Consider the following 86,573-nt stretch of genomic DNA (forward strand, 5'->3'; position numbering starts at 1 on the left):
CCAGCCAGTGTCCTGATCGTTGCTGGCGTCGTTGTTGTTCACGTATTGACCGTAGATCGACAGCGGAACCGGGAGGTTGGCGATGTCCAGCTGACCGAAGCCTTCATACAGTTTGAAGGTTTCGTTCGGGCTGTTGCCGTTGACGGCCAGGGCGCATGGCGCGGTAACGGTGCCGGTGGTCGGGCAGGCGCTGTCCTTGTCGTTGTCGTAGGAGTAGATACTGCCGCCCAGGGTCAGTTTCAGGCTGTCGGTCAGTGCAAAACGACCGCCCAGCTGGCCAGCGTACAGACGCAGGTCGTGCTTGAACTGCACGCCTTCGCCGTCGACGTTGTCCTTGAGGGTGTAGTGACCGGCGCTACCGAACAGTTCGGCGCTGCCGTTCAGCGGGTACTTGTAAGTGACGGCCAGACCTTCCGGGTTGATGTCGCTGTCCCAGATGATGTCGCCCATGCTCACCCAGGGCTGGTTCATCTTGCCGGCGATCAGGTGCAGGTTCTTGACCGCGTCAGGGTGGTAGTCGACGTAACCCTGGTCGAGCCAGATCTGCTTCTTGTCGAAGTAGTTGTTCAGGTCCTGGTTGGTGGAGCGGGCGTCGTCGCTGCTGCCGGTGGCGATACGGATACCGGTATCAACCTGCGGGTTGATTTCGGTGTAGGCACCCAGACGGGCACGAATGCGCTGACGGTCCTGGTCCTTGGCGTTCGGCACGCCATCGTTCTTCACGGTTTCCTGACGGAAACGTACATCACCCTTGAACTGGGTCTTGGCAGCCCAGGCCAGCTTCTGGTCGAAGCTGCTCAGCTCATTGGTTTTCTTCGCGGTTGCCGCGATTTGCTCGTTGGTCTCTTGCTGCGCCTGCTGCGCGATTTGCCGGGCCTTCTGATCCTGGGCCAGTTCGGTTTGCAGTTCTACGTACTGCGCCTGGGTGATGGAACCGTTAGCCTTGAGCATGTCGAGCAGTTTGGCGTCGACTGCGGCACTGGCCGGAACACTCATGGCCAGCAACAGGCCACCGCACAGGGCCGCCGCAGTTTTCGTGGAAGCAAGACGCATAGCAATCTCCGAAGATGAGAGGGATGGCTGAACCATCCCGGGCACAACCGACGATTTGAACGTCGGAAAACTGTGTCCGGGTAGAACCCGGCGCTCTAAAAACAGGCGCCAGTATCGCGATGGTTTATGACAGAGCAGTGGCACGGTGATGGCAGGTTGATGACGATACAAAACTTGCGTGAACTATTGATCTAGAGCGCTGTCGCGCAATCGGACGTGGGCAAGACAGGGCCGATCAGCGATACTCGCGAGGCTTTCAGGGCCAAAAGTGGAGAGGAAAATGCCGTTGCAGCGCCTGCAAAAACTGTCGGAAATCGAACCGGCGCTCTGGGATGCACTGGTGCCGGACAACCAGCCGTTTCTGCGTCATGCCTTCCTCGGCGCGCTGGAAGACAGCGGCTGTGTCGGCCCGCACACCGGCTGGCAACCGGAGCATTTGCTGCACGTTGAAGACGGCCGTGTGGTCGCGGCGCTGCCGGGTTATCGCAAGTGGCATTCCTACGGCGAATACGTGTTCGATCACGGCTGGGCCGATGCCTGCGCCCGCGCCGGCATTGATTACTATCCCAAGTTCCTGAGCGCGGTGCCGTTTAGTCCGGTCAGTGGTCCGCGGTTGCTGGCGGCGAATGTCGAGGACGGATTCGAACTGCTCAAGAGCCTGCCGGGCTATCTGGAAATCGAAGAACTCTCCAGCGCCCACATCAACTTCACCGACACGTTCACCGACGCTGCCATGGCCGAACAACCGGGCTGGCTGCAACGCATCGGCTGTCAGTACCACTGGCAGAATCGCGGTTATCGCGATTTCCAGGACTTTCTCGACGTGCTCAGCTCACGCAAGCGCAAGCAGATGCGCAAGGAACGCGAGCAAGTGGCGGGGCAGGGCTTCGAATTCGAATGGCTGGAAGGACGAGAGCTGGATGAGGTGCAGTGGGATTTTGTCTACGCCTGCTACGCCAACACTTATGCAGTGCGCCGTCAGGCGCCGTATCTGACGCGGGAGTTCTTCAGTCTATTGGCCGAGCGCATGCCGGAATCGATTCGTGTCGTGTTGGCCAAACAGGGCGCAAGACCTGTGGCGATGGCGTTCAGTCTGGTGGGGGGCGACAGTTTTTACGGGCGTTACTGGGGCTGCCTGGCCGAGTACGACCGACTGCATTTCGAAACCTGTTTCTATCAGGGCATGGACTACGCGATTGCCCGGGGTTACCAGCGTTTCGACGCTGGCGCCCAGGGCGAACACAAGTTGATTCGCGGTTTCGAACCGGTGATCACCCATTCCTGGCATTACCTGCGCCATCCCGGCCTGAAAGCCGCCGTGAAGGATTTCCTCCAGCAGGAGCGCGCCGGTGTGCTGGCTTACGCAGAAGAAGCGAGGAGCGCCTTGCCATATCGGCAAGCCTGATCCTCGCCCACTCTCCTCAGGTGTCTTCCTTGCCCAGCCAGCGATAGACCACACCGCCCACCACCGCGCCCAACAGTGGCGCAACCCAGAACATCCACAACTGCGCGATGGCCCAGCCGCCGACCATCAGCGCCGGGCCCGTACTGCGGGCCGGGTTGACCGAGGTGTTGGTCACCGGAATCGAGATCAGGTGGATCAGCGTCAGGGCCAGGCCGATGGCGATCGGTGCCAGCCCCGCAGGGGCGCGTTTGTCGGTGGCGCCGAGGATGATCACCACGAACATCGCGGTCATCACCAGTTCTGTGATGAAGCCTGCGGCCATCGAGTATTTGCCCGGCGAGTGCTCACCATAACCGTTTGAAGCAAGACCGGCGGCGATGTCGAAACCCTCCTTGCCGCTGGCGATGTGATACAGCAGCGCCGCCGCCAGGATCCCGCCGATCACCTGGGCGATGATGTAGGCGGGGAGTTCTTTGGCCGGGAACCGACCACCGACGACCAGACCGACCGACACGGCCGGGTTGAGGTGACACCCGCTGATGTGGCCGATGGCAAACGCCATGGTCAGCACCGTCAGGCCAAACGCCAGGGCCACCCCCAGCACGCCGATACCCACTGGTGAGGACGCGGCGATCACCGCACTGCCGCAACCACCCAGCACCAACCAGAACGTACCCAACAACTCCGTGGCTGAACGTTTTAACAGAGACATGAGAGTGTCCTTGATAGACGCGCTATCGAGACTGTATCGAATTGTGCTTCCTTGCAATTACGACAGGTTCATCTCCAGAGCCTTCGCTGAGTACAGCAGGATTTGTGGGGATTTCCAGCAGGCGATAAAAAACCGCCAGAGCCCATGGAACAAGGGCTCTGGCGGTTTCTGTGTTTCGCGAAAGGTCAGTCGATGCCGACAAACCCTCCGGTCTGGTGTGCCCACAACCGCGCATACAACCCGCCATGGGCCAGCAGTTCGGCATGGTTGCCGCTTTCGGCGATTTTGCCGTTCTCCAGCACCACCAGCCGATCCATACGGGCAATGGTCGAGAGGCGGTGGGCAATGGCGATCACGGTCTTGCCCTGCATCAGGGTTTCCAGGCTTTCCTGGATCGCCGCTTCAACTTCCGAGTCCAGCGCCGAGGTCGCTTCGTCCATGATCAGGATCGGCGCGTCCTTGAGCAGCACCCGGGCAATCGCGATCCGTTGGCGCTGGCCGCCGGACAGTTTCACTCCGCGTTCACCAACATGCGCGTCGAAACCGGTGCGACCTTCGGCATCCGACAGCAGCGGGATGAACTCGTCGGCGCGGGCCTTGCGCACCGCTTCCCAGAGTTCGGCATCGGTGGCGTCAGGTTTGCCGTACAGCAAATTGTCGCGGATCGAGCGGTGCAGCAGCGATGTGTCCTGGGTGATCATGCCGATTCGTGCGCGCAGGCTTTCCTGGCCGACTTCGGCGATGTTCTGGCCATCGATCAGGATCCGCCCGCCCTCGACGTCGTACAGGCGCAGCAGCAGGTTGACCAGGGTCGATTTGCCGGCGCCGGACGGGCCGATCAGGCCGATTTTCTCGCCGGGTTTGATGGTCAGGTTGAGGTCGCCGATGATGCCTTTCTTCTTGCCGTAGTGAAAATCCACGTGCTCGAAACGCACTTCGCCGCGGGCCACGGCCAGCGGTTTGGCCTGTTCCTGGTCGGTGACGCTGACCGGTTGCGAGATGGTCTGCAGGCCGTCCTGGACCATGCCGATGTTCTCGAAGATGCCGGTCACCACCCACATGATCCAGCCGGACATGTTGACGATGCGGATCACCAGGCCGGTCGCCAGGGCGATGGCGCCGACGCTGATCAGCGATTGCGTCCACAGCCACAGGGCCAGGCCCGTAGTGCCGACGATCAGCAGACCGTTCATGGTGGTGATGGCCACGTCCATGCTGGTGACCACGCGGCCGGCCAGTTGGGCTTTTTCGGTCTGCTCCTGAATCGCCTCGCGGGCGTAGTGCTGTTCGAAGTTGGTGTGGGCGAACAACTTCAGGGTGGCGATGTTGGTGTAGCCGTCAACGATGCGCCCCATCAGTTTCGAGCGCGCGTCGGAAGCGGCGACGGAGCGGTCCTTGACCCGTGGCACGAAGTAATAGAGTGCGCCGATATAGGCGGCAATCCACGTCAGCAGCGGGATCATCAGGCGCCAGTCGGCTTCGGCGAACAGCACCAGCGAGCTGATCGCATAGATCAGCACATGCCACAACGCATCCACTGCCTGCACCGCGGAATCACGCAGCGAGTTGCCGGTTTGCATGATGCGCTGGGCGATGCGCCCGGCGAAGTCGTTCTGGAAGAAATTCAGGCTCTGCTTGAGCACGTAACTGTGGTTCTGCCAGCGGATGAGGCTGGTCATGCTCGGGCTCAGGGTCTGGTGCACCAGCATGTCGTGCAGGGCCAGGAACAGCGGTCTCAGGAGCAGGGCCACCACGGCCATCCACGCCAGTTCGGCACCATGCACTTTGAAGAAGTCGACGTTTGGTGTGCCTTGGGCAAGGTCGATGATGCGGCTGAGGTAGCTGAAGAGCGCCACTTCGATCAGGGCACCGAACAGACCGACGATCAGCAGGGCGGCGAAACTCGGCCAGACCTGCTTCAGGTAATAGGTATAGAAGGGCAGAACACGATCCGGCGGGGATGCCGTAGGAGCATCACGGAATATGTCGATCAGTTGTTCGAAACGGCGATAGAGCATCAGATAACCGCCCGGAGTACGGGCTCTCCTTTTATCAGTGTGAGCGGCGCGGGGTTAAACCGCGGCCGCTCGATACGCCCTGTAAAGCTTAGTCGATGCGCTTGGCCGACTTGATGATCACAGGGTCGACAGGCACGTTTTGCATGCCCTGTTTGGTGGTGGTCTGGGAGTTGACGATGATGTCGACCACATCCATGCCCTTGACCACTTTGGCGAACACCGCGTAACCGGCGTCGCGGCCCGGATCGAGGAACGCGTTGTCGGCGACGTTGATGAAGAACTGGCTGGTGGCCGAGTTCGGATCGGAAGTGCGGGCCATCGACAGGGTGCCGCGAACGTTGTGCAGACCGTTGCTGGCTTCGTTCTTGATCGGTGCCTTGGTTTCTTTCTGTTGCATCTGCTGGGTGAAGCCGCCGCCCTGGGCCATGAAGCCCGGGATCACACGGTGGAAAATGGTGTTGGTGTAGAAACCGCTGTCGACGTAATCGAGGAAGTTCTTGGTACTGATCGGCGCCTTGACCGGGTCCAGCTCGATTTCGATGGTGCCGTTGGTGGTCACCAGTTCGACGTGAGGCGCCTTGGCCGGCGTGGCAGCCATCAGGTTGGCGGCGAACAGCACGGTGCCGGCGGCGAGGGCGAGTTTTTTCAGCATGGTTCAGTGATCCTGAGGGTGATTATCGGCTGTGGCAAGAAACGCCAGCAGCGTTTGATTGAAGCGTTCGGGCTGATCGAGCGGGGTGGCGTGGCGCGAATCGGCGATCACCACCAGCCGCGCATCGGGCAGCAGTCTGACATAGGTTTCTTTCAGCGAAACGGGGGTGTAGTCCCGGTCGGCGCTGACGACGAGCGTTGGACAGGAGATCCTCGAAAGTCGTTCCTGGACCCCCCAGCCAACAATCGCATCGAAGCTGGCGAGATAAGCACGTTTGTCGTTTTTTGCCCAGCGCTCGGCCATTTTCTGTCGCAAATCTGCCTGCTCCGGTTTGGGGAACAGTTTGGCGCCCAGGGCCTTGCCAATGGTGGCCAGGCTCAGCAGGCGCATCAGGCTCCAGCGCTTGAACCACTGCCAATAGTCGTCGCGGCTGCGCACTTTGACCTCGGGTGCGCTGTTGACGATGGTCAGGCTCTTGAGCATCTGCGGCTGATCGACGGCGAACTGGAAGCCGATCATGCCGCCCATGGACAGGCCGGCGTAGTGCACCGGACCAAGCTTCAGGTGCTCGATCAGCGCGACGATGTCAGCGCTGAAGCCAGCGATGCTGTAATACTCGCGGGGCTTGTCGGAGCGGCCGTGGCCGCGCACATCCGGGACGATTACCCGATAGTGCGCGGCCAGTGCCGGAATCTGCATTTCCCAGTCCAGCGTGCTGGAGCCGAGCCCATGAACCAGCAGCAACGGATCACCGTGGCCATATTCCTCGTAGTGCAGGTTGCAACCTTCATGCTCGAAATACGCCATCGGTGAACTCCGTGTCAGGCTTGTTCGGGGGCGGCGAACGGCGCGTCCAGCGGCAAGGTGTCGAAGGTGCGCAACAGTTCGACGAGGATCTGCGAGGCCGGGCCCAGCGGTTTGTCCTTATTCGAATACAGATAGAAACTCGGATTGCGGCTGCCGCCCTGATCCAACGGTAGCAGCTTGAGCAGGCCTTCCTTCAATTCCCGTTCGATCATGTGCCGTGGCAGCCAGGCAAAACCCAGGCCGCTGGAAACGAAATTGGCGGCGGTGGCAAGGCTGCCGACGGTCCAGCGCTGTTCGGCGCCGAGCCAGCCGACGTCCCGCGGCTGCTGGCGACCGGAGTCGCGGATGACCACTTGCATCTGGGTTTCCAGGTCCTGGAAATTCAGTTCGCGGTTCAGTCGATGCAGGGCGTGTTCGGGGTGGGCGACGGCAACGAATTCCACGTCGCTCAACTCCGCGCCCAGGTAGCCGGGAATGCTCAGGCCGGTGATGGCCAGGTCGGCCACGCCTTCGAGCAAGACCTCTTCGACACCCGACAGCACTTCTTCGCGCAGGCGCACGCGACAGCCGCGGCTCTGCGGCATGAAGGCCGTCAGGGCGCGAACCAGGCGGGCAGTGGGGTACGCGGCGTCCACCACCAGCCGCACTTCGGCTTCCCAGCCCTGTTCCATATGATGGGCCAGGTCTTCCAGTTGGCTGGCCTGTTTCACCAGTTGTCGAGAGCGACGTAACAATACGCCGCCGGCTTCGGTGAGCACGGCTTTTCGGCCGTCGATACGCAACAACGGCACGCCGAGCTGATCCTGCATGCGGGCGACGGTGTAACTCACCGACGATTGCGAGCGGTGCAAGGCCTCGGCAGCCTGGGCGAATCCGCCGTGGTCGACCACCGCCTGCAACGTTCGCCATTGATCAAGGGTCACGCGGGGCGCTTTCATCGATAGCTCCTCTTGTCCTAAGCTGGCTGTCCCTCATGGAGACTGCCGAATGAAAAAATTCTGTTGTGTGGTGCTGGCGTTGCTGCCGCTGACCGCGTTTGCGTATCCGATCGATGTGCAGAAGAATCTCAATGGCTTGAAGATCGACTACGAGTCCTTCGATACCGATAAAGACATCGGCTCCATCCGGGTCGCCAACTACGGCGAGGTCGACGCGGTCTGCAAAGTCGTGTTCAGCAATGGCCCGGAGGCGCCGCGCACCCGCAATATCGAAGTGCCGGCCGGCAAACATACAAACGCCACCGCCAAGTTCTCCCGCGAGATCATCAAGCTGCGCGTCGAACTGAGCTGCAACCCGAAATAACACCCGCCTCTTTGTGGGAGCCAGTGTGCTCCCACAAGGTGTGCGTCAGCTTATAAACGAATTTATCGATGCTTTATAGCAGTTATTTGCGCTTTTTCATCGATACGACTCTGTTTAACCTTCATTCCATCGACTTACAACATTCTCGGATGGAGGCTACACAACATGTCCCGCGTTCTGATCATCGAAAGCAGCGCCCGCCAGCAAGACTCGGTATCCCGTCAACTGACCCAGACCTTCATCAGTCAGTGGAAAGCTGCACACCCGGCCGATCAGATCACCGTACGTGACCTCGCCGTGAACCCGGTGCCTCACCTGGACAGCAACCTGCTGGGCGGCTGGATGAAATCCGCCGAGCAGCGCAATGCCAACGAACAATCCTCGCTGGATCGCTCCAACGAGCTGACCGATGAATTGCTGGCCGCCGACGTGCTGGTGATGGCCGCGCCGATGTACAACTTCGCGATTCCAAGCACCCTGAAAGCCTGGCTTGACCACGTGCTGCGTGCCGGCGTGACCTTCAAGTACACCGAAACCGGCCCGCAAGGCCTGCTCAGCGGCAAGCGTGCCTACGTGCTGACCGCTCGCGGCGGCATCTACGCCGGCGGCCCGGCGGATCACCAGGAACCGTACCTGCGTCAGGTGATGGGTTTCATCGGTATCCACGACGTGACCTTCATCCACGCCGAAGGCATGAATCTGGGCGGCGACTTCCAGGAGAAAGGCCTCAACCAGGCCAACGCCAAACTGTCCCAGGTCGCTTGATATGTTAATCGCCAGATAATCGCCGATTGTTCTAGTGACCTGGCGCAACCCCTTCAAGGCTCTACGCGCATCGAACCTCCCTTTGCACTTGTTGCTCCTGAGTGCTGTAGCCCGATTGAACGCTTTAGCGAGATCGGGCTTTTTTTTGCCCGGGATTTAGCGATGGCCGGCAAAAACCGCTATCGTCGCCGCCATTCGAAATCGAGGCGACCATGGGCTATCTACTTATTGTCACGCTGATCCAGGCGTTTTCCTTCAGTCTGATCGGCGAATACCTGGCCGGGCATGTCGACAGTTACTTCGCGGTGCTGGTGCGCGTGGTGCTGGCCGGGCTGGTGTTCATTCCGCTGACGCGCTGGCGTTCGGTGGAACCGGCGTTCATGCGCGGCATGCTGCTGATCGGTGCGTTGCAGTTCGGCGTGACCTACGTCTGCCTGTATTTGAGCTTCCGCGTGCTGACGGTGCCGGAAGTGCTGCTGTTCACCATCCTCACGCCGCTGCATGTGACCCTGATCGAAGATGCGCTCAACCGCCGCTTCAACCCGTGGGCACTGATTGCGGCGCTGGTGGCAGTGGCGGGCGCGGCGGTGATCCGCTACGACCGGATCAACCCGGACTTCTTCATGGGTTTCCTGTTGCTGCAACTGGCCAACTTCACCTACGCCGCCGGGCAGGTGCTGTACAAGCATCTGGTGGCGAAGCACCCGAGCGATCTGCCGCACTACCGGCGCTTCGGTTTCTTCTACCTCGGCGCACTCGCGGTGGCGTTGCCGGCGTTCCTGCTGTTCGGCAAATCCAACTTCCTGCCCGAAGCGCCGCTGCAATGGGGTGTGCTGGTGTTCCTGGGTCTGGTCTCGACCGCACTCGGTCTGTACTGGTGGAACAAGGGGGCGTGCCTGGTCAACGGCGGCACCCTGGCGGTGATGAACAACCTGCACGTGCCAGTGGGGCTGCTGCTGAACCTGCTGATCTGGAATCAGCATGAGGAACTGGGGCGGTTGTTCCTCGGTGGCAGCGTGATTCTGGCGGCGGTGTGGATCAGCCGGTTGGGGATTCGCAAGCCGGCGCCAGTTGTCCCACCAGAAACTCGATAAACGCGCGCGTCTTCTGCGGCACCCGCCGCGCTGACGAATACACGGCGTTGATGGTGATCGCCGGTGCCTGCCATTCGCACAGCACCGGTACCAGTCGCCCGGCCGCCAGCGCTTCTTCGACGATGAAGTCCGGCAGCAGCGCGATGCCCATGCCGGCCTCGGCCGCTTGCGCCAGCAAGTCGCCATTGTTGGCGTGCAACGGGCCAGTGACGTTGACTCGTTGCGTCTCCTTGCCGTTGCACAGTTGCAGGCTGACGCCGCTTTGCAGATAGCCGTAGTTCAAACACTGATGTGAGCGCAGATCCTGTGGGGTCTGCGGCGTGCCCGCACGTTCGAGATAAGCGGGGGAGGCGACCATGATTCGCGGCGCGGGCGCCAGTTGCCGGGCGATCATGGTCGAGTCCGGCAGGCTGGCGATACGGATGGTCACGTCGAACCCGCCGCGCACCGGATCGACCTGCTGGTCGCTGAGCACCAGTTGCAGCTCGATGTTCGGATGCTGTTCGTAGAACAGCGGAATCAGCTTGCCCAGTCGCCGCAGGCCGAACGACATCGGTGCGTTCACCCGCAACACCCCGCGCAATTCGCCAACCCCGTCCCGGGCTCGCTGTTCGGCCTCGTCCAATGCAGCAATCACTTCCCGCGCTGCTTCGAAATATTCGGCACCGGCCTCGGTCAGGTGCAGGCTGCGGGTGGTGCGTTGCAGCAATTGCACGCCGATGGCTTCTTCCAGCGCCTGAATCTGTTTGCTGACTTTCGAGCGGGGCACGTCCATGGCCCGGGCGGCGGCCGCGAAGCCGTTCTCGCCGACCGTCACCACGAAGGCGCGCATGCATTCGATGCGATCCATGATTGTCCCTGTTTTAGAATCAATGATTCTCGATTTTAGGTAATTGTCCCTTTATCGGCTAGCCCCTAAAGTGACATCCAAGCCGAGACAACAACGCCGAAGACGGCAAAACGCCTCGACTCACCCAATACCCAATCGAAACTTTGAATCGACATCAAAAGGAACGCGCCATGTCTATCCGTGAACTGCTGAACCCGACCAACTCCGCCCTGATCCTGATCGACCACCAGCCGCAAATGGCTTTCGGCGTACAGTCGATCGACCGTCAGACCCTGAAGAACAACACTGTCGGCCTGGCCAAAGCGGCGAAGATTTTCAACGTACCGACCATCTACACCTCGGTCGAAACCGAAAGCTTCAGCGGCTACATCTGGCCGGAACTGCTGGCGGTACACCCGGAGCAGAAGCCGATCGAGCGCACCTCGATGAACTCCTGGGAAGACAAGGCGCTGGTTGACGCAGTGAAGGCCACCGGGCGCAAGAAACTGATCATCGCCGCGCTGTGGACCGAAGTCTGCCTGACCTTCCCGGCACTTGAAGCCCTGGCCGAAGGTTACGAGGTGTACATCGTCACCGACGCTTCCGGCGGTACCACCAAAGAAGCTCACGACATGTCGGTGCAGCGAATGATTCAGGCCGGCGCAGTGCCGGTGACCTGGCAGCAAGTGCTGCTCGAGTACCAACGTGACTGGGCGCACAAAGACACTTATCAGGCAGTGATGGATCTGGTGCTGGAACACAGTGGTGCGTACGGCATGGGCGTCGACTACGCCTACACCATGGTGCACAAGGCACCGCAACGGCAGGCCTGACAAGTCGGTCGGACAAAAAAAGACGCAACCTGGGTTGCGTCTTTTTTTGCGCTGAAGAAAGCGCTACATCAGATGTTTCTCGGCTCCTGGAATGTGGCTCGCACCCAGCACCGCCGGCAACAACCCGCTACGCAAATCCCCGCCACTCGGCTGCTGATACAGACTCAACCCGAACTCCGGCAGCACCGCCAGCAGGTAATCGAAAATATCCCCCTGGATCCGCTCGTAATCGGCCCACACCGTGGTGGTGGTAAAGCAGTAGATTTCCAGCGGAATGCCCTGGGCCGTGGTCTGCATCTGGCGGACCATGCAGGTCATGTTCGGCTGGATCTCCGGGTGGCTCTTCAGATAGGCCAGCGCGTAGGCGCGGAAGGTACCGATATTGGTCATGCGCCGGCGGTTGGCCGACATCGCCGCGACGTTGCCCTGCGCTTCGTTCCAGGCCTTGAGCTCGGCTTTCTTGCGGCCCATGTACGCGGTCAGCAGGTGCACCTGGGAGAGTTTTTCTTCTTCATCGTCGCGGATGAAACGCACGCCGCTGGCGTCGATGAACAGGCTGCGTTTGATCCGCCGCCCGCCGGACTGCTGCATGCCGCGCCAGTTTCTGAACGACTCGGACATCAGGCGCCAGGTCGGGATCGAGACGATGGTCTTGTCGAAATTTTGCACGTGTGAGCTAAGTGGAGAAATGGACATGGCAAAACCTTACAGATCAGTAGGTTAGTTTTTTTGTCCATTGTCCATTTTTCCCGGTTTTGATGGACATCCCGCTCAACCTTCCAGCCCCGTAAGCACTGGCGCCCCTCTCAACCGAGCATCTGTAATCATAAATAGAGGCACTCCACCAGTTCTTCGTACGCCCAAAGCTCCCGCTGCAGGAGAGCCCCATGACCATCCCCTCCTTTCCTAACGGGCTCAGTCGAAACGTCTCGACCTGCGGTGCTTCGGTGTGTCTTCATTCAGTCCCCTTACGCGCTCATTACTGCAGCTCCAAAGTGTTATTCGGGTCGAACATGGCGACAGTGTCACGCTGAAGCTTGCTATAGCACTGGCTGAGAATGTGCTTTTGAGTGGTAATTAATCCAAAGTCTTCCAGGCGCTCTTTGAGCCGTGCTCGGTCATCTTCATTCTCGACACCTTCTCTCAGAATATGAGAGTGATTTGACAGAATTTTAACTAACTGGCTTAGGCGCGCGTGCCCCAGATTTGTGAGATACCGCCTCTCAATTTGAAGATCTGCTAGGAGTTTTTCCTCAAAGGTAGATTTCTTTTTGACTTTCACGGTGGTAGGAGGTGAATCGCCCCGGGTTTTCTAGACACTCTCCAGGCTCGCTGCGTAACGCTTTTCAAACTCTACCGGTGACAGCTGATTGTTGAAACTGTGGCGTCGTTTTGGGTTGTAAAACATCTCGATGTAATCGAACACATCATCCCGAGCATCCTGGCGTGTAGTGTAGATTTTACGCTTGATCCGCTCCCGCTTTAGCAACTGGAAAAAACTCTCCGCCACAGCGTTGTCGTGGCAGTTACCTCGACGACTCATGCTGGCTACCAGGTTGTTAGCTTTCAAGAAGCTTCGTAAGCGTCCGGGTAACACACCTTACTTGGAAAGCTCTAATTAGGAGCAAACCAGGCCATAGTGATATCGGCAATGAAGGTGCCGTCTGGCAACAGGATTTGCTTTTGTAAGCGTCCTTCCTCAACAAAGCCAAACTTTTCGTATAGGCGCCGGGCACGCGAATTGGTTTCACGCACGCGTAGTTCGATCTTAAGTAAGCCGGGCTGGGCTCGGGCCCATTCCAGAAGCGCGGTCATCAGTGCTTGGCCCACACCTTGCCCCAGGTTGTTGGGATGCACAACGATAGTCAGACTATATACGTGGGCGAGTGCCTCAAGCCTATAAGGCTCCAGTAGCGCATGACCGACCACCAAGCCGCTTCGCTCGGCTACCACGTACAAACCCTTACGAGTTAATGCGTCGATTTTGTCCTCAAAGGATTTACAGCTGAATTCACTCGGACGGGATATCAACAGCCCAGGAGTCCGAGCGGTTTCGCGCTCCGCGTTGCACAGCACGACTGCGTCAGTGATCAACGCGTTTCGAATGGCTAGGTCGTTCAAGCCGCACCTCCTGATTAGCGGTAGGTCATGTCAATTTTGTAGGCGGCTGAATTACGCTTAGTCTGTTGAGAGAACCGCGTCATTCAAAACCCCATCTATGCGGTAATAGCTGCGTAATCTCACTAGCTCTCTGCGTGGGTAACCTGGTTGTTTCGGTTGAAGCGTCCTTGGCCTGCTTTGCCAGGGTCTGCACGACATCGATACGGCTTGAGAGCGATTGTTGGCTGACACGGAAATCTTCCATTGTGACCAGGGGGTTGCCTGACACAGTATCGAGTTGATCGTCCATCGCGCTTACCCTGCTCAGAAGAGCGTCGATGGAGGTTTTCTCCGCTGCTCCATTCATGGCGCTAGACAACGTCGACAGCTGGTGCTGCTGGAGCCCAAAGATTGCAACCAGGACAAGCAGTCCCGCAGCGATGGGCAGATGTTTTCGGGTCGGCAATTTCATGGGTGTCCTCTCGAAGCCGAGTACACCCTCGTGCAAGCATGATTCTGTTTCAGCAGAAAATGCTTAGCCCGCACCCACGGAGTTTATTTGAGCAATCTGCGCTTGCTTCTGTAACACCTATCAAGTTTGCTTTCACTTTTTGACGTTGCAGCTAAGCCAGCTAGTATAGACAGTATTGGACGATAATTTGTCCATAGTATACAGTGATGTTCTCAATTTGCTTAATTCGGTCTTCGTAAGCTTGAGATAATTCTGATGCATGGATCAAAGGCCTGATTGATCCGCCTATGTTACCTCTAAAACTAATAGAAAAGCGTATTAAATTTCAACTTATAGGCTGGACGCATTATAGATGAAAATTAATTAAGCCGCCTTAAGTTATCATCCTTTTGATAAACCTGAAAACTTTAACTCTGAATATTTCGTATTTTCTCACAGGCACACGTACTGCACTTATCAATAGCACTGGTGGACGTCTGAAGTGTTCCATTAACGATGGCTGAATATCCAACTTAGACAAGACCGGCGTTGGCTCCCCTAAATGTACGACCTTAAAGCCCGCATCCAATAATGTGTTCACATATGTTTCTATGGTTCGGTGATATTTTATTACCTCTTCATCAAACCATAACGTTCGGCGCGCCCCTTTCTGCTGATAGCGATCTAAAGGCCAGCACAAGCAAACTCCATCCGAATTTTTTACCCAACCAACTGGGTTCGCAGTGCAAATTGGGTGTTCAACGGAAAATAAAAAAACTCCTCCTGGGACTAAAGAGGCACGTACGGTCTCTACCAAATTTTTCCAAGCTTTAACGTAGTGAAAAGCTAGCGAGGATACAACCAAATCAAAACTTTCAAATGCGGGAACATACTGCTCAATTGAGCTTGTAATGTATTCTATAGAATTATCGCTTGTCTGCATCTTTGCCTTCTCGATCATTCTTTCTGATATATCTAACGCCGTAACAGCGCTAGCACCGGAGGTTCGAAGATAACGAGCTAACTCACCGGATCCGCATCCAAGCTCCAAGACTCTCATACCCTTGACATTTGGCAACAGTGCTTTCATAGCTGGCATCTCCAAACCACCATTCAACCCGCTATCCGCCTGACGCATAAACATATACCGCTCAAAAAAAGCGGGGTTATCATATACGTTTTGTAGTGGAAAGTTTCTCATTTACTACACTCGCTCGCGATATATGCACAAACAAATCAAGCGATCTTGATTTAAATTTTCTGGGAATGTTGTTCTTGCTCCTCTTTTACTCGTTTCGCGACCTCTTTCGCGATCCAATCCTGCTCCTCTTGAGGAAGAGATACCACATCCTCCTCCGTCAACCCCATCTCCTTTAGCAATTGAGCACGAATACGTTCTGCTGGAGTTTTGTGCATCCACTCAGTAAATTGAGAACTTGCCGAAACAGACGTGAAGTCTGTCGTTGCACGTTTTTTTGTCTTCGACTGCAATTGAGCGCAAGCAAGAACTTCTTCAAATTTTTTTGTCCCATTTTCTATTCTCTGCAAATTTGTTTTCGAAAGGTCATTTGATGACTCAGATTTAGCGCCATCAACTCGCTCAGTGGATTCTGGGGACGAATTTTTTAGAGAAGAAACATTCAATTTAACTATACCTAAAAGCATTTTATTTCTCCAAGTTACTTCTGGTTGCATTAAGTAAATCACTAAAGCGGTGACACAGAACTTAATTACGCCTAACAGTTCAATTTCATTCGTATGGACCATATAGGAGGGAGGGATTCTCCCCAACCCTCGAGTCATACTCAGGCAGAATGGAAAAAAAATAAACAAGATTAAGTATAATTCAGCAACGCCAATAAAAACTTAACCAGAATGCGTACCGTATGACCTTGCGCCTTGCAACCGTTAGGTTTAACCCTACTCAAATATAGATCCTGACGAACCCACAATCCTCAGAAAGGACGAAAAGTAGTGATGTACGCACCCTTAACTTCACCGGAGCGAATCCGGTGACATCTGTGTCAGTGCAGTAAGAAATGATTGCACTCAGAACAAGCAGTCCCACTGCGTTGGCTGATGTTTTCGGATCGGCAATTTCATGGATGTTCTAGCGAATCCGAGTATAGCCTCGGCACAACCATGATTCTGTTTCAGTAGAAAACACTTAGCAGACTGCGCTGAATTTATTGACTGATATATAAAGTGCTAATTAGTTAGCGGCTGAACGTAGCAGCAAGGTGGTAGAGAAAAATAAAAATGTTTCTAAAAAGCACATCATAGACACAATTGAAGAATACGTTTTACAGCCGAAGCCTTCCGAATTGACCGTATCTTCGCTGCTCATAAACTACACTAATGACTACAGAGATTTAATTGCGCATACATATAATCTGCCTAAATCTAAGATGGATTTTTTTATTCTCCGTCAAACGCTTGTCTGTAAGGTTAATAAGGAAAATCTGGCGATATGCTCCGCTGGTGTATGTATCAACTGGTCTTTGAATGGTTACTAATAAAGGAGGGGACCTCCATGCAACACGGTTTGTTGATGGACTATCAAAACATCATTTCACCGATTCCATATATTAATCAGTGAGCGAAAGTCATCTACCAAACCATGCGTACAGGCTAATCGGCAGAGCTTTCATAAAGTTTTCTGGAATTTCAGACGAATGCCTGTGCTGTTGATATATGCAAGGAGAGTAACTTTTGAAAGGCTTTTAAATTAAATCATAAAATTAGAAAATTTATTTAAGTAACCTTAAGACGTTTCGCAAATTAATCAGAAGCAGATGCAGTATTCAGTTTGGAAAGCACGAAATCCGCGCGCTCCTGCACAGACATTGGGGGAACTTCAACCAACGTATAGCCATATTCTTGATATATGTCGACCATTGCGTTAAAAGTTAGCGATGCCTCTTTGAACGACTGCTTTCTTTCTGCGTCTTGTTTGTAGATCGACTCCCAAGGTGGAATTATAAATACCGTATCTGAATATTTGAAATTTTTTATTGAATTTTTTACGTGCTCCGGTACGGGAAGTCCGCAAAAACGAAGATAGCCAGCGATATCTGGGATCCCACGGTCAAAGAAAAACGGTTGTTTCCCTCCCTCGGCAGCGTGCCAGGAGCGGATCTCCCAACATAGCATAAGTTCTGAAAATAGCTTAGAATCAATCCACGGAGTTGCATTTCCGCCTATAGTAGTTTGATCTTTAATTATCTGCCTTCCAGCTTCGATAGTGTAGGAAAAGTTTCTTTCCCCAAGTGCTTCTATCAGAGAGCTTTTGCCCGCACCTGGACCGCCAGTAATCACCACTCTAACATTCTTCATTATTAATCTCCGAATAATTTCAGCTCATTTTTCTAGAATTTAGATTTTCAATCATTAAGGTATACATTTGGAAACCTTACGGATGTAGAGCTAGTAACAACCGACGTATCTTGCTATCAAACTGGAATGCTCCGAACAGCTCCAGCCCTCTAAACCCTTACCTGTTGACGGAGGTGTCCCGGAGATCTTAGAAAAAAGATCGGCCCAGGGTTTATTTTACAACCTACGTCTCAAATCCGCTGAAAATTACCTATGTGACATTCCGATCGCCTATGAGTGGGCTATTTGTCAAGGCTGCCTTACGAGTTCAAGACAGCGTTAGCGAAAAAACCTCATAGATAACTTACTGCTTAGTTGATCCGTAATAAAAAACGGCAAATCCTAAAAGCAGTCCTCCATAGGCGTTTAGCTACAAGAGTTACAGTTGAAAATCGAATCTCAAGTAGCAGCCCAAGATAGTTCGATATGCGTGGCTGTTTCGCCGGTCTGATGAAAGCCAAGCCGTTCATAGAATCGCTGTGCCAATGTGTTCGTCCGGAAAACACTCAATTGCAAAGTCACTTTCCGAGCTGCCGCGTCCAGTTGGAGTTTCTGCATAATGCTGGTGCCGAAGCCCTTGCTTTGGAATTCTTGTGAAATGGCGATATTTTGAACATAGATCCTGTTTTCATTATCTACAATTTGAACGTATCCAATAATTTCACCATTTGATTCAACAACTGAAGTCACTGCGTGAAGGAATTCCGCAGTAAAATTGGAGAGCTGCCAACTTTCATCCCAGCCCCATATTTTCTCAATGTGATCTTTGAAGACCGATCGATGGATTTGAAAAAGTACAAACAAATCACGGTCCGTTGCGGGGCGCATAAACATCATTGTTTTCTCCATTTCTCTAGACGTACTTTCTTCAAGTATTGTACTACATTGACATGCCTTGAGTTAATTGCGTATAACTATCAAAGTTCGAACAAAAATATTCATGCTGAAAAAAAATTGAAATCAACAGTAAAATAAACTTTAAATAATGCTAGACTTTATTCTACCCACCTAAATATGAAACCTATATGGAGAAAAGATATCATGATATCTGTGAAATTAAGGGATCTGTACGATGAAGATAGGGCCGCTGTGATTGCTATGCTTCGAGATCCTAAGGTAATGAAATTTTTGGGGCCTCACCGCGCACTTACTGAAAGTGAAGCGGAATCTTGGTTCAGGGATGCACTTGCTAACCGCTCCCGACTTACTATTGCACGGACCGATACTGATGAATTTATTGGATTTTGCGGTATTAAGCAAGTGGATGGCGTTCTCGATTTTGGATATTTTATTAGTTCGGAATTTTGGGGTAATGGTATAGCTGTCTTGGCTTGTAAATTAGCAGTCAAAAAATTAGCGACTGAGATCAATTTAAATGATGTTCAAGTTTTCATAGCAGAAGACAATATTGCAAGTCAAAAAGTTGTAAGAAAGCTTGGATGGCCGGCTATTGGAGCTGGAGTTAAAAATGGAGAACATGGTCAATATTATAGAATAACTATTTAATACTGGTTTCCATGTTATTGTCGATAAGCTAAAAATTTAGTACAGAGATTTAGAATGCGCTATCCAACAATCACATCCGATTTTTCTGCTTCGCAGTTTTAGCTCTGTACGTGGCTTTATTAAATCCGATAAATCTTATTGGGGAGACCTCAGCATCTATTGCAAGCCATAGCTAAACCACGATGAGGTAGACGTCGCGCACTCGATCAAACAATAAAATTATTTATCTACCGCCCTTAATTTTCGAAAAGCTTTCTAAAATAAATGTAAGCATTATTTTTGCCAAGCAAAACATTAAGAATGCCCAACCAATAAAAATCCAAACGAGCATTAAAAACAAAGAAACTGTCAAGGTTAAATCTATACAATCAAATACATACATTACACTGCCTCCAGTTCTTCCAAAAAATAATTATAAAAAATAGCCTGCTCGATAAATTATCTGGTTCAAGAAAAAACTAACAGCAGACATTATTAGGTTAATCACAAACCACTAAGCATGCCAAAGTGTTCGATACTTCTAGTTTAGCTCCCTCTTGAATACTATCATTTCGCTGAACTCTGTTTTTACTAGACGCGAATAAATTCTAGTTCCTATTTCAATGAACCCCCATTGCATATAAGCCTTTTTAGCGAGTTCTGCTGAAGCCATTACATCTAACCATACATATTTAAAGCCCTGCGCCATTAATATCTCGGTTGATGCTTCTAAAAGCCGTAGACCGATCTGCTGCCCCTGACAACCTGGCAATATGTATATTCTGGAAATTTCTGCTCCACCCGGCTCAAGGGTAATCGGATCTCGTGAGTGACATATAGTAACTATAAATCCAACAACAATACCTTCCTTGACAGCCACCAAAATTTGACAGTCTTCTCTTCGAAGCAGTTGATTAAAGGCTGCACAACTGAATGTTTGCAGTTGATTTACCAGTGACACACAATCCATCCACAAATAACTGTATGCTGCTGCGTAGGCAGCCGGGCCTACCAGGCCTAAAATTTCCGCATCACCGCTATTCGCCTTTCTAATTTTAAATCCGTCTCCACTCATGTTAAACCCCGAAATAAAATACAAAATTAGAAACAGTGAGCCAATATCTAATGTGATAATAAAATCTAAAAATCAAAATTTACTTACACTTATCTACCTAAGAAAAGTTTGCTTCAAACACCGTCAAGCAAGTTATGCATTTTTTCCACAGCATTAACAAAAATACGCAGTAATGGATCACATTCATATGTTTTGAAAGGCTTGATTATCGACAAGCCTTTCACAAAACCACGCGCCTCACCAAATGCTATAGAAAGAGAATGAACGTCCAAAGAAGAGGTTATGCGGCATACCACCTCAGCCGAATATTGCTCGTAACGGATTGATAAGCGCAATGTCCGTAGCTCCATTAAAGACGCTTTAAGGCATGCTGAAGCCTCATGACTTAACCTGAATTGCCCAATATACTCTAAGCTCAAAGGGTGATAATCATTCATCAGTTTTGCATCCAAATTCCGTGGAGAGTTTACTTAGATTTAACATACAGTCTGGATAAGAAAAATCAGCTCAACGATTAAAAATCGTTAAAAATATAAATTACTGGATAAGCTTTTTCTTGCGCTTAATGGTTATTGACGTTTTTATTGCCTTCGATTTTCTGAGCTGAGCGTAAACTTCTTCCCGATGAACTAATACGGTAGGCGGAGCCTCAACCCCCAATCGTACTTGACCACGTCGTTCATCGACTTGAGCAATAGTTATAGTAATGTCCTCACCAATCACCATCATTTCACCTAACTTTCTAGAAAACACTAACATGATTCCCCCAGTCCTCACGGAATAAGCATAATTTAATGCCTAGATGCCTAGATGCCTAGATGCCTAGATGCCTAGATGCCTAGATGCCTAGATGCCTAGATGCCTAGTAAAAAACGTGTACAATAAATTACCGTGCTCATAGCATATGTATAATAAGGAACGCTATAAGTGCCACGATCAAAAATCCAATACCCGCAAGAAACAAATTCAATAACATTAAAAAGTTCCTATTCCATCATAATGTCCTGCTCTCCATCGTTTCAGCTCACGAACTCTGAAGCGTATCGACAAATAATATAATTAACCAGATCCTGTTTAATGTGAATTAAAAATAAATTTTTTTCATGGCCAACAAACAATTCTTAATCAAGATTCGATCTGCGAGTAGAAACAATTGCCACAACTATCTCGTTTTTTGATCTAGATCAAATGGGGAAAGACCAAAAAAAATAACCTTTGATGCGATTACTTTTTTGCCGCTGTGAAACTATCCAATACATCCAGGAGTAGATATGAATAGGCCATTCACGATAATCATTCCCGCCAGATACGAATCTAATCAACTGATAGGGAAACCATTGCTCATGATGGGTAACAAACCACTAATACAGGTAGTTTGGGACCAAGCTCGTAAAAGTAACGCCGAACGAATCATCGTCGCGACCGATAATGAGAGAGTACTACAGACTTGCGCAGAATTTGGTGCAGAAGTAGTCATGACTTTCAAGGATCACAATTGTGGTTTTGAAATACTAGCAGAGGTTATTGAGCTACTAGAAATTCAACCAGACGAACTCATCGTATATATGCAAGCAGACACTCCATACAATCCGTCAATCCTAATTGACCAAGTCGTAGCTAATCTAATTGCGAACAGTGACGCATCAGTTGCGACGTTGGCAGAACCCATCGAAGATGTAAAAACACTGTTTAACCATAAGGTGGTAAAAGTTACAACTGATATCCATGGCTTTGCGATTACATTTAGTCGATCAGTTTTACCATGGGCACTCGAACAATTCGACATAATCCGTGACTCTATTCCCGAGGGAGTAAGTTTTTTTAGGCATGTAAATTTATATGCATGTAGGGCAGAATTCATCAGGGAATTTCAAAAGTGGGGGCCTTGCGAGCAGGAAAAAATCGAAAAGCTAGAGCAGCTACGTGCAATTTGGAACTGTATAAAAATTAAAGTTGCACTCACATGCAAGCCTACTAATGCGTTATTTGACTCGGCTCATAATATTAATTAGAACGAAAGAGCTTTGCAGGTTTTTTATCTAAAATACAAAAAAATAATTGCCGCGAGTTTAAAGAAAGTTAAATATATCTTCTGTTATTTTTGTAGAGAATCTCCAACTTCTAAGACTTCTGGAGCATATTGAAGGTACCACTCGCGCTGACTTAATATTAAGTGCTGTGCTATTTTTAGCTGCCACTCAGGCATATCAGAATAACGTATCCCCATTGAGTCGACTCTTACGACTTGCCCACCATCCTCCTCGTAGAGTGCCCACCCCTTCGCCTCTAAACACAAATACGTTGACTCATCAATTATTTCATCTTGAGTTGATCCAAGCGAAAGCTGTATTCTTACATTCTCACTGCGGGCCATATAACTTTCAACTTGAAATAAAATGCATGAGTTTAATCCATTGCTAAAATCCTCCGCCGAGAGTTTCTTACCAAGAGCTTGAGCATAAATATTTCCGAATTTAAAATCCATGTCATTACGATCTGATGCGATATTTGTTTCACTGCTTAACGAATAGTTTTTAGAAACATAATCTTCTTTTTTCTGGTACGCACAACCAGCGATAAAAAAAGGAAACCATACAACCAATATTGCAATCCTTATATAAAGCATATATGCTCCAAAAGCTTGATAATGAATAGATTAAAATTTACTCAAAAAATAATAACCATTTAGCTTATCTCTTCGACTCCGAACATGTATGGTCTAAGTGCAGAAGGGATGTTTATGCAACCGTTTTTATTCCGATAATATTCTATGATTGCCATCAGCGTTGGCCCTAGTAGCAACCCTGTCGCACTAAGGCTATGTAATAACTCTGCTTCTCCAGTAATCGAATTTAAATACCGAACTTCCATTCGGCGTGTATGGAAATCTGTATCGTTGGAACAAGTTGCAACTTCAATATATTTATACTGACTAGGCAACCACACTTCCACCTTATAAGACTTTGCAGTCGTATGATTCAATGCGCCAGTGCACGACTCTACAACTCTATAAGGCAACTCTAGAAGCTGCAACACCCTCTCAACATTTTCCGTTAAGACTTCCAAAGCCTCCACCGATCTATCCGGCTCGATTAATTGCACAAGCACTACGTTTTCGTTTACAAGAAGACTGGTGTCAGGTGCAAATTTATTGAATTCAGAAATCGTACAAGGAACATCTATCACAAACTTCAGAGGCTGCCGAGCATTACGCGCAATAATATTCCCTGCAAATAAATTTAAAATAGACGATTTAGGATCTGATTCATCGAATCCATCTTTTTTTATCTCCAAAAAAGCTTTATCAATTTTGTCTTTAAGTATTTCCTCAAGTGACGTTAAAGAATTTTCAACACCAAGCAGACAAACCTCTATGCATTGGTGTTCTTCTACATGAAGATCAATCATAAATCGTTTAAGCGCACGGCAAAGGTGCGCAAATCCTTCACTCATACAACGTTGACCTTTGAAATTTAGATTCACCAATCCTTCGTAAATTCGAATTTTGTCAAATGAAGCGAAATCTGCAAATATAGATTCAGAATTCCTCATTACCTCCCAACGACGAATCTCGATATTCTCGTTATCGTCCTCACCTATAGGTACAGATTCGTCTGGTAAATTTGGGATATCCAAAAAAGTTCCTCTTATTTCTGCGTCAATCTCATTCAACTCTGCCCTATAGTTTCTTAGGTCATTAGTGGTGCACTCTACGTCCGATATCAAATCCAAAATATTCTCGCCACGTTCTGCGGCACAATCAATCAGTTTCGAACATGCAGCGATTTCTGCCTGTAATGCGCTTATATGGCGTTTAATAGTTTTTGCCCGTATGTTCAGGGCCTCAAGTCGAGTTACATTTAAAGAAAATCCTCGCATCGCGAGCCGATCTGCAACGTAGTTCAGGTTAGAGAAAATATATTTATCATAGGTCATTATTTAAATACCCACTTACATTGATTCTATCAGGTTAACATGGCCACTTGTAACTAGCGTTAAATTCTTAACCAAAATAAATAAGCTCAAAAAAATATATTCATATCGGATTAACGGTCGTTAACATATTGCGCTCTATATGTCGCTCAAGAGCAAGCTCTATCAGATGACTCAATAGACTTTCAAATCCTAGACCTTCTCTATCCCACAATGCGGGATACATACTTGATGGAGTAAATCCAGGCAAAGAATTCACCTCATTAACTATTACTTCATCGTTTTCAGTTAGGAAGCAATCTATCCGCGCCAAGCCAGAACAACCAAGAGTTTCAAATACTCTCAACGATATATTTTGGATACGCGCCTCGACTGCCGCGCTTATATTTGCGGGGACCAATATCCTAGTCTGAGGATCATGATATTTCGCGCCATAAGTGTAAAATTCTTTGTCTATAACAATCTCGCCACAACTGCTAACTATGGGATTATCGTTACCTAATACTGCACATTCTACCTCTCGGCCAACAACAGCAGCTTCAATCAATATTTTGTGATCAAACCGAAGAGCCAAATCTACGGCTGCGTAGAATGAGTCCTGATCCGAAGCCCTACGAACCCCCACAGACGATCCCTGGTTTGCGGGTTTCACAAAAACAGGCATGCCTAGCTTTTCTTTTACCCTCTCGAAAGAAGTGCGCTTCGCATTTGTACGATTCATCGTGATAAATGGTGTGACGGGCACGCCTGCATCACGGAGTAACCGTTTTGCGACATCCTTATCCATACAAATAGCAGATGCTAGAACATCAGATCCCACAAACGGCAAGCCTGCAACACGTAGCAAACCTTGGAGGCAGCCGTCCTCCCCAGAGGTACCATGCACTATCGGAAAAAATACATCTATATTTTTTGGGAATTTCGCTCCGAACTTTGAAACCAATTGCTCACCGCTAATACCTCGAAGTAAAGCTATTTCTTCACTGCCTATCGACGCATTGGCTGAATATTTTCCCGCTTGCTTGTGGAGAGCATCATGTTGATCATTAATCCTCCATCGACCGCACTTATCGACTTCAATTAGGATCGGTACATATCGTGAACGATCTAGCCCTTGTGCAATGGCTTGAGCGGAACGTATAGATACTTCATGCTCTGTGGATTTACCTCCAAAAACAATACCGACTCTAAGCTTATTGGTCATATATATGGCTCAATCATAGATTTATCAATCGTATTAACAGTTTATGTTTTACGGAAAAATGATTATATTTCAGCACCTTGTTTGCGAAATTTACTATAATGAAGATAAAGATCTAAATATTTTCGGGCATAGCAATTCGCTAAAGGTCTTATGTCACGCAATAAAGGGGGCACGGAATAACCATAAAATCTATAACTATAGGCCTCGTAGTGCGCGAGCTGTTCCACCAACTGATATGCGTCAATTAAAGCTTGACGGTAATCATCTTCTAGTTCTGGAATATTCGCGAAAGCGCACGCATCCACCCATTTAAATCTAGCTTTCAATGAAGTTTCAAAAGAAAAATTCATGCGCACTCCTCTGATTGGCGATATTTCAACAATCAAAGTGATAAAAGTGCGTTAATATGCTTTAACTAGCTTCCTTTGGAATCCGCAAGTCATTGGATATCAACGCGAAATTTAACCGAGAGCCGCATTTACAAAACAAAGAGAACAGGAATCCAGATGATTCTCTAAATTCAGTAAATAACTCACCTAAAACCTAAAGTCGTTAGCAGTGAATCCGCTTAAATCTTAAATCTACTAATCAGTTCATTAAGGCTTATGGCCAATCGTGCTAACTGTTCACTTGCGATTGCTGTTTGCTCTACTCCTGAAGAACTTTCTTCTGAGATATCACGGATCGCAATTAAATTTCGATCTGCCTCTCGCGCAACTGCTGCTTGCTCTTCTGCAGCGCTAGCAATCACAATATTCATTTCATTTATCTCTGTTATTCTTTCGAGAATCTGAGTAAGAGCAAGATCAGCTTCGCCGACCATTTTTTGACTGCACGCAGCGAACTCACCGCTTTGTTGCATTTCTTCGACACCTTCCTGAGTTACATTCTTAATGCCCACAATCATCCGCTCAATTTCTTGAGTCGAGCTCTGGGTACGCGACGCTAAATTACGAACTTCATCTGCAACTACAGAAAATCCGCGGCCTGCTTCCCCGGCTCTAGCCGCTTCAATCGCAGCATTTAGCGCGAGTAAATTTGTTTGCTCCGCAATTGAACCGATAACATCTGAAACTTTTCCAATATTTGAAACTTCTTCTGCCAGGCGGAATACCGTATTTGTGGTTTGTTCCAATTGATCCGTTAATTTATCAATGGTCTGGCGGGTGGAGACAACCTGGCCCTTTCCTTCATCTGCAAGCTCTTTTGCATAACTGGAGGCATTAGAAGTTCGGCTAGCATTATCAGAAACCTCGTCGACTGCAGCAGACATTTCTGTAACAGCTGTAGCAGCTAACTGCATTTCTTCGGTCTGCCTGTGGATGCCCTTTGCTGTTCCCTCAGACAAAGCGTGCAACTCTTCTGCTGCCGACGCTAATTGAATAGCAGACGACTGAATACCCTGCAGTGTTTCACGCAAGGTATCCTGCATTAGCTGGATCGAGCATTGAACTTCGGTTATCTCGTCTCGGCCGTGTATTAGCAAAAGTTCACGAAGGTCGCCAGAAGCTACTCGAGCCGCAGCCTCTTTGAGTGATGTTAACGGCCGCAAAATACTGCGAATCATTAAGCAACTAAAAATAGAGCCGATCACGATGACAGCTAAAAGTATAGATATAAGCTCAAGACGTGTTGAGTCATACAAGTCTTCTGTCTGCTCATACTCTAAACGAACTCTATCTAACTGATTTTCAATCAAATCGTTCAATTGCTCGGTTATTGGCTCCACTAAAGGATAGATTTCAGCATCTAGAAAGGATCGTAAGCTCACAACATCACCACGTTCCAATATCTTCTTTAACCGTTCCAATGGTTGTTGAACTGCTTCTTCCGCTGCATTTAACCTAACACTCGCTTCCTTTAATTCTGGGGTCATTTCAGTTTTCATATAAGCAGCCCAAAGCTCATCTATCTGATGATCAGCGTTTTTCACATCAAGCTCAGCCTGAGAGAAGGGTATCTTTCCACTAAGGGCTTTATAACTGGAGCTTACAATCTTTACTGAGAATAAATCAGAAACCTTTTTTAGGTCATTTATAGGTAAGATACGATCTTTATAGACTCTATTAAAACTCTCCACACTTAGTTCTAGCGAGCGAATCCCTATATAGCTTATGAAGACACAACCTGCCAGTAATGCACAAACCAAAAGAATCAAACGGCCTCGTATAGTAAATTTTTGCATAGAGTTAGACCCTTTATGATAGTCGCTTACATCTCCAAAATAGTCTTGGCATTTTTAGTGACTGTAAGCTACTATCAATTTAAGTAAGATTGAGAAAATCCCTGGTATCGAACTTGTCCTTAATTACGCGTAACATCAAAGTGTATTTTTAGTTGCGAATTCCCGTTAGCTTCTACAGGCCCAATGTGAGGTTCAGCTAAGCAAAAATCCCTTCCGCGCGGACCTCTCCATTCGGATGGTAATAGTTAGCATTTCTGCTTAAGGCTTGAGAAAACTAGCCCATTACCTACGGGTTCTTTGCGTTAAGCCAATAACATAGACACCGGAGCCTCTTAACTTTCCTACCCTGTCTACTTTAATCTATGATCAAGCAAAGCGTAGAAAAACTGAAGCAATCCGAAGAAAATTTCAGCAAAGCTTAGAAGCGCTTAACAAGGGAGCAACTATGAAACTCGATGCTAAGCAAATGCAGGCCTTTTTCGCCGTCGCCGAGACAGGTAGTTTCGAAAAGGCAGCCGAGCGCCTACGTGTCACACCGTCGGCAGTGTCACAACGTATTCATGCGTTAGAGGTTCGTCTCGGAAGTTCTGTGATAATTCGCGGACGCCCATGCGAATCAACGCCTATCGGAAAAAAACTGATGCACTATCTTCGACGTGCAACCGTTCTCGAAGATGAGCTGCTCAATGAGATCTCCGGTGACGATGATGGGCATCTTAGGATGGTGATGGCTGTTAACGGAGATACATTGGCAACTTGGTTTTTTCCAGCGTTAGCCGATATTTTTATCAATGAAAAAATTCTGCTCGAGATTCTCGTCGAAGATCAAGATCACACTTATTCGCTGTTAGAAAGCGGTCAGGTGATAGGATGTATCGGTACGCAGGCTCTGCCTATGAGAGGTTGTTTTGTAAAATCGCTGGGCTCGATGCGATACGTATTGGTCGCCTCCCCTGCCTTTCAGGCTCAATGGTTTCCAGATGGATTATCGCGTGAAGCAGCATTCAAAGCGCCGGTATTCGCGTATTCACGTAAGGATACATTGCATTCTGATTTTTTGCGTTCTCGATTTGGGTTGCACTCTAACGTTTATCCTGTCCATTACCTTTCACTTCCTCAAGCAAGACTGAAAGCGATTCGTAGGGGGCTTGGATACGGAATGATTCCACTGGCACAAGTAGATGACATGCTAAAAAAGAAGGAGCTTGTCGATGTTTCGCCAGGACAGTTCATCGATCTTGAGCTCTATTGGCATGCATGGTCTTCACAATCTCCTCGCCTGGAGGCGCTTTCGGAACGGGCTGTAGACGCTGCTCGACGTGTATTGAGCAATCAAGAACCGCACAAGCGCCCAAAAATTCAAAAAAACAAATCTAAAAAACTATAGCATCTAAAGCTGTCAATTGATTCAACGACATTAATAGGATTATGCGTAAGAGATTTACAGTGTTAATTCCAGATCAATATTCATCTACTTGCCTACCGGGAAAACCTCTTAATGATTGGTGATAAAATTTTGATTCAACATATATGGGCTAGTAAAAGCCCCTCAAAAAGAGGGGCTCAATACCAGATTCAAATCATCTGAATAATGGTCTGCATAATCGTGCTCTGAGTCGAAATGGTCTTGGCGTTCGCCTGATAGTTGCTCTGCCCCTTGATCAGGTCCACTAGCTCGTTGGTCAGATTGACGTTCGACGCTTCCAGCGAGTTCGACACCACCGAACCGAGGGTGCCGGTTTTCGGCGCGTCATACCCTGGGATACCCGAAGCGAATGTCTCTTTCCAGGACGTGCCGCCCACAGGCTGCAGGCCCTGTTCGTTGGTGAAGCTGGCTAGGGCAACCTGGCCGATGGCCTTGCTCTGGTTGTTGCTGAAGTTGGCGAACAGCGTACCGGTGCCGTCGATGGTCAGGTTGGTGATCTTGCCGGTGGCGTAACCGTCCTGAGTCGGAATCGAACGAGCGGTGTCGGCGTTGAACTGAGTGGTCTTGGCCATGGAAATGGTAATACCGGCCGGGTTGGCCGACGCGCCGTTAGCCGTCCATACACCGTTGGTCACGGTGCCCGGTACCCAGCCTGTGAGTTTCAGGTCGCTGCTGATCACGCCTGGCGGAGTGCTGACCTGAGTCAGCTTGCCAGTGGAGTCAAACGACATTGTCGAAGCCACGGGCGCGGTGACTTTCGGATCGCTGCCGGTCGCATCCGGGTTACGACCATCGACCAGGGTGTAAACCTTCCAGGTGTTGGCTCCGGTTTTCACCATGTATTGATCCATGGTGTGCTGGTTACCCTGGCTGTCATAGATCGGGGTGCTGAACGACTTGGTGTAAGTCGCGGTATTGGTCGGGTCAAACGTGCCCGCCGCCACGGTGTCATCGATCACCGGAGCCGTCGAGTTCAGGTTGATGGTCGACGTCACCAGCGAGGTGGTCTTCGGCGCCAGGTTCGAGGTATCGATCTTCAGGTCGGTCAGGACGCCGTTGATGATCTTGCCGTTGGAATTCACACCGTAACCCTGCAGGCGCGAGGTGTGGTCGGTGTTGGTGATGTAGCCGTCCTTGTCGACCTTGAACGTACCGGCACGGGTGTAGGACACCGAACCGTTGTTGCTCAGAGTGAAGAAACCGGAGCCGTTAATCCCCATGTCCAGCACGTTGCCGGTGTTGTTGATGTCGCCCTGGGTGAACTGCTGGGAAACGTTGGCCAAGCGCACGCCGTTGCCGATGACCTTGCTGCCACTGCCCAGGCGGGTTGCCGAGTAAACGTCTTCGAATTCCGCGCGGGAGGATTTGAAACCGGCGGTCGCGACGTTGGCGATGTTGTTGCCGGTCACGTCCAGTTGCTTGTTGGCAGCATAGAGACCGCTAAGGCCGATATTGAAAGACATATTCCACTCCTTTGTGCCGGTTAGTCGGCTCTATATACCAATGGTTTTTACTTTGGACAGGGCAACGGAGCCCTTACCGGACAGGTTGAGCATCAGCTCGCCACCGGTCTGGCTGATGGTCACGCTGGTGACTGTGGCCGGCAGGTAAGTCGCCATATCGGTCGACTTGCCATTGATTGAGGCATTGGCCTTGACGGTATAGGTACCGGTCTTCACCTGATTGCCGTCCTTGTCCTTGCCGTCCCAGGTGAAGCTCGCGGCGCCTGCGGCGCGACTGCCCAGATTGAGGGTGCGAACAATCGTTCCGCTGCTGTCGGTTATGCTGACGGTGCCGCCGGCAATCGTCGACGGAACGGTGACCGAACCGGTCAAGCCTTTGCTTGGATTGTCGAGCTGAACCGAGTTGGTCTGCACGATCACGTTACGGCCAACCAGCGACAACGCCTGCAGCGCCTGCGACGAGTTGTATTTGCCGGCCAGCGAGCTGACGGTGCTGTTGAGGGTCGTAATCCCCTCCAGGCTGCTGAACTGCGCCAACTGGGCCACGAAAGCACTGTTGTCCTGCGGATCGAGCGGGTTCTGGTTTTTCAGCTGGGTGACCAGCAGTTTCAGGAACGCATCCTTGCCCAGGGCCTGGCGGCCGGTGGAGCTGTGGGTGGCCGAAGCGATGCCTTCGGCTGTCGAACTGGTCTTTTTCGACGAGTTCGCCAGGATGTCCTTCATGCTCAGGCTGCTGGTGGTATCGGTAACACTCATGGCGGTCGCCCCTTATCACTGACCGAGGGTCAGTGTCTTCTGCATCATGGTTTTGGCTGTGTTCATCATTTCGGCATTGGTTTGGAACGAACGGCTCGCGGAAATCATGTCGGCCATTTCTTCCAACACGTTGACGTTCGGGTAGTAGACGTAACCCTTGGCGTCGGCGGCTGGGTGGTTAGGCTCGTAACGCGCTTCCAGATTGCTCTGGTCTTCGACCACACTGAGCATCTGCACGCCTTGACCGGCGGCGTCCTGGTTCTGGAACAGCGAATCGCTGTCGCCGCTCTGGCCCCCTGGAACATGGTGGCGAATACCGGGTGACGGGCGCGGTAGGTTTGGTCGATGCTCGACGACGGTTTCGGCGTTGGGCACGCTCGATACGCCCCGCCTTTCACGCTCAATGGTTTCCAGATGGATTATCGCGTGAGGCAGCATTCAAAGCGCCGTTATTCACTTATTCACGTAGGGACACATTGCATTCAGTAGCACACTTGGTGACTGAGACCAGCAGCAAGCGACCCAAAGCCGTCACTCGACCCGAGGACATAGTGAATCAACCCGTGTTTGAGGTACTGCTAATTAAAATTGGAGTTGTTACCGACATCTGGTCGGAGACCCTCGTGCCCTGATGAAAGACCATGTGCCAGCCCTCTTCGTAGGTTTTCCACACGGAGCTACGCAGCGATAAATGCTCATCCCCATTATTATGGTGATGGATGCATCGGTAAGTTGCTAACGCGACACCATCTGCAAGTACACGGACTTTAAAATCCTCGATTGTTCTTTTGATCCAAATCTGAGTTTTGAGTCCAGCGATAACCTGCGCTCTCGTCCAGCTTTGACCGGCAGATCCAAACTCAACGAACTCCTCGGCAAGCAGCTGTTTAAGAAGCTGATCATCCTTTCTCGCATCTCGCTCTAGCAATAGCTGTTCCAATGTTTCCAATGCTAAAGCTTCTAGACGAATATTCATTTTACTAACCAACCATCTGTGAATAACATTTGTATGGCGCGAACTAGCGTCGTTCCGGTTTGGAAAGACTGAGCTGACGTCCGGAATTTTCCCTCTTAGGTTAGGCGCAATACCTGACCACGCAGGCGCACTTAGTTGTTATGTAACTTAGACTTGAGACAAATTATCCCATTTCCTAAGATGCGTTAGGCAGACAAAATAGACACCAGAGCCTCTTAACTCCACTGCCTTGTCTACTTCTATCTATGATCAAGCAAAGCGAAGAAAAACTGAAGAAATCCGAAGAAAATTTCAGCAAGGCTTAGAAACGCTTAACAAGGGAGCAACTATGAAACTCGATGCTAAGCAGATACAGGCCTTTTTCGCCGTCGCCGAGACGGGCAGTTTCGAAAAGGCAGCCGAGCGCTTCCGTGCATACTTTTAGCGTGTCAATCGCTGTCTAGCCGAGAAAACATATCGAAGTTGCCTGGGTTGCCGCGTACTTTGCGATAAGATTTCAGAAGGCCTTCGTGTTGAAAGCCACAGTTTCGTAAGACCTGTGCAGAGGCGTGGTTTCCTTGCAAAACCGTGCCTTGGACGCAGATAAAATCAAAAGTACAGAACGACCACTAAGTGACGTTTGCACAGACAGAGCTGGCAATACCCGACCCCAAAATTCAGACGTTAAGTCAAATGCGAATTCAGCCGTGGCGTTGTCCTCATTGATAGAGTGAAAGCCGATGGTTCCGATTAGCCTATTCTGCGAGCCGTGAATAATTGCTAAGCGTCTGGGGGGAGTATGCTGATTGAAGATCGATGGCATCAAAAATAGGCAGCAGATCATCCGGGCCGCCGATACTCCAACTGGTGTACTGCACTACCTCAGGTAGAGCTAAGTAGGCATACCAAGCTGGAATATCACTGCGTTCGAGCTGACGTAAAATGATATCTGAGCGCGCCGTCGCGGGAAACAATCGAATCAAAGTCATCAAGCGGATGGCTTACGGTTACCGAGACAGTGAGTTCTTTTTCTTGAAGATCAAGAGCGTCTTTCCCGGCAATCCGTGATGAACCATAAAAAAGGCCACCCGAGGGTGGCCACTGCTATGCTGCGATCAGTTGCCTGGCTAGCGCTATCTCACCCGCTTGTCTCAACGGTGGATCTGGAGGTGCGCTCAGGGGCAACGGATCTCCGGCGAGAGATGCGTTTCCTGCATGAGTCAGGTCGCTTGGGGTACCGGCTTGCCAAGGCTTTGAGGTTGGCGGGCATGTCAAACTTGAACCTTGCAAGAAAGTAAACCGATGAGCCAAGTTCAGCAATTTACCAATGTCTCGCCACCGTTTGTTTCGATATAGCCAACGCCCGAGCAACCTCGGCCTTGGATAGCCCATCAGCCTTTAAACGTTGCACTTCTTCACGGCGTTTAGCAGCAGCTGCGACTCTGGAATGACTGTCTTCCGGTTTAACAGCGAGCGGGGCTATCAATCCGCCAAGGACAGACACTTCTTTAGATACACGCTTCAGGAGCTCGGTAGGACGCACGACTTCCTCAGCACCGTATGCCAGAGCAAGAATGGACAGAGGATGAACGCCCAGCTGCCGAGCAATTTCATCTAGCTTTTCAACAGTAACGCCACGTTCTGAGCGCTCAATGCGACTGAGGTGGGAAGCAGTTACGCCTTCTTCCAGATCGGTCAGCAGTACCTTATGTTGCCGACGAACGTGTCTCAGCGCAGCGGCGATTGATTGCCTGAGCATTTGGGCCATTCTCTAAAATACGACTGTATGCCCGGTTTGCTCAGTTCCACTCAATGTCGTATAGTCAAACAAGGAACTATTTGGGCTATCTCTGTGTTCGGACGGGTACCGAGCATCTTGAGCTAATGGCTACCAATATATCGCTTAATCGTCGAACGGGGCTGCCAGCAAGCTCTGCGGGGCAGAGTCATGAAAATGTTGGTCTATTGCACAACGGCTTCGCCACCTTCGAACCAGCTAAAACAGACGCGACATCGTCGTGATGGCCGGTGACGTGGACGTCCAAGCGCGAGGTGTGTAATGGGCGAGCGAGTCGTTCAGCTATCCCGTCATTTATTGCAGCGGCAACCACGAATTTTACAAAGGCCGCATCGACCACACGCTTCGCAGAATGCGAGAGGCCGCTGCGCCGCATGTGCAAGCCCTGGAAATCAGGTTTGGATCTGCAACCAAACACGCTTTCTGGTCTAAACAGTCTGGACGGATTTCACATCCGCCTGAGACCCGGTGGAAGCGATGGTGATCTGCGACTGTGGATGAACGACTTCCAGGTGATCAGAGCTGAGGAGAACTTTCGACGGCTACGTCCAGCAGACGTGATTGAGCGAAACCAGGTGCGTATGAATTTCTTGAGCGATGAATTTGCTAATCCGTTTGAGGGTTCAACGGTCGTTGTTACGCACCATTGTCTGATCCTAGAAGTTGAGGGAGACAAGCATGACAGTCATATCAGCGCGGCTGACACAAATCGGTGGCATTCACTTTTACCGATGACAGACGTTTGGATTTTTTAACATGCACATCGCGCTGTTGATGTGGAGATTGGCAGGGGCTGGATCATCTCAAATCCTCGCGGTTACCCCGGCGAAGACACAGGATTCATTCCGGATTTCACGATTGAAATCTGACCCAGTTGATAAGGGGGGCCAGGATGTACTGGATAAAAACCTATGGAGCCAAGCACTGTGATTTTCGCTTTCACAGATACCCCAGTGTCATTGAGAGAGCACGTAAAGCCATTGCAGATCCGGATGTTGCCGGGTACTTGCTTTGCGCCTTGGAGCGACCTCCAAAAATCACAGGTCTGTTGTTTTTCGACCCGGCAAAAAAGTACCCGGAGGGACTTCCCTTTCATGCTCTGCCAGTCATCAATCGTTGTCGGAGAGCAGGCTACGACCTTTTCACGATAATCGATGGTGGGACTTTCGTTGTTGCTCACTGGCTGCATGAAAATGGCGCTTTAGATCGTTTTGACCGGGTTCATTGATGCTGCCTTCGTTGGCGTTTGCAGGTAAAAACGGTAGGGAAATGGGGTTTCCATAATGTGTGCGGGACGCAGAGAAATTCGATTTCGGTGTGCCGATTACCGGGTACTCACGAGGCAAGACCAGCAGCTGCCTGGAAGGTTTTCGTGCGGATTCAGAATTTTTTAAGAATTAGGCAACAGTGTGCAAACTGAACTGATTGAAGATGTGCTTTATGGCCCTGCAAGGATGATAGGGGGATCGCGATTAGGGGATGAAGAGCTGATCAAATTGGCTCTGGAGGAGTTTGCGGAGCAACGGTTTTGTATCGTCCGGAACTGGATGCTCATGGACGTCTTGCTCCCTGACACTCAGGAAAGGGATGTCCAAAAGCGCGGCTTGCAACCTTCAGTTCTGTTTGTCCACGAGACAGTATTCGACAGCGAAGGGCGAACTGCAGCTCGCGACAGTTTCATTACTGGATTTCAAAAAAACTTCCAAGGGTGTTTTTTTGAAAGCGAGGATGCGCTGTACGTACTTGCTGGCAGAGGCTTTCGCAAGCATGTGAGCATGCCGGCTTTTCAAGCGCTGAATGAATACAGGAAAGCACGCTGATCGTTAATGCCTACCTGTGTCCTGGTTCGCGAAAGCTCTCCCAAACCTCCTCCATTATTCACTTCGGATATCGTGAATGGTTGATCCACGCAACGAGCTCCACTTGTGTGCCAGCCACTACATACAAGCGGTAGAGGCTGTGCGAGGGCAGGGCGCAGCTCTACAGCTGCTACGGGAGTTTTTATGCCTGAACGCTCATGCCGAAATTGTTCATGCGCAAGATATCAATGCCTACTTTCTTCGCCTGGATGACGTCGATCGGTGGAGCAACAAACGCGTCGGAATGCTCGATGCAGTGGCCACCACGCCTTTTAAATCTGTGGAGGCGTTCCGGGCGGAAATTGCGACGTGGACACCACAGGATTACGCACATGTCCATGACACCACGGGGCTGGATGCCTTGATCAAATTAGGGTTGCCTCTGGGCAACTGATCTCGGTTTCACATCTGGTTCGAATCATCGATCAACCCAGCCCTATGCGAAGCGACGTGCTCCGACACTCCGAGATTCCCCTATGCTCGATCCCCAGCTGTTACGTAGCAACCTTCAGGACGTGGCGGATCGCCTAAGCGCCCGATCAAGCACCTGAACCCATCTGCAAAACCAATAGACGCTGAGCTGTATGCAATGAGCGTCGAGCCCGATCTGTAACACACTAACCTGAAGGCGAAACTTTATGATCGATCCCAAACTTCTACGGGCCCAAATCCAACCAGTTGCGGATCGTCTGCACTCTCGGGGTTTCCACCTGGATGTTGCGAACGTACAGTCGCTTGAGGAGCGGCGCAAAGCGTTGCAAACGCGCACTGAACAGCTCCAGGCTGAGCGTAACTCCAACGCCAAGTTGACGGGGCAGGCTAAAGCCAGAGGAGAGGACATCTCTTCAATGATGGTGGATGTTGAGCGCATCAACAGCGAGCTGGCTGCAGGGAAAATTGCGCTCCATGGCATCCAAACCGATATGGATACGCTTCTTCTGTCCATTCCAAATCTGCCGGATGAGAGCGTTCCAATCGGAAGCGATGAAGATGACAACGTAGAGCTGCGCCGCTGGGGAACACCGCGACAGTTTGATTTTGAAATCAAAGATCATGTGGCTTTGGGAGAGTGCAGCGGTGGCATTGACTTCGAAGCAGCTGCACGGTTATCCGGGGCGCGGTTCTCGATATTGAGAGGCCCAATCGCGCGCCTGCATCGCGCTCTGGCGCAGTTCATGATCAACCTTCATACCGCGGAACATGGGTATGAGGAAACTTACGTGCCCTACATGGTGCAAGCACCTGCGATGCAGGGCACGGGCCAGCTCCCTAAGTTCGAGGAGGATCTTTTCAAGATCACTCGCGAGGGTGAGGCAGATTTTTACCTGATCCCTACCTCAGAGGTACCGCTCACCAACTTGGCAGCAGGGCAGATTCTCGATGCCAAGGAGTTGCCCAAGAAATTTGTAGCGCATGGCCCCTGCTTTCGCAGTGAAGCTGGCGCGTCTGGCCGTGACACGCGTGGGATGATTCGGCAGCACCAATTCGACAAGGTCGAGATGGTTCAGGTTGTTGAGCCTTCGAAATCCATGCAGGCGTTGGATGAGATGACAGCCTGTGCTGAACGCGTTCTCCAAGCTTTGGAATTGCCCTACCGGGTCTTGATTCTCTGTACAGGCGATATGGGGTTTAGTGCCGTCAAGACGTTCGATCTGGAAGTCTGGGTACCGAGCCAAGATAAGTATCGCGAGATCAGCTCGTGCTCTAACTGCGGTGATTTTCAAGCACGGCGAATGCAAGCTCGTTGGCGTAACCCGGTAACAGGAAAGCCAGAGCTCGTACACACCCTCAACGGATCAGGCCTTGCGGTAGGACGCACCCTTGTGGCGGTGTTGGAAAATTACCAGCAGGCGGATGGATCGATCACGGTTCCTGAGGTGCTCAAACCCTATATGGAAGGCATTGATTTCATTCGGTGATTAGATTCCGAGCCAAGGGGGGGATCAACTCACTTCCACAGGTAGCTTGTACTGCTGCAAAGGACGTGAGTTGGTTTCCGCAGTTCACGCCCTGGAGTTCGTCGATGCATATCTTCTAGAACCGATGGAGAGGTGACTTCGCGGCGCTCAATACCCTGATCCAGCGAAGTCTTCAAAATAGTTTTTGGAGGCCAGCAACGACCTCACGGTATCCCAAGCGGTGCAGTACGGTGAAGTGGAAATCAACTACTTTGAGCCCGTGGTCGCCACTCGGGTGTTCTACAGCATCGCCATACTCACCAATGGCATCCGTACGTTACCGTACATTCAGTGATTCTCGATCTTCTTCTGCCTCAGCTTGGAAGACCTCAATTAGCTTCTGGTTGTAGTCGTCCAAATACGTCTGCAGACCCTCCCGATCAACGAGGCGTACCCCGGCGGTAGTGGCGAGTTCCTTGGCCGACTTTGTGTAGTACGAATTGGTGACGACCATGGCTTCGTCACAGCCGTAGAACGCCTTGGCAGAGATCGCTTGCTGAACTGCGGCATTGCCAACGGAGCCAGTGTAATTTTTGGCCTGGATCACCATGTTTTTGCCAAATCGACTCACGAACAAATCGGCCCCTTGATCGGCGGTCTTTTTGGTTTCCTTAACGTCGAAGCCGATGGTTTGGAATATCTCGACCAGGAACGCCTCGAACTGGAACCCGTCCATTGCGTCTACCAAATACATGGTAATGAACCGGTTGGGGTTGAAATGCTCAAGCTGACTTCCCAAGCGCTCGACGAGGATGTCGAAGTAGATACCTTCGCAAAGACTCAACCCGGAGCGGAAAGCCGGCAAGGAAATCAAAGGAGTGTTGGCCGTAGCGTTCGATTGAGCGTTGAACTGCACACCCTGGTACGAAATATCGTTCTCCCAGAGGTAGTAGTAGAACAGGGCGAGATCGGATCTGAACGTCGTTCCAGCCTCATCGATCCATGACCGAAGGGTCTCAGCCAAGTCGGCTTTAATGTGGCGGCTGAGCTCTCTGGAAAAGCCAAGATATGTTGAATTGAAGGCAGTGGTCAGAAGCAGTTTGTCCAGTAGCGAGGGCAAGCCCTCAAGCTCATCGAACCCCTTACGGATAAGCACCTCGCGAAACAACTCACGTTCGGTGTATACACCATCAAGTCTAGGGCCTGGTACGCCGGCATCGTTACTGGTGGAAGAGGTTTCACGGGTAGTGTGGATGAAGTTCGTAAAGTAGGGCTGCTTGAGCTGCGCGTATTTTCTCAGCACGTTGTTGAGCAGGTCGTTTAGCTGAGCCTGCTCTTTCTTCTTGCCCAAGAAGTCTTTTATAAGTCCCTTGGACTGGTACTGAAAGTCCGGGTAGAAGGATGGGTCGAGTGGTGTCAAATGTTGAGCCCTTAGCTCTGCGGGAGGTGATATCTGGGAGCCATGGCACCAAGGACAGATTGTCTCGAAAGTTGTTCTGTGGCATCCGTTGCATTGGTAGATCATGGTCGTCCTTTCCAGGCTGAAGACTGAGATGCGGTGCAAGCCGGAACATCTCAATCGTGATCAGATGCCGCCAAACGATAGCTGATCGCTCTGAAAGGTCTCGGTGCTTGATGGCAAAAAAATAGCCTATTGCCATCTATTGGTCTACGTCGGTTGTGTGAGCTCGATGCCTGCGCGTCAGAGGGACTGGGCGCTAAGACTGATGATCACTTGCAGGTTTTTGAGATAGATCTGAAAGCGCTCACTTAATCAGATTCCCAGATCGAGTTGTAGACGCCACTCAAGCAAACGATCTGGCAATAGATCTGGAGACAAAGTTTGGACGATACCTCGCAAGAGGTGACTGGAATGGCAGTGGAGTATCGCGACTGTGCTCGGGTCTTCTCCAATAAACGCGGGGTTAGCCCCCGCCCGGCGCTGGCCCTTGCGCAGAGACTCTAAGGCTGCCTGTCCAAGCCGTTCGACGTGTAGAAATCCATACATGTTCACAGCGCGAGTCTTAACATGACTCTTTAGCAGTTCAGCCACCAATTGCTCCAAGCTCTGAGCACCTAGAGTGTTCACAGCCAATTGCCAAAGCTGCCCTTCGAGAAGGGGTGTAATTTTCATGATCACACCATGAGGGTCGTGCGCCGGAGAATCTGTTTCCACTTAAGTCGTTCGCTCTGTTTTTGGTGCATTTGGGGGCTCGTGGTTTTCCAGATGCGATACCAAAGCTCTTTAATTCTATCAACGCCTCGGCGTCGAGCGTTCCCGTGCCTGGCCTGAGCGCTTAAACATGGCAGTGCGACTTGAGATCAAAAATAATCAAGTTGAATTCAGGCTGGAGAGGGGCGTGCTAACAGGAAAATCCGTGGCTGAGCCTTTCGAGTTCAGCCTTCACGAGTTCGTATCCTGGCTTACCTTGAACTGCTTGCAACCGAGAACCGTCCCCGCGCCCAGCTATCGGTTGGTTGAGCCAGAGGTCGGCTTGCGCTTTGTTGCCAAAGACCTGCTCGGCTAGGCGACGGATAAGTTCTGGCGTCGTTGAGTCTTGGCCGTGATTTTGTTTTGAGTCCATGAAAGGCACCTCCTTCAAAGCATTCGCTTCAGACTTTGAAAAATCCTAGCCATCAGACCAATAGTCTTCGTCATTTTTAAAAGGCGTTGGAAAGTGATGCGTCTTCAGTCAGCGCATTATAATGCGCCAACTTCCCTCTTTTTCTGGGTTCTAGCGCATTATAATGCGCTGAGGTATGACCGACGAAATCTCTCCAAGCGTTTGCTGATGCGCTTGGCAAGACACCTGCCATTCTCAGGCCGAATATGAAAATCTCCTGAATCCCCGAGAAAGCCTGCGTCAGTGGTTACCTCGACTTTCGCTTGTTTCCAAATGCGCATAGACCTTGGTCTGGACTCATCCCAACCTGATTCACTTTAATGGTTCTAGGGATATGTGCTGCTGTGCGCTCGTTTCAATTGGATATCGAGGCTGATGCAGAGGCCTTTACGCAATATTCGCGAAACGCCTTGATGCCGCGCGTGATGATCAACATTGGCTTGATCATGTAGCGATAGCTGACGAACAAATTGAGTGCGATCCAGCCCAATTGGTAAGACGAGCCATAGAAGCCCCGATGGTTGGCGCTGTTCTCCCAGAAACCATAGGCAACGAAGATCGTAAAGATGGCGACCATCAGAGGCAGGATGCTGAGCCTTCCCAGGGAGACAGCAATAAACGGGACATTGACGACCGTGCGGACGAGCTCGTTGTCGAGCTGGATGGCCCAAATTCTGTTGACGTTGTCTTTGCCTGGTTGATACGTCGCTCTGATCCGGTCGCCGGCTTTTACATGTGCGTCTAAAACGTCAGGGATTTCTAGCCTTTCGTGTTTTTTGCCATCAACTTTCCAATAGTGATAGCTGATCATGTCGCCGCCGAAGCCTCGCGATTTTTCGTCGAGTCCCCCGTCTACGATTTGCATTTCCTTCATTTTGATCCCTGTCCTTGCGTTTGGGGTGGGCAAAAGGATATTTCTACCGAATACTAAGGAATACTTAGTATCTGCTCAACCCGAATCTAAGAATCTCTTAGCCTTTCGGCGATGAGAAAATGGGTACGTTTGGCAAGCGGTTGAAAGAGGCGCGCAAGATAAGAGGTTTTTCACAGGAGCGTTTGGGGATAGAGGCGGGCATTGAGCCAGCCACCGCTTCTGCGCGGATGTCTCAGTACGAGAAGGGCGTTCACCAGCCTGGTGAAAGCATCGTGAAGCAGATCGCTGCTGTTCTGAATTTCCCGGTGCCGTACTTTTACTGCGAGGACGATGAGACGGCGCATTTGCTCCAGTGCTTTCACTGTCTGAAAAAAGATGACCGGAAGCAGGTGGTCGATATCGCTGAAAGTCTTGCTTTCAATCACTGAGATATGTCTGCGAAGCTGGCCATCAGATCGCGCGCTGTTGCGATCTGAGTTTCTTCCTATCCCTTGACCCAGATAATCACCGTCCTTGACATGAGAAGTCTTCGTAGGAGATATAGGCAGGGTGAAGTATGTGAATAATTTGCACAAAATTCAAACCGGAAGCACTATCCCGATCGTAGCGTTTCACGAGAATGACAGTGATTTCGTAAGTCGCGTGTATTTAAATTTGACTATAAAATTAATGAGGTGCGATAGTTGAGTCGATCAGGATTTCCGATCAAACTTTTTGTGTTTTCAGGGTTCGTAGGTGTAGGTGCTGGCGTGCTAGCAATAATGAGTCGATTTCGCTTAAGTGTTGAACTCGGCGAGTTGTTCTGGCAGCTAGGATTTGGACAGCAGAGCCTTATTGAACATTTGCTCGGTGCGATGTCGGCAGTGGCACTTTTTGTTTTTCTCGTAGCGGTCATTTCAACGTTTTCGAAACGGGTACCGTTCAAAAAGACGTGGTTGCGTCAGTATTGGTTCGTCAAGCTTCGAAGACGAATTTTGAATGTCTCCCGCTCAGTCTACATCGTCCAGTGGGCCGTGGTGATAGCAGTGATTTACATAGGAGGATCGCTTGACTGGGAACTTCAGCAGATGGAACGCAGAGGTGTCTTTCAAGCTGATCAGTTCAGCATGGATGTAATAGGTTCACTGTGCTTCTGTTTCATACTTTGGATCTTAATTAACTCAGACTACAGACAGGCACGACTGAAACGCCGCTATTACTTGTCGTAAGGATTCTAATCGACGGTCAGGATATATGATCAAAACGGGTTTCCAGAGGGATTCCAAGTGCAGTTTCTTCAGACTATTTCTTTCATGCTGATCTGCTCCTATATGACTGAAATGCCTGGTTGCACACATAATCTGTGGCCTGACCCAAGATCTTAGGGGCTCGGAAAAAACTCTAGCTTGAATTGGAAACAGTGAGCGATGAGCCGCTACATAATAGCGGCTTCGTGCGCGACGGGAGTGAGTGGCATCGGCCTTTTGGGTTTAACCCTACTGAGTAATCACACCCTGGACAACTTGTTCTCTCCTCACTCATTGGCCGTAAAAATGCTGTCCAAGGAGGCTTCCCAACAGATCGTCAAGAACCATCGACTCTTCAATATCCAGTTCGAATGGGACATAGTCCTCGATGAAATAGGTGAGCTTTTCGTAGTGGTAATCGAGCACCTTGCTGACGACGAGTTTTCCTTTGAGGAAGTGTATTTCACCTCTGCTTGCAGGATGAAGCTCCATCATTAGATTTTTGATGTCGTCCACTTCCAGTTCATATCGATGCTCATCGATTTTCAGAACCAGAGTGTCACCTCGCCACCGAATATTGGTAAACCTGTCCCGTCTTGCATTACATATTCTGAAGGGCTTCAAAACTTCATTTGCTCTCTTAAATTTTCCGTGAAGCTCTTCAAGAGGCGGCAGTCCGACGAAGTCAGAGTGGATAACGTTATTCCTCAGGTCTTTCAGTTTCTTGGCTTCCTCTACAAACTTAGGCCAATGCTCTGGGATTTCAGGACACAGGGGGTAATCCTCCAGCATTTTCTGAACGATATACCCGAGAGGCTTTTTGGGATCAGCCCCTGATTTTCGGTGGATATAGTTAACAATAGATTTTTCGAATTCGATAGCTTCAAACCGCAAGTCATCAACGGACGGCACTCCGTAGCCCGGTAACTCCTTGTAGTTTCTTTCAATGAAAGCTTTCACATTTTTCTTGCGGCGTAGGCTTTTAAACATCTCTTTATCAGTTCCTTCTTCAGGTTGGGTCTCGGGTTTATGAGTCACTGTGTCGTCAATGTGCTTAGATTTACAAGCTCTACGTCAACCGACCGACACGGAGTCCGACCGCTGATGTCTAGTAGTATTCTGCCTGCAATAAACTGCTGAATATTGGATTGATAGACAGGCAGGTTTATCAGTTTTAAGGGGATATGGCGGTAGGTATAGGGAAAGCTGCGATTGGCAGCTAGCAGGCATAGCCTTGTCTGATTGGCTCAAGTTCAGTCTCAGCGAAGTCCTATCCTGACTCTAAGTGGCACCGGCGGCTGCCCGAAATCAAGATCGTGGATTTGGAAAAGGAACTACGTTGTCGTGCCGGTCGATGTGATCTTCGTGGCGACGAAGGGAGCGCTCTGCGTCATCCAGTGCTTTGATCAGCATGAGCTCTCGCGCCAATGAGTCTTTATAGCGCGCTTCGTAATCTTGAGCCTTTGCCTTCGCCTTTTTTGTTTTCTGCTGTGCGGTTTTGACCTTTTCCTCACCTGGAGCGCTGTGCTCGCTCATCTGCTTGGCCAGTTTTGTGACATCCTCGATAAGCGGGAGGAAAATATCTCTTTCTTTTCTGATGCTCCCCGCAGACCTACCAGCCTCTAATGCGACGTTTTTTAGCGTCATTTTCGAACCTTTAGGCAAAATCAATGTGGCATCGGTGAAGATCCGCTGCGCGGAGTCATAGTAGGCCTTCAAAGTCGGTTGTTTTTTGTGTTCTTCGGACATATCGGACTCTCCTCTTTCAAGTAATTAGGACTCAACCGCGCGCAATGATCATGGCACGCAGGGCTTTGAAGTCTTCCAGGTTCTGAAGTTCGGCGCGGTACTCAATGGTTCCAGGTTTGAGTTCTGTCAGATCAAATTCCATGATTTCGATCGTTTCATCCATCCTGGATTCCTGCCCTACAAGGTGCTTGCATTTGACGCAGGTATCCATCTTCGCGTGGGCACGTTTATCGCAGGGGGTGGGAGAGGTGCATCCACCGGCAGGGGTTTCCTCGTAAGCCATCAAACCAAGCTTCACTTGCTGATTTGTCTGCGTCTCTGTACCCGCCAGCCAGGGGGATTCTTTTCGCATGTCCATGGCTCGACGCCCGGCGAGGCCGTACATTTGTTCTGCAGACTTGAGCGCATCACGAATGAACAGCGCAGCATCAGCCTCTTCCTTCGCCCTCTTGAGCTCAAGTGTGAGCTTGGGATTGATGTCGCTGAACAGATAGTTTTTGGCCGAACAACCTTTCATGTAGTAGGTGGCCATGATTTTGGTAATGTGCCGGAGCAGCCGCTTGAGTGAGGGGAGGGAGATTAATCCACTCTGGCCGGCAAACACCGAGATCGAGCGTCGGAATTGGTGCGTAGTAACTCGCCAGGGCTTACCGATTTTGAATTTTTTGTCATCACGCCAGTTTCGGTATGGATCAATTGTTTCCAGTTCGCGAATGTCCGCTTCAGTAATGATTACAGGGGGAAGTCGAGCCTCCAGACTCTTAGCAGTGACGACACCTTTTTTTGACGAGTTACCAGAATAAGGTAAGTTGGAGGCTGCCAACAGCAGCCAGTCTACTTTTATGTCGGACTTTACGTGGGCAGCTACCAATTTTTGAATAGACTGAAGAATTTGTACAGGCTCTCGAATATCGTCGGTTGTGATCCATTTTGCATCCGTTTTTTCACTCTCAAGCTTAGTAGATGTACCGCATAGATATAGCGCTTCATCATTCCAGCCTCGAATTGGCTCCAAGCAGTCTACAGGGAGATTCAATACCTCGCTGTCTCGCATGAGGGTGAAAAGGTGAATCAAGCATTTTGCGCAGTATTGGACTAGTGACAAAAATCTAGGCGGGCTCATAGTCGAGCTCCAGTTATACTTTTTCGCCAAGCTCGTCAGTTTGTACTTTTCAATCGCCTTCGAGAAAGTCAGCGGCGTTCGAATTTGAGCTACTTGCATTTCAGCCGGCAGTAACATGAATTCATACTGATACATGGAGCGGGCACGATCGGATCTTCCGAAGAATCGATTGTCAATTGAGGCTTCTATAAAGGCGTGTATAGCCTTCTTATTTTTGAGATAGTCATCGAGACACTCTTTGTACTGCTTGTACTTGGCCCAAAGGATCCTGCTGGGTATCACGGCGTGCTGGTCACCTTCATTTCGTGAATCACGAGTGGTTTTTTCGAGGAACGGCAAAATAGAGCCGTCGATCGCGAAGCCTCTGTCCACACTGTCGATGCTCACTAAGGTTCGCATCAATCCGAGCATTGATTTATTGTAAGATATTGGCAGGGTTGCTTGCATTTCTTCAAATATGGATTTTGTGCCAAATACCTCTTCGATTTGAATATCTTGCCTGTTGCTAAATGTATTTAGGTGATTAAGTGTTGTGAGAAGAGACTGCATTGTGGGCAAGCGAATAGTCTTGCCGGTCTTCGACTTCGTGGAAAACATCTTGATCGTGAACATTCGTTTACAGGTGGCGATATTCTCCGAAGCGAATTTGCCCTCCTGCCGGAATGGCAAGAAACTAAAGTACGGATTGTCCTTGACGCTAAATGCGAATGCAGGGAAGAGCCATTCGTCATCATCAAAGAGAGAAATGATTGAATCGTCTACCGAACGGGACATAACCAGACCTGGGCCAATACGAGACAGGGTCATCCCGTAATAAGCGTCGGTTTGCAAGTGCGCCCTCTTGAGCGGGAAAGCAGGGCTGCTGACGGAATATTTTCGTTTAATACTCATTTCATCACCCTCATTTCAATCATTCGATGGTAGAAGCGCTTCCAATATTCAGAGAGCTCAAAGTTGTTACTGATCTCGCTTTTAACCCGATCAACTACACTCGCCATATCGGGACGCTCTTCAAGCAGCTGAGCAATGATCCGATCGATTTGCGCGACAGCTGCACCATGTACCTTGTCAAAATGGTTTTTGTCGTAACAAGAGCTCAGGTATTCCATAGTCACGAAGCGCATGCTGAGAAGCTTGCGAACTGAATGCTCGTTGGCATGAGTCCGAAATTGAGTGCAAAAAATGCATCCCTCGAAGTTTTTGCAGTTCGGTTCGTAGTCAACAGGTGGATCTATTGCCTCTGATCTCCCGTTAGTATCGGCGCAATCTCCAGCAGGCATTTCCTCTCCGGAATAATCATCCAGCAGGCCGACCAAACGCTTGATCATTGCTGTGATCTCAGCGATAGCAGTCGTCTCATTGGCCTGAGCGTAGCTCTTAAGGATGGTGGCCTCACTCGTTTGCATTAAAGCCGATACAACCTGAACTGAGTGACCTTTAGAAAGTAAGAAGTTACTCTTGTATTTTCTGAGAGTTTGGTAGCTTAATCCGTTGAAGTTTGGAATCAAATGATTTTCGATTCTGGTGTTGTGTTTTTGGATCTCGGCGGGGCGCATCTGGCCGCCGATGCTTTGACCGTAGATGGTCATGCCCACGAAAAGGAATTCGTGTTCAATCTCATGACAAATGAATTTTCGTAAGCGTATATACTTTTCAAATTGTTTGATGAAATTTTTTTTGATGGAAAATTTCACTTCCCTTCCACCCGCGCGAAGCTTGATGCCTACGAATCCTTTTTCCTCAGTATCAAAGGTTTCATAATTACTGGTGAATGGCAAATTCCTCAGGGGCTGCTCGTTAATTCCGCTGTTTGCTACAAATAGAGGGACAAAAGAATCATGCGCGAATTTTGCCAGTCGCATACGTTTCTCGTGCCGTTGGTCGCTGTTGGCCTCTTGAAGTAAAGCATGCGCAGTTGCAAGATCATAATCCACGTGATATGCAGGCCTACGACTAAGCTTAATGGCTTCTTCAGGAGTACGAATTCTACCTGCCTGGTAGTCCCAACTGATATTAAGTCGTACCTTGGATGTTTCAGCGAATACTTTTTTACTTATGTACGGATATTCACCGGGGAGCAACCAAAGATATTCGGTCATGAATGGAATTTTTACAGGGAATTCTTTGAAGTTGAGCAGGAAATCGGTCAGGCCATCAAAGAGATATTGGCAAGGTGTCAGGTAAGCCTCAATCTCCTGCTGTAGCGGGGGCTCGGTTGGCTTCTGACTTCCGCTCTTGTTGGAAATGATTGGAAGATCATCCAGGAAATTGATTGCAGTCTCAGGGAAGAAGATTGGCCCGCTGCGTAACGCCTCTGATTGCAGGCGATTAGCTGTGAATTTAGAAGTTGCGGCGCCGAACTTTATATTGAGGTGTTGCGTGTATACTTGAAGAGCCTGATGATAATTTTCAGGTGAAATCAGGAGATCTTCGAAATCGTTGCTATCTGCCCAATTCAAGAATCCGTTGAGTTCGGAGGCATTTTGATAAATGGTATAGGCGCTTTTGCTGGTGTAGAAAAGGGTGACCTTGTGTACGACCCAGGCGCGCAAGGCGTCCACCCGCTCCGGTCGCAGGGAGTCATGATCTACGGACTTGATGAGTGATCTTTTAAGTTTGTTACGAGCTTGGTAGCAGAGTGCGCCGATGTCGAAGCTGCGCTCGTCCGTGCACTTGATAATCAGCCCTTCGATAGGCTTGGTGGCGATGATCTGTTGGCAATCATCGAGTTCTAATGCCTGGATGTCGATTTCATAAATATCACGATCTGATACCCTCATGTCGTCTCATTTCCTCATTGATCACGCCCTCAAGGTGGAGCTCAAACTCTGATTGGGCGTTGGCAATCAGAGAGTGGTTGTCTCTAAATCTCAAATAGCGCAGAGCTACTTCTATGCTGCTTTGGTTTAGTCTTCTTTTAACTAAATCCAACAAGTAGAGCTGCGATACTTCGCCGTTTTCCAATGCTTTCATGTTGTCCTCGATTAAGTTCATTCCAAACGTGGCACGCAGGTCATGGAACCGATATTTGAATTCCTGATTTGATTTCTTGAGTTCTTCTAGAACTCTTTTTGTAAAATGTCGAATCGCTGACCCTCGCTCATTGGAGTGTCCGAAGGTTTCGCTTGCGTCATCATCTACGTAGTACGCTTTGCCCGTCCTCGTTAGGAAAACATACTCGTCAAAAATATCTTCTATAGGTGATTTCATGGCTCTGTCCTTGTGTCGTTGAGAGTTCAAATAGATCGTGAGTTGGTAGTGCAGCCAGGCGGGCATGAGTACGAACTGTGCCTTGTTGTTCTTTGCTCCCACATTGGTTTTGCCTCCAATCGCGATTGCATATAGTGCATTCCTATTTTGATCGTTTGGTGAACCTACATCCTGTCGGATGCAATGGAAGCGCAAATTCAGGATAGACTGAATTCTCATTCCCGTGGTCAATGCGACGATATAAATCAGTAACATCTCGGGGTTGTTCAGCCGAACCAATGCAGCAATTAATGCTTGCTGGTTTTTGCGGTTGATGGGGTATAGCTTTCCTCCGTCTTCAATGTAGTCACCACTGGATACCTCAGCTGTCTGTCTAAGAGTTAGATCCGTACAGATGATCTCGCGGGATTGTCGGAAGCCATGACGGTCGGTGAAGGAGATATGCCTCGTTGTGCTTTTCCACATGGCCTGCTGAGGCTTGAATCGCCCGGTATTTAACATCCATCGATAGAATCCAATCATGCTTGTAATCTTTCGATTGGCAGTCGCCCTTCCCAGTTTCTCATCGCCCCCAGCGGCGCCGGCGCGCTGCCTTCTCATCATGGCTGTCTTCATTCGAGCTTGGTAGTAGTAGGTGGGGCGTCTGTATGTTTCCCCTTCGAAATCTAGATAGTCCCGTCCACCGTCCTGCATCTTATTCATGAAGTCGCACAGGTCGCCTGCGATGTTCTCGACTGTCGACGACTTCCTTCCCCGCTCTGCTGCGAGCCAGAACAAGTACAAACTCCCGTGGCGCCAGATACTCCCGTCAGGCTGAAGGATTACGTAGAGCGTGTTGATTGTCGCTGCCTGGTAAGGAAGTGATTTGACTGGGTAAGGCTCGATGCCAAGGCCGTCCTCTGAAATCCCCCCCATCCAATCCATGGCTTGATCTGGAACACAAGGTTGCCATAGCGAGACATTGCTTAACTTCACCTTGCTGTAGAAGGTGGCCGAGCATGAGTTGGATTCGGGGGGGAGTTGGGAGGTCATGGACATAATCCGGGAGAAGATGCCTGTCCATTCAAGGCGAGCTCACGAGATGTGTCAAATAGCGTGAGCTCACGCGTAGTTCTGCACCTTGACCGTGTGCAGGGTGATGTCGACCACGTCGCCATCGGCACCGACTTGCGGCATTTCGATCCAGTCGCCGACCCGCAGCATGTCGTTGCTGGTCAGTTGCACGCTGGCGACGAACGACAGCAGGGTGTCCTTGTAGACCAACAGGATCACCGCCGACATCGCACCCAGACCGGACAGCAGCAACAGCGGCGAACGGTCGATCAGGGTGGCGACGATGATGATCGCGCCGAACACGTACAAAACCATTTTCGCCAGTTGCACGTAACCCTTGATCGAGCGGGTGCGGGCGTGTTCGGTGCGGGCGTAGATGTCCAGCAGGGCGTTGAGCAGGGCGCTGACCGACAGCAGCAGGAACAGAATGGTGAACGCCAGCGCGACGTTGCCGAGGAAAACCATGGCGGTCTTGCTCAGCTCCGGCACCAGGTGCAGGCCGAACTGGATCACCAGCGACGGCGTCATCTGTGCCAGACGCTGGAACACCTTGTTATGCCGAAAGTCGTTGAGCCAGTGCAGCGCGGGCTGGCGACCGAGGATGCGGCTGGCATGCAGGATCAGGTAGCGTGCCACTCGTCCGAGGATCAGTGCGATCACCAGAAGCAGGAGCAATGCCAGGCCGGCATGAAGGAGGGGGTGCTGATCGAGGGCACCCCAGAGGTCTTGGGTGTTGAGCCAGAGCTGTTTTAAATCCATGAGGACGACGATTCTTCTGTAGGACGCGACGGGCGATTAGAGCATTTAAGACGCTGTGTATTACCGTTGGAGACAAATCGAGCAACAAAAAAGCCACTGATTGCGGCTGATTTCATAAAGAAACTCGGCCTGAGCGCTCGAAACCGGTAACCTATGCAGCTGTTTTTCTGCATATCTTCGAGGTAGCACCCGTGTTTTCCCAATTCGCCCTGCACGAACGCCTGCTCAAAGCCGTGGCCGAGCTGAAATTTGTCGAGCCAACGCCTGTGCAAGCCGCGGCCATTCCGCTGGCGCTTCAGGGGCGTGACCTGCGGGTGACGGCGCAAACCGGTAGCGGCAAGACCGCCGCGTTTGTCCTGCCGATCCTCAACCGCCTGATCGGTCCGGCCAAGATCCGCGTCAGCATCAAGACCCTGATCCTGCTGCCGACCCGCGAGCTGGCACAGCAGACCCTGAAGGAAGTCGAGCGCTTTTCGCAGTTCACTTTCATCAAGTCCGGCCTGATCACCGGCGGTGAAGACTTCAAGGTACAGGCCGCGATGCTGCGCAAGGTGCCGGACATCCTGATCGGCACCCCGGGCCGGATGATCGAGCAATTGAACGCCGGCAACCTCGACCTGAAAGAAGTCGAAGTGCTGGTGCTCGATGAAGCCGACCGCATGCTCGACATGGGTTTCGCCGAAGACGTGCAGCGTCTGGTCGACGAATGCCCGAACCGTCAGCAGACCATGCTGTTCTCCGCCACCACCGGCGGTTCCGGCCTGCGCGAGATGATCGCCAAGGTGCTGAACAACCCTGAGCACCTGCAGCTCAACGCGGTCAGCCAGCTGAACGACACCACCCGTCAGCAGATCATCACCGCCGACCACAACCAGCACAAAGAACAGATCGTCAACTGGCTGCTGGCCAACGAGACCTATCAGAAGGCCATCGTCTTCACCAACACCCGGGCCATGGCCGACCGCATCTACGGTCGTCTCGTCGCCCAGGAATACAAGGCGTTCGTGCTGCACGGCGAGAAAGACCAGAAGGATCGCAAACTGGCGATCGACCGTCTGAAGCAGGGCGGCGTGAAGATCCTGGTGGCCACCGACGTGGCGGCCCGTGGTCTGGACGTTGATGGCCTGGATCTGGTGATCAACTTCGACATGCCACGCAGCGGCGACGAATACGTACACCGCATCGGCCGTACCGGCCGCGCCGGCAACGACGGTCTGGCGATCTCGCTGATCTGCCACGGCGACTGGAACCTGATGTCGAGCATCGAGCGTTATCTGAAGCAGAGCTTCGAGCGCCGCACCATCAAGGAAGTCAAAGGCACCTACGGCGGACCGAAAAAGGTCAAGGCCTCGGGCAAGGCCGTTGGCGTGAAGAAGAAAAAGACCGACGCCAAGGGCGACAAGAAAAAAGCCGCCGCCAAGACCCCGACCAAGCGCAAGAGCGCCAACCGTCCGAAGCCTGATTCTCTGGTGAGCAGCGACGGCATGGCCCCGCTCAAGCGCCGCAAGCCGGCTGCACCTGCGGCCGAGTAAGGCGTTTCAGGCAGGCAATAAAAAACCCGGACACTGTCCGGGTTTTTTATTGCCTGCGTTTATCAGCTGCCCAGCTGTCCACGGGTGTCGGCGTCAAAGCGCTGCTTGGCCTGATCCGCCTTCGGTTTGAGCTGTGCGAGCAGGGCTGCCTCGCTGTACAACCCGGTCAGTGCCAGTTCCTTGGGGGTTGGCTCGATCGGGATCAGCACATCTTCACCTGCTGCGTGCAGCCAGATCGCTACGACATGCAGCGCCGAAACGAACAGCACTCGCAGCTCCACGGTTTTGCCCTGCAACTGTGGCGATTGCTCCGCCAGCTTCAGCGCATCGACCGTGGCTGTTGCCAGGTTGCCGTGGTTCAACGAGGCGAACTCGACGTGACCGCGGACTTCAGCCAATTGCGCATCGGCAATCGACACGCCGTCGGCAAACACCAGGTAATGCCAGTCGCCGAGCCGGGCGTCCCTCAGGCCTTTGCCCTGGCTCAGATCCTCCAGGCTCAGCGAGTAGCCGCGATAGGCCTCGCTCAGGCTGATTTTCGCCGGTGCAGCACTGGCGAACTGGCGATTGATGCCAAAACCCTGGGTTTGCAGCGCCGCTTGCAGCACCGGGCGCAAGGTCTGTACGCCGTTGGAAGGCGCCTTTGGATAAGTCAGTTGCATGATGTCGCCCTCCTAGTTTTTCGCCGTGAAGTAAGTGTGGGTCCAGTTGCCGCCACCGTTGTAGGAACCGGGGAACGAGCTCAGTGCGCGGGTCGAATAGCCATAGATCGAATCCGCGACCAGCACGTAGTTGCCGTTGGTGCCAGAGATCGTCAGGAAGTGCGCACCGCCGCCATGCCAGGCACAACGCAGACCGACAGGCCGGCCCATGTTGATCTGGTTCTGGATGGCCGACATCTGCAACGAACCCTGATTCATCCCGTTGTAGCTGCGGGTGGTTTGCAGGGCCGAATCCAGATAGCCGTAGACGTTGCACGGACCCGGCTGGCTGCAGCAGTTGCGGTTCAGTTGGGTGCTGGCAACACCGCACTGGGTCCAGGACCCGGTGCCGTAATAGTTGCCAACCGAAGCGGAAACCGCGGCCCAGCACCAGTTGGTCTGGGTCTGTTGCTGCATCGTGAAGTTCAGGCTTGAGGCCGCCAGGGCCTCGGCCTGTGGCGCGGCTTCGACCTCGACCAGTTGCGCGTCGAGCAGATGGCCGGTCAGGCACCCGGGCAGGGTGTTGCCGGTGAACTGCGTTGTTTCAGTGGTTAACATTTTTCAATCCTCCATGAATGAAAATAAATGTCCTGCGTAGATTTGTGAGCCGTCGGCGGTTAAGGGTTGCCACTTCTGCGGCGGGTTTCGAGCAGGCTCAAGGTAACCCTAGGTCTGAATATGCATTTGTGCAAATAAATGAATGCATTAGTGCAATTTTGCGGGCGAAAGGACACTGCATGAGCATGTCCTTGGTGGTGGAAGCCGAAGCCTGAGGCCGTTACCCCTCGGTTTTATGCTCGGCCGAATCCAGCTCCTTCAAGCGCTGGTCGATCAACTGGCATTTGTCCGGTAGATCGGCAGAGGCGGTGCCCAGGTCCATTTTCTGCAACTCGGCGTTGATTTCCTTGGCCTTGGCCGGGTTTTGCTCGGTGAGTTTTGCCACTTCCTGGGCCAGTTGTTCGCGTTTGGCGGTGGCCTCTTCGGGCGTGCAGGCCCACACGGGCAGGGCGCAGGCGAGGATGGTGGCGAGTGTGAAGGTGAGCAGGGTTTTCATGATGGCAGGCCTCAGATCCGGTTAAGGCGGGTTAACCGGTTGAGGGCCGTGACCCGTGAAAAGTTCAGTGTCTTTGCCGGCTTAGTCGCCGTGGCAGCAACCGGATTTTTGCTCTCCGTCATACCGATCATGATGCCGCACCCACTCCATGATCTCGTCCTCGTTTCTGCCTTTGGGCGTGAGATCGAGAAAATTGTAGGCGCCGACGAGCATGTCCAGACCCCGGGCGTAGGTTGAGTAGGTGTGGAATATCTCGCCGTTATTGGCGCGATAGAACACGCTCAGCCCCGGCATTTCCTCTTCGCTACTGTCAGTCTTTTCATAGTTGTAGGTAGCCTTTCCGGCTTCGGCGTCTTCAGCACGGGCGCACACGCCGAAGTCGTAGTTGAAATCGGAACCGTTCGACGACACCCAGTCGAACTTCCAGCCCATCCGCCGCTTGAACGTCTGGAATTCGGCGAATGGCGCGTGGGATACCGCCACCAGCGCAATGTCGTGATGAGCCAGGTGCAGATTGGCGCCGTCGAAGTGGTCGCCGAGGAACGAGCAGCCCTGGCAGCCTTCTTCCCAGCCTTTGGCGAACATGAAGTGGTAAACGATGAGCTGGCTGTGATTGCCAAACAGATCGGCAAGTTTCAATTCGCCGTCCGGCCCCATGAAGCGATAGTCCTTGTCGACTTTCACCCACGGCAGAGCGCGGCGTTTGGCGCTGAGGCGGTCGCGCTCCCTGGTGAAGGCCTTTTCGTCGGCCAGATGCTGCTTGCGGGCGGCGAGCCATTCTTCGCGCGACACCACCGGATGATTCTCAATGTTCATGATGATTTCTCCTGCGGGGGTTGAAACCGTCTGTTTCAGACTAGTCGCTCAACGTCGTCGGAAATCGACAGACCGCCGGTCGGTCGGGGCGGTAAATGAAGCTGAACGGCTATTGCCCGCTCGGGTCACAACCTAAGACAGCGCCATAAATCACGCGCACCGGAGGTTGAATCAGGATGACGATTTATAACTGGGATTTGATTGAACGCCTGCTGCATGAAGTGCAGAACGGCGCAGGCCACAGCTTCGCACCGCGTTCCTATGCTGAAGACTATGCGGCGGAGAAAGCGGCGGCAGGCGAGCCGATCGAGAATCTGGATCATCTGAAAACCATCGCCTGTGAATATGAGCAAAAGCTGTTGCTGCGCGGTTTTATCGAGCCACGGGGTGACGATGAGGGCAGCACCGGCAACAACTTCAGCCTGACCCCGCGCGGCTCTAGCCTGTTGAGTCTGATCGACAGCAGCATTCCCGGTAATGATCATCCGCGTCAGGTGCTGGATGAACAGGAAGATGCGCTGGATGAGGCGACTTTCGATCATGTGGCGTCAAAAGCGCAGATTGCCTGAACCCCTGCTGTGATCCCTTTTGGAGCCGGGTTTCCGGCTCCCGCAGGTTCAATAAACCTCAGCCTGCTTTAGCAGCTTTCAGACACTTCAAATCATTGAAGTCCTTGCGCACCCCTTCGATTTTCTTCAACAGGCGCTGGCGTTGTTGCGGTGTGCTTTCTGCCATCAGATCCACCGCCAGCGAGCGCGCCTGGGCTTCAGTGTCGGCGTAGGCCTTGCGGTAATCCGCTGTCCATAAACGCTCGCGATAGACCAGAAGGGTCTCGATCCGCTGTGGGAATTCCGGACTTTTGCGCTGGGCGACAGCGGCGCTGAACTGCTGTTGCCAGTGCGCACGGTTGGCGATCCATTGGGTGTTCTGGTCGCCGAGTGCAGTCGACCACGCCATCACCCGTTGCTCTTGCGTGACACTCAAAGGCCCGAGCCAGTCGTTGAGGCGTTTGTCCATCCGTGCGCCGCGTTCGGCGATCTGCTGGGCCAATGGTGGTTTCACATATTCCTGCTGACGTTTGCGCAGATCCTTGGCAAACGCATCGTTCATGTCGGCGACCTGTTTGTCGTCCAGCCCTTGCAGCAACTCGATGGCCGACGGGGTGATTTCCCGGGCGGTTTCGGCAATCGCCTGCTTGGCTTCCAGGGTGCGGGCCTGAAGCGCGGCATCGGTGACCTGATTGGTCTCGACCATGGTCTGCAGACGATCCAGCCAGTCCAGATAACCTGGCAATTGCGTAGTGCAGTGCCAGCTCAGGTGCTCCTTGAGGCGTTCGTTGAACCAGCCTTTCTGCTCGCCGGTCATGTCCAGGTAGTCGCTGAGCGTCCATGGAATGATCACGTCGAGATTGCGATAGGCCAGGCCGACGCGGCTGCACGCTCCGAGGGCGAGGATGAAGATCAACAGGGTGGCGCAGTGTTTGAACCAGCGAGACATGAGCGAGTCCTTGCGAAAGCCTGGCGTCTGATTCTTATGTGAACGCAGGATGCTCCCGGCAGTTCAGCCAATCAATAGAACGCACGTTCGGCCTTGAGCGTGACCAGCCCGTCGCACTGGCTGTTGTGCCCGGAGTACGCCGAACAGTCGCTGCCGCTGAGGCTGGAGTTGCTGTAGATCAGGTCCAGGTCGATACCCATCACCGGCCGGGAAAATTTCACCGACCAGTCGGTAAAACTGCTGACATAACCACCGTCCACCGAGACCGGCGTATTGAGCTGATGGGTGGTGTATTTCATGCTGATCCCGATGCCGAACGGCTGGTTGCCGCGCAGATCGGCGAACAAGGTGTTGTTCTGTTTGTCCGGGTCGTTGCTCAGTGCGATGCCGAAACGGCTGCCGAGCAGGGTCAGGCCGCCGAACAGCTCTTGGCTGTCGAGGGTGTCGATCTTCGGATAGCTGTAATGGATCATCCCGACTTCGTAGCCGAGGGTTTGATCGAAAGGTTGTTTAAAGCCTACGTAGGAGTCGATCTCCAGATTCTTGCCTGGCGTCAGCCCCATGCTCGGCGCGTACTGGCCAATGTAGAGGCCGCTGTCGTGGGTCAGATCGAGGCCGCCGTGGAACGAGCCGGCTGCCGAGGGCTTGACCAGACCCTGGGCCATGCTGCGGCTCGGAGTGGTGCCGAGCTTTAGGTCGAAGTCGCCAAGTTCGCGCTGGAAAATCTGTGCGTGCGCCACCGGGCTCGCCAGTAGTCCTGCAAGAAATAAACAGAGGGGTTTGAGCATGCGTCACTCCTTGAACAGCGAGCGCAGGCCGACGTACCTGCTGAAACGCTTGATCCAGACGCGTGCAAGGATACCGGCGAATGATCGCCATCGAGGGCCGTTCGTCGATTTCTGTGGTTTTGTCGGGGTTGATTAAACGCGAGAGAGGTTCTGCGAGGGTTCCGGTCCAGACGCTTCGAAGCTCAAAGCGCCTTGGGACTGGGATGTTGCGGGGTGTTACTTCTTGCCCAGGCTGATCTGCTTGGACGGGCCGAACGTCTGGCCGCTGACGCCCTTGGCAATTTGCTGGATCTCGCCGCCGGACTTGAGGAACGCCGCGATCTGATCGTTGATCGATTCGCTGGTTTCAACGGCTGGAGCTGGCTTTGCTTTGCTGGTGGATGCTTTTACACGCATGGCGGCCATTAACCTGTAGAAAAGTAACTCGGCCAGGCATCGTACAGTAATAACTTGACAATTGCTTGGTAAATATCCCCCGGGATAACCCAGCGTACGGGTGGATTATTCTCGATTAATTATTAGAAATATCCCGCTAACCTGCTGTTTTAAATAAAAACGTTTATCGGGGACGGTGGCTTTTTCGCGGGGGTGACGCGCCGGGGAGTCGCCAAGGTGGTCTGACGAGTGGCGCCTGCTCGGCGGCAAACCAAGGAAATTCAAGGCTTCGCGCAAATTTCAGTCGGCGGGAGGATCTGCCGGCCAACGAACCCGGCAAAACCGGGTAGAATGCCGCCCACGCAATGAGGGTATTGGAAATGGCTTTAGTCGGGCGCTACAACAGTTTGCAAGTGGTTAAACACACTAACTTCGGTTTATATCTGGACGGCGGTGCCGACGGCGAAATTCTTTTGCCCAACCGTTATATCCCCAAAGATATTCCCAGCGAAGATGAAGACTGGCTCAATGTTTTCATTTATCTGGACAGCGATGACAAACTAATTGCCACCACTGAAAAACCAAAAGTTCAGGTTGGTGAATTTGCCAGTTTGAAAGTTGTTGAAGTCAACAGCATCGGTGTGTTCCTCGATTGGGGCCTGCCCAAGGATCTGCTGCTGCCTTACTCCGAAGAAAAACGCCAGATGACCGCTGGCGAGTATTGCGTGGTGCACGTCTACCTCGACAAGCACACCCGCCGCATCACCGCCACCGCGCGCCTGGATCGTTATCTGGACAAGACCCCGGCCAACTACAGCGTGGGCCAGGAAGTTGATCTGCTGGTGGCCGAAGCCACCGACATGGGTTTCAAGGCAGTCATCAACAACAAGCATTGGGGTCTGATTCACAAGAACGAAATCTTCAAGTTCATGCGTTCCGGCATGCGCGAGAAAGGTTTCATCAAGGAAGTGCGTGCCGACGGCAAGATCAGCCTGAGCCTGCAACCGGTAGGACAGGAAGCGGCCAGCAGCCTGAGTTCGAAGATTCTCGCCAAGTTGCGTGAAAGCAACGGCACCCTGGCCGTCAGCGACAAGAGCGATCCGGCGCTGATCAGCAGTCTGTTCGGCGTCAGCAAGGGCAACTTCAAGAAGGCCATCGGTTCGTTGTACAAGGAAGGCAAGATCGTCATTCATGCCGATCGCATTGAACTAACCTGAGCCTGACGTGGCCCATGTTGCATGGGCTCAGTTGAGGTCGGGCAGATGAAAAAAGCACTGATTGCCTACGTCGCCACGCTGCTGACGTTTCTACTGCTCGACGGCCTCTGGCTCGGCGTGCTGATGGCGCCGACCTATCGCGAACTGCTCGGTTCGCTGATGCTCGAAAAACCGTTGCTGGTGCCAGCAGCGGTTTTTTATTGCCTGTACGTTTTCGGGTGTGTGGCGTTTGTGGTGTTGCCTTCGATGACCTGGCAGCGAGCCGCCCGCATGGGCGCGCTGCTCGGGCTGGTCGCTTATGGCACCTATGATCTGACCAACTGGGCGACGCTTCGCGGCTGGTCGGTGCAGGTGACATTGCTGGATTGGGCATGGGGGACGTTTGCCACAGCGCTGGCCTGTACGGTCGGATTTGCCGTGGTCAGCGGGTTTGGCAGATCAGCCCGTCACCGCTGACGCTTCAGGAGAATGTAGTGTCTCTTCCAGACGGCTTTTTCTGGCCAACTGGTTAATAATCCCCGAGACTATTTTTCGCCCCGGACGAAGAGCCGGGGCTTTGCTTTGACCATTGGAAAAACTGCCATGTTGTGTGTATTCGAGGTGCTGCGGTGAGTGTCAGTCGGCGCAGTGCCGACGGTTTTGCCCTGCAAGTGATGATCGGCCTGTGCCTGATCTGGGGCGTGCAGCAGGTGCTGATCAAGTGGGCGGCAAGCGATATCGCGCCGGTGATGCAGGCGGCGGGGCGGTCGGGGATTTCCGCGTTGTTGGTAGGACTGCTCATCTGCTGGAAGGGCGGCTGGGATCAGGTCGGCAATACCTGGCGTGGCGGCTTGCTGGCGGGTGCCTTGTTCGGTCTGGAGTTCCTGTTCATCTCCGAAGGCTTGCAATTGACCACGGCGGCGCACATGTCGGTGTTCCTCTATACAGCGCCGATCTTCACCGCACTCGGTGTGCATTTCCTGTTGCCCAGTGAGCGTCTGCGGCCGGTGCAATGGCTGGGGATTTTCATGGCGTTCGTCGGCATTGCCGTGGCGTTTGCCGGCGGGGTGTCGTGGGACAACCTCGATCACCGCATGTTGATGGGCGATGCCCTCGGCGTGCTGGCCGGGGCCAGTTGGGGCGCGACCACCGTGGTGGTGCGTGCTTCGCGCCTGTCGGAAGCGCCGGTGACGCTGACGCTTTTTTACCAGTTGATCGTCGGTTTCGTCGGCCTGCTGTTGATCGCACTGCTCAGCGGCCAGATCACCCACGTCAGCCTGACCGCCGTGGCGCTTGGCAGCGTGTTGTTCCAGGGCCTGGTGGTGTCGTTCTTCAGCTACCTGACCTGGTTCTGGCTGCTGCGCCGTTATCTGGCGGCCAATCTGGCGGTATTTTCCTTCATGACGCCGTTGTTCGGCGTCACGTTCGGCGTGGTGCTGCTGGGCGAAGAACTGAGCCTGAATTTCGTCATCGGTGCCGTGCTGGTGTTGCTCGGCATCACCTTTGTCAGCGCGGAACAGTGGGTGCGTCGGCGCTTGCGCAAAGCGCTCGGCCAGTCGTAAGCGGTTTCCACGCCAGACCGCCGGCGATCAGCAAGCCGCTGCCGGCAATCACCAGCGCCGGTTGCAGGCCACCGCTGAAGTGGCTGCTGACCGCTGCCAGCAACGGTCCGCTGAGCTGGCCGACGGCGAAGCACGCGGTGAGCAGGCCGGCGTTGCGCTGGGTGGCGTGGGGCGCCAGTTCCCGGGAGCGTTGCATCACCAGTTGCATGCAGGACAGGAACGGCGTGCCGCACAGGATCACGCCCAGCGCCAGGCCGAGGCCGCTGCCCAGCAGGCAGGCAAACACTCCGGCGGCCTGCAGCCACAACGTCGCCATCAACCAGTGACGGGTGGTTTCCGGATCGTGCCGACGCAAACTCACCAGCAACACGCCAATCGCAGCGGCGAGGCCGAAGCATGGCCAGAACAGATCGGCCTGCCATTGCCCGTGAAACTGTGTATTGGCCATCTGCGACAGAAACGTGGCCGGGATGATGTAGCCCACGCCGTACAACGCATACACCACCGCCAAGCGCGCAATGCCACGATTCGACGGAGCGTCGGCAACAGGCGCGAGCGGCGCACCTGCTCCCGGTTGCGGCAGAATTCGCACGATCCCCAGCAACATGACCAGTGCCACAGCGGCGTAGATCAGCCACAACGTTGCGGAAGTCTGCTGCGCCAGATGTGAGAACAGCGCCAGCAACCCCGTCAGAAAAATCCCCAGCCCCGGCCCGGCAAAGACCAGCGCTCCCAGCCGTGGACGACCCGCGGCCGCAGCCAGCGGCTGGCTCAGCGCGGTAATCATCACCAGCACCCAGGCACTGGCCACGCCGGTGCCGAAGCGCAACAGCAAATGCGACCAGAAACCGTTGGCCCAGAACGATGCCAGTGTCAGCAGCACACACAACCACAAGCCGCCATGCAGACGCCGCTGCACTTGATCGGGGCGGCGAGAAAACATCGCGTCCACGGCGCCGAGCAGATAACCGAGGTAGTTGGCGGCTGCAACCAGACCGGCGGCAGTCAGGTCGATCTGGCCTTCGCTGATCAGGTGGGGAAGTTGCGGTGTGAGGGCGAAACGCCCGATGCCCATGGCCATCATCAGGGCAATGAAACTGGCGGATAAGCGAATCAGCGGCGACATGGTCTGGATTCCGTTAGAGGTTCAATGACCGTCAGGCTAGGACTGATTGACTTTCTTTAAAATTGAATAATAGTGAGTAACTTGTTCTTTTCAGGAGAATGGTTGTGGAGTTCAGCCAATTGCGGATCTTCCAGGCCGTGGCGGAGGAGGGCTCGATCACTCGCGCCGCTGACCGTTTGCATCGCGTGCCGTCGAACCTGTCGACCCGGCTCAAACAGCTCGAAGAGCAATTGGGCGTCGAACTGTTCGTCCGCGAACGTCAGCGTTTGCAGTTGTCGCCTGCGGGAAAAGTCCTGCTGGACTACACCGGCAAACTATTCGCCCTGCGTGATCAGGCCAGTGCGGCGGTGATGGGCGGGCAACCGGCAGGGGATTTCGTGCTCGGCACTCTGTACAGCACCGCCGCGATTCATCTGCCGGCGTTGCTGGCGCGCTATCACAAACAGTATCCGGCGGTGAATCTTCAGGTGCAGTCCGGGCCCAGTGGTGAATTGCTCGAAGGCCTGCTCACCGGACGCCTCGACGCGGCGCTGGTGGACGGCCCCCCACAACTGGCCGGGATCGACGGGGTGCCGTTGTGCAACGAGCGGCTGGTGCTGATCAGCGAGGCCGATCACCCGCCGGTGCGCAGTGCCAAGGATGTCGAGGGGCGGGCGGTGTTCACCTTTCGTCATGGCTGCGCCTATCGCGCGCGGCTGGAGTCGTGGTTTGCCCACTATCACGCGGCAATGGGCCGGGCGATGGAGATCGAGTCCTATCAAGGCATGCTGGCCTGCGTGATTGCCGGCAGCGGCGTGGCGCTGATGTCGGAATCGATGCTCGCCAGCCTGCCGGGCCGCGAAAGTGTCGCGGTGCACCCGCTGGCCGAACCCTTTGCCAGTGCGACAACATGGCTCATGTGGCGCCGGGGTATGGTGGGGGCCAACCTCAATGCGTGGATTGAGCAGCAGCAGGCGCTCTATCCCGTGGCTGGCGAAGATGCCCGGGAAACGGCTTGAACGAACGGTCAGGGATTCTGATCCATTCAGTAACAGATCATTGCGGATTTCGCCGAGCATTGCGTAGGACTTCGGACTATTATCAGTGCGAAGCGGCTACAGAATTCCGGCCGCTCAGCACCACCCTGAAGGGGGCATGACGATGAAAGAGAAAATTCAGAACTGGCTGCACGATTTGGGTGTTGCCCTCGGCTTGATCGAACCGCCTCTGCAACCGGTCCCGATTCGCACTGATGACGAACAGCGTCGGCGTCAGCAGCGTCGGCGCTAATGCCCCGATCTGAATAACAAGGATTTGAAGATAGAGAGATCGCAGTCTTCGTCAGCGCCTGCATGAAACCGTGCAGGCGCTGACGAAGACTGCGATCTTTTGCTTTTCAGTGTCGCCCGATCTCGATCAGAAACCGGCTCAAGTCGTTCGCGGTTTTCGCGGTCTTGAGCATGTGATCTTCTTCGGCGGTGAATGCCGTCAGTCCGAATTCATCTTCCAGATGGAAGATGAGATCTTCTATATCCGCCTTCTCCAGACCCAACTCAGCCAGGCTGGTGCGGTCATTGAAGTCGCGGTTTTCCAGCAGACGCTTGATGAAACTGTGCACGGCGGCACGCACGGCAGCTCTTCTCATGGCAGATCTTATATTGGTGGGTCTGACTGGAGTACAGCAGGCCTCAGGCGTGCCGGCGCAACCATTCGTCAATCATCGAGCGTAAATGCGTTCCGGAGAAACTGCCGAAATGCCCGCCATGCACCGTGCGGATCGGCAGCGCCTGCAAGCGTCGCAGGCTGGCGGCGTAATCCTCAAGATTGGAGTGGTAGGCGTCTTCGATCAATGGCCCGTCGTAGATGATGTCGCCGCTGAACAGGGTTTCGGTGGCGGCTTCATAGAGGCTGATCCCACCCGGCGAATGCCCCGGCGTGTGCAGCACCTGCAACGTGCGATTACCCAGGTCCAGCACATCGCCGTCCTCGACAAATCCGGTGGCCGGCGCAGCCTTGACCCGGTACTCGGCGTAGCACAACGGGCAATCCGGGTGCGCTTCGAACATGTCGTCGCCGACGAAGGCCCGGCTCAAGTCATTCTCGCCATCCGGCGCCGCCAGAATGTCCGCCTCGGCGGGGTGTACCAGCCGTTCGGCAAATTCGTGATGCCCGGCGATATGGTCGAAATGGCAATGACTGGCCACTGCCACCAGCGGTCGCTCGGTGAGCCAAGGCAGTTGCTCGCGCAGACTGACGAGTCCGGAGCCGCTGTCGAGCAGCAGATCCTTGTCACGGCCCTGAATGTGCCACAGGTTACAGCGATAGAAGGGGCGGATGAACGGTTCGTGGATCAAGCGGACGCCGTCATTCAGCGTTTTCACCTCGAACCATTGGTCTCGGCTGACAATCTTCATGATCACTTTCCTTGAGACGAAAAAAACGGGTGTGGCAACCGACGCCACACCCGCCGAAGAAAGTTGTTGCTAACGCTTCAGCTTAGATCGCACTGGCCACCGGGGCAGGGCGACGCGACATCAGGCTGACCACGACGAAACTCACCAGACCCACGGCCAGGCTGTAATAGATTGGAGTGTTGGCGTCCAGACCGTCCTTGACCATGAACAGCAGGGCCGTGGCGAAGCCCATACCCATGCTGGCGATGGCGCCGGCGGTGGTGGCGCGTTTCCAGAAAATCGCACCGATCAGCGGGATCAGCATGCCGCCCACCAACAGGTTGTAGGCCAAAGTCAGTGCACTGATCACGTCATTGACCACCAGTGCAATACCCAGCACCACGACACCGGTCAACAGGGTGAACAGGCGGTTCACGCCCAGGCTCGACTGTTTGCCGCCACGCAGTTTCGGCAGCAGGTCTTCGGTCAGGGTGGTGGCGGCGGCGAGCAGGCCGGCGCTGGCGGTGGACATCATCGCGGCCAGGGCGGCGGCGATCACCAGACCACGGATGCCGTCCGGCAGCGACAGTTTGACGATGGCGGCGAAGGCGTTGTTGACGTTGTCCAGATCCGGGATCAGTACGTGCGCCGCCATGCCGATCAGGGCGCAGGCCAGACCGTAGAGGATGCAGTAGATGCCCGCGAAGCTGCCGGCGTACTGAGCCACTTTTTCATTCTTGACGGTGAACACCCGTTGCCAGATGTCCTGACCGATCAGGATGCCGAAGAAGTAGATCATGAAGTAGGTGATGATCGTGTCCCAGCCGATGGTGGTGAAGTTGAACGCCGCCGCCGGCAGCTTCAGCACCAGTTCGTCCCAGCCACCGACTTTGTACAGGCAGATTGGCAACAGGATGAACATCAGGCCCACGGTCTTGATGATGAACTGGACGATGTCGGTCAGGGTCAGCGACCACATGCCGCCGATGGCCGAGTACACCACCACGACGCCACCGCCGAGCAGCACCGAGACCCAGAACGGCAGGCCGAACAGTACTTGCAGCACGGTGCCGATGGCGAGGATTGAGGTCACGCCGATCATCAGCGCGTAGGCCAGCATGATCGCCGCGCTCGCCGAGCGGGCCATCGGGTTGTAGCGTTTTTCCAGGACCTGGGTAACGGTGTAGATCTTCAGTTTCAGCAGCGGCTTGGCCAGGAACAGGTTCAGCGCGACGATGCCGCAACCCAGTGCCGCGCACAGCCAGAAACCGGAGATGCCGTGCACGTAGCCCAGACGCACGGTGCCGACGGTGGACGCACCACCCAGGACAGTCGCGGCCATGGTGCCCATGTACAGGCTCGGGCCGAGGTTACGCCCGGCGACGAGGAAGTCCTCGTTGGTCTTGGCTTTGCGCATGCCGAAATAGCCGAGCAACAGCATGCCGGCCGCGTAGATGAGGACGACGAATAAATCCAAAGCCATGATGGCGTGTCTCCGATTGTCTTTTTTATGGGGTGGAACACTGTGGGAGAAGGCTGACCCCCACAGGCGATTCGTTTCTTCAGGCGGCCTGACGCAGCGCCGCTTCAGCCGGCGCATGCGCGCCTTTGCTCCGTGGATCTTTCGGCCCGTAGACCAGCGCCGGTTCCGGGAACAGGCTCAGCAACATCAGGTACATCACCGAGGCCAGGCCCAGGGTCACCAGCAGGCTGATGTCGATGCCGCCGGCCAGTTCACCCAGCGGGCCGACGAACTGCCCCGGCAGGTTGACGAAGCACAGGCCGACCGCCGCGCTCGGGATCCATGCACCCAGGCCGCGCCAGTTCCAGCCGTGGCTGAACCAGTAGCGTCCGCCTTGCTCGCCACGCGTGAACACTTGCAGGTCGTCCGGGCAGTAGAAGCCGCGGCGCACCACCAGGCCGATGATCATGATCACCATCCATGGCGTGGTGCAGGTGATGATCAGCACGGCGAAGGTCGACACGCTCTGCACCAGGTTTGCCGCAAAGCGCCCGATGAAGATGAAGGCAATCGACAGCACGCCGATCAACAGCGTTGCCTTGACCCGCGACAGCAGGCGCGGGAACACACTGGACATGTCCAGCCCGGTGCCATACAGCGACGTGGTGCCGGTGGACATGCCGCCGATCACCGCAATCAGGCACACCGGCAGGAAGAACCAGCTCGGCGACACTGCCAGCAGACCGCCGACGTAGTTGTTGGCCGCGATGTAGTCCGGTGCCTGGATCGCTACGATGGTCGCAGTGGTCAGGCCGAACAGGAATGGGATGAACGTAGCGATTTGCGAGAAAATCACCGCTGCCATGATCCGCTTGCGCGAAGTTTCACGCGGGATGTAGCGGGCCCAGTCGCCGAGGAACGCGCCGAAGGAAATCGGGTTGCTCATGGCCACCAGCGCGGCGCCGATGAACGCGGCCCAGAAGCCCGGCTGGCCGAGGCTGACAGTGCCGGCGTAGTGCGAATCGAAAGGACCGGCGAAGGCAAAGATGCCCAGCAGGAACAGCAGACTCGCGCTCCACACCGCGACCTTGTTCACCCACAGCAGGAAGCGGAAACCGTAAATGCACACGGTCAGCACCAGCACCGCAAACAGACCGTAGGCCAGACCCAGGGTCAGGTCGGTTTCCGGCAGGCCGATCAGGCGTTTCGCACCACCGATCAGCGCATCCCCCGAACTCCACACCGAGAGCGAGAAGAAGGCGATGGCGGTCAACAGCGACAGGAACGAACCGACGATCCGCCCGTGCACGCCGAAGTGCGCACCCGACGACACGGCATTGTTGGTGCCGTTGAGCGGGCCGAACAGGCCCATCGGTGCGAGGATCAGCGAGCCGAGCAGCACTCCCGACACAATCGCCCAGACCCCGGCCTGAAAAGACAGGCCGAACAGCACCGGGAAACTGCCGAGCACGGCGGTGGCAAAGGTATTCGCGCCGCCAAAGATCATGCGGAACAAATCCACGGGACCGGCGGTGCGTTCGTTGTCCGGGATCTGTTCGACCCCGTGGGTTTCAATCTGCGTAAGGCTTTGGTCGTTGTTGTTGTTATTCATGATCTGCTCCGATCACAAAGGCGCGCCGCATCGTGTGTGAGGCGTCACCTGTTTGGCTAAGGGGGTGGCAGCCCTTCCGGCATTGCGGACAAATGTTCGTGGCAGGCCAGCCAATGGCCTTGTTGTTCTAGGCTCGACGCTTGTTTCCTGAAAACAATCGTCTCGCGCTCCTGGCTGAAGTGTTGCTCCCCTTGCATGCGCAGCTCGGTGGCCACGTCATGGATAAACACCGCCACGTCACCTTGCAGGCTGACGAAGGCGTTGCTCGAAGTGCACGACAGCACCTCGAAGCCATCCTCGGCGCGCCAGCTGTCCCACAACGCCTGATAGGCATCGCGCGACAGCAGGGGCTGTTCGAGGGTGTAGAACACGAAGCTCGCATCGGCGCTGAACGCGCCGAAGTAGGCTTCGCGATCGTTGCGGGCGAAGGCGGACACCAGATCGGCGGCCGCTTTCAAAACCTGATCACGTTCGTTCATGATCCGACCCTCAGCGATGGACCACGCCAGGCAGTACGCAGAGCATTTCGTACAGCAGGTTGGCGGCCAGCAGCGAGGTGTTGCCGGTGGTGTCATAAGCGGGCGAGACTTCTACCAGATCGCAGCCGATCAGGTCGAGGCCCTGGCAGCCGCGAACGATTTCAATCGCCTGAATGGTCGTCAGACCACCGATTTCCGGGGTACCGGTGCCAGGCGCCCAAGCCGGGTCGATGCCGTCGATGTCGAAGCTCAGGTACACCGGGCCGCCACCGACTTTCTCGCGCACTTCGGCCATCAGCGGTTCCAGCGACTTGTGCCAGCACTCTTCGGCTTGAACAACGCGGAAGCCCTGATCGCGGCTCCAGTTGAAGTCGTCAGCGGTGTAACCCTGCGCCCGCAGACCAATCTGCACCACGCGGTCGCAGTCCAGAAGGCCTTCTTCGACGGCGCGACGGAAGGTCGTGCCGTGGGCGATCTTCTCGCCGAACATGTGATCGTTGACGTCAGCGTGAGCATCGATGTGCACCAGTCCGACCTTGCCGTGCTTTTTGTGGATGGCACGCAGGATCGGCAGGGTGATGGTGTGGTCGCCACCCAGGGTCATCGGGATCACGTTGTGCTCGAGGATGTTGTCGTAGGCTTCTTCGATGATGCGCACGGCGTCGAGCAGGTTGAAGGTGTTGATCGCCACGTCACCGATGTCGGCAACCGACAGCGAGTCGAACGGCGCGGCGCCGGTGGCCATGTTGTACGGGCGGATCATCACCGATTCAGTGCGGATGTCGCGCGGCCCGAAGCGGGTGCCGGGGCGCAGCGAAGTACCGATGTCCAGGGGCACGCCAACGAAGGCTGCGTCCAGACCGGCAGCGGTCGGTACGTGGGGGAGTCGGAGCATGGTGGCGATGCCGCCGAAGCGCGGCATTTCGTTGCCGCCCAGTGGTTGGTGAAGAATCTTGTCCACGGGTAGGGCCTCATCGTCTTTGTTTTATTTATGTCGGCGCGCCGCATTCGCAAGGTCACGGGCACCGCTGTGGGCCGATTCTGCGAAATGTAGTGAGGCGAAAGAATCGCTACGGGCAAATACTTAGTTCAGAATTTTCTAAACTAATGGAATGGCTGGAGATAGACTTCTCGCCCATGCTCGTTGCCCGATCAGTGGAGTCCCCATGGCCAACGCTTTACCCGACCTGAAACTTTTGCGCATCTTCGTCAGCGTCGTGCGCCATCAGGGCTTTGCCAACGCGCAGCAGGAACTCAACCTGTCGACCTCGGCGATCAGCACCTACATGAGCCAGCTCGAAGCCGCGCTCGGTCTGGTGCTGTGCCATCGTGGTCGCGGCGGTTTCAGCCTGACCAGCAAGGGCGAGCTGTTCCATCAGGAAACCCTGCGCCTGCTCGCCGAACTCGAAGGTTTCGAGCAATACGCCGCCGCACTCAAGGGCGAACTGCGCGGCACGCTCAACCTCGGGGTGATCGACTCCACGGTCAGCGACAAGGCTCTGCCGTTCGCCGAAGCCATTGGCGCCTACAGTCAGGAACATCCTGCGGTGCATTTGCATCTGTCGGTGATGAGCCCTTACGAACTGCAACTCGGCGTGCAGGACAACCGCCTCGATCTGGCCATCGGCGCATTCTCCACGCGCATGAGCGGTCTGGTGTACATGCCGCTGTACCGCGAACAGCACTGGCTGTATTGCAGCAGCCGTCATCCGTTGTTCAACGAGCGGCGGATTCCCGAGCAGGTCATCACCCAGCAACGTATGGTCGGGCGGGGCTACTGGAGTCAGGCAGAACTGGCACGCCACGGTTTCAAACACAGCGCCGCCACCGTGGAAAGTATGGAGGCACAGCTGATTCTGGTGCTGTCCGGCGCCTACATCGGTTACCTGCCAGAGCACTACGCCCAGGCCTGGGCCGACAAGGGTGATTTGCGGGTGCTGCTGCCGGCGACCTTCGGTTATCAGGCGCCGTTTTCCATGATCATGCGCCGTGGCCGCAGCCGCGAGCCGCTGATCCAGACTTTCCGTGATCTGCTCAAAGCGCAGCTCAATCAGGCCTGAGAACATGTCCAGACCCCAATGCCCGCGCTGCCTGCGCCCTCAAACCCACTGCCTGTGTCCGCTGATTCCCAGCCTCGACAGCCGCACCCGCGTGTTGCTGTTGCAGCACCCGAGCGAGGTCAATCACGCGCTCAACACCGCACGGCTGGCGGCGCTCGGTTTGAACAATGCCGAACTGATCGTCGGCGAGGTGTTCGAGGATTTGCCTGCGCTGCTGAACCGGCCGGGGTATCGGGCGCGGTTGTTGTTCCCGGCGGATGATGCACAACCGATGCAGGCTTACGCGGCTTCCGATGAGCCGTTGTTGCTGGTGGTGCCGGACGGCACGTGGCGCAAGGCGCGCAAGATGTTGCATCTGAATCCGCTGCTGGCGGCGTTGCCGCGGGTGACGCTGGCGCAGGGCGGGGTTTCGCGGTATCGGCTGCGCAAGGCACCGGGGCCGGGAGCGTTGTCGACCATCGAGGCGATCGTTCAGGCGTTGCAGACACTGGAAGCGCCGGCCTCTTTCGATCCGTTGCTCAAGCCGTTCGAGGCGTTGATCGAGGGGCAGATTGCGGCGATGGGGGAGGAGACTTTCCTGCGCAATCATGCTGACAAATAGTGGCAGATCGTTCCCACGCAGAGCGTGGGAACGATCAATCATCAGCGTTCGCGCATCGCTTCGGTCCGTGCCTTCAACACCGGTTTGAGCAGGTAATCCAGCACACTTTTCTCCCCGGTAATGATGTCCACCGTGGCAACCATGCCCGGGATGATCAGCAACGGTTTCACATCCCCGCCCAAATGGTTTTTGTCGGTACGCACCTGGATCAGGTAGAAGCTGTTGCCCTTGTCGTCGGTGATGGTGTCGGCACCAATCAGCTCAAGCTTGGCACTGAGCCCGCCGTAGATCGTGTAGTCGTAGGCGCTGAACTTGACCATCGCCTTCTGACCCGGATGCAGGAACGCCACGTCCTGCGGACGGACCTTGGCTTCGATCAGCAGGTTGTCTTCCAGCGGCACGATTTCCACCATGTCACTGCCCGGCTGAACCACGCCGCCGATGGTGTTGACCTTCAATTGCTTGATCACCCCGTGCACCGGCGAAGTCACGGTGGTGCGGCTGACGCGGTCGTCGATGGCGATACTTGACGCGGTGATTTTCGACAGGTCGGTGCGTTTCTGGTTGAGGTCCTTTGCCGCGTCGGAGCGGAAGGTCTGCTCCGACTCGTCGATCTTGCTCTTGATCTCGTTGATCGCCGATTCGGCCCGGGGAATGGCCAGCGTCGTGGCGTTCAGCGACCCACGAATTTCCACCGCACTGCGTTTGAGCCGCAGGATTTCCACCGGCGACACCGCCCCGGTGCCCACCAGCGGCGACGACATATTCATCTCTTGCTGGAGCAACGCCAGGCTGGAACTGTACTGACCCTGCTTGGAGCGAAACTCCGCCAGTTCCTGAGTCTTCTGCCGCAGCTGTTCGGTGAGCGTGCGTTGCTCACTGGCCAGGCGCCGCTGGCGCTGGTCGTACAGCGCGCGTTCGTCTTCGGCCACTTGCGGCGCTTTGCTGATGATCTCGTCGGAGAGCTTCATCGGCCGGCCTTCGGACTCTGCCGACAATCGCTCGACCTGCGCCATCAACGCATAGCGATCGGCCTCGCTTTCACCCTTGTTCGACAGAAACCGCGTGTCATCCAGACGCAGCAGGGTGTCACCCTTGTTCACCATTTGTCCTTCACGCACGAAGATCTCGGTGACAATCCCGCCTTCGAGGTTCTGGATCACCTGGACCTTGCTCGACGGAATCGCCTTGCCTTCGCCCATGGTCACTTCTTCGAGCACCGCGAATTTGGCCCAGACCAGCGCGCTGATCAGCAGCGCCGCCGCCAGCCACACGGTGATCCGCGACCAGCGCGGCGAGTCCTGCAACGAAGCGCCGGCGGTTTCCGGCATGAATTCGGCTTCGGCGCTTTTGCCGAAACTGTCGAAGTAGCCGCGCTGTTTTGAAGAGGAGGAAGCAGACATGGGCAACTCCTAGACCGCCGCCGAGCCGACCCGGCCCTTGCGCAGTGCATCGATGACCGCTTCTTTCGGACCGTCGGCGACGATCCGGCCGTTGTCCAGCACCAGCAACCGGTCCACCAGGCTCAGCATTGAGGTGCGGTGGGTGACCAGCAGCAGCGTCTTGCCCTGCACCCAGCCGTGGAGCTTCTGGCGCAGGACGTCTTCGCTGCTGTTGTCCATGGCGCTGGTAGGTTCGTCGAGCAGCATGATCGGCGGGTCGAGCAACAGTGCTCGGGCCAGCAGCACAGCCTGACGTTGCCCGCCGGAGAGCAATTGCCCGCGTTCGCCCACCGGCCGGTCGAAGCCTTGCGGATGCTGGCGTGCCAGCTCGGTGACACCGGTCAGTTCGGCGACTTCGAGCATTCGCGAGTCGCTGACGTAGCGGGCGCCGAGCGTGAGGTTGTCGCGCAGGCTGCCGGCCAGCAGCGGCAGGTCATGGGCGACGTAACCGATCTGCTGGCGCAGGTCGGCGACATCCAGTTGCCGCAAGTCGAGGCCGTCGAGCAGCAACTGGCCTTCTTCCGGTTCGTAGAAACCCATCACCAGCCGCGCCAGGGTGCTTTTGCCGGAACCGCTGCGGCCGATGATGCCGATCCGCTCGCCGGGCTTGAGGCTGAAACTGACGTTACTCAGGGCCGGTGCATTCTGGCCGTTGTAATGAAAGGTCACACCGCTGATGTCCAGTGCGCCTTGCAGTTGCGTGCGCTCCAGCGGCCGCTGTTTGCCGTCGCGCTCCTGAGGCAGGGCCATCAGCGCGTCGGTGCTTTTCATGGTCAGTTGCGCTTGCTGGTAGCGGGTGATCAGCCCGGCGATCTGGCCCAGTGGTGCAAGCACGCGACTGCCGAGCATGTAGCTGGCCACCAGCGCGCCGACGCTGAGGTTGCCGGCGATGATGCTGTAGACCCCGGCGACGATGGTCGCCATCCCCGAGAATTGCTGGATGAACAGCGTGCCGTTGGTGGCCAGTGCCGAGAGGTTGCGCGCATGGCTGTCGAGGCGGGTGAGGGCGCCGTGGGTGCTTTCCCATTTGTGCTGGCGCTCGCTTTCGGCGCTACAGGCCTTGAGGGTTTCCAGACCGCCGAGGGTTTCGATCAGCAGCGCCTGACGCTCGGCACCGAGGCTCAGGCTTTTTTGCACGGTGTCACGCAGGCGCACCTGAATGATCATCGCGAACACGATCGTGATCGGAAACGCCAGCAACGGAATCACCACCAGCCAGCCACCGAGCAGGCCGATCACCACCAGCATCAGCACCACGAAGGGCAGGTCGATCAGGCTGGTCAGAGTCACTGCGGTGAGAAATTCCCGCAGCCCCTGAAAGTCGTGAATGCTCTGGGCGAAACCGCCGATGGTCGCCGGCCGGGCCTTCATCGCCATGCCGGTGATGCGCTCGAACAACGTCGCGGAAAGGATCACGTCGGTCTTCTTGCCGGCGGTGTCCAGCAGGTGCGCGCGCACCACCCGCAACACCAGTTCGAAACCGGTGCCGATCAGCAACCCGATGGCCAGCACCCACAGGGTCGACGTGGCCTGATTCGGCACCACGCGGTCGTAGGTCTGCATGACGAACAGCGGCACCATCAGGCCCAACAGGTTGATCAGAAAACTGGCGAGGATCGCGTCGCTGTAGAGCCATTTCGACAGCTTCAGGGTGTCGCGAAACCACGCCTGAACCCTCGGCACAAGCGGTGAGCGCAGGTCTTCCAGTTCATGCCGGGGCCGGGCGAACAAGGCCTGGCCGGTGTAGTGTTCGGTGAGTTCTTCGCGGCTGACCCACTGTTCGCCGCCATCGGCTTCACTGGGCAGAATCAGGGCCTTGCCGTCATCGGCAAAACGCCGCAATACGGCGGTGCGGCCATTGCTCAACAGCAACAGCACCGGCAGGTTGAGCGGGGAGATGTCCTTGAGGTCGCGGCGCAGCAGCCGCGCCTGCAAACCGGCCCGGGCTGCGGCGCGGGGCAGCAGCTCAAGGCTCAGGCGTTGCTTGTCCAGGGGCAGGCCGGCACTCAGGCTGGCGCGACTGACCGTCGCGCCATGGAGTTTGCAGAGGATCAACAGACCGTCGAGTAACGGATCATCGAAGCTCAGCCGCGGATCGACCCCGGAAACACCGGGTTCCATGCTGGTCATATTGATCGCTCCCTGGCTACATCATCGGGACTACTTCAGTTCGGGCAAGCGTGCCTCGTTCTTCACCTCGGCAGCGGCAATCGCGTCGGCCGGCAGCACGACACGTTGCTTGCTCAGCAACTGACCCATGTTCGCCAGCACGCGGTACATCGAAAATTCCTCGGTGTAGCGGATTTCGGTGTAGCGGCGATTGGCGTTGTACAGCTCGTTTTCACTGTCGAGCAGGTCGAGCAGGGTTCGTTGGCCGAGGCCGAACTGATCCTGATACGCGGCGCGCACACGCTTGGTGGTCTCGGCGTATTCGCGGGCAGTCGGGGTCTGTTTCTTGGCGTTGACCATGGCGTTCCACGCCAGGTGAATGTTCTCGTTGAGCTGGCGCAGGGCGTTGTTGCGGATGTCCATGGCCTGGTTGATCTGGTGCGCATCGGAGGCCAGTCGTGCCTTGTCGCTGCCGCCGCGGAACAGGTTGTAGTTCATCACCACGCCAACGCGCCATTCGTTGTCATGGCCTTCATCGCCCTGCACGTTGTTGTTGGCGCCGACTGCCGCTTCCGCATCGAAGCGTGGGTAGAACGGTGACTTGGCGACTTCGTACTGGCTCTCGGCCGATTGCACGTCGGCCTGGGCGGATTTCAGATACGGGTTGTTCTCGACCATGCTTTGCTGGGCTTCGGGCAGGGTGGCGGGCAATTCACCACGGGTCGAGGCCGGTGCTTCCAGCTCATCGGGCATGCGCCCGACCACGGCGTAGAAGTTCGATTCGGCATCCGCCAGATCGACTTCGGCAGTATCGAGGTTGTTCTGCGCCAGCGCTTTACGGGCGACCGACTGATCGGAGTCGGCGGTGCTGCCGATGCCGCGCTGGGTGCGCAGGCCGATCTGGTCATTGACGCGCAAATGCGCCTGCAGGTTGTTCTTGGCCAGCGTCACCAGTTCACGACGCTTGAGCACTTCGAGGTAGACCTCGATGGTGCGCAGGGCCAGGTCCTGCGCGGTGCCTTGCGCGTAATACGCGCGCGAATTGGACACACCCTTGGTGCGCTCGACTTCGTTGGCGGTGTTGAAACCGTCGAACAGCATCTGCCGCAGACGCAGCTCGGACTGGGTGTAGTTGAGGATTTCGGTGTGGTGGTTACCGAGGGCCCGAGTGTTGGTGTTGTCGCTGTAGCCCCGACCGTAAGCGGCGTTCAGATCCACCGACGGATAGAAGCCACCCTTGGCAACTTTTACCTGTTCATCGGCCGACAGCTTGGCGTCCACCCGCGACGCCAGTTCCGGGTGGGTTGCAATGGTGCTTTGAATGGCTTCGGTAAGGTTCATGGCTTGAGCTTGGGATGTGCAAGCCATGGCCAGCAAAACCGCACTGCAGAGGGGGGTTAGAACGCGCATGGGTGCATCTCCCTGAGTCCTGATGGTATTCCGCTGTCGCCAATTTATTGACGATATTTTTGGTATTTAGCGTCTCATCGCTGATACAACAGAGCTAAGAACATCCTGAAGCGTAGCTAAGAAAAATTTTTCATATGGCTTATGCCAAAAAAAACTTATGCGCTTCGTCGAATCCAGCACATTGTTCCATTCGAAAGCCTTTGTTTTATGCGCTTTAGGGAGTGCATGAAGGCTTGAGGAAAGTTCCACTCACTTTGCGACATACGGGCGAAGTACTGCTAAAGGGGAGGGACGCGTAGCGGCGAATGGGTGACAGTTTTTTGTCACTCGGGTGATTCACCACCGTTACGTAGCGCTAGTGGGCGTGCTGCATCGATCAGGGATTCCAAGTGCCTGAGGGCGCTGGAGTATCTGAATGTGCACACCCTGCGAAACGAACTGTCGAGGTGCGAGCGTCGCCCCGACAACCCGCTTGAGCCATGGGCTGCTTCGTGAACCAGTGCCGACGGTGGTCGGCAGCGGAGGAAATGCACATGGCAACGCTCATCGGGATCGTCACTAAAGTCATCGGTCAGGTTTTCGCTCAATCGGCTGACGGAGGTCGGCGCGCATTGGTTGAGGGCGATCGACTGTTTGCCGGGGATCAATTGATCACGGGCGCGGAGGGGGCGGTCGCCGTCCATCTGCAAAACGGCCAGGAGCTGACCCTGGGCCGGGACAGCAGCCTGACCATGACCGGACAATTGCTGGCCAACCACGCGCCCCATGTGGATGCGCCGGAAGCGCTGACCCCGAGCGATGCTCAACTCACCGATGTCGCACAGATCCAGAAAGCCATTGCCGCCGGTGACGACCCGACCAAATCCGCTGAAGCCACTGCTGCAGGCCCCGATGCCCCCGGCGACACCAACGGCGGCAAGGGCGGCGGTCACAGTTTCGTGCTGTTGACCGAAGTGGGTGGCCGGGTCGATCCGGTCATCGGTTTCCCAACGGCCGGTTTCGGTGGCATTCCCGAGTTTCCGCAAGAGCGCCACAATGCAGTCATCGACAACGGCGACAACACGCCAGTGCCGGTCATTCCGCCACCGGTCAATAACCTTGTGGCCCTCACTGGCCTGGATGTGCCCGGGGGCGAACTGACGCTCAACGAAGCCAATCTGCCGGACGGTTCCGCCGCCAATCCCGGGGCGCTGACCCAGGCCGGCAGCTTCAGCATCTCGGCGCCCGATGGTCTGACAAGCCTGAGCATCGGCGGCATCAACGTGATCGTCGGCGGCGTGCCGGTCGGTTTCCCGCAATCGATCACCACACAACTGGGCAACACCCTGACCATCACCGGTTACAACCCGGCGAACGGTACGGTCAGCTACAGCTACACCCTCAACGGCAATGACGCCCATCCTGCGGGTGACGGTGCCAACAGCCTCAGCGAACATTTCACGGTGATTGCCGGTGACAGCAATGGCGACACGGCGACCGGCTCGCTGGATGTGAACATCACCGATGATGTGCCCAAAGCGGTGGATGACAGCAACGCCGGAATGGCTTCTGAAACCAACCTGAGCCTGACCGGCAACGTCCTGACCAATGACGTCCAGGGCGCCGACCGGATTCCCGTCGGCCCCAACAGCGGCCCTGTGGTCGCCGGTACATTTACCGGGACTTACGGCACGCTGGTACTGAACGCCAACGGCACTTACACCTACACGCTCAATACCAGCGACGCGGATTTCAAGGCGTTGCATGGCGGCGGCAATGGCACAGAGACCTTCACCTACACCCTGCGCGATTCCGATGGTGACACCAGTACTGCAAACCTCGTTCTGCAGATCCACAACAACGACGATCCGGTGCTGATCAACGGGTTGAACGTCGAGGGTGGCGAACTGACGGTTTTCGAGAAAAACCTTGGTACCGGCAGTGCGCCGGATGCTACGGCTTTGACTCAGAGCGGCACTTTCACGATCACTGCCTTGGACGGTGTGACCACGCTGACTGTCGGCGGCATTGCCGTTGTCACCAACGGTGTAGCCGCAGGCTTCCCGCAATCGGTGACCACGCCATTGGGCAGCACACTGACCATCACCGGGTTCAACGCCACAACCGGCGTCGTCAGCTACAGCTACACCCTCGACCACAACGACGCCCACCCAACCGCCAACGGCGCCAACACGCTGAGCGAGCAGTTCGCCGTCACCGTGGTGGATGACAACGGCACCACCGCCAATGCTTCGCTGGATGTGAACATCGTCGACGACCTGCCCAAAGCCGTGGACGACAGCAACACCGGCACGGCTTCGGAAACCAATCTCACGCTGACCGGCAACGTCCTGACCAATGACGTGCAAGGCGCCGACCGCGTCCCGACCGGACCCAATGCTGGACCGATCACTGCCGGCACTTTTACCGGGACTTACGGCACCTTGGTGTTGAATGCCGACGGTTCTTACACCTACACCGTCAACCCTAACGACGCAGACTTCAAAAACCTGCACGGCGGTGGCAACGGCACCGAGACCTTCACCTACACCATCACCGACTCGGACGGCGATACCAGCACCGCCGACCTGGTGCTGCAGATCCACAACAACGACGATCCGGTGGTTATCAGCGGCCTCGATGTGAACGGCGGTGAACTGACTGTTTTCGAGAAAAACCTCAGCACCGGCAGTGCACCGGATGCTACGGCTTTGACTCAGAGCGGCACTTTCACGATCACTGCCTTGGACGGTGTGACCACGCTGACCGTGGGGGGAATCGCGGTCGTAACCAATGGTGTAGCCGCCGGTTTCCCGCAATCGGTCACTACGCCGCTGGGCAGTACGCTGACCATCACCGGTTTCAACGCCACGACCGGTGTGGTGAGTTACAGCTACACCCTCGACCACAACGATGCGCACCCGACTGCCAACGGCGCGAACACTTTGAGTGAGCAGTTCGCGGTCACCGTAGTGGATGACAACGGCACCACCGCTAACGCTTCTCTGGACGTGAACATCGTTGATGACGTGCCAAAAGCCGTGGACGACAGCAATGCCGGCACGGCTTCGGAAACCAATCTCACGCTGACCGGCAACGTGCTGACTAACGACGTGCAAGGCGCCGACCGTGTGCCGACTGGTCCGGTCACCGCCGGAACCTTCACCGGGACTTACGGCACTCTGGTGCTGAATGCTGATGGTTCCTACACCTACACCGTCAACCCTAATGACGCCGACTTCAAGAACCTGCATGGCGGTGGCAACGGCACTGAAACTTTCACCTACACCATCACCGATTCGGACGGCGATACCAGCACCGCGAATCTGGTTCTGCAGATTCACAACAACGACGATCCGGTGATCATCAATGGCCTCGACGTGAATGGCGGCGAGCTGACGGTCTTCGAGAAAAACCTCAGCACCGGCAGTGCGCCGGATTCGGCGGCGTTGACTCAGAGCGGTACTTTCACCATCACTGCGCTGGACGGCGTCACCACGCTGACCATTGGCGGCATAGCCGTGGTCACCAATGGCGTGGCGGCAGGCTTTCCGCAATCGGTCACCACACCATTGGGCAGCACGCTGACCATTACCGGATTCAATGCCACGACTGGTGTTGTCAGTTACAGCTACACCCTGGACCACAACGATGCTCATCCGACTGCCAACGGCGCGAACACGTTGAGTGAGCAATTTGCTGTGACGGTGGTAGATGACAATGGCACCACCGCGAATGCGTCGCTGGACGTCAACATCGTCGACGACCTGCCAAAAGGTGTGGACGACAGCAACGCCGGCACCGCCTCGGAAACCAACCTGACGCTGACTGGCAACGTTCTGACCAACGACGTGCAAGGCGCTGACCGAGTCCCAACCGGCCCCAATGCCGGGCCGATCACCGCCGGCACTTTCACCGGGACTTACGGCACCTTGGTGCTCAACGCCAACGGTACTTACACCTACACGCTGAACACCAACGATGCCGACTTCAAGAATCTGCATGGCGGCGGAAACGGCACTGAAACCTTCACCTACACCATCACCGATTCGGACGGCGATATCAGCACCGCGAACCTGGTTTTGCAGATTCACAACAACGACGATCCGGTGACTATCAGTGGCCTGGATGTAAACGGCGGTGAACTGACTGTTTTCGAGAAAAACCTCAGCACCGGCAGTGCACCGGATGCCACTGCACTCACCCAAAGCGGCACGTTCACCATCACCGCGCTGGACGGCGTGACGACGCTGACCGTGGGCGGCATTGCTGTCGTGACCAACGGCGTGGCGGCAGGCTTTCCGCAATCGGTCACGACTCCGTTGGGCAGCACGCTGACCATCACCGGGTTCAATGCCACGACCGGTGTCGTCAGCTACAGCTACACCCTGGATCACAACGATGCTCATCCGACTGCCAACGGCGCGAATACCCTGAGCGAGCAGTTCGCCGTCACCGTCGTCGATGACAACGGCACCACGGCGAATGCCAACCTGGATGTAAACATCGTCGATGACCTGCCAAAAGGCGTGGATGACAGCAATACCGGTACTGCCTCGGAGACCAATCTGACGCTGACTGGGAACGTGCTGACCAACGATGTGCAAGGTGCTGACCATGTACCAACTGGTCCCAATGCCGGCCCGATCACTGCCGGCACCTTCACCGGCACTTACGGCACCTTGGTGTTGAACGCCAATGGCACTTACACCTACACGCTGAACACCAATGATGCCGACTTCAAAGCCCTCCACGGTGGCGGAAACGGCACTGAAACCTTCACCTACACCATCACCGATTCGGACGGCGATACCAGCACCGCGAATCTGGTTTTGCAGATCCACAACAACGACGATCCGGTGACCATCAGCGGCCTGGATGTGAACGGCGGTGAGCTCACCGTATTCGAGAAAAACCTCAGCACCGGCAGTGCACCGGATGCCACCGCCCTGACTCAGAGCGGTACTTTCACGATCACTGCTTTGGATGGTGTGACCACGCTGACCGTGGGCGGTATTGCCGTCGTCACCAACGGCGTGGTGGCAGGCTTTCCGCAATCGGTCACGACTCCGTTGGGCAGTACGCTGACCATCACCGGGTTTAACTCCACCACTGGTGTCGTGAGCTACAGCTACACCCTGGATCACAACGACGCGCATCCGACCGCCAACGGCGCGAACACGTTGAGTGAGCAATTTGCTGTGACGGTGGTAGATGACAATGGCACCACCGCGAATGCGTCGCTGGACGTCAACATCGTCGACGACCTGCCAAAAGGCGTGGATGACAGCAACGCCGGCACCGCCTCGGAAACCAACCTGAGCCTGACCGGCAACGTCCTGACCAACGACGTCCAGGGCGCCGACCGGATTCCCGTCGGCCCCAACAGCGGCCCTGTGGTCGCCGGTACATTTACCGGGACTTACGGCACGCTGGTACTGAACGCCAACGGCACTTACACCTACACGCTCAATACCAGCGACGCTGACTTCAAAGCGCTGCATGGCGGCGGTAATGGCACCGAAACCTTTACCTACACTCTGCATGATTCCGATGGTGATACCAGCACCGCGAATCTGGTGTTGCAGATCCACAACAACGACGATCCGGTGATCATCAACGGCCTCGACGTGAACGGCGGCGAGCTGACCGTTTTCGAGAAAAACCTCAGCACCGGCAGTGCACCGGATGCCACTGCACTGACCCAAAGCGGCACGTTTACCATCACCGCGCTGGACGGCGTGACGACGCTGACCGTGGGCGGCATTGCTGTCGTGACCAACGGCGTGGCGGCAGGCTTTCCGCAATCGGTCACGACTCCGCTGGGCAGTACGCTGACCATCACTGGCTTCAACGCCACCACTGGTGTCGTGAGCTACAGCTACACCCTGGATCACAACGACGCGCATCCGACCGCCAACGGCGCGAACACGTTGAGTGAGCAATTTGCTGTGACGGTGGTAGATGACAACGGCACCACCGCCAACGCCAATCTCGACGTCAATATCGTCGACGACCTTCCAAAAGGCGTAAATGACAGCAACGCCGGCACCGCCTCGGAAACCAACCTGACACTGACCGGCAACGTCCTGACCAACGATGTGCAAGGCGCTGACCGTGTACCGACTGGCCCCAACGCCGGCCCGATCACTGCCGGTACTTTTACGGGGACCTATGGCACGCTGGTGTTGAATGCCAACGGCACGTACACCTACACGCTGAACACCAACGATGCCGACTTCAAGAATCTGCATGGCGGTGGCAACGGCACCGAGACCTTCACCTACACCATCACCGATTCGGACGGCGATACCAGCACTGCGAATCTGGTTTTGCAGATTCACAACAACGACGATCCGGTGATTCTCAACGGCCTCGATGTCAACGGCGGCGAGCTCACTGTCTACGAGAAAAACCTCAGCAACGGCACTGCGCCGGACGCTACGGCGTCGACCCAAAGCGGCACCTTCACCGTCACTGCCCTCGACGGTCTGCAAACCCTCACCGTCGGTGGCATCGCCGTGTTCACCAATGGCGTGGCCGCAGGCTTCCCGCAATCGGTCGTCACGCCGCTGGGCAGCACGCTGACCATTACCGGTTACAACCCGGCTACGGGCGTGGTGAGTTACAGCTACACCCTTGTGGATCACGAAACCCACCCGACCGGCAATGGTGCCAACAGCATCACCGAAAACTTCAACGTGGTGGCCACCGATGGGGATGGCAGCACCGCGTCCGGGCAGATCAACGTCAACATCATCGACGACCTGCCGACCGCCAAGGCCGACACCGGCTCGGTGGCGGAGGGCGGCACGGTCAACATCAGCGTGCTGGGCAACGACGCCACCGGTGCCGATGGCCCGGCAGCGGGCGGTGCGGTGGTGGGCGTACGGGGCGGCAGCGACACGTCGACCTCGGCCATTGGCGGCCTCAACAGCAACATCAACGGCACCTACGGCTACCTGACCCTGGATGCGGCTGGCAACGCGGTCTATCACAGCAACCCGAACTCGGTGAGCCCGCCGGGCGCCACCGACTCGTTTACCTACACCATTCGAGACAGTGACGGTGACGAAAGCACCACCACCATCACCATCAACGTCGCTGACAGCAAACTCGTGGCCTCGGTCGATCAGGACGTGACCGTCTACGAAAAAGCCCTCGACCTGACCAAGGACGGGCAAGACCTGGCCCCCGGCACGGTCACCGGCAGCGACCCGACCAACACCGGTGAAACCGCAACCGGCACCCTGGTCGGAGCGGTCACCGGCGGCAGCGGTGCGATCACTTACACCCTGGTCGGCAGCGCCACCGGCACTTACGGGCAGATCCTGCTCAACGTCGACGGCACGTACACCTATACCTTGACCTCGGCGCCGAAAACCACGCCGAACGCCAACGACGGGCCGAACACCCTGAGCGAAAGTTTCACTTACAAAGCCACCGATGCGCTGGGCAACAGCACCACCAGCACCATCGTGGTCAACATCGTCGATGACGTGCCAAAAGCCGTGGCGTCGGACCGGTCGGTAGCAGCGGTGGAGATCGATTCCAACGTGCTGATCGTGCTCGACATCTCCGGCAGTATGGCCGACGCCTCTGGCGTGCCGGGCCTGTCGCGGCTGGACCTGGCCAAGCAGGCGATCAGCGCCTTACTCGACAAGTACGACGATCTGGGTGATGTGAAAGTGCAACTCGTCACCTTCAGCAGCAGCGCCACCGACCGCACGTCAGTGTGGGTCGATGTGGCCACGGCCAAGACCCTGCTGGCCGGTCTCAGCGCCGGTGGTGGCACCAACTACGATGCGGCCGTGGCGACCATGCAGACCGCGTTCAACACCTCGGGCAAACTCACCGGGGCGCAGAACGTCGGCTACTTCTTCTCCGACGGCAAACCCACCACCGGCCAGGAAATCGGCACCGCCGACGAAACCGCGCTCAAAGCCTTCCTTGATGCCAACAACATCAAGAACTACGCCATCGGTCTCGGCAGTGGTGTGAGCAACGCCAACCTTGATCCGATCGCCTACGACGGCATCAGCCACACCAACACCAACGCGGTGGTGGTCACCGACCTCAATCAACTGAACTCGGTGCTGTCCGGCACCGTGGAAGGCGCACCGGTCACCGGTTCGTTGCTGGGCGATGGCGGTTCATTCGGCGCCGATGGCGGTTTCATCAAATCCATCGTGGTCGACGGCACCACCTACACCTACGACCCGAAAGCCAACAGCGGCCAGGGTTCGCTCACTGCCAGCGGCGGTACCAATCACGGCACCTTCAACACGGTGAACAACACCCTGAGCATCGCCACCAACAACAGCGGCACCCTGGTGGTCAACCTCGACACCGGCGACTACAGCTACACCTCGCAGAAAACCACCAGCGTGGTGATCACCGAGAACATCGGCTTCACCCTCAGCGACAACGACGGCGACCTCGCCAGCTCGACCCTGACGGTGAAAGTGATCCCCAACTCGCCACCCGTGGCAGTGGACGACCACATCATCACCAACGTGCTGTCGAGCAATGTCGTGGTGCCGGGCGAGTTGCTGCTGGCCAACGACACCGATCCGGACGGCGATACGCTCAACGCCTCGCCAACCACCTTCAACACTGGTTGGGTCGCCAAGGGCGCGGACTTCACCGGCAGCGGTGCGATCAGTTTCACCGGCACCAGCAACACCGCCGCCAACCAGAACCTGGCCGATGTACGCAACTCCTTCGCGGCGAACACGGCGGCCATGACAGCGGTGCTGGTGGTCAGTGGCTATCTCGGTGCGGTGACCAACGCCAATGCCAACGATGAAGACCTGATCACCGTCAAACTGAAACAGGGCGAGACCCTCAACCTCGACCACAACCTGGCGGCCGGCCACATCACCATGGAGTATTCGGTGAACGGTGGGGCGTTCGTCAGCATCGCCGCTGGCGGCACCATCACCGCCAGCGCCGATGGCACGTACCAGATCCACATCACCAACATCACCAACACCAGCGGCAGCAACACCAATGCCGCGGAAAACTACCAACTGACCATGACGGTCAACTACGCCGGGGCCCACGACGTCACCCCGGACTTCCACGGCACCTACACCGCCAACGACAACCACGGTGGCAGCGACACCGCCAACGTGACCATCAGCTATCAGGACGGCCACACCCTTACCGGGACTTCCGGCGATGACGTGCTGGTGGCGGGCAACGGCGACAACATCCTCAACGGTGGCGACGGTAACGACGTGCTGACCGCAGGCTCCGGCAACAACGAACTGCACGGCGGCGCCGGCAACGACTTGCTCTACAGCGGCCCGGGCAACGACATCCTCGATGGTGGCGCCGGTATCGACACGGTCAGCTATGCCCACGCGACGGCCGGTGTGACAGTCAACCTGAGCCTGCTCGGTGCGCAGAACACTGTCGGTGCGGGCATCGACACCATCAGCAACGTCGAAAACCTCGTCGGCTCGAACTTCAACGACACCCTCACCGGCGACAACAATAACAACGTCATCAATGGCGGCCTGGGCAACGACATCCTCAACGGCGGCGGCGGTGACGACCTGCTGATCGGAGGCATGGGCAACAACACCCTGACCGGCGGGCCGGGCGCCGACACCTTCCAGTGGCTCAAAGGCAACAGCGGCCACGACACCGTCACCGACTTTACCCCCGGCACCGACAAGCTCGACCTGTCGCAACTGCTGCAAGGTGAAAACGGCACGGCGGCTTCACTGGATGACTACCTGCACTTCACCGTCACCGGCAGTGGCGCCTCGGTGGTCACCAGCATCGACGTCAGCGCCATGGCCGGCGCCACGCCGAACCAGACCATCGACCTGGCCGGCGTCAACCTCGCAAGTCACTACGGGGTAACGCCGGGGGCAGGTGGGTTGATCGCCAGCGGGCATGACACGGCGACGATCATCAACGGCATGCTCAATGATCATTCGTTGAAGGTGGATACGGTGTGAACCGGGGCTGAAACGACAAAACCCGCCGTCCCGGTTATACGGGACGGCGGGTTTTTTATGCCTGGCGAAATCTGTGGCGAGGGAGCTTGCTCCCGCTGGGTTGCGAATCAGCCCCCAAAAGCATTGCGAGCGCTTCGGACTCGAGCGGGAGCAAGCTCCCTCGCCACAATCGCTCACTTGCCTACAGGTTTGCCTCAGCCTTCAGTTCCAGATTATCCAGCACCCGATTCACCGCCAGTTCCGCCAGCATTATCAGTTGCCCGATGCCCAACAGCACATGCCGCTGCGGCGTATCGATCATCCCGGCGAAATCGCTGGCCATGATTTTGGCCGAGGTCAGGGTTTCGCAGGCGTCGGCCAGCAGTTCTTCGCTGTCGATACCGGGCGCTATGAGGCAGCGGGCGTTGGGTTTGAGCAGAGGTTTTCTGGGGAGAAGCGGATTGAGGTAGTGATCGAGAGCGCGTTCGGCGGCTTCGTGGAATTTCTTTGAATCGAGGGTTTCGTAGGGGGAAGTTGAATCGACTTCCGGCGGGTTTGGCGTGGGTTTGATCATGGGTAAAGCCTCTAGAGTAGTGGAGGCGCCACGCTTCGCTGCTAAACGAAAGAGGTGGCGGCCGTACGCGGGTTAGCAGACCAGGACTCTAGAACCCGGCGCACCGAAGTGCCCCACGCAAAGCAGCCATAACGTGAACGGACAGGCGTGAGCCTGATCACGAACGAACGGCATTGTGCGTCTAGAGTAGATCCGGGCTGCTAAACCCGATCGCTGCTTTTCAACGACCGCCAAACAATAGAACCCGCCCCCAAGGCGCACAAGCCGGCGGATTCTGGCGGATGCGTAGGCAAAGGCGCAAGGTTGCGTGGCTTTGCGGACATAAGCTTCAACACTATTCAACGAGGCCTTCCAAAGGCGCGGAAACGACAAAAGCCGCTCTCCCGATTGGACGGGAGGGCGGGCTTTCGTAGTTGGGACTGGTAAATAAATACGTCCCCTTTCCTCTCGAAGGAAGGAGGGATTTTATGGTTCGGACTGGCAAAAAATGCGCAACTTTCATCACTTAATCGCTCATCCCCTTTATCCGTCTTAATGGACGATTGGGTACGTATTAGAGTCTAAATTCACCCAGATATCTTGAATGAAGTAGTTGATTGTTCCTTTATACGTATGCGTTGTCGTACCCTCCCAGGTTGTTTTTCCAGCATCGATAGGGACAGCTCTATGGCCGCCGTGCTGGCTACGAAGGCCAATGTTCCGAGCAATTGGATAGGCGTAACAGGTTCCAGTGAATTTGACTTGACCATATAGAGCAGTACCACCCGGTGGAAGGTAACTATTACCATTGTAGGGATCATAGGCCGCTGTAATCACTGGAGGGGTGTAAGGAGGGAGTACCGTTATTGAGAACGACGGAGAGACTGGTTGGCTTCCATAAAGTCCCTTGGCTGTGAAGGTGTGTTTGGTTCGTGCTAAAGCGTTGATCGTAAACGTCCATCTACCAGTTGTATCGATAGGCGCTGTACCTAGAGGTGTTTGGCCGTCAAATAGCTCTACTTGCATCGCATTCGCAGCGGTGCCGGACAACCGTACACTTGTTGCATCAGTGTAGCCATCGTTGCCAATTGGGCTTCCGCTTGGCAAGACATAAACCGAAACGATATTCGGTGGAGTGGCGGCAGTCACGGTGAAGGTCCGCGCAGCCGACACCGCGCCCGGCGCATACAACGCCTTGGCGGTGAAGCTGTGGAGCACGGCAGTCAGGCCAGTCACCACCAGCGTCCAGATGCCGGTCACCGGATCGGCTGTTGGCTGCCCTTTGGACACGATGCCCAGTAGCACATCAACTTTCTGGCCCTTGGCGGCGGTGCCGGTCAGGGTGACGCTGGTTTCGACGGTGCTGCCACCGTTGGGGATTTCCACATTGCTCGGCGAGCCCTTGACCGAGGTGATGGTCGGCGCGGTGGCGGCGGTTACGGTCAGCGTGCGCACGTTTGAATACGTCGGAACCTGGTGATAGAGCGATTGGGCATACAAGCGATGCGACTCTTCCGCGACGGGGACCGAGAGTTCCCAATCACCGCTCGCATTGGCGGTCGCCTTGCCCTTGGATACTGCACTTGCGCCAGTACCGTCGAATACCTCGACCTGCTGGCCAAGACTCGCCTTGCCTTTGAGTTTCACGGTGGTGCTGGTTGTCCAGGTACCTTCCGGTATTTCCGCGTTATTGGCGCCCAGTACGTTGGTGATCGTAGGCACGATCAAGGCCACTACGGTGAAAGTGAGCGGGGCTGATGTCTGCCCTGACGCGTACAGCGCCTTTGCAGTGAATGTGTGCAGCGTGAGTGTCCGGCCGCTAAGTGTGTGTTTCCAGATGCCA

The 86,573-nt window shown here is 54.6% G+C and carries 77 protein-coding genes and 7 pseudogenes (1 of these 84 running past the window's edge); 27 read left to right on the top strand and 57 right to left on the bottom strand.

The window, feature by feature from the left end; all coding sequences use genetic code 11:
- Positions 1-1,053 carry the 5' portion of a putative porin gene (locus CAF87_RS25890; protein WP_085730047.1) on the bottom strand. The gene continues 279 nt to the left of window position 1, outside the view, so the window shows 1,053 of its 1,332 coding nt (coding positions 1-1,053); the start codon lies at positions 1,051-1,053; its stop codon lies beyond the left edge, outside the window.
- A 280-nt stretch (positions 1,054-1,333) separates the two neighbouring features.
- On the opposite strand from CAF87_RS25890, the gene CAF87_RS25895 reads away from it, so the two are divergent.
- Positions 1,334-2,458 carry a GNAT family N-acetyltransferase gene (locus CAF87_RS25895; protein WP_085730048.1) on the top strand — a complete coding sequence of 375 codons (1,125 nt, stop codon included), beginning with the start codon at positions 1,334-1,336 and terminating at the stop codon, positions 2,456-2,458.
- 16 nt (positions 2,459-2,474) lie between these two features.
- Here CAF87_RS25895 and aqpZ read toward each other — a convergent pair whose 3' ends face one another.
- The 5 genes from aqpZ to CAF87_RS25920 form a co-directional block, all read right to left on the bottom strand.
- Positions 2,475-3,170, bottom strand: coding sequence for an aquaporin Z (gene aqpZ, locus CAF87_RS25900; RefSeq protein ID WP_085730049.1), 696 nt, complete (start codon positions 3,168-3,170; stop codon positions 2,475-2,477).
- 185 nt (positions 3,171-3,355) lie between these two features.
- On the bottom strand, positions 3,356-5,188 hold the full coding sequence (locus CAF87_RS25905; protein WP_085730050.1) for an ABC transporter ATP-binding protein: 1,833 nt from the start codon (positions 5,186-5,188) through the stop codon (positions 3,356-3,358).
- An 88-nt stretch (positions 5,189-5,276) separates the two neighbouring features.
- Positions 5,277-5,840: a peptidylprolyl isomerase gene (locus tag CAF87_RS25910; RefSeq protein WP_085700647.1), complete on the bottom strand. Its 564-nt coding sequence runs from the start codon at positions 5,838-5,840 to the stop codon at positions 5,277-5,279.
- 3 nt (positions 5,841-5,843) lie between these two features.
- Entirely contained in the window at positions 5,844-6,647 is an 804-nt protein-coding gene (locus CAF87_RS25915; RefSeq protein WP_085730051.1) for an alpha/beta fold hydrolase, read from the bottom strand.
- 14 nt (positions 6,648-6,661) lie between these two features.
- On the bottom strand, positions 6,662-7,585 hold the full coding sequence (locus CAF87_RS25920) for a LysR family transcriptional regulator (RefSeq protein WP_065258273.1): 924 nt from the start codon (positions 7,583-7,585) through the stop codon (positions 6,662-6,664).
- A gap of 49 nt (positions 7,586-7,634) precedes the next feature.
- On the opposite strand from CAF87_RS25920, the gene CAF87_RS25925 reads away from it, so the two are divergent.
- From CAF87_RS25925 to CAF87_RS25935, 3 genes are all read left to right on the top strand, one after another.
- Entirely contained in the window at positions 7,635-7,949 is a 315-nt protein-coding gene (locus tag CAF87_RS25925; protein ID WP_085710332.1) for a 3-phosphoglycerate kinase, read from the top strand.
- Positions 7,950-8,114: 165 nt separating this feature from the next.
- The gene (locus CAF87_RS25930) at positions 8,115-8,714 is read left to right on the top strand and encodes an FMN-dependent NADH-azoreductase (protein WP_085730052.1); all 600 of its coding nucleotides are present in this window, start codon (positions 8,115-8,117) and stop codon (positions 8,712-8,714) included.
- A gap of 212 nt (positions 8,715-8,926) precedes the next feature.
- On the top strand, positions 8,927-9,808 hold the full coding sequence (locus CAF87_RS25935) for a carboxylate/amino acid/amine transporter (protein ID WP_085730053.1): 882 nt from the start codon (positions 8,927-8,929) through the stop codon (positions 9,806-9,808).
- Here CAF87_RS25935 and CAF87_RS25940 read toward each other — a convergent pair.
- A complete protein-coding gene (locus tag CAF87_RS25940) occupies positions 9,753-10,658 on the bottom strand; it encodes a LysR family transcriptional regulator (RefSeq protein WP_085730054.1) in 906 nt (301 codons plus the stop codon). The genes CAF87_RS25935 and CAF87_RS25940 overlap by 56 nt on opposite strands.
- Before the next feature lie 170 nt (positions 10,659-10,828).
- Here CAF87_RS25940 and CAF87_RS25945 point away from each other — a divergent pair, with 170 nt between their 5' ends.
- On the top strand, positions 10,829-11,470 hold the full coding sequence (locus CAF87_RS25945) for a hydrolase (protein ID WP_007956548.1): 642 nt from the start codon (positions 10,829-10,831) through the stop codon (positions 11,468-11,470).
- A 63-nt stretch (positions 11,471-11,533) separates the two neighbouring features.
- Here the strand turns inward: CAF87_RS25945 and CAF87_RS25950 are convergent.
- From CAF87_RS25950 to CAF87_RS25985, 8 genes and pseudogenes are all read right to left on the bottom strand, one after another.
- Positions 11,534-12,142, bottom strand: a pseudogene (locus CAF87_RS25950) (mechanosensitive ion channel family protein); the annotation flags it as partial.
- A gap of 640 nt (positions 12,143-12,782) precedes the next feature.
- Positions 12,783-13,049, bottom strand: a pseudogene (locus CAF87_RS25960) (IS3 family transposase); the annotation flags it as partial.
- 35 nt (positions 13,050-13,084) lie between these two features.
- Entirely contained in the window at positions 13,085-13,591 is a 507-nt protein-coding gene (locus tag CAF87_RS25965) for a GNAT family N-acetyltransferase (protein ID WP_085730057.1), read from the bottom strand.
- Between the two features lie 79 nt (positions 13,592-13,670).
- Positions 13,671-14,042, bottom strand: coding sequence for a hypothetical protein (locus CAF87_RS25970; RefSeq protein ID WP_176243103.1), 372 nt, complete (start codon positions 14,040-14,042; stop codon positions 13,671-13,673).
- Positions 14,043-14,415: 373 nt separating this feature from the next.
- Positions 14,416-15,222 (bottom strand): bifunctional 2-polyprenyl-6-hydroxyphenol methylase/3-demethylubiquinol 3-O-methyltransferase UbiG, encoded by an 807-nt coding sequence (locus tag CAF87_RS25975; RefSeq protein WP_085730058.1) that lies wholly within the window; start codon positions 15,220-15,222, stop codon positions 14,416-14,418.
- A gap of 50 nt (positions 15,223-15,272) precedes the next feature.
- On the bottom strand, positions 15,273-15,716 hold the full coding sequence (locus tag CAF87_RS29110; RefSeq protein WP_139831684.1) for a hypothetical protein: 444 nt from the start codon (positions 15,714-15,716) through the stop codon (positions 15,273-15,275).
- Between the two features lie 1,086 nt (positions 15,717-16,802).
- Complete coding sequence (locus CAF87_RS25980; protein WP_085730059.1) at positions 16,803-17,357, bottom strand: AAA family ATPase; 555 nt, start codon at positions 17,355-17,357, stop codon at positions 16,803-16,805.
- Between the two features lie 438 nt (positions 17,358-17,795).
- Positions 17,796-18,233: an N-acetyltransferase gene (locus CAF87_RS25985; RefSeq protein ID WP_218189729.1), complete on the bottom strand. Its 438-nt coding sequence runs from the start codon at positions 18,231-18,233 to the stop codon at positions 17,796-17,798.
- A gap of 204 nt (positions 18,234-18,437) precedes the next feature.
- On the opposite strand from CAF87_RS25985, the gene CAF87_RS25990 reads away from it, so the two are divergent.
- Positions 18,438-18,902 carry a GNAT family N-acetyltransferase gene (locus CAF87_RS25990; protein ID WP_085730060.1) on the top strand — a complete coding sequence of 155 codons (465 nt, stop codon included), beginning with the start codon at positions 18,438-18,440 and terminating at the stop codon, positions 18,900-18,902.
- 520 nt (positions 18,903-19,422) lie between these two features.
- Here the strand turns inward: CAF87_RS25990 and CAF87_RS25995 are convergent.
- The 3 genes from CAF87_RS25995 to CAF87_RS26000 all read right to left on the bottom strand — a co-directional run bounded on the left by CAF87_RS25995 (position 19,423) and on the right by CAF87_RS26000 (position 20,715).
- Positions 19,423-19,956, bottom strand: a complete 534-nt coding sequence (locus tag CAF87_RS25995) for a GNAT family N-acetyltransferase (RefSeq protein WP_085730061.1) — start codon at positions 19,954-19,956, stop codon at positions 19,423-19,425.
- Positions 19,957-20,069: 113 nt separating this feature from the next.
- A complete protein-coding gene (locus CAF87_RS29115; RefSeq protein ID WP_139831685.1) occupies positions 20,070-20,393 on the bottom strand; it encodes a hypothetical protein in 324 nt (107 codons plus the stop codon).
- Positions 20,394-20,493: 100 nt separating this feature from the next.
- Positions 20,494-20,715, bottom strand: a complete 222-nt coding sequence (locus CAF87_RS26000; RefSeq protein WP_085730062.1) for a carbon storage regulator — start codon at positions 20,713-20,715, stop codon at positions 20,494-20,496.
- A gap of 512 nt (positions 20,716-21,227) precedes the next feature.
- Here CAF87_RS26000 and kdsB point away from each other — a divergent pair.
- A complete protein-coding gene (gene kdsB, locus CAF87_RS26005) occupies positions 21,228-21,968 on the top strand; it encodes a 3-deoxy-manno-octulosonate cytidylyltransferase (protein ID WP_085730063.1) in 741 nt (246 codons plus the stop codon).
- Positions 21,969-22,051: 83 nt separating this feature from the next.
- Here the strand turns inward: kdsB and CAF87_RS26010 are convergent, their stop codons facing one another.
- The 6 genes and pseudogenes from CAF87_RS26010 to CAF87_RS29795 form a co-directional block, all read right to left on the bottom strand.
- Entirely contained in the window at positions 22,052-22,558 is a 507-nt protein-coding gene (locus CAF87_RS26010; protein ID WP_139831686.1) for a hypothetical protein, read from the bottom strand.
- An 83-nt stretch (positions 22,559-22,641) separates the two neighbouring features.
- Positions 22,642-23,892, bottom strand: a complete 1,251-nt coding sequence (locus tag CAF87_RS26015) for an aminoacyl--tRNA ligase-related protein (RefSeq protein WP_085730065.1) — start codon at positions 23,890-23,892, stop codon at positions 22,642-22,644.
- Positions 23,893-23,992: 100 nt separating this feature from the next.
- Entirely contained in the window at positions 23,993-25,093 is a 1,101-nt protein-coding gene (gene ddlA / locus CAF87_RS26020; RefSeq protein ID WP_085730066.1) for a D-alanine--D-alanine ligase, read from the bottom strand.
- Between the two features lie 62 nt (positions 25,094-25,155).
- Positions 25,156-25,443 carry a hypothetical protein gene (locus CAF87_RS29120; RefSeq protein WP_139831687.1) on the bottom strand — a complete coding sequence of 96 codons (288 nt, stop codon included), beginning with the start codon at positions 25,441-25,443 and terminating at the stop codon, positions 25,156-25,158.
- Positions 25,444-25,661: 218 nt separating this feature from the next.
- Entirely contained in the window at positions 25,662-26,525 is an 864-nt protein-coding gene (locus CAF87_RS29790) for a methyl-accepting chemotaxis protein (RefSeq protein ID WP_371850993.1), read from the bottom strand.
- Positions 26,517-27,278 (bottom strand): annotated as a pseudogene (locus CAF87_RS29795) (MCP four helix bundle domain-containing protein); the annotation flags it as partial. The gene CAF87_RS29790 and the pseudogene CAF87_RS29795, both read right to left, overlap by 9 nt.
- 445 nt (positions 27,279-27,723) lie before the next feature.
- On the opposite strand from CAF87_RS29795, the gene argP reads away from it, so the two are divergent.
- A complete protein-coding gene (argP, locus tag CAF87_RS26030) occupies positions 27,724-28,665 on the top strand; it encodes an HTH-type transcriptional regulator ArgP (protein WP_085730068.1) in 942 nt (313 codons plus the stop codon).
- Between the two features lie 188 nt (positions 28,666-28,853).
- On the opposite strand, the gene flgE is transcribed toward argP, so the two are convergent.
- The 4 genes and pseudogenes from flgE to CAF87_RS26050 form a co-directional block, all read right to left on the bottom strand.
- Complete coding sequence (gene flgE, locus CAF87_RS26035; RefSeq protein WP_085730069.1) at positions 28,854-30,167, bottom strand: flagellar hook protein FlgE; 1,314 nt, start codon at positions 30,165-30,167, stop codon at positions 28,854-28,856.
- A gap of 30 nt (positions 30,168-30,197) precedes the next feature.
- Positions 30,198-30,923 carry a flagellar hook assembly protein FlgD gene (gene flgD / locus CAF87_RS26040; RefSeq protein ID WP_085730070.1) on the bottom strand — a complete coding sequence of 242 codons (726 nt, stop codon included), beginning with the start codon at positions 30,921-30,923 and terminating at the stop codon, positions 30,198-30,200.
- Positions 30,924-30,938: 15 nt separating this feature from the next.
- A pseudogene (gene flgC / locus CAF87_RS26045) lies at positions 30,939-31,304 on the bottom strand (flagellar basal body rod protein FlgC); the annotation flags it as partial.
- Positions 31,305-31,479: 175 nt separating this feature from the next.
- Positions 31,480-31,899 (bottom strand): DUF4440 domain-containing protein, encoded by a 420-nt coding sequence (locus tag CAF87_RS26050; protein ID WP_085730071.1) that lies wholly within the window; start codon positions 31,897-31,899, stop codon positions 31,480-31,482.
- 948 nt (positions 31,900-32,847) lie between these two features.
- Between CAF87_RS26050 and CAF87_RS29125 the strand changes: the two are divergent.
- Positions 32,848-32,946 (top strand): annotated as a pseudogene (locus CAF87_RS29125) (transposase); the annotation flags it as partial.
- A gap of 253 nt (positions 32,947-33,199) precedes the next feature.
- On the opposite strand, the gene CAF87_RS26060 reads toward CAF87_RS29125, so the two are convergent.
- Positions 33,200-33,637 carry a transcriptional regulator gene (locus tag CAF87_RS26060; protein ID WP_085730120.1) on the bottom strand — a complete coding sequence of 146 codons (438 nt, stop codon included), beginning with the start codon at positions 33,635-33,637 and terminating at the stop codon, positions 33,200-33,202.
- A gap of 437 nt (positions 33,638-34,074) precedes the next feature.
- Between CAF87_RS26060 and CAF87_RS29800 the strand changes: the two genes are divergently transcribed.
- The 6 genes from CAF87_RS29800 (at position 34,075) to CAF87_RS29360 (ending at position 37,788) form a co-directional block, all read left to right on the top strand.
- Positions 34,075-34,431, top strand: coding sequence for a hypothetical protein (locus tag CAF87_RS29800; RefSeq protein ID WP_371850992.1), 357 nt, complete (start codon positions 34,075-34,077; stop codon positions 34,429-34,431).
- 137 nt (positions 34,432-34,568) lie between these two features.
- Positions 34,569-34,904 (top strand): hypothetical protein, encoded by a 336-nt coding sequence (locus tag CAF87_RS29130; protein WP_139831688.1) that lies wholly within the window; start codon positions 34,569-34,571, stop codon positions 34,902-34,904.
- Positions 34,905-35,085: 181 nt separating this feature from the next.
- Positions 35,086-35,496, top strand: a complete 411-nt coding sequence (locus CAF87_RS26070; protein WP_085730072.1) for a hypothetical protein — start codon at positions 35,086-35,088, stop codon at positions 35,494-35,496.
- Positions 35,497-35,572: 76 nt separating this feature from the next.
- On the top strand, positions 35,573-35,929 hold the full coding sequence (locus CAF87_RS29570; protein WP_256575901.1) for a hypothetical protein: 357 nt from the start codon (positions 35,573-35,575) through the stop codon (positions 35,927-35,929).
- 244 nt (positions 35,930-36,173) lie between these two features.
- Complete coding sequence (gene serS / locus CAF87_RS26080; protein ID WP_085730073.1) at positions 36,174-37,454, top strand: serine--tRNA ligase; 1,281 nt, start codon at positions 36,174-36,176, stop codon at positions 37,452-37,454.
- A 184-nt stretch (positions 37,455-37,638) separates the two neighbouring features.
- Positions 37,639-37,788: a hypothetical protein gene (locus CAF87_RS29360; protein WP_170929656.1), complete on the top strand. Its 150-nt coding sequence runs from the start codon at positions 37,639-37,641 to the stop codon at positions 37,786-37,788.
- Here the strand turns inward: CAF87_RS29360 and CAF87_RS26090 are convergent.
- The 3 genes from CAF87_RS26090 to CAF87_RS26105 all read right to left on the bottom strand — a co-directional run bounded on the left by CAF87_RS26090 (position 37,771) and on the right by CAF87_RS26105 (position 40,931).
- Positions 37,771-38,958 (bottom strand): restriction endonuclease, encoded by a 1,188-nt coding sequence (locus CAF87_RS26090; RefSeq protein ID WP_085730074.1) that lies wholly within the window; start codon positions 38,956-38,958, stop codon positions 37,771-37,773. The genes CAF87_RS29360 and CAF87_RS26090 overlap by 18 nt on opposite strands.
- Before the next feature lie 838 nt (positions 38,959-39,796).
- Complete coding sequence (locus tag CAF87_RS26100) at positions 39,797-40,018, bottom strand: antitoxin Xre/MbcA/ParS toxin-binding domain-containing protein (protein WP_085730076.1); 222 nt, start codon at positions 40,016-40,018, stop codon at positions 39,797-39,799.
- Between the two features lie 394 nt (positions 40,019-40,412).
- The gene (locus CAF87_RS26105) at positions 40,413-40,931 is read right to left on the bottom strand and encodes a hypothetical protein (RefSeq protein ID WP_085730077.1); all 519 of its coding nucleotides are present in this window, start codon (positions 40,929-40,931) and stop codon (positions 40,413-40,415) included.
- Between the two features lie 119 nt (positions 40,932-41,050).
- Between CAF87_RS26105 and CAF87_RS26110 the strand changes: the two genes are divergently transcribed.
- Positions 41,051-41,359 carry a helix-turn-helix domain-containing protein gene (locus CAF87_RS26110; protein ID WP_085730078.1) on the top strand — a complete coding sequence of 103 codons (309 nt, stop codon included), beginning with the start codon at positions 41,051-41,053 and terminating at the stop codon, positions 41,357-41,359.
- A gap of 255 nt (positions 41,360-41,614) precedes the next feature.
- Complete coding sequence (locus CAF87_RS26115) at positions 41,615-42,139, top strand: hypothetical protein (RefSeq protein ID WP_139831689.1); 525 nt, start codon at positions 41,615-41,617, stop codon at positions 42,137-42,139.
- Between the two features lie 309 nt (positions 42,140-42,448).
- Here the strand turns inward: CAF87_RS26115 and CAF87_RS26120 are convergent, their stop codons facing one another.
- The 6 genes and pseudogenes from CAF87_RS26120 to CAF87_RS26145 form a co-directional block, all read right to left on the bottom strand.
- Positions 42,449-43,195 (bottom strand): hypothetical protein, encoded by a 747-nt coding sequence (locus tag CAF87_RS26120; protein ID WP_256575902.1) that lies wholly within the window; start codon positions 43,193-43,195, stop codon positions 42,449-42,451.
- 270 nt (positions 43,196-43,465) lie between these two features.
- A complete protein-coding gene (locus tag CAF87_RS26125) occupies positions 43,466-43,906 on the bottom strand; it encodes a hypothetical protein (RefSeq protein WP_085730081.1) in 441 nt (146 codons plus the stop codon).
- Positions 43,907-43,937: 31 nt separating this feature from the next.
- Positions 43,938-45,920: a hypothetical protein gene (locus CAF87_RS26130; protein WP_085730082.1), complete on the bottom strand. Its 1,983-nt coding sequence runs from the start codon at positions 45,918-45,920 to the stop codon at positions 43,938-43,940.
- A complete protein-coding gene (locus tag CAF87_RS26135) occupies positions 45,917-47,809 on the bottom strand; it encodes a hypothetical protein (protein WP_085730083.1) in 1,893 nt (630 codons plus the stop codon). The genes CAF87_RS26130 and CAF87_RS26135 overlap by 4 nt, the downstream gene beginning before the upstream one ends.
- Positions 47,790-49,271 (bottom strand): site-specific integrase, encoded by a 1,482-nt coding sequence (locus CAF87_RS26140; protein ID WP_085730084.1) that lies wholly within the window; start codon positions 49,269-49,271, stop codon positions 47,790-47,792. Before CAF87_RS26140 ends, CAF87_RS26135 begins: the two co-directional genes overlap by 20 nt.
- Before the next feature lie 75 nt (positions 49,272-49,346).
- Positions 49,347-50,051 (bottom strand): annotated as a pseudogene (locus tag CAF87_RS26145) (mechanosensitive ion channel family protein); the annotation flags it as partial.
- Positions 50,052-50,242: 191 nt separating this feature from the next.
- On the opposite strand from CAF87_RS26145, the gene CAF87_RS26150 reads away from it, so the two are divergent.
- The gene (locus CAF87_RS26150) at positions 50,243-51,583 is read left to right on the top strand and encodes a DEAD/DEAH box helicase (RefSeq protein WP_085710336.1); all 1,341 of its coding nucleotides are present in this window, start codon (positions 50,243-50,245) and stop codon (positions 51,581-51,583) included.
- 62 nt (positions 51,584-51,645) lie between these two features.
- On the opposite strand, the gene CAF87_RS26155 is transcribed toward CAF87_RS26150, so the two are convergent.
- The 4 genes from CAF87_RS26155 to CAF87_RS26170 form a co-directional block, all read right to left on the bottom strand.
- On the bottom strand, positions 51,646-52,245 hold the full coding sequence (locus tag CAF87_RS26155) for a hypothetical protein (protein WP_085730086.1): 600 nt from the start codon (positions 52,243-52,245) through the stop codon (positions 51,646-51,648).
- A gap of 12 nt (positions 52,246-52,257) precedes the next feature.
- Positions 52,258-52,842 carry a papain-like cysteine protease family protein gene (locus CAF87_RS26160; protein WP_085730087.1) on the bottom strand — a complete coding sequence of 195 codons (585 nt, stop codon included), beginning with the start codon at positions 52,840-52,842 and terminating at the stop codon, positions 52,258-52,260.
- A 220-nt stretch (positions 52,843-53,062) separates the two neighbouring features.
- Positions 53,063-53,338, bottom strand: coding sequence for a hypothetical protein (locus tag CAF87_RS26165; RefSeq protein ID WP_085730088.1), 276 nt, complete (start codon positions 53,336-53,338; stop codon positions 53,063-53,065).
- 81 nt (positions 53,339-53,419) lie between these two features.
- Entirely contained in the window at positions 53,420-54,154 is a 735-nt protein-coding gene (locus tag CAF87_RS26170) for a thioredoxin family protein (protein WP_085730089.1), read from the bottom strand.
- Positions 54,155-54,330: 176 nt separating this feature from the next.
- Between CAF87_RS26170 and CAF87_RS26175 the strand changes: the two genes are divergently transcribed.
- Entirely contained in the window at positions 54,331-54,723 is a 393-nt protein-coding gene (locus CAF87_RS26175) for a transcriptional regulator (protein WP_085730090.1), read from the top strand.
- Positions 54,724-54,781: 58 nt separating this feature from the next.
- Here CAF87_RS26175 and CAF87_RS26180 read toward each other — a convergent pair whose 3' ends face one another.
- The 3 genes from CAF87_RS26180 to CAF87_RS26190 form a co-directional block, all read right to left on the bottom strand.
- Positions 54,782-55,651, bottom strand: a complete 870-nt coding sequence (locus CAF87_RS26180; protein ID WP_085730091.1) for a DUF6279 family lipoprotein — start codon at positions 55,649-55,651, stop codon at positions 54,782-54,784.
- 71 nt (positions 55,652-55,722) lie between these two features.
- Positions 55,723-56,439, bottom strand: a complete 717-nt coding sequence (locus CAF87_RS26185; protein WP_085730092.1) for a TorF family putative porin — start codon at positions 56,437-56,439, stop codon at positions 55,723-55,725.
- Positions 56,440-56,655: 216 nt separating this feature from the next.
- On the bottom strand, positions 56,656-56,844 hold the full coding sequence (locus CAF87_RS26190) for a hypothetical protein (RefSeq protein ID WP_016985943.1): 189 nt from the start codon (positions 56,842-56,844) through the stop codon (positions 56,656-56,658).
- Between the two features lie 350 nt (positions 56,845-57,194).
- Between CAF87_RS26190 and CAF87_RS26195 the strand changes: the two genes are divergently transcribed.
- The 3 genes from CAF87_RS26195 (at position 57,195) to CAF87_RS26205 (ending at position 59,572) form a co-directional block, all read left to right on the top strand.
- Positions 57,195-58,031, top strand: a complete 837-nt coding sequence (locus CAF87_RS26195) for a S1 RNA-binding domain-containing protein (RefSeq protein WP_085710349.1) — start codon at positions 57,195-57,197, stop codon at positions 58,029-58,031.
- Between the two features lie 45 nt (positions 58,032-58,076).
- Positions 58,077-58,487, top strand: coding sequence for a DUF2177 family protein (locus CAF87_RS26200; protein ID WP_085730093.1), 411 nt, complete (start codon positions 58,077-58,079; stop codon positions 58,485-58,487).
- A 152-nt stretch (positions 58,488-58,639) separates the two neighbouring features.
- A complete protein-coding gene (locus CAF87_RS26205) occupies positions 58,640-59,572 on the top strand; it encodes a DMT family transporter (RefSeq protein WP_085730094.1) in 933 nt (310 codons plus the stop codon).
- Here CAF87_RS26205 and CAF87_RS26210 read toward each other — a convergent pair.
- On the bottom strand, positions 59,517-60,698 hold the full coding sequence (locus tag CAF87_RS26210; protein ID WP_085730095.1) for an MFS transporter: 1,182 nt from the start codon (positions 60,696-60,698) through the stop codon (positions 59,517-59,519). The two genes, CAF87_RS26205 and CAF87_RS26210, sit on opposite strands and share 56 nt — an antisense overlap.
- A gap of 104 nt (positions 60,699-60,802) precedes the next feature.
- Here CAF87_RS26210 and CAF87_RS26215 point away from each other — a divergent pair, with 104 nt between their 5' ends.
- Positions 60,803-61,696, top strand: coding sequence for a LysR family transcriptional regulator (locus tag CAF87_RS26215; RefSeq protein WP_085730096.1), 894 nt, complete (start codon positions 60,803-60,805; stop codon positions 61,694-61,696).
- A 142-nt stretch (positions 61,697-61,838) separates the two neighbouring features.
- Complete coding sequence (locus tag CAF87_RS29575) at positions 61,839-61,967, top strand: PA1414 family protein (RefSeq protein WP_007914492.1); 129 nt, start codon at positions 61,839-61,841, stop codon at positions 61,965-61,967.
- A gap of 106 nt (positions 61,968-62,073) precedes the next feature.
- Here the strand turns inward: CAF87_RS29575 and CAF87_RS26220 are convergent, their stop codons facing one another.
- The 6 genes from CAF87_RS26220 to speB all read right to left on the bottom strand — a co-directional run bounded on the left by CAF87_RS26220 (position 62,074) and on the right by speB (position 67,584).
- Entirely contained in the window at positions 62,074-62,322 is a 249-nt protein-coding gene (locus CAF87_RS26220) for a phosphopantetheine-containing protein (protein WP_085730097.1), read from the bottom strand.
- A gap of 43 nt (positions 62,323-62,365) precedes the next feature.
- Positions 62,366-63,091 carry an MBL fold metallo-hydrolase gene (locus tag CAF87_RS26225; protein ID WP_085730098.1) on the bottom strand — a complete coding sequence of 242 codons (726 nt, stop codon included), beginning with the start codon at positions 63,089-63,091 and terminating at the stop codon, positions 62,366-62,368.
- Positions 63,092-63,173: 82 nt separating this feature from the next.
- Positions 63,174-64,553 (bottom strand): sodium:solute symporter, encoded by a 1,380-nt coding sequence (locus CAF87_RS26230; RefSeq protein ID WP_085730099.1) that lies wholly within the window; start codon positions 64,551-64,553, stop codon positions 63,174-63,176.
- A 79-nt stretch (positions 64,554-64,632) separates the two neighbouring features.
- Entirely contained in the window at positions 64,633-66,144 is a 1,512-nt protein-coding gene (locus CAF87_RS26235; RefSeq protein WP_085730100.1) for a cytosine permease, read from the bottom strand.
- Between the two features lie 56 nt (positions 66,145-66,200).
- Entirely contained in the window at positions 66,201-66,623 is a 423-nt protein-coding gene (locus CAF87_RS26240; protein ID WP_085730101.1) for a nuclear transport factor 2 family protein, read from the bottom strand.
- A 10-nt stretch (positions 66,624-66,633) separates the two neighbouring features.
- Positions 66,634-67,584: an agmatinase gene (gene speB, locus CAF87_RS26245; RefSeq protein WP_007956591.1), complete on the bottom strand. Its 951-nt coding sequence runs from the start codon at positions 67,582-67,584 to the stop codon at positions 66,634-66,636.
- A gap of 205 nt (positions 67,585-67,789) precedes the next feature.
- Here speB and CAF87_RS26250 point away from each other — a divergent pair, with 205 nt between their 5' ends.
- A complete protein-coding gene (locus tag CAF87_RS26250; protein ID WP_007956593.1) occupies positions 67,790-68,683 on the top strand; it encodes a LysR family transcriptional regulator in 894 nt (297 codons plus the stop codon).
- 4 nt (positions 68,684-68,687) lie between these two features.
- Positions 68,688-69,284: a tRNA-uridine aminocarboxypropyltransferase gene (locus CAF87_RS26255; protein WP_085730102.1), complete on the top strand. Its 597-nt coding sequence runs from the start codon at positions 68,688-68,690 to the stop codon at positions 69,282-69,284.
- Positions 69,285-69,325: 41 nt separating this feature from the next.
- On the opposite strand, the gene CAF87_RS26260 is transcribed toward CAF87_RS26255, so the two are convergent.
- From CAF87_RS26260 to CAF87_RS26270, 3 genes are read right to left on the bottom strand one after another with little or no spacing between them, the layout of a single operon-like run.
- A complete protein-coding gene (locus tag CAF87_RS26260) occupies positions 69,326-70,687 on the bottom strand; it encodes an HlyD family type I secretion periplasmic adaptor subunit (protein ID WP_085730103.1) in 1,362 nt (453 codons plus the stop codon).
- A gap of 9 nt (positions 70,688-70,696) precedes the next feature.
- On the bottom strand, positions 70,697-72,856 hold the full coding sequence (locus CAF87_RS26265; protein ID WP_085730104.1) for a type I secretion system permease/ATPase: 2,160 nt from the start codon (positions 72,854-72,856) through the stop codon (positions 70,697-70,699).
- Between the two features lie 30 nt (positions 72,857-72,886).
- On the bottom strand, positions 72,887-74,245 hold the full coding sequence (locus CAF87_RS26270; protein ID WP_085730105.1) for a TolC family outer membrane protein: 1,359 nt from the start codon (positions 74,243-74,245) through the stop codon (positions 72,887-72,889).
- A gap of 533 nt (positions 74,246-74,778) precedes the next feature.
- On the opposite strand from CAF87_RS26270, the gene CAF87_RS26275 reads away from it, so the two are divergent.
- Positions 74,779-84,198, top strand: coding sequence for a retention module-containing protein (locus tag CAF87_RS26275; RefSeq protein WP_085730106.1), 9,420 nt, complete (start codon positions 74,779-74,781; stop codon positions 84,196-84,198).
- Positions 84,199-84,379: 181 nt separating this feature from the next.
- On the opposite strand, the gene CAF87_RS26280 is transcribed toward CAF87_RS26275, so the two are convergent.
- Together CAF87_RS26280 and CAF87_RS29365 are read right to left on the bottom strand one after the other, a co-directional pair.
- Positions 84,380-84,751 carry a DUF6124 family protein gene (locus CAF87_RS26280; protein ID WP_085730107.1) on the bottom strand — a complete coding sequence of 124 codons (372 nt, stop codon included), beginning with the start codon at positions 84,749-84,751 and terminating at the stop codon, positions 84,380-84,382.
- A gap of 531 nt (positions 84,752-85,282) precedes the next feature.
- Positions 85,283-86,573: pseudogene (locus CAF87_RS29365) on the bottom strand (hypothetical protein); the annotation flags it as partial.

It is taken from the genome of Pseudomonas sp. R38(2017), assembly GCF_002112395.1.
GTDB lineage: Bacteria > Pseudomonadota > Gammaproteobacteria > Pseudomonadales > Pseudomonadaceae > Aquipseudomonas.

Bases quoted from the DNA above. Each gene is read 5' to 3' on its own strand.
- CAF87_RS26060 (WP_085730120.1), bottom strand. From the start codon at position 33,637: ATGCTCAGGCAATCAATCGCCGCTGCGCTGAGACACGTTCGTCGGCAA.
- CAF87_RS26195 (WP_085710349.1), top strand. From the start codon at position 57,195: ATGGCTTTAGTCGGGCGCTACAACAGTTTGCAAGTGGTTAAACACACT.
- CAF87_RS26000 (WP_085730062.1), bottom strand. From the start codon at position 20,715: ATGTTAGTGTTTTCTAGAAAGTTAGGTGAAATGATGGTGATTGGTGAG.
- ddlA (WP_085730066.1), bottom strand. From the start codon at position 25,093: ATGACCAATAAGCTTAGAGTCGGTATTGTTTTTGGAGGTAAATCCACA.
- CAF87_RS26105 (WP_085730077.1), bottom strand. From the start codon at position 40,931: ATGAAGGAAATGCAAATCGTAGACGGGGGACTCGACGAAAAATCGCGA.
- CAF87_RS29115 (WP_139831685.1), bottom strand. From the start codon at position 20,393: ATGAATGATTATCACCCTTTGAGCTTAGAGTATATTGGGCAATTCAGG.
- CAF87_RS25920 (WP_065258273.1), bottom strand. From the start codon at position 7,585: ATGAAAGCGCCCCGCGTGACCCTTGATCAATGGCGAACGTTGCAGGCG.
- CAF87_RS26280 (WP_085730107.1), bottom strand. From the start codon at position 84,751: ATGATCAAACCCACGCCAAACCCGCCGGAAGTCGATTCAACTTCCCCC.
- CAF87_RS26190 (WP_016985943.1), bottom strand. From the start codon at position 56,844: ATGGCCGCCATGCGTGTAAAAGCATCCACCAGCAAAGCAAAGCCAGCT.
- CAF87_RS25970 (WP_176243103.1), bottom strand. From the start codon at position 14,042: ATGAAATTGCCGACCCGAAAACATCTGCCCATCGCTGCGGGACTGCTT.
- CAF87_RS25895 (WP_085730048.1), top strand. From the start codon at position 1,334: ATGCCGTTGCAGCGCCTGCAAAAACTGTCGGAAATCGAACCGGCGCTC.
- CAF87_RS29575 (WP_007914492.1), top strand. From the start codon at position 61,839: ATGAAAGAGAAAATTCAGAACTGGCTGCACGATTTGGGTGTTGCCCTC.
- CAF87_RS25945 (WP_007956548.1), top strand. From the start codon at position 10,829: ATGTCTATCCGTGAACTGCTGAACCCGACCAACTCCGCCCTGATCCTG.
- CAF87_RS25915 (WP_085730051.1), bottom strand. From the start codon at position 6,647: ATGGCGTATTTCGAGCATGAAGGTTGCAACCTGCACTACGAGGAATAT.
- CAF87_RS26220 (WP_085730097.1), bottom strand. From the start codon at position 62,322: ATGAGAAGAGCTGCCGTGCGTGCCGCCGTGCACAGTTTCATCAAGCGT.
- CAF87_RS29110 (WP_139831684.1), bottom strand. From the start codon at position 15,716: ATGCAACCAGAAGTAACTTGGAGAAATAAAATGCTTTTAGGTATAGTT.
- CAF87_RS25935 (WP_085730053.1), top strand. From the start codon at position 8,927: ATGGGCTATCTACTTATTGTCACGCTGATCCAGGCGTTTTCCTTCAGT.
- CAF87_RS26125 (WP_085730081.1), bottom strand. From the start codon at position 43,906: ATGTCCGAAGAACACAAAAAACAACCGACTTTGAAGGCCTACTATGAC.
- CAF87_RS25985 (WP_218189729.1), bottom strand. From the start codon at position 18,233: ATGATGTTTATGCGCCCCGCAACGGACCGTGATTTGTTTGTACTTTTT.
- CAF87_RS26275 (WP_085730106.1), top strand. From the start codon at position 74,779: ATGGCAACGCTCATCGGGATCGTCACTAAAGTCATCGGTCAGGTTTTC.
- CAF87_RS25975 (WP_085730058.1), bottom strand. From the start codon at position 15,222: ATGAGAAACTTTCCACTACAAAACGTATATGATAACCCCGCTTTTTTT.
- CAF87_RS29790 (WP_371850993.1), bottom strand. From the start codon at position 26,525: ATGCAGGATACCTTGCGTGAAACACTGCAGGGTATTCAGTCGTCTGCT.
- CAF87_RS26100 (WP_085730076.1), bottom strand. From the start codon at position 40,018: ATGGACTCAAAACAAAATCACGGCCAAGACTCAACGACGCCAGAACTT.
- CAF87_RS25910 (WP_085700647.1), bottom strand. From the start codon at position 5,840: ATGCTGAAAAAACTCGCCCTCGCCGCCGGCACCGTGCTGTTCGCCGCC.
- CAF87_RS26155 (WP_085730086.1), bottom strand. From the start codon at position 52,245: ATGCAACTGACTTATCCAAAGGCGCCTTCCAACGGCGTACAGACCTTG.
- CAF87_RS25940 (WP_085730054.1), bottom strand. From the start codon at position 10,658: ATGGATCGCATCGAATGCATGCGCGCCTTCGTGGTGACGGTCGGCGAG.
- CAF87_RS26160 (WP_085730087.1), bottom strand. From the start codon at position 52,842: ATGTTAACCACTGAAACAACGCAGTTCACCGGCAACACCCTGCCCGGG.
- CAF87_RS26185 (WP_085730092.1), bottom strand. From the start codon at position 56,439: ATGCTCAAACCCCTCTGTTTATTTCTTGCAGGACTACTGGCGAGCCCG.
- CAF87_RS25925 (WP_085710332.1), top strand. From the start codon at position 7,635: ATGAAAAAATTCTGTTGTGTGGTGCTGGCGTTGCTGCCGCTGACCGCG.
- CAF87_RS26090 (WP_085730074.1), bottom strand. From the start codon at position 38,958: ATGATCTACCAATGCAACGGATGCCACAGAACAACTTTCGAGACAATC.
- CAF87_RS29120 (WP_139831687.1), bottom strand. From the start codon at position 25,443: ATGAATTTTTCTTTTGAAACTTCATTGAAAGCTAGATTTAAATGGGTG.
- CAF87_RS26240 (WP_085730101.1), bottom strand. From the start codon at position 66,623: ATGAACGAACGTGATCAGGTTTTGAAAGCGGCCGCCGATCTGGTGTCC.
- CAF87_RS25905 (WP_085730050.1), bottom strand. From the start codon at position 5,188: ATGCTCTATCGCCGTTTCGAACAACTGATCGACATATTCCGTGATGCT.
- CAF87_RS26110 (WP_085730078.1), top strand. From the start codon at position 41,051: ATGGGTACGTTTGGCAAGCGGTTGAAAGAGGCGCGCAAGATAAGAGGT.
- CAF87_RS26050 (WP_085730071.1), bottom strand. From the start codon at position 31,899: ATGAATATTCGTCTAGAAGCTTTAGCATTGGAAACATTGGAACAGCTA.
- aqpZ (WP_085730049.1), bottom strand. From the start codon at position 3,170: ATGTCTCTGTTAAAACGTTCAGCCACGGAGTTGTTGGGTACGTTCTGG.
- CAF87_RS25930 (WP_085730052.1), top strand. From the start codon at position 8,115: ATGTCCCGCGTTCTGATCATCGAAAGCAGCGCCCGCCAGCAAGACTCG.
- CAF87_RS26225 (WP_085730098.1), bottom strand. From the start codon at position 63,091: ATGAAGATTGTCAGCCGAGACCAATGGTTCGAGGTGAAAACGCTGAAT.
- CAF87_RS26255 (WP_085730102.1), top strand. From the start codon at position 68,688: ATGTCCAGACCCCAATGCCCGCGCTGCCTGCGCCCTCAAACCCACTGC.
- CAF87_RS26140 (WP_085730084.1), bottom strand. From the start codon at position 49,271: ATGACCTCCCAACTCCCCCCCGAATCCAACTCATGCTCGGCCACCTTC.
- CAF87_RS26260 (WP_085730103.1), bottom strand. From the start codon at position 70,687: ATGTCTGCTTCCTCCTCTTCAAAACAGCGCGGCTACTTCGACAGTTTC.
- CAF87_RS26210 (WP_085730095.1), bottom strand. From the start codon at position 60,698: ATGTCGCCGCTGATTCGCTTATCCGCCAGTTTCATTGCCCTGATGATG.
- CAF87_RS26170 (WP_085730089.1), bottom strand. From the start codon at position 54,154: ATGAACATTGAGAATCATCCGGTGGTGTCGCGCGAAGAATGGCTCGCC.
- CAF87_RS26165 (WP_085730088.1), bottom strand. From the start codon at position 53,338: ATGAAAACCCTGCTCACCTTCACACTCGCCACCATCCTCGCCTGCGCC.
- CAF87_RS26135 (WP_085730083.1), bottom strand. From the start codon at position 47,809: ATGAGGGTATCAGATCGTGATATTTATGAAATCGACATCCAGGCATTA.
- CAF87_RS26180 (WP_085730091.1), bottom strand. From the start codon at position 55,651: ATGTCTCGCTGGTTCAAACACTGCGCCACCCTGTTGATCTTCATCCTC.
- CAF87_RS25995 (WP_085730061.1), bottom strand. From the start codon at position 19,956: ATGAGTGGAGACGGATTTAAAATTAGAAAGGCGAATAGCGGTGATGCG.
- CAF87_RS26265 (WP_085730104.1), bottom strand. From the start codon at position 72,856: ATGACCAGCATGGAACCCGGTGTTTCCGGGGTCGATCCGCGGCTGAGC.
- CAF87_RS26200 (WP_085730093.1), top strand. From the start codon at position 58,077: ATGAAAAAAGCACTGATTGCCTACGTCGCCACGCTGCTGACGTTTCTA.
- CAF87_RS26015 (WP_085730065.1), bottom strand. From the start codon at position 23,892: ATGACCTATGATAAATATATTTTCTCTAACCTGAACTACGTTGCAGAT.
- CAF87_RS25990 (WP_085730060.1), top strand. From the start codon at position 18,438: ATGATATCTGTGAAATTAAGGGATCTGTACGATGAAGATAGGGCCGCT.
- CAF87_RS26270 (WP_085730105.1), bottom strand. From the start codon at position 74,245: ATGCGCGTTCTAACCCCCCTCTGCAGTGCGGTTTTGCTGGCCATGGCT.
- flgD (WP_085730070.1), bottom strand. From the start codon at position 30,923: ATGAGTGTTACCGATACCACCAGCAGCCTGAGCATGAAGGACATCCTG.
- CAF87_RS26230 (WP_085730099.1), bottom strand. From the start codon at position 64,553: ATGGCTTTGGATTTATTCGTCGTCCTCATCTACGCGGCCGGCATGCTG.
- serS (WP_085730073.1), top strand. From the start codon at position 36,174: ATGATCGATCCCAAACTTCTACGGGCCCAAATCCAACCAGTTGCGGAT.
- CAF87_RS26175 (WP_085730090.1), top strand. From the start codon at position 54,331: ATGACGATTTATAACTGGGATTTGATTGAACGCCTGCTGCATGAAGTG.
- flgE (WP_085730069.1), bottom strand. From the start codon at position 30,167: ATGTCTTTCAATATCGGCCTTAGCGGTCTCTATGCTGCCAACAAGCAA.
- CAF87_RS29130 (WP_139831688.1), top strand. From the start codon at position 34,569: ATGTACTGGATAAAAACCTATGGAGCCAAGCACTGTGATTTTCGCTTT.
- kdsB (WP_085730063.1), top strand. From the start codon at position 21,228: ATGAATAGGCCATTCACGATAATCATTCCCGCCAGATACGAATCTAAT.
- CAF87_RS26250 (WP_007956593.1), top strand. From the start codon at position 67,790: ATGGCCAACGCTTTACCCGACCTGAAACTTTTGCGCATCTTCGTCAGC.
- argP (WP_085730068.1), top strand. From the start codon at position 27,724: ATGAAACTCGATGCTAAGCAAATGCAGGCCTTTTTCGCCGTCGCCGAG.
- CAF87_RS26235 (WP_085730100.1), bottom strand. From the start codon at position 66,144: ATGAATAACAACAACAACGACCAAAGCCTTACGCAGATTGAAACCCAC.
- CAF87_RS25980 (WP_085730059.1), bottom strand. From the start codon at position 17,357: ATGAAGAATGTTAGAGTGGTGATTACTGGCGGTCCAGGTGCGGGCAAA.
- CAF87_RS26130 (WP_085730082.1), bottom strand. From the start codon at position 45,920: ATGAGTATTAAACGAAAATATTCCGTCAGCAGCCCTGCTTTCCCGCTC.
- CAF87_RS29570 (WP_256575901.1), top strand. From the start codon at position 35,573: ATGGTTGATCCACGCAACGAGCTCCACTTGTGTGCCAGCCACTACATA.